Genomic DNA, 111567 nt, shown 5'->3' with positions numbered 1-111567 from the left:
ATCCGCTCTGGCACGGTGAGGTACATACGCTGAAGCGCTTCTACGAGCTTGGCGACAAGCCGCCGACCAAGGATCTGATCTTCCTTTCGACGCACGAACCCTGCACCATGTGCATGTCGGCGATCACCTGGGCCGGCTTCGACAATTTCTACTATTTCTTCAGCCATGAGGATTCCCGCGACGCCTTCGCCATTCCGCACGATTTGAAGATCCTGAAGGAGGTCTTCGGGCTTGAACCCGGCGGCTATCGCAGGCAAAACGCCTTCTGGAACAGCTTTGCCATCGCCGATCTCGTTGAGACTGAAGAGGCTGTGCTGCAAAAAGCACTGAAGGCGCAGACCGCCCGCATCAAGGCGCGCTACGACGCGCTGTCGACCAGCTACCAGTCGTCAAAGAGCGCCAACGACATTCCTCTGAACTGAGGGCCCCTGAACCGAGGGCCCCTGAACTGAGGGACTCTGAACTGAAGCCTGCTGAACCGAGGCAACATGGAACCTTCCAAAGACATTTCGCGGCTGATCGAGATCATGGCGGCGCTGCGCCATCCCGAAACCGGCTGCCCCTGGGACATCGTGCAGAGTTTCGAGACGATCAAGCCCTATACGATCGAGGAGGCCTATGAGGTCTCCGACGCGATCGAGCGCGGCGATATGGACGATCTCTGCGACGAGTTGGGCGACCTGCTGCTGCAGGTGGTCTTCCACGCCCGCATAGCCGAGGAGGCCGGCGAATTTTCCTTCGGCGACGTGGTCAACGCCATCACTGCCAAAATGATCCGCCGCCACCCGCACGTCTTTGCCCGCTCGGCGGCAGATACGCCGGACGCGGTGAAGAGACAATGGGACGAGATCAAGCAGGCGGAAAAACGCGAGCGCACTGAGCGGCGGTCACGGCGCGGCATTACCGAGGACTTCAACAGCGGCTTTCTCGGCTCCGTGCAGCGCAGCTTCCCAGCCTTGACGGAAGCGCTGAAGCTGCAGGAACGCGCCGCAAAGGTCGGCTTCGATTGGTCATCGCCGGAGCCGATCCTCGACAAGATCGAGGAGGAGGTCGGCGAATTGCGGGCAGCCCTTCGCGAAGGCGATCAGGCAAAGGTCAGCGACGAACTCGGCGACCTGATCTTCGCGGTTGTCAATATCGGCCGGCATGTCAAGGCCGATCCGGAGCAGGCCGTGCGCGGAACGAATACGAAATTCCGGCGTCGTTTCAGCCATATAGAACATGTTCTTGAAGCAGAAGGTGAGACGCTGGAAGCGGCGACGCTGGAGCGGATGGAGGAAATCTGGCAGGCGGCGAAGGCGATTGAAAGAGCGATCGTGGCGGAGTGAGTTATCGCCGGCGATTTCTATTGATCGCCGAAGCCAGCCCCTCATCCGGCTGCCGCCACCTTCTCCCCGTAAACGGGGCGAAGGGACCATGTCGCAACCTCTCCGTTCCCCGCAACCTGTCGTATGGCACGTCCCCTCGCCCCGTTTACGGGGAGAGGGCTAGGGTCATATGCGCTAGGTTAAGCGGGCGCGGAGATGATCGCATTGTTTTCGGCGTCGTCGCGGCGGCTCGCAGAGGTGGCGACGACTTCGCGAGACGAGATTACAGACGGCCTGCCACAGAAGTGGTCCGCGGATGGCGGCGCAAATGCTGGTCAGGGCTAACTTCATGAGACGCCAGCGCGAAGGACTTGCCAATGGGGGGCTAGCCAGCGGGGTTGCCGCATCCAGAGGGGGGAGAGTCCGGGACTTGCCCGGCAATCTGTTCGGCGATGATGGCGACGATCAGCCTGGCGTAGAGCCATGCCCGGGCCAGTTCCGGCTTCTTGGCCGGCAAGCTGTCGAGGCCGGCCAGGCTCTTGAACCGTTTGAACGCCAGCTCGATTTGCCAGCGGAAGCGATAGAGGGTGAGGATATCGGCCGGCGGGAAGGTGGCGGCCGGCAGCGAAGTTAGCAGCAGAATATACTTCGCCGCCTCGAGACTGCGCGGATCGGGTTGTTTGCCGCGCTTGCGGGCATCCTTGAGCAGACGCTCCTGCTCGGCTTGGGCCTGTTGCGGATCCTTGCGCCGGACAATGAGGCGCAGGACCAGCGGCGGCGTTGGCGGCGTCCCCGTCATGCCTTCGTGGACACGAACCTGCAGTTCGCCTTCCTGCTCTTGCTGAGCGGCGAGCGCGGCAAACAGATCAAAGGGCTCGCCATTCGTCTGCAACAGGCGCAACGAGTTCCAGCCGGTCCGCACGATGAAGTCTGCACCGGCATCGATCACCGGCCGCAGGTCGCGCGGTCTTGCATAGTAGCGATCGGCCAGCACGATATCACGGGGTGCATAAGTAAGGCGCTGAAGGTTCTCGGCACCATGGATGTCGGTCAACTCAAGCTGATCGACCTGAGCCGTTGCCAAGTCGTAGCCGACATGCAACCGCCATGTCGTGCGGTCAGCGCCCGGATGGCAGATCGACGTTCCATCGAGCACACGCAAGCGATAGCCCGCAAAGCGCCCCGCCGGTACTTTGGCCTGTTCGGCAATCAGCGCGGCCACGATGTCGCCAAGCCAAGGCGCCACTTTGCACAGCCGCTCGAGCAGCGATGGGTCTGACAAACGGGCGATCCCGCCCGCTTCGGCCCATGCACAGGTCTCGCGCAACGACATGCCAAGGCCGCCATAGGCAAGTGCCAGCCGCAACAGCGTCTCAGCGTTCTTGATTTCGCGCACCCGCGTGAAGGCACCGCGCAACCGCGCCGTTGCTTCCAGGTCAAAACCCGCCGGAAGCCGCGCGCGCACTTCCGGCCAATGATCCAAAATCTGAGGACGAATCTTCATCCAAAGCTTGAATCACAACCAGATTCCTTATGTCCAGCGCTAAACCTAGCGCATATGAGGGTTAGGGTGAGGGGCAGCCATTAGCGCGAACCCGACAGCAGTGGCACTGCGCCAGGCGCGCGCCTTACCGCTCCCAATCTTTCTTTGAAGACTTCGGGCCGTTGCCGATGCGGCGTTCGAGTTCGGTGGCTTCGGTTTCGGACAGGCGCAGATCGAGCGTGATCGAGCCGTCTTCATTATCCTCGCGGCCGTCAACGATCGCATGGTCGTAAAGCCAGGGCAGCAGTGTCAGCTTGTCGACCGGAAGGCGGATCGTCGCTACGGTCATCACGCCGGACAGTCTGCGGCTGATCTCTTCCATCAGCGTGTCGACGCCCTCGCCGCTGACGGCCGAAACCGCGACCACGTTGCTGGCGCTGGCCGATTTCTGCACCATGGTGTCGTGCACCTCGGGTTCCAGCCGGTCGATCTTGTTCCAGACTTCGATCAGACGCTTTTCGGCTTCGGCCTCGTCGATGCCGAGGTCGTTCAGGATGCGCATCACGTCGGAGCTCTGCGCCTGGTTGTCGGCATCGGACATGTCGCGGACATGCAGGATGAGATCGGCTTCCAGCACCTCTTCCAGCGTCGCCCGGAAGGCGGCGACCAGATGGGTCGGCAGGTCGGAGATGAAGCCGACGGTGTCGGACAGGATGACGGTGCGGCCGTGCGGCAGCTTCATGCGCCGAAGGGTCGGGTCGAGCGTGGCAAAGAGCATGTCTTCGGCCAGCACGCCGGCGCCGGTGATACGGTTGAACAACGTCGATTTGCCGGCATTGGTATAGCCGACCAGCGCCACGATCGGGTGCGGCACCTTGCGGCGCTTGGCGCGGTGGAGCTGGCGGGTGCGCACGACCTGCTCCAGCTCGCGCTCGAGCTTGATGATGCGGTCCTGCAGCATCCGCCGGTCGGCTTCGATCTGGGTTTCGCCCGGGCCGCCCATGAAGCCGCCGCCGCCGCGCTGGCGTTCAAGGTGAGTCCAGCTTCGGACGAGGCGGCCCTTCTGATAATTCAGATGGGCGAGGTCGACCTGCAGCGTCCCTTCCTTGGTGGAGGCGCGGCGGCCGAAGATTTCGAGGATAAGGCCCGTCCGGTCGATGACCTTGGCGTTCCATTCCTTTTCGAGGTTGCGCTGCTGCACCGGCGTCAACGGATGATCGACGATGACGAGACCGGAATCGCGCTCGTCGAGCAGCGCTTTGATCTCCTCGATCTTGCCGGTGCCGAGCAGTGTGGCCGGTCTCGGATCGTTGACCGGGACGATCGAGGCGTTGACGACATCGAGGTCGATCGCCTGGGCAAGGCCCGTCGCCTCTTCGAGCCGGCTTTCCGGCGTGCGGGTCGATGCCGATTCGCTCTGGCCGCCGCGACTGCGCGATTTCAGAACCGGCACGACGACAGTCGCGCGCATATCGTCCCTGTGCTTGGCGGCCTCAGGGATGATCGAATCGTTCTTGGTATCGCGTGTCGAAATGACGGCTGATCCTGTTAGGACGCGGCTTCTTCGCTCTCGAACATCTGCATGGGCTGGCCCGGCATGATCGTCGATATCGCATGCTTATACACGAGCTGCGAGTGGCCGTCACGGCGAAGAAGAACACAGAAATTGTCAAAAGACGTAACAACGCCCGTGAGTTTCACGCCGTTGATCAGAAAGATTGTCAGGGAAATCTTTTGCTTGCGAACAGTATTGAGAAATAAGTCCTGAAGATTCTGAGAACGTTCCGCCATCGCGCCGCTTCTTTCTTTATTGCCGACCTGATCTGGCCGGTAGAATATCAATCAACCTCACCATGCGAAGACCGGCGGCATCCTCATTCCACCTGTCCAGCAAATCTTGGTATCAAATCGCAATCTTTTCCGCAACGTCGAAAAAGGCTTCGCGGACTTTCTGCGAAACGCTGCCCGGATGACCGTTGGCAATGGCCTGGCCATCGACGGAAACGACCGGAAAACAAATGCTTGTGGCTGCAGTGAGGAAGACCTCGCGGGCTGAGAGCATCTCCGAAACGGAGAAGTTCCGCTCGGCGATCGTCAACCCCAGCTTGGCTGCGACATCCATCAGAGTGGTGCGGGTAATGCCGCGCAGAATGCCGTGTTCGGCCGGTCGCGTGACCAGCGTTCCGCCCTGATCGACGATCCAGACATTGGTCGCCGCCCCTTCCTTCACCATACCGTCGCCATCGACATAGATCGCTTCCTGGGCGCCGGCCTCCTTGGCCTGCTGGCGGGCCATGGCATTCGGCAGCAAGCCGACGGACTTGATGTCGACGCGCTCCCAGCGGTTGTCGAGAAGGGTGATCGCCTTGATGCCGTTGGCGTTCTTGGCGGCGATGATCCTGGCATCGGTGCTCTTGGCGGTGATGACAAGCGATGGCGGCGTTCCCTCGACCGGGAAGACATGATCGCGGCGGGCGACGCCGCGCGTCACCTGCATGTAGAAAAGCCCGTTGCGGACATGGTTGCGGCGCAGCGTCTCGCGGATGACCTGCGTCAGCGCCGCCCGGCCCATCGGCCAGGCGATGCGCAACTCACCGAGTGAACGGTCGAGACGGTTCAGATGGCGTGTGAGATCGACGATATAGCCATGGCGCACTTCGCAGACCTCGTAGACGCCATCGGCGAACTGGTAGCCGCGATCCTCGATATGCACGCTGGCATCGGAATGCTTGACGTAACGGCCATTCACATAGGCAATTCTCGGCATGGGAAACCTGGTCTTCCGGAAAGCAATATGGGCGCGGCGCAGCGTCGGCCGCGCCGGAAACGATCAGACGCCGAGCGACTTCAGCTTGCGGTGCAGCGCCGAACGCTCCATGCCGACGAATTCCGCGGTGCGCGAGATATTGCCGCCGAAGCGGTTGATCTGGGCGATCAGGTAATCCTTCTCGAACATCTCGCGAGCTTCGCGCAGCGGCAGCGTCATAATGTGATAGTCGTTCTTAGCGGAAACCTTCGGCAGCATGTCGCCGAGATCGGTCGGCAGCATGTCGGCGGTGATCGGCGCATCCGGGCCGTCGGTGCGGGCAAGGATCATCAGCCGCTCGATGTTGTTGCGCAGCTGGCGGATGTTGCCGGGCCAATCATGCGCCTGCAGCACCGCCATAGCGTCGTCCCCGATGCGGCGTGGACGGATGCCGGCCTGCTCGGATATCTGGCGCATCAGCTGGTCGACGAGGAAGGGAATGTCCTCGCGTCGCTCGGCAAGGGCCGGCACACGCACCGGCACGACGGCGAGGCGATGATAGAGATCCTCGCGGAACCATCCTTCAGCGATGCGGCTCTCAAGATTATAGGCGGTCGAGGAGATGATGCGGACATCGACCTTGACGCGCTTGGAACCACCAACCCGCTCGAACTGCTGATCGACCAGCACGCGCAGGATCTTGTTCTGCGTCTCGCGCGGCATTTCGCCGACTTCGTCGAGATAGAGGATGCCGCGATGGGCTTCCTCGAGCGCGCCGATCTTGCGTGCCTGGCCGGGTGTGCCCTCGGTGCCGAAGAGCGCCACCTCCATGCGGTCGGGCGTGATGTTGGCGGCGTTGATCGCAACGAAGGGGCCGTTGGCGCGTGCCGACTTCTTGTGGATCATCCGTGCCACCAGTTCCTTGCCGGAGCCCGAGGCGCCGAGGATCATGATGCGGCTGTTGGTCGGCGAAACCTTCTCGATCGTCTGGCGCAGCTGCGAAACGGCGACCGAGGTACCGATCAGCTCCAGCGCATCACCGGTGCGGCGCTTCAGGTCGGAAACCTCGCGCTTCAATTTGGAATTCTCCAGCGCCCGTTCGGCGATCAGGATCAGCCGGTCGGCCTTGAAGGGCTTCTCGATGAAATCGAAGGCGCCGCGCTTGATCGCCGAGACAGCGGTCTCGATGTTGCCATGGCCTGATATCATCACGACGGGCAGTTCCGGATGGCGGGTCTTGATCTCGTCGAGCAGCGACAGGCCATCGAGCTTGCTGCCCTGCATCCAGATATCGAGGAAGATCAGCCGCGGCACCCGATCGGAAATCGCCGCCAGCGCGCTGTCGCTGTCATGGGCCGTGCGCGTCTCGTGTCCCTCGTCGGAGAGAATCCCGGAAACGATCTCGCGAATATCGTGCTCATCGTCGACGACGAGAATGTCAGAGGCCATAAACGCTTTCCTTGTCATTGGCTGCGGGAGCAGCAGGCGTCGGATCCAGGCGTGGCAGATGCACGCGGATCATGGCCCCTCTTCCCCGGTCAAAATCGGCGGGCGCATCATGCAGCTCCAGCTGCCCGCCATGTTCCTCGATGATCTTCTTGACGATGGCGAGGCCGAGGCCAGTGCCCTTCTCACGCATCGTCATATAGGGTTCCAGAATGCTGTGGCGGTTCTCCACCGGTAGGCCGCGGCCATTGTCGATCACGTCGACGGTGAAGCGGTCACGGCCGGTATCAAGGGCGGCGCGGACGAGAACCTTGCGTTCGTCCCGCTCGTCGCTCGGAACGGCCTCGATCGATTCGACGGCATTCTTGATGAGATTTCCGAAAGCCTGGCCGAGCATGCGGCTGTCGAACAGGCCCTCCAGCGGCTGGTCGCCGAAATCCTGCTCGAAGGTGACGTGATGGTTGCCCATCTCACGCAGGAAGATCGCGTCGCGCAGGATATCGCGCAGGTCGCTCGGCTCCTTGGTCGGCTTCGGCATACGGGCAAAGGCGGAGAATTCGTCGACCATGCGGCCGATATCGCCGACTTGGCGGATGATCGTATCCGTGCACTGGTCGAAGACGGTTCGGTCGTCCTGGTCGATCTGCTTGCCGTAGCGGCGCTGGATGCGCTCGGCGGACAGCTGGATCGGCGTCAACGGGTTTTTGATCTCATGGGCGATGCGCCTGGCCACGTCGCCCCAGGCGGTCGAGCGCTGGGCGATGACGAGATCGGTGATGTCGTCGAGCGTGATCACGTAGGATTCGCTCATGTCGCGCACTTCCTCGCGGGTGACCTGCACGCTCAGCGTCCTGACAGTGCCGCCGCGGACCAGCGCGATCTGCTTGCGGAAATCGCCGCGATGACGCACCGCCGCCTCGGTCAGCACGTGATCGACCTCCGGCGCGATGTCGACCAACTGCTTTCCGAGCATCTCGTCGGCCGATAGCGACATCAGCGTCTCGGCCGAACTGTTGACGATGGCGATGCGGCGGTCCTGCTCGACGCCGATGACGGCGGCAGTGACACCCGAAAGCACCGCCTCGATGAAGCGGCGGCGGTCGTCGACCTCGTCCTTGGCCTCGAGGATCTCGTCGCGCTGGGTGCGGATTTCCGAGATCATCTTGTTGAAGGTGCGCGAGAGATTGGCGACGTCGCCGTCGACGGCATGCACCGGCACGACGATGTCCATATTGCCCGATGCCACGCTGTCGGCCGCCGTGATCAGCAGGCGGATCGGCCGGACGATGCGGTCGGCGACGGCGATTGCGGTCCAGATCGCCGCCAGCAGTACGATCAGCGCGAAGCCGATATAGAGCACGGCAAAGGCGATCTGCAGCGAGAAGCGGTTGGCCTCCATCGAGCGGTATTCGGTGGCGTTCTCCTCCATCATGCGCATGGCGCCCATGACCTTGGGATCGACGGCGCGCACCGTATAGAGAAAGGTGCCCTGGATGGCATCGAGCTTGATGATGGCGCCGACGAGATTGGTGACGCCGGGCGGGATCAGTGTCGGCTGGCCGGCAGCCGCCTTCTCCAGCGCATCCTGTGGAATGGCCGGCAGCGGCTTTTCAGTGGCGATATCGGCCTGGACGATCACTGAGCCGTCGCGCTCGACGAGGAAGGCGCCGAGCAGGCCGCGGCCCCTCGCCTGGCGGGTCATCAGGTCGGCAAAACCCGTCCTGTCGAGGCTGTAGAGCGCGCGGTTGCGCTCCAGGTCGTTGGCCATGGAGACCGTCTGCCCCTGCAGATAGCTGGCATTCTCCATCATGTAGGCCTGGCCGATATTGCGCGACGAACTGACGATCGACTGGGTGCGCAGGGCAAACCAGCGGTCAAGGCCGGCATTCAGCGTGATGCTGGCGAAGATGGCGACGAGGATCGCCGGCGTGATCGCCACGATCGAAAAAAGCACGACGATGCGGATATGCAGGCGGGCTGCCGCACGGCCGCGGGTGCGCGCCTTGAGCAGCCTTGCCACCTCGCGAGCGATCAAGGCGAGCAGCGTCAGGACAAAGAAGGAATTGACGATCACCGAGGTGATGACGACATGCGACGTCGGGGCGATCGGCGTCAGGCCGAGCAGCACGAAAAGCGTGGCCGTGGCGCAGAGAAGCGCGCCGCCGGCGAGCACGAGGCCGGGCACGGCAAAAAGGGCGCGGCGGTCGGTCACTGTCGTCACCGTCTCGCCCGCCGCCGCCAGCGATACCCCATCCTGCGTCATTCGGCCTCTCTTCAGACGGCACCTGCCGCCCTCGCCATCCGATCGAAACCAAGGAAACGCCGGCTTAAAGAAGCCAGCGTTGCAAGGACTCGATCGGGAGCGAATGTCTAAACCCTTGCGTGACCTTTAAGCAACGCATTGTGGCGAAAATGCAACGCATCTCGGACATTGTCAAGCTGCGCTGACCTCGTCCGCCACAATGAGCGCCTTCAGTTCGAAGGCCGGTTCGGCAAGCCCTTGGTCCGGCGATGAAGCTGGCAGGATCGGCTGTTCATCGCACTCCCGGAACGCCCGCAACGCAGACTATTTTGGGCTGCCTTCCGGGCGAGTGGTGCAACATCTAGCCGTCGCCTCCAAGCAGACGTCAATACCGCGCGTCGATTTCGTCGCGCTCCGATCGTAAGTCGCGGTCGTGGGCGCTTTGGGGGTGATCTTCGGGCGAATTTGGCGCTAGAAAGGATAACGCCCTGCCCTTAAGCTTTGAGTCCGATGCCCATCCTCTATCGCAATTCCAAGCTTCTTCGGCGTTCCCGCGGCGGGTATTTCATTTGGCAGACGCCGGCTTGTTCCTGATCGGGGGGCGAGCTTGGCAGTGCAAAGCTCAACGCTGCAATCGACTGCTGGATACGGTCCGATGAGGTTCTCGAATTCTCTGGGATATCCGCCTCTCGGCTTGCCTGGACGCATACATAAGACATGCGAATATAAGGAGAGCAGGTATCTTACTGCAACCTATGGGCAAAACCGCCCATAGCGTGAAAGGCGACATCCGTGCTGACGCGATATCATCTCCGCGACTTCTATTTCGCTCGATAGAATTCGGCGGGGTCGCGTATTTTACTGTAACCTACTTCAAGAACGCGGCTCTGAGGGATAGTCATCTTGATGGAAGATCGGGAACATGCACTGTTGGATAAACAGCGATAAGCTGCGAGGGTGATGAAAATGATGCCTGGCCGGCGCGCGGTGGACGACGCGGGATTTCAGGGTCTGGTCCGGGTAGCCGGCCGTACCTTCACCATGGGATCGAACGAGCATTATGTGGAGGAGGCCCCTGCCCATCCGGTGACGGTCGACGGCTTCTGGATCGACGCCACCCCTGTCACCAACCGACAGTTCGCCTCATTCGTCAACGCCACCGGATATATAACCGTCGCCGAAAGGGCTCCCCGTGCCGAGGACTATCCCGGAGCGCTTCCCAAAATGCTGCGAGCCGGATCTCTGGTGTTCACGCCGCCGAAAGCCGTCGTCGGCCCCGACATTACCCAGTGGTGGTCGTTCAAGTTCGGCGCGGACTGGCGACACCCTTACGGCGGTCGCACCGACATCCGCGGTAAGCTCGATCATCCCGTCGTTCATATCGCCCATAGCGACGCCAAGGCCTATGCTGCTTGGGCGGGAAAAGATCTGCCGACCGAGGCAGAGTGGGAGCTGGCTGCGCGCGGCGGCCTTGATGAAGCGGAATTTGCCTGGGGCGACGCGTTGCACCCGGAAGGAAAGCTCATGGCCAATATCTGGCAGGGTACCTTCCCTACGCTGAGCACAAAGCCAGCCAGTGCGGACAGAACGTCGCCGGTCGGATCCTTTCCATCAAACGGCTACGGCATCTTTGACATGATCGGCAATGTCTGGGAATGGACCTCCGACTTCTGGTCGACACGCCATCCCGAGCCTGCCAGCCATTCATGCTGCATCCCCAGCAATCCCCGCGGAGGCGACGCCGACGCCAGCTACGATCCGCGGCTGCCTGACATCAGGATCCCGCGGCGCGTCCTCAAGGGCGGGTCCCACCTTTGCGCGCCGAACTACTGCAGGCGCTATCGTCCGGCCGCCAGACATGCCGAGCCTGAGGACACGTCCACAAGTCATGTCGGCTTCAGATGTGTCAAGCGCGCGTGAGGCGGCGTCATGGCCACATGTCGCGTCGGCGGAATAAGCCACCGGTGGTGACAAGACCTTTCATGACGTGTCCTTCGTGATCCGCAGGTTATGGGCGTACTCCCGTGGATTGCGGTTTCCGATTTCGTTCCCGTTCCTTACTGTAAACTACGTTGCTTCCACCCTATTCCGGATCATAATGCACAACTTATAATCCGATGCGGCAGCCGCACCTGCAGAGGCCGCCTGGAGGTAGGATGGATGGATTACGACACACGGTTCGCCAAGCGCGTCTTTCCAGCCAGCGCCAAAACCATCGATTCACTCGCCGCCCGTGACGATAACTTCCGCGAACTCTGTGCCGACAATAGTCCACGCGTGAGCCTGTGCTTCGTCCAAGCCCTGGTCGAGCTGGCCGATGCTGAACTTCCTTCATAAGCAAATTCGCGCTCGGCTTCGGTGTGACCAGCGCCCGTCCGCAACAATATTCGCTCGAAGAGAGGTTTGCCCGTATCATACGGTAGTATCTGTCAATCCGGCGCAGCTGCAGCGGGACGATCACTCCTTCGGCCGTTGCCCGGAAATAAGGTCCGCAACGTGTTCTCGAGTGTGACTGTCGGAGCGAACGCGGATCAACAGTGCATACTGTATGTTACTGGCGCGCTCGCGGTACTCGCCATACCCTCCCCGAATAAAACGGTCCACATCACGCGGGATCGATTGCCGGGGGGAATCGAGATGAAAAGCAGTATCCTGACTTTGGCTGCCCTATTAGGCGGCACTGCGCTTACATTTTTTTCCATTGGCGGGACGAGTGCGTCAGCTCAAGTCATCAATGGAACACCCGGCACGCCGAGTGCGACGATCACAATCGACGGCCGACAGATCCCGCCGCCGCCAGGGCAGTTTGGCGGCACGACAAATCTCGACGCGCTTCAGTCGACGCCATACTGGCAGCCGCAAGTTGTGCCGCCCAAGGGTGCGCCAAACGTCTTGCTGATCTTGACCGATGACGTCGGATTTGCGGCCCCGAGCACGTTCGGCGGGGTCATTCCGACGCCAACGCTCGACCGGATTGCCAACATAGGCCTGCGCTACACGAACTTCCAAACGACATCGCTGTGTTCCCCGACACGCGCCGCTCTGATCACGGGCCGCAATCATCATTCAGTCGGCTTCGGTGTGATCAGCGAGGCGTCGACCGGTTATCCGGGCTACGACAGCGTCATTACCGCGGACAAGGATACGATCGGCACGATCCTCAAGGCGAATGGTTATGCAACATCGTGGTTCGGCAAGAATCACAACACGCCATCTTTCCAAACCAGTCAGGCCGGCCCCTTCGATCAATGGCCCATCGGAATGGGATTTGAATATTTCTATGGCTTTGTCAGCGGCGAGACCAACCAGTGGCAACCGGACCTCTACCGCAATACCACGCGTGTCTATCCCTATCTGAACAATCCTACCTACAACCTGACGACGGACATGGCGGACGACGCCATCAACTATCTCAACCAACTCAATCAGCTCGATCCCAAGAAGCCATTCTTCCTCTACTATGCACCGGGCGGGACTCATGCGCCTCATCACCCGACCCCCGAATGGATCAAGAAGATCAGCGACTTGCATCTGTTCGACAAGGGATGGAATGCGCTGCGCGAGCAAATCTTCGCCAACCAGAAGAGGCTGGGGGTTATCCCTCAGGATGCGCAACTGACAGCCTGGCCAGATAAGCTCATCAAGCCGTGGGACGTCCTTTCGGCTGATGAGAAGAAGCTCTTCATCCACCAGGCCGATGTCTACGGAGCCTACCTCGCCTATACCGACAATGAAATCGGCCGGGTCGTCAAAGCGGTCGAGGACATGGGCAAGCTCGACGACACGCTGATTATCTTTATCAGCGGCGACAATGGCGCGAGCGCGGAAGGCTCCCCGGCTGGAACGCCAAACGAGATGACTTTCTTCAACGGCGTCGACGTGCCCGTCCAGGACCAGCTCAAATTCTACGACGCCTGGGGGTCGGCGTTGACCTATCCGCACTATTCGGTCGGCTGGGCTTGGGCTTTCGATACGCCCTTCAAGTGGACCAAGCAGGTCGCTTCCTATTTTGGGGGCATTCGTAACGGTATGGCCATTGCGTGGCCAGGCCACATCAAAGATCCGGGTGGGGTGCGTAACCAGTTCCACCATGTCATCGACATCGTCCCGACGATCTTGGAAGTGACGGGCATCCGTGCTCCTGATGCAGTTAACGGGATCACCCAGACGCCGATCGAAGGCGTGAGCCTGGCCTACACATTCGACAAGGCAAACGCCGATGCGCCATCGAAACATTCGACCCAATATTTCGAGATGTTCGGCAATCGCGCGATCTATCACGATGGGTGGATCGCCTCCACGTTGCCCTATCGGGAACCTTGGAACGGAACGGCTCCGATCCCGAAAGACATCGTCAACGGCGTGACCTGGCAGCTGTTCGACCTGTCCAAGGACTGGACGCAAAACAACGATCTGGCGGCCGCCAATCCCGGCAAGCTGAAGGAGTTGCAGGATTTGTTCTGGATCGAGGCTGCGAAGTACCAGGTTCTGCCGTTGGACGCCTCGGCCTTGACGCGCTTCATTCTCCCGCGACCGAGCATCGTCGCCGGACGTAATGATTTCATCTACACGAAACCCATCGTCGGCGTGCCCCTTGGGACGGCACCGAGCATCCTCAACAAGTCCTTCACGATCACGGCCGATATCGATGTGCCCGCGGGCGGCGGCAACGGCATGCTTGTGACTGCAGGCGGGCGCTTCGGGGGATGGGGCTTCTACCTGCTCAAAGGGAAGCCAATCTTTGTCTATGACCTATTGGATCTCGCCCGGCCGAGGGTGGAGGGCGCAGCGGCATTGACGCCTGGAAAGCACAATCTCGGCTTCTCCTTCAAGTCCGATGGGCCCGGCCTCGGCAAAGGTGGCAAGGGGACAATCACGATCGACGGCGCCGAGGCGGCAAGCGGGACCTTCCCAAACACCATTCCATTTGCTCTCGAGGCGAGTGAAACCTTTGATATCGGCTCCGACACGGGAACCGGTGTCGACGATAACGACTACCAGGCACCGTTCGCCTTCGACGGCAAGCTGAGCAGCTTGAAGATAGAACTTCAGCCGCAACCTTGATGCAAGAGGTTCTGCGCAGAGCGGCCCGTCGCCAAGGCGGCCCGTGCCGAAAGGGACGTTGACCTGGGCACGGGGGGTCCTGCGCCATGAACACAGCTCACCGACACACGCTTCTGACCCTGTTCGCAATCGCCGAAGGTGCAACGGGACTGGGGCTTGTCGTGGCGCCATCGATCCTCTTCGTTCTGCTGTTTGAGGCAAGGCCGGTCGCTTCGGAGGCACCACTGATTGCGCGGATCTGCGGTGCGGCGCTGCTCGCTCTTGCCGCAGCAAGCTGGGGCGGGCGTGACGCCGAAGACAGGCGAGGCACGCTGGGACTCCTCGTCGGCGTGGCGCTCTATAATTTCCTGACCACGGCGGTCCTGACCTATTCCGCTCTCGTTCCGGAGATGATCGGCATCCTGTTGTGGCCCGCGATCCTCTATCACGCGGCGACTTCCCTGTGGTGCTTGCTCGCTATCTGGCGGGCGCGTTAGACCGAGTCGTCGTGGCCCCTTGCGTGGTCACTAACGGCTTTGGCCGCTTCGGGTCGCGGGCTGCTAAGAGGCGGCGAAGAGGCGATGTCCGCTTCCGCGGTTCACGCGCCTGGAGTCTCCTTCCCTCGATCTGCGTAGTCGTCGAACAGGCTCGATGCGCCGCCTTTGATGGACGAGGATCGGTTTCTGCGGTAGGTTACAAAAGGGATAGTTAATAAAATCTCCGGTAGTCACGTCCCTCAAGAGCGGGTGAGGAGCAAGTCGTGCAGGATTCATTGCCATCAAGGCGCGATATCGCGCCGGATTCGACGCGACCACTACCGACCCATGATGATGTTCGGGCTCAGCTTAAGCGAATCATCACCAGCCCGCAATTTCCGCATGTCGGCCGGAGTGGGGCATTTCTCATCTATGCCGTGGAGGAGACGCTTGCAGGCCGCGCAGACCGGATCAAGGGTTACTCCATCGCCGTCGAGGTCTTCAAGCGCTCAAACGGCTTCACGCAGGATGATCCGGTTGTGCGGATCGAGGCCGGAAGGCTCAGGCGGGTGCTCGAGCGCTATTATTTTACAGCAGGCCAACACGATCCGATCCGAATAGACATTCCGAAAGGCGGTTACGTGCCGACCTTTGCCTGGACTAGCCCGAGCGATGACAATCGCGATGCTGAAGACCAAGGTCTGCCGCCGGAGCGCGCCTATTCCCTTTTTCCCGGCTTAAGAGGATATAGATGGGTAGTGGTCCTTGGATTGATCGTGATCGCGGGCGGCGCTGCAGCCCTGGCTGGCTTGACCTCCATTCGATTTGGCTCGATCTGGCCGTTTGCGACCCCCCACATGACGGGATCTGACGGACCGACATTGGTGATCGCGCCATTTGCCAATCTCGGTGATGGTCCTCAGGCGGAACTCTACACGACGGGCCTGACCGAGGAACTCCTCACTGCCCTTCCCCGCTTCAAGGAGATCAAGGTCTTCGGGCGCGAGACGTCCAGATCGTTGCCGCCAGAGGTGGAGACATCGCGGATTCGCGGGGAGCTTGGCGCACGCTTCCTGCTGGCAGGCGGTGTTCGCGTCTCCGGAAGCCGAGTGCGTGTGACGGCGCGTCTGCTCGACACGCAGACCGATGAGATCCTCTGGTCGCAGACCTACGACGACGACATCGGCGTCGGCGACCTGTTCACCATCCAGTCCGACGTCGCAAACAAGGTTGCGACCGCCGTGGCGCAGCCCTATGGCATCATGGCCCAGGCCGATGTTTCCAATCCGCCGCCTGATGATCTCGGCATCTACGGCTGCACGCTTAGCTTTTATGCTTACCGTGCCGAGTTAAGCAGGGAGCGGCACGGAGAGGTTCGAAACTGCCTCGAAAGTGCTGTCGCTCGCTATCCATCCTTTGCGACCGCCTGGGCGATGTTGTCCATAATCTATCTTGACGAGGATCGTTTCAGGTTCAACCGGAAGCCCATTTCGTCCACGCCGATAGATCGCAGCTTTCAAGCCGCCCGCCGTGCCGTTCAACTGGATCCCGGCAACACCCGCGCCCTTCAGGCGCTGATGACAGCGTTGTTTTTCAGCCAGCGGGTTTCGGAGGCACTTCAGATCGGCGAACGGGCATTGGCGACCAATCCGAACGACACCGAATTGCTGGCAGAATTTGGAACCCGGCTGGCGATGAGCGGGGAATGGCAGCACGGGGCAGCGCTGCTGGATCGTGCCATTGCTCTCAACCCTGCCGGCGGCGGCTACTATCGCGGAACGCGCGCACTCGCAGCCTACATGTTGCACGACGACAAGACCGCAGTCATAGAGATCAGGCAGGCGGACCTGCAGAAGTTCCCGCTATTCCATGCGGTGGCTGCCGTCATTTACGTCGACGCCGCAATGATCGAGGACGCCCGCAGCGAGGCCGCGCGGTTCAACGAAATGAGACCCGACTTCATTCCGAACATCGTGGCCGAACTCAAGGTGCGCAATTTCCAGCCACAGGACCGGTCGCGGATGATTGCCGATCTGCAAACGGCCGGGCTGCTTGTGAGGGACGAGGTGCAGGCGACCATGTCGCTGCCGATCGACGGCTCCAAGGCCCTTCAGCCGCGGTAGAGCTACCGTCAGGACAACTGGCACAGAAACCCGGCGAATGCATTCGACAAGCGTCGGTGCCGGCGGCGCGGATCTCGACTGGGATGTGGTCGCGGTCGGCTACAAGTTCACCGATACGATCTCGGCCGTTGCGGGATACCGCGCACTCGGCGTCGACTACGACAATGACGGCTTTGTCTTCGACGTCGTCCAGCAGGGGTCCGATCCTCGGCGTCGTTATCCACTTCTGAGTACGACGTCTGGAGCAGCAGACTGGGTTTGAACGATGAAGTCGTCCATGAAGCCCACGATTTCTCGCCAGCCCGTCGCGGCGCCAATTCTGGCATCAGGCCGCATGCCGGCCCGATGCGAGCGCGAACACACTCAGGCGGTGCGGGAACTCCTGTAGACGGAGACGCCAAGTTCCCTGATCTTCTTGCGCAAGGTGTTGCGGTTGAGACCGAGAAGATCGGCGGCCTTGATCTGGTTGCCGCGTGTCGCCGTCAGGGCTGCGAGGATCAGCGGATACTCCATTTCCGTCAGCACGCGGTCATAGAGGCCGGGCGGCGGCAGATTGTCCCCGAAGCCTGCGAAGTAGCTGCGCATGTTCTCCTCGACCGCCTGTGCGATCGTCATCGAGCCGCTGCGGATCGGCCCCTTGTCGATCGGGCTGTCAGGCACGTCGGAACGAAGTTCGGCGTCGATGATCTCGCGGGTGATGACATCCTGCGGATAGAGCGCCATCAGACGGCGGATGAGGTTTTCCAGTTCGCGGACGTTGCCCGGCCAGGCATAGGCCTTCATCAGTTCGAGCGCTTCCTGATCGAAGCGCTTGGAGCCGAGGCCTTCCTTTTCGGCCTGCTGGATGAAATGGCGCACCAGATCGGGAATGTCCTCGGCGCGATCGCGCAGCGGCGGCAGGCGCAGCGGCACGACATTGAGGCGGTAATAGAGGTCCTCGCGGAAGAGACCCTGGTTGATCGCCTGCTTCAGGTCCTTGTTGGTGGCGGCAACGATGCGCACGTCGGTGCGGATCGGCGTGCGGCCGCCGACGGTGGTGTATTCGCCCTGCTGCAGGACGCGTAAGAGCCGTGTCTGGGCGTCCATCGGCATGTCGCCGATCTCGTCGAGGAAGAGCGTGCCGCCTTCGGCCTGTTCGAAACGGCCGGTCGAGCGGGTCTGCGCGCCGGTAAAGGCGCCCTTCTCATGGCCGAAAAGTTCGGATTCGATCAGGTCGCGCGGGATCGCCGCCATGTTGATTGCAACAAACGGGCCGTTGCGGCGCTTGCCGTAGTCGTGCAGCGCGCGGGCGACGAGTTCCTTGCCGGTGCCGGATTCGCCGGTGATCATCAGCGTCAGGTCCGTCTGCATCAGCCGGGCGAGCACGCGGTAGATTTCCTGCATTGCCGCCGACCGGCCGACGAGCGGCATGCCGTCCTGCATGTCGTCTTCGAGCTTGGCGGGCTTGCGCTTCGGTTCCGCCAGCGCCCGGCCGATGATGCCGATCAGCTCGGTGAGGTCGAAGGGCTTCGGCAGATAGTCGTAGGCGCCTTTTTCCGATGCCTTGATGGCGGTCATGAAGGTGTTCTGGGCGCTCATGACCAGGACGGGCAGGTCGGGCCGCGCCTTCTTGATGCGCGGCAGCAGATCGAAGGCGTTTTCGTCGGGCATCACCACATCGGTGACGACCAGATCGCCCTCGCCCGCGGAAATCCAGCGCCAGAGGGTAGCGGCGTTGGAGGTGATGCGAACGTCATAGCCGGCGCGGCTCAAAGCCTGGTTGAGCACGGTCCGGATGGCCGCATCATCATCTGCAACGAGGATCGTGGCTGTCATCGAGAAGGTCCTGTCGAGCTTGCTATAGAAGCGTCTTCAAGCGAGGCGTCCTTCGACGCCGGCATGAGAACGCGGAATGTCGTGCGGCTGTTCTGGCTGTCGCATTCGATGATGCCGCCGTGATCGCCGATGATCTTGGCGACCAGCGCCAGGCCGAGGCCGCTGCCGTTCGGCTTGGTGGTGATGAAGGGATCGAAGAGATGCGGCAACAGATCGAGGGGGACGCCGGGGCCGTTGTCGTGGACGCAGAATTCCAGCGGCAGCGAGATCTTCTCGCGCGTGCCGGCGACCGAAAGACGGATGCCCGGGCGATAGGCGGTCGTCAGCATGATCTCGCCGTCCGGCCGATCGCCGACCGCTTCGGCGGCGTTCTTCACCAGATTGAGGAAGACCTGGACGAGCTGGTCGCGATTGGCATAGACGGCCGGCAGCGACGGGTCGTAACTCTCGGTGACGCGGATGTTGCGGGCAAAACCTGCCTTGGCGACCGCCTTCACATGATCGAGCACGGAATGGATATTGACCGGCATGCGGTCGACAGGACGTTCGTCGGAAAAGACTTCCATACGGTCGACCAGCGAGACAATGCGATCGGTCTCGTCGCAGATCAGCCGGGTCAGCGCCCGATCCTCGTCGACCGCAGACTGTTCGAGCAGCTGGGCAGCGCCGCGTATACCAGAGAGCGGGTTCTTGATCTCATGCGCCAGCATCGAGGCAAGGCCGGTCACCGAGCGGGCGGCGGCGCGATGCGTCAGCTGCCGGTCGATCTTGTCGGCCATCGAGCGTTCCTGAAAGACGATGACGACGGCGCCGGGCTCGCTGAGCACCGGGGCGACGTAGAGATCGACGAGCTTGTCCTGTCCGAGGCGGGGCGAACTCAGGTCGACGCGATATTCGTTGACCGGCGCCTTGCGCTCGCGCACCTGGTCGATGAGGGCAAGCAGCGGGCTGCCGAAAGGGATGAAGGTCGAGATGCGGTAACGCGCCAGATGCGAGGCGCTGGCACCGAAGAAGGCCTCCGCCTCCCAATTGGCGAAAACGACGAAACCGGATTCGTCGACCATGATGACCGGGTTCTGGATGGCGTTCAGTACGGCCATCGCGACGGTCCCGCCGGCGTGATCGGACGGAGATATCATATCCTTCGTCATGCCGCCTCCCGGCTGTCGACAATATTCACAGCCAGCGCATCATAAAGGCGCGCGGTGACCTCGCGCGGATCGCGCGAGGTCATGATCTCCGCCTTTTCAGCGCCTGACAGAGCCGGGGCGAAACGCTGGAGATACCAGCCAAGGTGCTTGCGGGCGTGGCGGATCGCCACCGCTTCGCCGTAGAAATCCAGCATCATCCGGTAATGTTCGACGGCGATATCGGCGATCTCCTGGCGTCGCGGCTCGGGCGCACCGGCAAGGACGCCGGCATGCCACGGTCTGCCCTGACAGCCCCTGCCAATCATCACGGCATCGGCGCCGGAGCGACGCAATATTTCCTGCGCGTCGCCAGCGGTTTCGACATCGCCATTGGCGATCAGCGGAATGGAGATCACCTCGCGTACGGCGCGGATAGCATCCCAATCGGCGCGGCCTTCATAGAATTGCATGCGGGTGCGCCCATGAATGGTCACAAGCTGGATGCCGGCGGCTTCGGCGCGACGGGCGATATCAGGCGCGTTGATGGAATTCTCATCCCAGCCGAGGCGCATCTTCAGCGTTACCGGAATGTCGACAGCCTTGACCGTCGCCTCGATGAGGCCGAGCGCCTGATCGGGCGCGCGCATCAGCGCCGAGCCGGAATAACCGCCGATCACCTTCTTTGCCGGGCAACCCATGTTGATGTCGATGATATCGGCGCCGTGATCGGCGGCGATCTTGGCCGCCTCCGCCATCCAGTGCGCCTCGCGGCCGGCAAGCTGCACCATATGCGGCCGGAAGCCGGCAGCGCTGAGCCGCGACCAGGATTCGGCGGTGTCGTTGACCAGTTCACGGCTCGCCACCATTTCTGTGACGACGAGGCCGGCGCCGAAGCGCCAGGCAAGCTCTCGATAGGGCATGTCGGTGACGCCGGACATCGGCGCCAGCACAACGCGGTTCCGCACAGACACGGGTCCGATTCGGAAAGGCGCTGCGAGGTCCTGGGAAATCAAATGATTATCTTTCGGGCATACAATAGAACTGCATTATTTTTAGCCACTATTCCCTGGCTTGCCAAGGGGGCTGGCACCGGAATTGATATTTTTCGGGCAGATGCTGGAAAAGGCCCAAGCAAGACGTTAGAGCACTCCGGTCAATTCCGCATAATTTAGGGGATTTATGCTGCAAATGCCTTCTAAGCAACCGATATCGGCTGGAATTGTCATCGTTGCCGCCGGCCGCGGCGAGCGCGCAGGATCCTCCAAGGAAGGCCCCAAGCAGTATCGCATGATCGGCGGCAAACCGGTTATCGTGCATACGCTTGAAAACTTCATGACATGGGAAGCGGCAACTGAGATCGTCGTGGTCATTCATCCCGATGACGAGGCGCTGTTTGCGAGAGCCTTCCGCCACATCATCTCGGCAACGCCCATCGAAACGGTGCATGGGGGTGCAACGAGGCAACAATCCGTCCTGGCAGGCCTCAGATACCTCAAGGACAAGCACATCAGTCACGTGCTGATCCATGATGCCGTGCGACCTTTCTTCGACCATGTGCTGCTCGATCGCATTGCCGCGAGCCTTCGCGCCGGAGCCCAGGCGGTCCTGCCGGCGATCCCGGTCACCGACACGCTGAAACGCGCCGATAATGCCGGCACCGTGCTGACCACGGTGTTCCGCGAGCATCTCTACGCGGCGCAGACGCCGCAATCCTTCGCCTTCGAAACGATCCTCGAGGCGCATGAGAAGGCAGCCGCGAGCGGTCGAGGCGATTTCACCGACGACGCCTCGATCGCCGAATGGCTGGGCATTCCGGTGACAATCGTCGAGGGCACGGCCGACAACGTCAAGCTGACGGTCAAGAACGATATTGCCATGGCCGACGACAAGCTGTCGACGTCGCTGCTTCCGGACGTGCGCACCGGCAACGGCTACGACGTGCACCAGCTCGTCGCCGGCGATGGCGTGACGCTCTGCGGCGTGTTCATTCCGCATGACCAGAAGCTGAAAGGACACTCCGATGCCGACGTTGCGCTGCATGCGCTGACGGACGCGCTGCTCGCCACCTGCGGCGCCGGCGATATCGGCGATCATTTTCCGCCGTCCGACCCGCAATGGAAGGGGGCAGCCTCGCGGATATTCATCGAATATGCCGCCCGGATCGTGCGCGAGCGCGGCGGCACGATCATGAATGCCGACGTCTCGCTGATCGCCGAGGCGCCGAAAGTCGGCCCGCATCGAGACGCCATGCGGGCGAAACTGTCGGACTATCTCGGAATCGATATCGAGCGCTGCTCGGTCAAGGCGACGACCAACGAGACGATCGGCTTCGTCGGCCGACGCGAAGGCATCGCGGCGATCGCGACTGCCACCGTCGTCTATCGCGGGAGGAAAGGATGAGCCTTTTTCCTCAAGATATAATTTCCACGGCGGAGGCGATCATCCGTGACTTCACGGCTGCAGGGCTGATGGTCTCGACCGCCGAATCCTGCACCGGCGGCCTGATCGCCGGGGCGCTGACGGAGATTTCGGGTTCGTCCGCCGTCGTCGACCGCGGCTTCGTCACCTATACGAATAGCGCAAAGATCGAGATGCTCGGCGTGCAGGCGGAAACGCTCTCGCGCTTCGGCGCGGTCTCGGAGGAAACGGCGCGGCAGATGGTGCATGGCGCCCTCTTCCGCTCACGCGCCGAGATCGCCGTCGCCGTCACAGGCATTGCCGGCCCCGGCGGCGGATCCGCCGAAAAGCCGGTCGGCCTCGTGCACCTCGCCGCCAAATCGCGCGCCGGCGCGCTCATCCATCGGAAAATGCACTATGGCGATATCGGCCGCAGCGAGGTTCGGCTAGCGACGATCAGGACGGCGCTGGAGATGGTGCGCTCGCTTCTTGCTGCCTGAGGCCGGTTCGCTCATCAAGCCGGTGTGTAGATCCTGTTTGCCCTGGTCTCGAAGGCTTCGGTGAACATGCGGAAGGCGCGGTCGAACATCGAGCCCATCAACGCGCCGAGAATACGGCTCTTGAACTCGTAATCGATGAAGAAATCGACGGTGCAGCCGCCGGACGGCGTCTCGGCGAAATGCCAGCGATTGTCGAGATATTTGAACGGGCCATCGATATATTTGACCTCAATGACGTGCTCGGCCCGGTTCAGCAGCACCTGGGTCGTGAAGGTCTCGCGGATCGCCTTATAGCCGACCGTCATGTCGGCGACGAGCAGGATCTTGCCGTCGCGCTCCTTGCGGCTCCTGATGGCGAGCGCTTCGCAAAGCGGCAGGAATTCCGGATAGCGCTCGACGTCGGCGACGAGGTCGAACATCTGCTCGGGCGAATGCGGGACGGGACGGTGTGTTTCGAATTGCGGCATAGTCGGCAATTAAGCGGGCCGGCCGAGAAGATCAAGAAGCTCGCGCATCTGGCGGCGGGATTTTAGCTGAAGAACCGGCACGTCGGGGCCGTGCTCGGCGATGCCGGCGACATGATCCAGAAGCGCTGCTTCGATCAAGGGGGCGGCATCCCGCTCGAAATTCCAGATATAGGCGAGCGCCTCCAGCGAGAGGCGTTCGGGACACCCGACAGGCAGTTCGGGGCGGTTGCGCCCGAAATAACGGAACGCTCTCGATATGGCGCCGTAAAGGCATGCATATCTCGGTAGCCGAAGCCAAATGACGGCGTCGGCGCGTGGCAGGCGAAGATCGAAGGAGTTCAGCCCGGTTCCATCCATGATCCAGCGCTCTTCCGCCACGGCCTTGGCGATCAGGCGGTCGATCTCGTCGCGCGGCCTCTTTCTCCAGCCCGGCAGCCAGTAAAAGTCGCGGTCCATGGAGATATAGCCAAGGCCGAGCGCTCGCGAAAGCCGCTTTGCGAGCGTGCTCTTGCCGCTACCGGGGCAGCCAATCACCAGGATGCGGTCGGCTTCGATCAGCGTCGACTTCAAACCGAATTTGACCTTCATCATCGCCCTCAAGATACGACACCTCGGCCGAGGAGAACGGCGAGGCCGGCCCCTCATCCGCCTGCCGGCACCTTCTCCCCGCTTGCGGGGCGAAGGGATTATGCCGCGACCTCTCCGTCCCTCGCCCACTTCTCGCAGGGCACGTCCCCTCGCCCCGTTTACGGGGAGAGGGTTAGGGTGAGGGGCAGCCATTGGCGCGAACAGGGCAACCGCGGCACCAGCTCGAGCAGCCGAAGCATGGTTGGTCGACTTTATCAGCAGTCTGATAAAGCAAGCGCCAAATCTCACTCAGCGGCGATCAGCAGCTTCTTTTCGCGCGCCGCCCGCAGCCGGGCGAAGTCGTCGCCGGCATGGTGGGAAGAGCGGGTCAGCGGGCTGGAGGCGACCATCAGGAAGCCCTTGCTGTAGGCGACCGTCTCGTACGACTTGAACTCGTCGGGAGTGACGAAGCTTTCGACTTTGTGGTGCTTGCGGGTCGGCTGCAGGTACTGGCCGATCGTCAGAAAGTCGACATCGGCGGTGCGTAGATCGTCCATCAGCTGCAGGACTTCGTTTCGCTCTTCGCCGAGACCAACCATGATGCCCGATTTGGTGAACATGGTGGGATCGAGTTCCTTCACCCGCTGCAGCAGGCGGACGGAATGGAAGTAGCGGGCGCCAGGACGAACCGTCAGATAGTTGCCGGGCACCGTTTCCATATTGTGGTTGAAGACGTCGGGTTTGGCAGCGACGACGCGTTCCAGCGCACCCGGCTTTTTCAGGAAATCGGGCGTCAGGATCTCGATCGTCGTCATCGGCGAGGCGGCACGGATTGCCCAGATCACCTTTTCGAAGTGTTCGGCGCCGCCGTCCTCCAGGTCGTCACGGTCGACCGAGGTGATGACGACGTGGCTGAGGCCCATCTGCTTGACCGCCTTGGCGACATTCTCGGGCTCGGCCATATCGAGCGCATTCGGCTTGCCGGTGGCGACGTTGCAGAAGGCACAGGCGCGGGTACAGATCTCGCCCATGATCATGAACGTCGCGTGCTTCTTGTCCCAGCACTCGCCGATATTCGGGCAGCCGGCCTCCTCGCAGACGGTGACAAGCTTATGCTCCTTCACGATCGCGCGCGTCTCGGCATAACCCTTGGAGGTCGGCGCCTTGACGCGAATCCAGTCCGGCTTGCGCATGACTTCCGTGTCCGGCCGATGCGCCTTCTCCGGATGCCGGACGCGCTTGGCGTCGGGATTGATCGTATCGAGGATGGTCACCATTGCAGTTTCAGCTTTCTACCGCCCTATGCGGCAAATCCAGATCTAGCGCCGCACCAGCCGCGCAAGGAATATCAACAAGCAGGCGCCGAGGAAACCCGTCACGAAATAGCCGAGCCGTCCGCCGACCACCTCAACGTGGAACTGTGCAAGGACGGCGCTTGCGACGACCGAGCCGAGAATGCCGAGCACGATATTCAGGAAAATCCCGTATCGCGCTTCCATCAGCTTGCCGGCGAGCCAGCCCGCAAGTCCGCCGATGATGATTGCCGAAATCCAGCCGACGCTTTCCATTCTTACTCTGCCCCTCAGTTGCGCTTCAAGCGACCGCCCTCGCGATCAGAACCACGATGATGGCGCCGACCGTGGCGTGGATGATCTGCACCACCAGCGCGTTTTCAATGCCCAGCGAAATGCCGAGCGCGCTGAACAGATAGCCGCCGACGAAGGCGCCAATGATGCCGCTCAGCAGGCATCTTATCAGCCCGCCGCCACCGACGACCAGGCTTGCGAGGAAGCCTGCAACCAGGCCGATCAGCAAAAACACCAGCAACGCCTGCGTCTCCATAGACATGATGATTTCCTTTCGTTTTTTCCATCCTCAGCGTGGCTTTCCACTCCGGACATAGAGGGCGGGATGGGAAATTATCAAGCGTTCAGGACGCGACCGTAAGCATCGAGCACCGCTTCCTTCATCGATTCCGACACGGTCGGATGAGGGAAGATCGTGTGCATCAGTTCTTCCTCGGTCGTCTCGAGATTCATCGCGACGACGAAGCCTTGGATGAGCTCGGTGACTTCGGCGCCGACCATGTGGGCGCCGAGCAGCTCGCCGGTCTTCTTGTCGAAGATCACCTTGCAGAGGCCCTGATCCTCGCCGAGCGCGATCGCCTTGCCGTTTGCAGAGAAGGGGAAGCGGCCGACGCGGATGTCGCGGCCCAGTTCCTTGGCTTTTGCTTCGGTGACACCGACGGAGGCGACCTGCGGCTGGCAATAGGTGCAGCCCGGCACCTTGCCCTTGTCTGTGGGATGAACGTTCGGGAGGCCGGCGATCTTTTCGACGCAGACGACGCCCTCATGCTCTGCCTTGTGGGCCAGCATCGGTGGGCCGGCGACATCGCCGATCGCATAGATGCCGGCGACATTGGTCTTGCCATAGCCATCGATGACGACGCAGCCGCGGTCGGTCTTGACGCCGAGCGCCTCGAGACCGAGGTTTTCGATATTGCCCTGAACGCCGACGGCCGAAATCAACCGGTCCGCGGTGATCTGCTGCACCTTGCCATCAGCCGTCTCGACGTGAGCGGTGACGCTGTCGGCGGCCTTCTCGACCTTGGTGACCTTGGCGCTGGTGAAGATCTTGAGCCCGCGCTTTTCAAGCTGCTTGCGGGCGATCGCGGTGATCTCGGCATCCTCGACCGGCATGATGGTCGGCATGACTTCGACGACCGTGACGTCGACGCCCATCGAGCGATAGAAGCTGGCGAATTCGATGCCGATCGCGCCAGAGCCCATGACGATCAGCGACTTCGGCAGAACATCCGGCTTCAGAGCCTCGAAATAGGTCCAGATCAACTCGCCATCCGGCTCGATGCCGGGCAACGCGCGGGGACGGGCGCCGGTGGCGATGATGATGTGCTTTGCGCTATAGGTTCCCTCGCCGCCCTTGACGTTCTTCGGCAACGGATGCTGCGGCTCGACAACCGGCTTCGACGACTTGCCGACGACCACCTCGCCCGCCTGGGTCCCGGTCGAAGCCTTGGTGATTTTCGCCTCGCCCCAGATGATGTCGATCTTGTTCTTCTTCATCAGGAAGCCGACGCCGGCATTCAGACGGGCGGAGACTGCGCGCGAGCGGCCGACGACGGCCTTGGCATCCGCCTTGACCGTGCCTTCGAGAACGAGGCCGTAATCCTTGAAATGATTGGCATGGTCGAGCACCTCGGCCGAGCGCAGCAGCGCCTTTGTGGGTATGCAGCCCCAGTTCAGGCAGATGCCGCCCATATGCTCGCGCTCGACGATCGCGGTCTTGAGGCCGAGCTGGCTGGAACGGATGGCGGCGACATAGCCGCCGGGACCCGAGCCGATGATGATGACGTCGTAGGATTCAGCCATGTATTTCCTGCCTTTGTTACGCTGCGCTGCGGGTCATGAGCACCCACGCGTGTCTCTTGCTGTTTTCGAAGAGCGGCACGGCATCGGCGCGCGCAGCCTCCAGGAATCCGTTTCTTTCATAAAGCGACAAAGCCGCTTCGTTGTCGCTGGCGGTGATCAGGCTGACGGGCCGCCGATCGGCCCTTTCGATCTGGTCGTCCAGCAGCCTGCGTCCGATGCCGATGCCACGCAGATGGCGATAGACGCCGAGACTGCCGATGAACCAGCTTCCCACAACCGTTTTCTGCAAGGCGAGCATCGGTGCGGTCGCCGGAATCGTCGCCTCGATATCACCTATCCCCTCACTCAGCGCATGGCCGATCGCCACACCAGCGACCTCGCCATAGGCCTCGGCAATGACGGCATCCCGCCAGCCGCCGACAGCTTCCTCCTCGCCCATCTTCAGCCGGCCCCGCTCCAGCGGCGTGTCGCTCACGCCGTTTTCCACACCGGCAAACCAAAGCCAGGATGCAAAACCGCGCGACGCGATATCCGCCAGAATCGCCAGCTCCGAGGCATCCCGCCGTGAGGCCTGCCGGAGGGCGATGAAGGAGGTCATGCTCAGATCCCCAGCATCATCCGCACGATCGATTCCAGCCCACGGCCGAGCGCACGCGTATTCTCCGCATCGAGATGGATGCCATCGATCGGTGTGGTCTTGGCGACGGAATTGCCGTCGAAGAAACCACAACCGAGTTCGTCGGCAAGATCACGATAAAGCGTTGCAAGTTTTGCCGATTCCTCGATGCCGCCGGGGAACGACGCGGCGAAAGGCACATTGCCCGTCGCGCGGATCGCCGGCGGCGCCACGATCAGAATCTCCGGCCCATCGAATTCGAAGGGCCAGGCGTGATTGCGGATCAGCCGCACGAGCCGGCTGATGCCCTGGCATGCGGCAAAGGCCGAACCCGCCACAACCGGCTTCATGTCGTTGGTGCCGAGCAGAAGGACAACGAGGTCGAGCGGCGCATGCGACTGCAGGATCGTCGGCAGGATGCGCGCCCCGTTGCGGTCGCAATCGGCGAGATGGTCGTCGAAAGCGGTGGTGCGACCGTTCAGGCCTTCGGCGATGACGCGGGCCTCACCGCCGAGCGCTGCCTGAAGCACGCTCGGCCAGCGATTCTTGTAGTCATGACGGCCGATCGTCTCGGCGTCATAACCCCAGGTCAGCGAGTCACCATAGCAAAGAACGGTCTTGGTCATTTCCGTCTCCGCGTCGCTATCAGACAAGCATGCCCATCGGGTTCTCGATGTAGCCCTTGAAGGCTTGGAGTAGCTCGGCGCCGAGCGCGCCGTCGACACAGCGATGGTCGGTCGAGAGCGTGACTGACATCACGGTGGCGATCGCCATTTCGCTCTTCTTGACGACAACCCGCTGTTCGCCGGCACCGACCGCGAGGATCGTCGCATGCGGCGGGTTGACGACGGCTGCGAAGTTCTTCACGCCCATCATGCCCATGTTGGAGACGGAGCTGGTGCCGCCCTGATATTCCTCAGGCTTCAGCTTGCGGTCCTTGGCCCGCTTGCCGAGATCGCGCATCTCGTTGGAGATCGTCGACAGGGTCTTTTCCTCGGCCTTGCGGATGATCGGCGTGATCAGGCCGCCGGGGATCGAGACAGCAACGCCGACATCGGCGTGCTTGTGCTTGACCATGTTGCTGTCGGTCCAGGAGACGTTGGCATCCGGAACGTCGCGCAGCGCCAGCGCCATGGCCTTGATGACCATGTCGTTGACCGAGAGCTTGTAGGCCGGAGCGTTGTCCTTGCGCGGAGCCGCATCGTTCAGCTGGGCGCGTAGCGCCAGCAACGCATCGAGCTCGCAATCGAGGCTGACGTAGAAATGCGGGATCGTCTGCTTGGACTCGACCAGGCGCCTGGCGATCGTCTTGCGCATGCCGTCATGCGGCACGAGCTCGTAGGAGCCTGGTTCGAAGAGCTTGAGCACGGCTTCTTCGGACGCGCCTTTCGGTGCAGCGGCGGCCGGAGCCGGCGCGGCGGGCGCGGATACGGGCGCAGCAGCCTTGGCGCCACCGCCGGCGACGGCGGCTTCGATGTCGCTCTTGACGACGCGGCCATGCGGGCCGGAGCCCGCGACTGCCGAAAGGTCGATACCGGCTTCCTTGGCCAGCCTGCGAGCGAGCGGCGAAGAGAAGGTGCGGTTGCCATCGGACGAAACCGAGGCGGGTGCGGCGGTGGCTACAGGTGCCGCAGCCGGAGCAGACTGGGCCGGAGCCGGTGCAGCCTCGGCTTTCGGTGCGGCTGCACCGTCAGTTTTCGGTGCCGGAGCGGCGGAACCCGCACTGCTTGCGGCAGCGGAGACATCCTCGCCATCGGCGGCGAGAACCGCGATCAGCGCATTGACCTTGACGCCTTCGGTGCCGGCGGCAACGACGAGCTTGGCGACCGTGCCTTCATCGACGGCTTCGACTTCCATCGTCGCCTTGTCGGTCTCGATCTCGGCGATCACATCGCCAGACTTGACCTTGTCGCCTTCCTTGACCAGCCATTTGGAAAGATTGCCTTCCTCCATGGTCGGAGAGAGGGCGGGCATCGTGATATTGATCGGCATCGAAACACCCTCCCCTTATTTGTAGCAAACAGCCTTCACCGCATCGACCACTTCGCCGACGTTCGGAAGGGCGAGTTTTTCGAGATTGGCGGCGTAAGGCATCGGAACGTCCTTGCCTGCGATCGTCAGGATCGGCGCATCGAGATAGTCGAAGGCCTGCTGCATGACGCGGGTGGCGATTTCGGTGCCGACGGAGGACTGGGGATAACCCTCCTCGACGGTGACCAGACGGCCGGTCTTCTTCACCGATTCGATGACAGTCGGCAGGTCCATCGGGCGGATGGTGCGAAGGTCGATCAGCTCGACGTCGATGCCGATCTTCTCGAGTTCGGCGACAGCCTTGGTGGCATAGCTCATGCCGATGCCGAAGGAGACGACCGTGACGTCCTTGCCCGGACGATGGACGCGGGCCTTGCCGATCGGCAGCACGAAATTGTCGAGCTTCGGCACGTCGAAGTGCTGACCGTAGAGAATTTCGTTTTCGAGGAAGATGACCGGGTTCGGATCGCGGATCGCAGCCTTCAGCAGGCCCTTGGCGTCGGATGCCGTATAGGGCATGACGACCTTCAGGCCGGGGATGGCGCTATACCAGGCAGCATAATCCTGGCTGTGCTGGGCGCCGACGCGAGCGGCTGCACCATTCGGACCGCGGAAGACGATCGGAGCGCCCATCTGGCCGCCGGACATATAAAGCGTCTTGGCGGCGGAGTTGATGATCTGGTCGATCGCCTGCATGGCGAAGTTGAAGGTCATGAACTCGACGATCGGCCGAAGGCCGGCCATGGCTGCACCGACGCCGACGCCGGCAAAGCCATGCTCGGTGATCGGCGTATCGACGACGCGGCGGGGTCCAAATTCCTGCAGCAGCCCCTGCGTGACCTTGTAAGCGCCCTGGTATTCGGCGACTTCCTCGCCCATGACGAAGACGTTTTCGTCGGCGCGCATTTCCTCGGCCATGGCGTCGCGTAGCGCTTCGCGCACGGTCGTCGACACCATTTCGGTGCCGGCCGGGATTTCCGGATCGTTCTGCACCTGGGCTTTCGGCTCGGCCGGAACGGGTGCGGATGCCGGAGTTGCGGCAGCCGGCTTTTCCTCTTGCGCGGCCTGCGGTGCAGCAGCAGGAGCCGGCGCTGCTGCCGGAGCGGACGCAGACATGTCGGATGCGGATTCACCGTCCTGCAGGAGAACGGCGATCTTGGCGTTCACCTTGACGCCTTCGGTTCCGGCAGGAACCAGAAGCTTGCCGATGACGCCTTCGTCGACGGCTTCGACTTCCATCGTCGCCTTGTCGGTTTCGATTTCGGCGATCACGTCGCCTGAGGTGACCTTGTCACCTTCCTGCTTCAGCCATTTGGACAGTGTGCCTTCTTCCATGGTCGGAGAGAGGGCGGGCATGAGGATATCGATAGGCATGGGTTCCCTCCCCGATTAGAGCAGAATGTCGGTATAGAGCTCGGATACATCCGGCTCCGGATCGGCCTGGGCGAAGTCGGCGCTGTCGGCGACGATGTCGCGGACATCCTTGTCGATCGCCTTCAGATCGTCTTCGGAAGCCCAGCCCTTGTCGACGAGGCGTGCCTTCACCTGTTCGATCGGGTCATGCTCGGAGCGCATCTTCTGCACCTCGTCCTTGGAGCGATACTTCGCCGGGTCGGACATGGAGTGACCGCGATAACGATAGGTCAGCATTTCGAGAATGATCGGGCCCTTGCCGGAACGGCAATGTTCGAGCGCTTCGTCGGCGGCCGCCTTGACGGCGCGGACGTCCATGCCGTCGACCTGAATGCCGGGGATGCCGAAGCCGGATCCGCGAAGCGAATAGTTCGACTGCGCGGTGGCGCGGGCGGTCGAGGTGCCCATGGCGTAACGGTTGTTCTCGACGATATAGACGATCGGCAGCTTCCAGAGAGCCGCCATGTTGAAGCTCTCGTAGACCTGGCCCTGGTTGGCAGCGCCGTCGCCGAAATAGGCAATGGAAACATTGTCGTTGCCGCGGTAGCGGTTTGCGAAGGCAAGACCCGTTCCGAGCGAGACCTGGGCGCCGACGATGCCGTGACCGCCGTAGAAATGCTTCTCTTTCGAGAACATGTGCATCGAGCCGCCCTTGCCGTGGGAATAGCCGCTGCGACGCCCGGTCAGTTCCGCCATGACGCCGCGCGCTTCCATGCCGGTTGCCAGCATATGGCCGTGGTCGCGATAGGCGGTGATGACCTGGTCGCCTTCCTTCTGCGCCATCTGCATGCCGACGACGACAGCTTCCTGACCGATGTAGAGGTGACAAAAGCCGCCGATGAAGCCCATGCCGTAAAGCTGACCGGCCTTCTCCTCGAAGCGGCGGATCAGCAGCATCTCGCGATAGGCCTTCAGCTCTTCATTGCGATCGAAGTCGGCTACCGGGCCGCCATTCGATGCTTTGGCTGCCGGTTTTGCTGCAGTTTTGCGGCTGGAAACGGTCGCGGTCTTTCGCGGCGCCATTCAACCCTCCCTATGGGTTTGTCGTTTCTTGGTGGCGCGTACCATAGGGAAGAAACATGACCACAGCAATGCCATAATTGCATGGCTCGTATTCAGTGCTAAGCTACTGGAAATAAGTATGAAAATTCCAATGAACCTGTTTTCGGTTAATTGGAATAATGGTTGAAGACGACGATCTCGTCCGCACGCGACATGTTGAGCTGATAACGCGCTTTTTCGTCCAGCATATCCTTGTCGAGCGAACCGTCACTCAGCAGCGCGACCTGATTTTCCAGATGTTCGCGCTTCGCCTTCAAGACTGCAAGCTCTTTTTCACGCGCAACACGCTGATGCTCGAACGTCTCCGTCGCGCGCAGGCCGTAATCGCCATGGATGCAATGATAACCGAAATAGGAAAGGAAGGCGACCGTCATGGCCGGAATGACGAAGCGACCGATCTTTCTCTTCTTATGATGCTTTGTCCACATACACGCATGCTCTTGAACGCATTACCAATTCGTTCAATCTAGCGCGCAGAGATTAACCGTTCGTTGACTCAAAAAATCGGGCAATAAAAAACCCGCGCCGGTGAACTGACCCCCGAAAGTTGGACATCCAACCTTCGGGGGTCAGTTCACGGGAAGGCGCGGGTCAAGCCATTGGAAATCAGATCCGATCAGCCGCGAATGATCGAGCGGCCGGCATACTGGGCCTGCGGGCCGAGGCCCTCTTCGATGCGGATCAGCTGGTTGTACTTGGCAAGACGGTCGGAGCGCGACAGCGAGCCGGTCTTGATCTGACCGCAGTTGGTGGCGACCGCGAGATCGGCGATGGTCGAATCTTCGGTTTCGCCGGAGCGGTGCGACATGACGGCGGTATAGGCCGCCTTGTGCGCCGTGTTGACGGCATCGAGCGTCTCCGTCAGCGTGCCGATCTGGTTGACCTTGACGAGGATCGAGTTGGCAACACCCATGCGGATGCCGTCGCGAAGACGGGCGGAGTTGGTGACGAAGAGATCGTCGCCGACGAGCTGGGTCTTTTTGCCAGCCAGGTCGGTCAGCGTCTTCCAGCCGTCCCAATCGTCTTCGGCCATGCCGTCCTCGATCGAGATGATCGGATACTTGCCGGCGAGCTCGGCCAGATATTCGGCCATGGCGCCCGATTCCAGCGTGCGGCCTTCACCTTCGAGAACGTATTTGCCATCCTTGAAGAATTCGGTCGAGGCGCAGTCTAGGCCGAGGCACATGTCGTCGCCCGGCTTGTAGCCGGCTTTCTCGATCGACTTCATGATGAAGTCGAGGGCTTCCGGCGCGCTCTTCAGACCCGGTGCGAAACCGCCTTCGTCGCCGACATTGGTGTTGTGGCCCTGGCTAGCAAGTTCCTTGCGCAGCGTATGGAAGACTTCCGAACCCATGCGCACGGCTTCGGCGATCGAATCGGCGCCGACCGGCAGGATCATGAACTCCTGGAAATCGATCGGGTTGTCCGCGTGGGCGCCGCCGTTGATGATGTTCATCATCGGCACCGGCAGCAGGCTGGCGGAAGCACCGCCGACGTAGCGGTAGAGCGGCAGGCCGGACGCCTGGGCGGCAGCCTTGGCGACGGCGAGCGACACGCCGAGGATGGCGTTGGCGCCGAGGCGCGACTTGTTCGGCGTGCCGTCCAGCTCGATCATGATGTTGTCGATCTGGATCTGGTTTTCGGCGTCGATGCCGCCGATCGCGTCGAAGATCTCGGTGTTGGCGGCTTCGACCGCCTTTTCGACGCCCTTGCCCAAGTAGCGCTTGCCGCCGTCGCGCAGTTCGACCGCCTCATGCGCGCCCGTCGAGGCACCCGAGGGAACGGCCGCGCGGCCCATGCTGCCATCTTCGAGATAGACATCGACTTCGACGGTGGGGTTGCCACGGCTATCGAGAATCTCGCGGGCGATGATATCGGTGATTGCAGTCATGGGTTCTTCCTGCTCGGTGGGTGATAAGTCGGTTCGAAACCTGTCTTAGTCGAAGGCGTGCAAATTACAATGCTGCAATTTCCAGCCCTTCGGACCGTGTTCGGATCTCGCCTATAGCACGATCATGTCAGGCTGTTGAACGTCAAGCCTTGGCGACCGCATCGAAGGCGAGTAGCTTTTCAAGCAGCCGCGGCATGTCCTTGAGATAGACCATGTTGGGGCCGTCGGAAGGTGCATTGTCGGGGTCCTGGTGGGTTTCGACGAACACGCCGGCGATACCGGTAGCCACCGCTGCGCGCGCCAGCGTTTCCACGAATTCCCGCTGACCGCCGGAGGATTCGCCCTGCCCGCCCGGCTGCGCCACGGAATGGGTCGCATCGAAGATAACGGGGGCGCCCATCGCCGCCATGATCGGCAGCGAACGCATGTCGGAAACCAGCGTGTTGTAACCGAAAGAGGCGCCGCGCTCGCACAGCAGCACGTTCGGATTGCCACTGGCATTGAGCTTCTTCAGAACGTTCTTCATATCCCAGGGAGCGAGGAACTGGCCCTTCTTGACGTTGACGACGCGGCCGGTCTTGGCCGCGGCAATAAGAAGGTCGGTCTGGCGGCAAAGGAAGGCCGGGATCTGCAGGACGTCGACGATCTTTGCCACCTCGGCGCATTGTTCGGCGGTATGAACGTCGGTCAGGACGGGAAAGCCGAATTCCTTCTTGAGGTCGGCAAAGACCTCCATGCCCTTTTCGATCCCGATACCGCGTTCGGCCGAGAGCGAGGTCCGGTTCGCCTTGTCGAAGGAACTCTTGTAGACGAGGCCGATGCCGAGCCTTCCGCAAAGCTCCTTCAGCGTGCCGGCGACCATGAAGGCGTGGTCGCGGCTCTCCATCTGGCAGGGACCGGCAATTAGCGACAGGCGGCCGGTATTGGAAAAGGTGACCTGGCCTTGGCCTTCGCCGACCCTGACGTCGGAATTCGTATCAGTGCTCATCGTGTTTCCTCGAAGGCGAAGAGCGTGCCCTGCCCGGGCGCGGGCTTCACCAGAATGCGATTGTTCTTGCGCGTGTATGTCACCCCGTTAGCAGCCAAATGCGCTTCTGTCACGGCAAGATCGGCAACAGCAAAGAGGATTGCCCGGCCGCGCAGGCCGCGATCTGCGGATGAGCCGGCGATGTCGAAATAGGCCTCCAGCCCTTCCGGCGTCATCAGACCGATTTTCGCATTTGACGCCGCGACATTGACGCCGAAACCGGTTTTCTCGACTGCCGATTGCGCCGCTGCAAGGCCGACGAAGGCAGCGAATGCGGCCGGTTCCGGCGCGCAAAGCGCGATCTCCGTTATGCCGGTCACGCCATTGGCATGCGTCTCCAGCGCGGCGCGGTCGGCCGGCAGCGGATTGATACGCTCGACGGTGAAGAGCAAGAGATCAGGCGCGCGCAGGTCGCCGGCAAAAGCCAGCTTGAAGCCGGCAATCGTCTCGGAGCCGTCCGGCATCGTCATCGGCCGGTTGAACTGCAGCATCTCCCCGGCGCTCGACCCGTTGCCGACGAAATCCTGATGATCGATGCCGGCATCCTTGCTGCCGAAGGCCACCGCCGAAAGCCCCTCCGCGCCGCAACGGAAGCGGAAAGCCCGGTTGCGAGCGGTGAAGACATTGCCTCGTCGCGCCGATGCCTCGCTCTCCTCGACGCTCGCGATCCCGAGCGGCTCCAGATAGGTCTTGTCGGCAAAGAAGACGCAGGCATTCTCCGTTCCGAAGGGATGGCGCGCATCGGCGGCAACGGTGAAGCCGAGCTTGCCGAGCCTTTCGCGCGCCAGATCGATGTCGACGACCGGCAGCACGACATGATCCAGCGGGTACGGTTTGGTGGAATGCGTGTTCATCATATCCCTCCTCAAATCGGCAAGAGATGTGCGACAGCGCCACCCTCAATGCAAGACATGTGTCCAATCCGGCGAATGAAAATAAGAATCTCGACGAGTTGGTTCCAAGTTTTACGGAAATTTAGCTACTTGCGGAACACATATGGAACATATAGTGTCTGTTCTGGATTTGTTTCAATCACGAGGTCACAACGTCGATGCTCACGCGCAAACAACAGGAGCTTCTCCTTTTCATTCATGAGCGCATGAAGGAATCCGGCGTTCCGCCATCTTTCGACGAAATGAAGGATGCCCTGGACCTCGCTTCGAAGTCCGGGATTCATCGCTTGATTACAGCGCTCGAGGAACGTGGCTTCATTCGCCGCCTACCGAACCGGGCCCGCGCGATCGAGGTCATCAAGCTTCCGGAGGCCTACAGCCCCAGCATCCAGCCGCGGCGTGGCTTTTCGCCGAGCGTCATCGAGGGCAGCCTCGGCAAGCCACAGCCGGTCGCCGCTCCTGCCCCTGCAAAACCCGTCGCCGACAACGGCAACTCGGTCTCCGTGCCGGTCATGGGCCGCATCGCCGCCGGTGTTCCGATCTCGGCGATCCAGAACAACACCCACGACATCGTCGTTCCGGCCGACATGCTCGGTTCCGGTGAACATTATGCGCTGGAGGTCAAGGGCGATTCGATGATCGACGCCGGCATCTTTGACGGCGACACCGTGATCATCCGCAACGGCAGCACCGCAAGTCCTGGCGACATCGTCGTTGCTCTCGTCGACGACGAGGAAGCGACACTCAAACGCTTCCGCCGCAAGGGCGCCTCGATTGCGCTCGAAGCCGCCAACCCGGCTTACGAGACCCGGATTTTCGGGCCGGACCGTGTCAAGGTTCAGGGCAAGCTCGTCGGTCTTATTCGCCGCTATCACTGACCTTGGCTAGACCGGGCTCGGTAAAACTATTGCTGCGCCAGTCATAGGCGCGATGGCGCATCCATGGCCGCGACAATGCATCGAATGCGGTTGCCACCTCCAGGCCGGCGTTCGTGAAGCGCAACTCGACGGAACCGGTCCTGCGCAGCGTTTCACCGGTGAAGAGCGTCGCACCTGAGCGGCAGCTGTTGAAGCGCAGGCGGACCGACGTCACGACGATATCGGCGGCGTCGCATGCGGGGCCGAGATAGGCGGCATTGTCGATGACGGCCACGACCTGGCCATTGCCAAGCCTTGATGTGCACCAGGCCTTTTTGACGCAGGAAAAGCGGTTTGCTTCACCGGCCGCTGCGGCTGCACGCATCGCGGTCCTCGCTTCGGTCTGCTGATCGCGGGAAAGCCTGACGCGGCGGTCTTCTCCCTCCGGCGGGATAGCAGGACCATCCAGCATCTTCGGCGGATCATGCGTCGGCAGGACCAGCGCTCTCTGCCATTGGTCGAAGATGAAATCCGGCGGTCGTTCACGGTTGGACGCCATTGCTGCCGCCTCGACGACCGCGACGAGATTGCCATCCTCCGAAATCACCAGATCCGGCGGCCGGGGAACCGGTAGAAGGAACAGGATGAGCGTCGAGACTGCGATGATCGATGTGCCGGAATGGCGCAGTCGCGTCCGGAGCAGCGTCAGCAGAAGAAAGCCTGCCACGGCGACCGCGAAATACCAGCCGGGCAAACGGCCAACGTCGATATTGCCGCCCCAGCCGGATACCGTCTTTGCGACCGCGATCACCAGATCGAGGCCGAATCCGACGACCTTCCAGGCCCAAACATCCAGACCGAAAGGCATGAGCAGCATCGCCAGCAGCCCGGCCGGCATGACGATAAAGGAGATGATCGGCATCGTCGCGAGGTTTGCCGGCAGGCCATAGGCGGTCAGGCGATGAAAATGCTCGATCGAAAACAGCGCGGTTGAAAAGCCGCCGATCAGCGACGTCAGGAAGACGCCGCCGAAGAAACCCGCAACCGTAACGACCGGCCTGATGATCGGCAGCTTGAGGAAGGCGTTTTCGCGGACGCGCCGGTCCTTCCACAGCTGATAGCCCGAGACCAGCGCCAATGTCGCGGCAAAGGACATCTGGAAGCTCGGACCCAAGACCTCGGACGGCGAAATGGCGATGATGACGAGCGCGGAGAGCGCGACATTGCGCAGGCTGATCGACGGCCGGTCGAAGAAGACGGCAATCAACATGATGGCCATCATGATGAAGGCGCGTTCGGCAGAGACCCCAAAGCCCGAGATCAGGAAATAGGCGGTCACGGCGATGAGCGCGCCGGCGGCAGCGATCTTCTTCGTCGGATAGGCCTCAGCGACGCCGGGAAAGAGGCTGAGCAACATCCGGAACCCAACGAAGAAGATACCGGCCGACAGCGCCATGTTGAGGCCGGAGATGGCGACGATATGAGCCAGGCCGGACTGGCGCAGCGCTTCCGTCGTCTCATTCGAGATGGCGCGCCGCTCGTCCGTCACCAGAGCAGCGGCGAAAGCGCCGGTGTCGCCAGGCAAGATCGACCTTATGCGGTCGCCAATGCCGCTGCGCAGCCGGTAGAGCCCTTCGAGCAGAGCTTCCCACGTCGATCTTGCCGCCTGCGGACCTGCCTGCCAGTCGACCTTCGACGGCGCGCCGTAGAAGAAGCCGTTCGCGCCGATTCCATCGAAATAGGCACCGAAGGAGAAGTCGTTGAGCTCAGGAAGTGCTGGACCTGCCGGCGGCGTCAGCCGCGCCCTGCCGGTTATGATATCACCGATCTCGATGGGCGCGTCTGCGCCGCGGGTGATCGCAGTTATGCGTTCGGGCGACCGCTTCACTTCCGGCGCCTCCGTACCGGTGACGGCAAGAATGTAGCGCCACCGGCCGCGACCGTCGCCTTCGCGCCGTTCCACACGGCCGGTCACCGTCGTCGTGACGGCGGAATCGAGGATCACGGTCGAAGCCCGCCAGCTCTCGAGCTGCGCGGAGGCCATGCCGCAGGCCACAAGTGCAAGCGCCAGCAGCGTTGCCCGCAATGCCGCCCGGCTGCGGCTGGCGATGAGAACGGCGACGATCAGCAGCAACAGGCAGAGCAGCGATGCAACGAGCGGAAAGTCCGATGCCGCGAGAAACCAGAAGGCTGACCCGGCACCGAGGAAGACAGGCGAGACAAGCAGCAGACGGCCGTGGTCCGCCTCTTCGCTCAGCATCCGCATGCCGATACGCAGCGATTGCGAGGCTGCTGCCGGCAGCCGGTGCCGCAAGGGGCTCGTCGACTGCGTTCTTGTCGGGCGCGTCACCATGACAGGTGGAGAAAAACCGGCGGAGTCGGCGAGGCCTTCGCCTGCTTCCGGCCGCAATTCGACTGTGGTCAACTCCTGCATGTGCCGCCCAAGCCCAGCTGCGAAGGCGGCCAGAATGCAACCTCCGATCAAATCCGGCAAGCATAATCGATTGAAATACGAGGGAAAATCGCAAGCGCCAAAAGACGAGTTGAATCATCGGCTTCCGATATGCGTGCGGCTCATCGCTGCAGTGCCTAAAAGGTGATACCGCAATGCACAAAATGCCGTCACGGTAACTTGGCATTAGCTTCGCGATCATATAGCTATCGGTGAGGACGCTTAACCCCTATGGCGCTTTTATGGCGCCACCGCCATTTCGGAGGATCAGCATGACGGATCAAAGCGCTACAATAAAAATCGGTGACAAGTCTGTCGACCTTGCTGTCAAAAGCGGCACGATCGGCCCGAGCGTCATCGATATCGGTGCCCTCTACAAGAATACGGCTTCCTTCACCTACGATCCGGGTTTCACCTCGACGGCATCCTGTGAATCGAAAATCACTTACATCGACGGCGACGAAGGTGTCCTGTTGCACCGCGGCTATCCGATCGAGCAGCTCGCCGAGCATGGCGACTTCCTCGAGGTCTGCTACCTGCTGCTTTACGGCGAACTGCCGACCACCGTGCAGAAGAAGGATTTCGATTATCGCGTCACGCACCACACCATGGTGCACGAGCAGATGAGCCGCTTCTTCACCGGCTTCCGCCGCGATGCGCATCCGATGGCCGTCATGTGCGGCTGCGTCGGCGCGCTGTCGGCCTTCTATCACGACTCCACCGACATCACCGATCCGCACCAGCGCATGGTCGCCAGCCTGCGCATGATCGCCAAGATGCCGACGCTTGCCGCCATGGCCTACAAGTACCATATCGGCCAGCCCTTCGTTTATCCGAAGAACGACCTCGACTATGCCTCGAACTTCCTGCGCATGTGCTTTGCCGTGCCTTGCGAGGAATATGTGGTCAATCCGGTGCTTGCCCGCGCCATGGACCGCATCTTCATCCTGCATGCCGATCACGAGCAAAACGCCTCGACCTCGACCGTCCGTCTCGCCGGTTCGTCGGGCGCCAACCCGTTCGCCTGCATCGCCGCCGGCATCGCCTGCCTCTGGGGCCCCGCCCACGGCGGCGCCAACGAAGCAGCCCTCAACATGCTGACGGAAATCGGCACGGTCGACCACATTCCGGAATATGTCGCTCGCGCCAAGGACAAGAACGATCCGTTCCGCCTGATGGGCTTCGGTCACCGTGTCTACAAGAACTATGATCCGCGCGCCAAGATCATGCAGAAAACGACGCATGAAGTGCTCGGCGAACTCGGCATCAAGGACGATCCATTGCTCGAAGTGGCCATGGAGTTGGAGCGCATCGCGCTCACCGACGAATATTTCATCGAGAAGAAGCTCTATCCGAACATCGACTTCTATTCCGGAATCACGCTGAAGGCGCTGGGCTTCCCCACGACCATGTTCACCGTGCTCTTCGCGCTCGCCCGCACCGTCGGCTGGATTGCGCAGTGGAACGAGATGATCGAGGATCCGGAACAGCGCATCGGCCGTCCGCGCCAGCTCTATGTCGGCGAACCGAAGCGCGATTACATCCCGGTTTCAAAGCGCTGATCGCTTCAAAGGAACCCAAAAGAAAACCCGGTCAGTTCAGAAACGACCGGGTTTTTTCTTTTTCAAGACGTCGAGAAGGATCTCGGCAGCGTGCTCGCCGGGCGGCTTTTCGGTCTGCATGCGTTGCCAGACGAGATCATAACCCTCGTTCATCGCCTTCAGTTGGAACGTGTCGGCCGACAGCCGCTCCATCCAGCGCGCCAGGCTGGCGCCGCGGACGATCTCGTTCAGATATTCCGGCACGACGGCATAATCGGCGATGATATTGGGCAATGCGCCCGTCCACACCTTGATGCGCGGAGCGAGCAGGCGGATGATCCAATCCGTCTTGTAGACGGACACCGTCGGCACGCCGGCAAGGGCGAGTTCGAGGATCACCGTGCCGGAGGCTGCCATCGCCGCATCCGCTTCGGCAAAGGCCTTCCATTTCTGCGCCGGCCCGACCGCCACCTCCGGCGGTGTAGCCCAACCGGCAACCAGACCCTTCACCAGCGCTTCGTTGTGCGGCACGGTCGGCAGCAGGAATCGCATCGGGCCGTTGCGGGCGACGAGTTCATTGGCCGCATCCTCGAAGAACGGCAGGAGTTTGGCGATTTCGGAGGATCTTGACCCCGGAAGCATCAGGATGGTCTTGCCCGCTTCCCCGACGGATGCCCTCCCGGCGCGCAGCCGCCGCGCTTCGAGCAGCGCCGGATCAGCGATCAGGCGATGGCCGACATAGGTGGTCTCAGGCCCGCCGAGCGCACGCATCGTCGCCGGCTCGAAGGGCAGGACGGCGAGCACATGATCGACATAGGGCAGCATGCGCGTGGCGCGATATTCCTTCCAGGCCCAGACGCTCGGACAGACATAATTGACGACAGGCAGATCAGGCAGTGCGGTCCGGACACGCTTAGCGACTCGGTGGGTGAAGTCTGGGCTATCGATAATGAGAAGTATGTCCGGCCTTGCGGCGACGACGGCAGCCGTTGTCTTCCGGATCAGCGTATAGAGCCTTGGCAGCCGGCTCAGCACCTGGGTGATGCCCATGATCGACAGCTCGGAAAAATCGAACAGCGATTTCAAACCTTGGGCCTGAAGCCCCTCGCCGCCAACGCCGACGAGTTCGATCGGTCCGGCATGGATCCGCTTCAGAGCCGCAACCAGATCGGCGCCGAGCAGGTCGCCCGACACCTCGCCGGCAATGACGGCGATCTTCAGTGGCGCCCCGTTCATTCGAGCCCCCATGCCGGCAGGCCGCGATCGATGCCGCAGACGAAAAGCCCGGCCTCATCGGCGGCCTTGATGACGGCGGCGCGATCGAGCACCAGCGCGCGGCCGGCCTCGACGGCCACGCCGGCAAGGCCGGCTTGCTTCGCGTTCAAGACCGTGGAAACGCCGATCGCCGGCAGGTCGGCACGGATGTCCTGTTGCGGCTTGCAGAGCTTGACAAGCGCGCCGCGGCGGCGCGGCGAGATGCGCCCGGCGGCTCTGAGACCGGCGACGCGCTCCAACATCTCGTCCGTGCCCTCAAGACCCTCCAGCGCGACGATACGCCCGCCGATGGCGACGGCGCCTTGGCCGACATCGAGCCGGCCGAGCATTTCGGCGGCTTCCGCTGCACGGTTGATATCGCGCCGGTCTTCTTCGCCCGGTATCGCCGTGCCGAGCGGGCCGACGGCGGCAAGAAGGTCGGGGGCGATCTCATGGGCACCGACGACACGCCTGCCGTTTCCCTCGATCAGCCGGATCACCATCTGCAGCACCTTATCGTCGCCGCCTGACAACAAGGTGCGGATCACGGCCGGCATCTTCATCAGAGTGCGCAGCGTCGGGCGCACCTCGCGCCATTCCGGCCGGCGCCGCACGCTGCCGGACATGACCACACGGCCGATGCCGTAGCGGTTCAAGAGGCCCTCGAGAGCTGCAAAATCGCCGATGCCGATGACGGCATGGTCATACGCTTCCCAACGCCGGTCGCTTTCATCCTTCAGCGCGACGATGACGGGATTTTCGCCCGCCGCGCGCGCGGCTTCGGCGACATAGGAAGGCAGAAGGCCGCCGCCGGCGATGATCGCCAGCCGGCCCGCAGCGGTGTCGCCTGATAAAGCCACGGACTAACCCTTCTGCCCCCGGGTCGGCGAGGACAAGGCACGGTCGCTGTCGGCGGCAATGAAGTCGAGGATGTGGACCACCGGCTCGCAATCGGCATATTCTTCGCGGATGGCGGCGGCGTTTTCACGAACGGAGCCCGTTCCTTCGAAGATCGACTTGTAGGCGCGACGTACCCTGTGAATGACGGCGCGGTCGACGCCGGCGCGCGTCATGCCGACGACGTTGAGGCCGCTCAGCAGCCCGGGATTGCCGTTCAGCATGCCATAGGGAATGACGTCGTAACTCACTGCCGAGAGCCCGCCGACGAAGGCCTGACGGCCTACGCGGGTGAACTGGTGAACGGCCGAACCGCCGCCCAGGATGACGCGATCCTCGATGACGACATGGCCGGCGAGCATGACGTTGTTCGACATGATCACATGATTGCCGACCCGGCAGTCGTGCGCGACATGCGAATTGGCAAGGAAGAGGTTATTGTCGCCGACGATTGTCTGGCCACCAAAATCGGCCGTGCCGGTGTTCATCGTCACGCCTTCGCGGATCGTGCAGTTGGCGCCCACCGTCAGCGTCGTCTCCTCGCCGCCATGATGCACGCTCTGCGGATCGCCGCCGACGACCGCCATCGGGAAGATGCGCGTGCCCTTGCCGATCACGGTGCGGCCGGTCACGACCGCATGCGACAAAAGCTCGACGTTCGCATGCAGGATGACGTGCGAGCCGACATGGCAGAAGGGACCGATCTTGACGCCCTCACCGATGGTCGCGCCGTCTTCAACGACAGCCATCGGATGAATGCGGGCGCTTTCGGCGATAGTGCTCATGCCTGATCCTTACGAACGATCATCGCGCCGATATCGGCCTCGGCAACAAGCGCGCCGTCGACCTTGGCATCACAATGGAATTTCCAGATATTACCACGCTGCTTCTGCTTCCTGACATGGAATTCAACACGATCGCCGGGCACGACGGGCTTGCGGAAGCGCGCATTCTCGATGGTCATGAAATAGACGAGGTTGCCCGGCTGGCCATCCTTCTTGGCACAGATCGCACCCGCGGTCTGAGCCATGCCCTCGATCAAGAGCACGCCGGGCATGATTGGAGATTCCGGAAAATGGCCGGTGAAATGCGGTTCATTCACTGTGACGTTCTTGATGCCGATCGCCGTGTTATCGCCGTCGATCTCGATGATCTTGTCGACCATGAGAAACGGGTAACGATGCGGCAGCAGCTTCATGATCTCGATGATGTCAGCCGAAGAAAGCGTTGTCGTGGCTTCCTCAGTCATTTTTCTCGCCTCCAGGTTTCTTTCCGCGCACCCTGGTCTTGGACATCAGTTGTGCAACATCTCTCAGATAGTCATTCAGCGGACGCGCAGGTGTACCACCATATTGTCCGCCGGCGGCAAGATCGGTCATGATACCGCTTTGGGCGGCGATCTGCACGCCGTCGCCGATCGTCACATGCCCCTTGATGCCGACCTGGCCGCCGATCTGCACGCCATTGCCGATCTTCGCGCTGCCGGCAATGCCGACCTGCGCGACGATGGCGCAATGGCGGCCGATCTGAACGTTGTGGCCGATCTGTACCTGGTTGTCGATCTTGGTGCCTTCACCGATCACCGTATCGTCCATGGCGCCACGGTCGATCGTGGTGTTGGCGCCGATCTCGACATTATCCTGGATGATCACCCGGCCGATCTGGACGATCTTGATCATGCCGCGCGGACCCGGCGCATAACCGAAACCATCCTGGCCGATGCGGACGCCGTTGTGGATAATGACGCCGTTGCCGAGCAGAGCGCAGAGAATGCTCGCGCCGGCCGCAATCGAACAATCCCGGCCAATCTTGACATTCGGGCCGATCACACTGTGCGCGCCGATACGCGTCCCTTCGCCGATCTCGGCATGCGCCCCGATGACGGCCATCGGCTCGACGATCACGCCCTTTTCAAGCTTGGCGCTCGGATTGATCACCGCGCTTGGCGCGATCTCGCTTTCACCGGAAAAGGCGACCGGGCGCAATGCCGTGGGATAGAACAGGCCGCCTGCCATCGCGAAGGCCGCATGCGGATTGGACGACAGCATGACAGGGAGATGTTGGGGGACGAGATCGGCGAGCGCCTTGTCGCAGATCACCGCCGAGGCTTCGCATGTCGCCAGTTCATCGCGGCTGCGGCGCGACAGGATATAACAGATATCGCCTGCCCGTGCCCGGCTGATGGGGGCAACGGACCTGACGATAACATCGGCATGGTCGGAATTGACAAGCTCCGCCCCAAGAAACTCTGCCAGCTCAGCGAGCCTCAGACCTTCATGGGGCAGAAAAAAAACGTTTTGCTCCATCGGCAATGCTCCAGAACGGAATTGAGTCTTACAGTTCCGGACTGCCGATATCAGAATTGGTTGTTGATGCCAAACTTGAAGTTCTGCGTCTTGTCGAAGTCTTCCTTGAGGACCGGGATCGCGTAATCCAGACGCAATGCACCGAAGGGAGACTGCCAGACGACACCGACACCGACGGAAGCACGCAGCGAAGCGCTGGTGCCCTCGGCCTGGTCGGCCCCGAGAAGCTCGACATCATTGCCAAACAGCGTGCCGGCATCGGCAAAGACTGCGCCGCGCAGATTGAAGTCACGCGGGAAGCCCGGCATTGGGAAGGTCGCTTCAGCAGACGCCGTGAAATAGGTCGTGCCACCGAGCGGGTCATCGTGGTCCCCGGTGATGCGCGGGCCGATACCCTTGTTCTCGAAGCCGCGAATATCGCCGTTGGTCAGCGTGAACTGGTCGAAGACGTTCAGATGGTCGCCGAAGGGGACGACATAACCAGCCGAACCCGAGACCGAGCCGATGATATCGGCATCGTCGGCAAGCAGATGGTAGTAGCGGGCCTTGCCGTAGATCTTGTAGAACTGCGAGTCGCCGCCGAGGCCGGCAATTTCCTGCGTCGCCGTCGCATAGATGCCTTCACGCGGCAGGACGGTGTCGTCAAGCGTGTTGTAGGTCAGCGTCTGCGAGACGGAAGAGCGTGTCCACGGGCTCTCATCGACCAGATTGGCGTAGGTCGCCGACAGGTCCGAGGTATCGCCATCGTACTTCATCTGCTTGTAGTTATAGCGGAAGGTCGTCGCCAGATCTTCGGTAATCGGCGCAGTGACGCGCAGGACAACGCTGGTTTCCTCGTAATCGTAATTGCTGTTGCTCGACGTTTCGCTGCGATTGACGTCGAAGCCTGCCGCCAGACGGTAGCCGAGGAAATAGGGTTCGGTGAAGCTGACGCCGTAAGCGCGCGAGCCTTCCTGGCCGCCACCGGCCGAGATGCGGATGTACTGGCCGCGGCCGAGGAAGTTCTTTTCCTCGATCGATGCTTCGAGCAGCAAGCCGTCGCCGCCGGCGGCATAACCCGCGCCGACACCGAACGAACCGGTCGACTGATCCTGCACGTCGACGACCACCACGACACGGTCCGGGGAACTGCCCGGTTGGGTGGAGATGTTGACCGAGGAGAAATAACCGAGCGCTTCGAGACGACGCTTGGCCTTGGTGATCATCTGCTGGTTGAAGGCGTCGCCTTCGCTCATGTCGAATTCGCGGCGGATGACGTAGTCGCGCGTACGGCTGTTGCCGCGAATCTCGATGCGCTCGACATAGGCGCGCTCGCCCTGGTCGACCAGATATTCAACACCGATCGTGTTGTTGTTAAGGTCGCGGTTACCGCGCGGCGTGACACGTGCAAAGGGATAACCGGCAGACGCCACCTGATCGGAGATCGCCTCGATCGACTTCTGCACTTCCTTGGCGCTGTAGACCTGGCCTTCGCGAGTGCGCACGAGCGGCTGCAGCTGGTCGGAGCCGACGCCTTCGACGGTCGACTGAACGGTCACTGGTCCGAAGTCGTAACGCTGGCCTTCCTCGATGTTGAAGGTGAGCGTGTATTTGTTGGTCGCATCGTCGAACGTTGCATCGGAAGAGACGATGCGCATGTCGGCGTAGCCGCGATTGTAATAGAACTGGCGCAGCGCTTCTTCGTCAGCGTGGAGCTTGTCTTCGTTATAGACGTCCTTGCGGGTCAGGAACGACAGGAAGTTCGAACGCTTGGTGGCGATGACGGCAGCCAGGCGGCCGGCGCTGTAGGCATTGTTGCCGACGAAGTTGATCGAATCGATCTTGGTGCGGTCCCCCTCGTTGATGACGAAGGCAAGGTTGACGCGGCCTTCGCCGAGCGGCACCACCTGCGTCGTAACTTCGACCTCGCTGCGGCCGGTGGCGGCGTAGGCGTCCTTGATCGACTGGATGTCAGCTTGAATCTGGGCGTCGCTATAAGGGCCGGCTGCATGGGTCTGGACGACAGTCGCGAGCTTGTCGTCCTTGATCTTGCGGTTGCCGTTGAAGACAACCTGATTGACGAGCTGGGCTTCCTGGACGTTGACGACGAGCGTGCTTCCGGAGACCGAGATCTTGACGTCGGAGAAGTAGCCCGTCCCGTAGAGCTGCTTGACCGAGGCATCGATATCGCTGTTGGAAAAACTCTTGCCGGGAGCGATGGTAAGGTTCGACCGGACGGCTTCCGCGCCGACACGGCTTGCGCCGCGCACATCGATGCGCTGGATAACCGCGGCCTCAGCGGCCGTAGCGGAAACGAACGTCAAAGCACCTGCGCCCGAAGCAACAACACTAGCAGACAGCGCAACCGCCGATACTGCGTTCAAAAACTTTGAACCAGCCTTCATTTCACCTATTACCTTTGTTTCCCTCGTCCCCGGTTCCGGGAGAACCCGATTCCGGTCACGTGTGTCGTTTTACCCGCTTTTGACATACAAGCAAGGCAGGTCGTTAATTTCTGTTTACTTCATTTGCAAGCGTGACCCATTCGCCACTACAGCCTTGAAACATCGTAAATAAATAGTAATTGGCCCCGCTTGCGCGTTTACCCTCTCAACGAGCCAATGTCGTTCCAGGTCGTGAAAACCATCAATGTCAGGATCATCGCCAAGCCGATGCGAAATGCAATTTCCTGGGCCGAAGAGCCGAGCGGCTTTCCCCTCACCGCTTCCACCGCATAGAACATCAAGTGGCCGCCATCAAGTACCGGAACCGGCATCAGGTTAAGCAATCCTATCGAAACAGAAAGCACCGCCGCAAGCTGCAACACTGCGCCTATCCCAAGCGACGCCATCTGGCCCGAGGCTTGCGCGACGCGGATCGGCCCGCCCAATTGGTCGGCGCGCATCGTTCCGCTGAAGATGTTACCGATATATTTGAAGGTGCCGGTGACGATATCCCGGGTCTGGAGCACAGACTCACGCAGCGCCTGGAGCGGCGTATAGGTCTGCAGGCGGAAATTGCCGGCCTGCTGGTTCGTGACGATGCCGATCTGGCCGACCTCAGCCTTGTTACCGAACTGGTCAGTCGTGTCGGTGCGTTGCGGCACCATCGGCACGTCGAGCTTCTGGCCGGCGCGCTCGATCGTCACGACGATCTGCTGGCTCGGCCGGATGCTGACATAGCGGCGCACGTCGTCGAAGGTCTCGACCTTACCGCCATCGATGGCGACCAATAGATCGCCTGGAAGGATGCCGGCGGCGGCGGCAGCGCCATCAGGCTTGACTTCGGCAACGACAGGATCGGCGATCATGCGGCCATAGACTGAGAAAAGAATGGTGAAGATGGCGATCGCCAGCAGAAAATTGGCAATCGGGCCAGCCGCGACGGTTACAGCTCGTTTCCATAGCTTGGCGCCGGCAAAGGAGCGCGCCCTGTCCTCTTCGGACATGGCGGCGATCTTGTCGGTGTCGGGCTTGCTCGAGGCATCCTCGTCGCCGAAGAACCGGACGTAGCCGCCAAGTGGGATCACAGAGATCTTCCAGCGCGTTCCATGGCGGTCGGTGAAGCCGAATATCTCCGGACCGAAACCGACGGAAAAGGCAAGGATGCGAATGCCGCTCCAACGCCCGACAAGGTAATGGCCCATCTCATGCACGAAGACGAGCAGTGACAGCACGAGGATGAAGGTGACGATATTCCCCATCAAAAATGCGTATATTCCGCTCAGGGTTTCCATGGGTGCCTTCCGTCAGACGCGTTGTCAGAGTCCGAACAATGCCGCGCCGAGCGACGTCATTCCGGTCCCCTTTATCAGGGAAAAAAGCCCTGCAAGCAAGAACGCCGAAAAACAGGCAAAAATCAGCCCGTCGACACGGTCCATGACGCCGCCATGGCCCGGAATGAGACGGCTGGAATCCTTGACGCCGAATTTCCGCTTGATGAACGATTCGAAAAGATCGCCGGACTGGCTGCAAACCGATAGAACGAGCGCCACGAAGGCGGCGATGATTTCAGCGCCCGGAAGGAGAAAATGGACGAGAACGACGCCGGCGGCGACTGCCGAGACGGCGCCGCCGATTGCGCCAGACCAAGTCTTTCCAGGCGAGATCGAAGGGGCAAGCTTCGGTCCGCCGAGCGCCCTGCCGACGAAATAGGCAAGGATATCGGTTGCCCAGACGACGGCAAAGACGAAGAGCATGGCGTAAAGGCCGGGCCGGTCATCGCTTCTGATCGCGGCAAGAGCCAGGCCGGTAGCGCCGGAATAAAACAGGCCAGTCGGAAACCAGCGGCTCGTGCCCTGCAAGATGATCAGGGCGATGCCGACGGCGGTGACGCCGGCCAGCATGCCGGCGGCGAATTCGAAATTGCCGACAAGCACGAGGAAGGCTATCGCCGCCTCGCCGATCCAGCCGACGGCATTGGCAACCCAATCACGGGCGATACCCGTGATCTTCGACCATTCATAATAGATCAGCAGGCCAATGACGACCGCCAGGATGCGGAAGGCAAGGCCGCCATACCAGGTGGCGGCGAGAACGATGGCCGCAAGAATCAGCCCTGAAACAATGCGGAGCTTCAATTCCCTCTGCATCAGGTGCCGACCGCGGCTGCCGGCGACGAGAGGCCGCCGAAGCGCCGGTCGCGAGAGGCGAATGTCTCGAGCGCCGAACGGAAGATCTCGGCGGTGAAATCCGGCCAGTATTCCGGAAGGAAGATGAATTCCGAATAGGCCGCCTGCCAGAGGAGGAAGTTGGAAAGCCGCTCCTCGCCGCTGGTGCGGATGATGAGATCCGGATCGGGGATACCTGCCGTGTCAAGACGGGCGTTGATCAGCGCCGGGGTGATGTCCTGCGCCCTCAAGCGGCCAGCCTCGACATCCCTGGCAAGGCTCACTGCGGCGCGGGCGATCTCGTCGCGAGAACCATAATTGAAGGCGATGACCAGCGTCAGCGCCGTGTTGTCCTTGGTCGTTTCCTCGGCTTCGAGCAGCAGGCCGAGAATATCGCTGCGCAGGCTGTGGCGGTCGCCGATCACCTTGATCCGCACGTTCTGGCGATGGAGCTCGGCGAGGTCGCGGCGGATGAAAGCCTTGAGGAGACCGAGCAGATCGGAGACCTCGGCTTCGGGCCGACGCCAGTTCTCCGAGGAGAAGGCAAAGAGGGTCAGATATTTTATCCCGACGGCGCCGGCGGCGCGTACTGTCTCGCGTACCGCCTCCACACCCTTGCGATGGCCCATCGTGCGCGGCAGACCACGCTGCTTGGCCCAACGGCCATTGCCGTCCATGATGATGGCAACATGCTCTGGCACAGTTACAAATACAGATTCCGACATTTCCCGTCCGGTCTTTCCAGGCAAAGGCACAGATCCACTAGACCTGCATGATTTCCTTTTCCTTCTCGCCAAGCAAGCGGTCGACTTCGGAAATCGTCTCGTCCGTCATCTTCTGTACACGTTCCGACTGCGCCCGGCTCTCGTCCTGGCCGATGACGCCGTCCTTTTCGGCCTTCTTCAGGCCGTCCATGCCATCGCGGCGGACATGGCGAATCGCCACCTTGCTCTTTTCGGCATAGTCGTGCGCCACCTTGACGAGCGACTTGCGGCGCTCCTCGTTCAGTTCCGGCAGCGGAATGCGCAGGTTCTGGCCGTCGATGATCGGGTTGAGGCCGAGATTGGATTCGCGGATGCCGCGCTCGACGGCGCTGACCATCGACTTGTCCCAGACGGAGACCGACAGCATGCGCGGCTCAGGCACGGTGATGTTGGCGACCTGGTTCAGCGGCATGCGCGAACCATAGGCCTCGACCGTGACCGGGTCGAGGATGTTGGCCGAAGCACGGCCGGTGCGCAGCGATGCGATGTCGCCCTTGAATGCGGAAATCGCGCCATCCATGCGGCGCTTCAGTTCCTTGATATCTATACCTTCACTCATGTCGATGCTCCCGTCCAGAGCATGATGCCGAAAAGTGTCAGCGGTTTTCGGGCGACATCATGCTCTAACTATCTAATGTAGAACATGATTCAGATTTAGGCCCGTCGGGCCTAAAATCATCATGTTCTAGCGAGGGCTGCGCCGAAACCGCGGCGCAGCTTATATCAGTTGTCGGAGACGATGGTCTTGAGGCCACCGCCCGTCAAGATTTCAGCAAAACCGCCTTTTTCGTGGATCGAAAAGACGATGATCGGAATGGAATTTTCTCTGGCGAGCGCCACGGCGGCAACGTCCATCACCGCCAGCCCTCTGTCCAGCACTTCCTGGTGCGTCAGCCGGTCGAGGCGGGTCGCATCGGGATATTTTTTGGGGTCGGCGGTGTAGATGCCGTCGACCTGCGTGCCCTTGAAGATCGCTTCCGCACCCATTTCGGCGGCGCGCAGTGCCGCAGCGGAATCGGTGGTGAAGAAGGGATTGCCGGTGCCGCCGGCAAAGATCACCACGCGTCCCATCGACAGATGGTAGAGGGTCGCGCGCTGCGAGAAACTTTCACAAATCTCCGGCATGGAGATGGCCGAGAGCACCACCGTATCGATGTTCAGCTTGCGCAACGACGTCGCCAGCGCCAGCGCGTTGATGATGGTGCCGAGCATGCCCATATGGTCGCCGGTGACCCGGTCGCCGCCCTTGGACGCTACCGCGACTCCGCGGAAGATATTGCCGCCACCGACGACAACGCCGACTTCCACGCCCATATGCCTTGCCTCGGCGATGTCGGATGCAATGCGGTCCGCCACCGTCACATCGATCCCGAAACCCTGGCCACCCATCAGCGCTTCGCCGGAAGCCTTGAGTAGAACACGTTTATAGACAGGCTCTAAAGACATCTTGGCTCCTCGTAAATTGCCGTGAATGCCCGATACACGAAGGGCACCGCGTTGTCACGCGATGCCCTTCGTGTTTTCCCAATTATGGCTGGAAGATCAACCCTTGACGGCAGCAGCGACTTCGGCTGCGAAGTCGGTTTCTTCCTTCTCGACGCCTTCGCCGAGGAGCAGACGGGCCATGCCGGCAACCTCGATCGGCGCGCCGACGGCCTTTTCAGCTTCCTTGATGGCAGCGGCGACGGTCAGATCCGGATTGATAACGAAAGCCTGCGAGAGAAGGGCGACTTCCTCGAAGAACTTGCGCATGCGGCCTTCGACCATCTTTTCGATGATGTTGTCAGGCTTGCCGGAAGCACGCGACTGCTCGATGAAGACATTGCGCTCGCGCTCGGCGACGGCGGCATCGACTTCTTCCGGGCGGATCGCCAGCGGCGCGGTCGCGGCGATGTGCATGGCGACCTGACGGCCGATGGCGTTCAGGGCTTCCTTGTCGCCGGTCGACTTCAGCGCGACCAGAACGCCGAGCTTGCCGAGGCCGTCGGAAACAGCATTGTGGATATAGGTGGCGACGACGCCGTCCTCGACGGAGAGAGCGGTTGAACGACGCAGGTTCATGTTCTCGCCGATCGTTGCGATCGCGTCCTTGATCGTGTCGGAAACCGACTTGCCGGATGCCGGGTAGGCCGCAGCGGCAACAGCCTCGACAGTGCCGTCGGTCGAGACAGCGACCTTGGCGATGCCGCGGACGAGTTCCTGGAAGGCATCGTTACGGGCAACGAAGTCGGTTTCGGAATTGACTTCGACGACGACGGCCTTGGTGCCCTGGCTCGCAACGCCGATGAGGCCTTCGGCAGCGGTGCGGCCGGACTTCTTGTCGGCCTTGGCGATGCCCTTGGCGCGCAGCCAGTCGATCGCCGCTTCCATGTCGCCACCGGTTTCAGCAAGAGCCTTCTTGCAGTCCATCATGCCTGCGCCGGTCTTTTCGCGCAGTTCCTTCACCATTGCAGCCGTAATCTCGCTCATTAGCTTCCTCTTGTCGGTTCATACGGTGGACCGCAAAGCGCGGCTCGGCACCGGATTGAGGCACGAAATGTACCTGTGTGTATGACAGCGTGATGAAGACGCGTCATAACGAAACTTATCGGGCGGAGAGCCTGATGCCCTCCCCTCGAAACAGGCAAGGCCGCCGAACTTCGATGAGTCGCGAGCGGCCTTTCCCAGTCTCTGCAAGCCCAGTCTCTGCAAGCATCGGCGGACCTTTTCGATCCCGCCTGCTTTCATCAGCCTTCGGCTGATTCCTCGAGAGCCGGCTCGACCGGAACTTCGAAGGATGCGCCGAGATCGCGGCCGGAAGAGCCCTGCTGACGCGCGATGCCGTCGATGGCGGCGCGGGAGATCAGCTCGCAGTAAAGGGCGATAGCGCGCGATGCGTCGTCGTTACCCGGGATCGGATAGTCGATCAGGTCCGGATCGCAGTTCGAATCGATGATGGCGACAACCGGAATGCCGAGGCGCTTGGCTTCGTCGATCGCGATCTTTTCCTTGTTGGTGTCGATGATGAACATCAGGTCGGGCGTGCCGCCCATATCGCGGATACCGCCGAGAGCCTTGTCGAGCTTTTCACGCTCGCGCTCGAGGTTCAGGCGTTCCTTCTTTGTGAAGCCCTGGGCTTCGCCGTTCAGGATCTCGTCGAGCTTGCGCAGGCGCTGGATCGAGTTGGAGATCGTCTTCCAGTTCGTCATCATGCCGCCGAGCCAGCGCGAGTTGACGTAGTACTGGGCCGAGCGCTTGGCGCTGTCGGCGATGATCTCAGACGCCTGGCGCTTGGTGCCGACGAAGAGAACACGGCCGCCGCGGGCAACGGTGTCGCTGACGACCTGAAGGGCGCGCGACAGCATCGGAACGGTCTGAGCCAGGTCGATGATGTGGATGTTATTGCGATCGCCGAAGATGTACGGCTTCATCTTCGGGTTCCAGCGATGCGTCTGGTGGCCGAAGTGGACGCCTGCCTCAAGAAGCTGGCGCATAGAAAAATCAGGCAATGCCATGCCTTGTTACTCCTTTTCCGGTTGAACCTCCGCAAGGCGAACAGCATCCTCTTCGAGAATGCCACCGGGCGGAACAGCCCGGATTTCTCCCGGACGATCCCATGCCTTACGTGTGGAATGCCGGTGCCCATACATTCGATTTGGCGCAAAAGCAAGGCTTATGCGGAAAAAACCTGGCCGCTTAGCTTAGCAGTGTCGGCAGCAGCGACAGCATGACGCCCGCATCCGGCATCGGCAGGATGGCATCGACCTCGGCCGGCAGCAGAGAGCCGATCGCGCTGTCGGCATTACCGGTGGCAGTTCCCAGCGGACCACGGAAGCCGTGTCTCGTCCAGGCAAGTTCCTGGAGCTTCGCGCTCACCAGCGCTTCGATCAGCCGGTTGGCGCTCTCGTCGACGACGATCAGCGGATGTGCCGAATAAACGGTCGGGCGCGGATAGAGCACCACGGGCTTTGCGCCGGCGCTCGCCTTGATGCGTTGCCATCGCGCGGGATCGGCGAGGATCCATTCGACCAGCTGGTTCTCATAGCCGACGATCATCGGCTCGCCGCCGAGGCCGCCTGCCAGATACTGGTCGAAAAGCTTGCCTGAGGATGGTGACTTGAAGCCCATGTTGCGGAAGATCGCCTGCACTTTGCCGCCAAAGGTGCCAAGGTCACCTGATGTCGCGACATTGCCGCTGAAAAGGCTGAGCGCGAGGCCGGCGAACATGAAGCCGGAATTCGAGCGGTTCGGATCGGTCGAGACGATGCGGGCGCGGCCGTAGAGCGAATTGACGCCGAGCTTCGACCAGTCGGATCCGGCAAGAATCGCATCAAGCAACGCCTTGAGGTCGAGCTGATGATGACCTTCGTTCGTCACCGTCACCAATCCCGCTTTCATCAGTCCGTCGACGACGGGCTGCCAGGAATAGACGACGATCGGTGTGTTCAGCACGACGCGGTCGTCGCGGATATTGATGCCGTTTTGCCTGGCGATATCGACCATGATCGAGGAGGACGGCCAGAGGAATTGCGGACGCTGCGACAGCAGCGCCTGTTCGCGGACCATCTCCACGGAGCCCGCGACGCGGCTGTCCACCGTCAACCCGTATCCGCCGAGCGCCCTGATGACGTCAGGATCGGCCAGGAAGGCCTCCTTCTCGCCGCCGATGAAGCCGAACAACGTCGTGCGGCTGCCGAGCAGGCCCTGCAATTCCGGCCGATCCCGGACGGCGAAATAACCGCCGGTGCCCGCGACGCCGGCTCCCAGCAGTCCCACTCCAAAGGCGCGACGAGAAAGGGCCATCAGCGTCCGATATCCTCTTTGAGCGATGCCTGGATGAGGCGCAGATCGGTATCGAGCGTGCCGAGTTCCTCATCAACCAGACTGTCGGCATAATGGACGAAGGCCTCTTCGAGCTTCACCAGCACGCCGCGCACTTCCTCCAGTTGCTTGAGGTCGGGAACGCGCTTGGCCTCGATGACGGCAAACCCTTCCGCCAGCTCGGCAGAACGCGGCAGATAATAGGAGAGGAACCGCCGCACGGCATTGGCACTTTCGGGCTTCGCTTCGACCTTGCGAAAGACATCGGCGGCGATTTCAGCGAGATGCCGGACTGCGGCCGCCATCTGTTTGTCGCCGATCACATCCGCGGCAGTCTCCAGGCGTTCGGCAAAGGGAACGGCGGCCTCCAGCAGGTCACGGGCAAAGGCGATGCGTCCGCTGCCGATGCGCTTGATATCGAGGCCTTCGAACAGCCGGCGCGGTGCAAGCAGAATGACGAGGCCGGCAAAGACCAGGAGGGCGATGATGGCGGCGATCCAGAAGGGCATGCCGGCGGCAAAGCTCAAGAGCGGCACGGTGATTGCCGCCGCCAGTCCCGCTACGATCCAGTTGCCGTCATTGCCGAGCCAGTTGCGCATGCCTGTCCTAATTATAGCCCCGCGCCGTACGAAAGGCGGTGGCGAGATCCGAGCCGCCGTCGAACACGCGCGCTGAGCTCAGCTTGGCGAGGCTGTCGAGCTGCGTCTTGTCGGCATCGCCGAATGTGATGCCGAAGATCGGCACATGTGGCTCCATCGCGTTCCATGAACGCATGAAAGCCTGGCTTTGATCATCGGACTTGCCGTCGGTCATGATGACGATGGCAGGCAGATAAGTCGAGAGCCTGTCGGTTCGGGCAATCTGCTGCAGAGCTCGTTCGGCGCAGGCATACATGTTCGTGCCGCCATCGGCCTTCTGGCGGGAAATCTCGTTCAGCAGCCCTTCCTGCTCCAGCGGGTTTCCACTTGCCACGAACGTGCTGCGCACGTTGCCGTCGAAGGGAATGACGATAATCTGATCGGCGGGCGACCATTGTACCAGCACCTTGCTCGCTTCGTCGGGCGTCAACAGGAAACGCATCGCCTTCTGCAACTGGTCCTCGCCGTCACCTTGCATCGAGCCGGAAAAATCGAGGCAGAGCGCGGTCAACGACGGTTTGCGCAGCGCCGCCTGATAAAGGTTGAGCGCCTGGCGGATGACGCTCGCCTCCGGCATGCGGATCGCCGTCACCAGCCGGGCGGGATCGAAATTCCAGCTCGGCTCCGGTTTTGCGGCAACGCCGGTCAGCGGAATGCGCCGGCCGGTATCGGCGATGCGCTGCTGCACGGGGGCAGAGCTCAGATAGGCGAGCAGATCGTTGAAGAAGGTCTGGACTTCTGGCCCGCGGCCATGATCGACGAAACCGATCGGCGAATCCGCCATGGCCACACCATCAGCCGGATAGATGGCGTAAAGCGGTTCCTGCGACAGGGCAGCGAGCTTGTCGTTGGTTTCCTTCAGCACCGCTTCGTAATTCCACATCGCGTCATAGACTGTGCCCTTGCCGGCGGATTCGACATAGAGATCGGCGAGCCAGCCCGAAGAACCGGAAGAGCGCACGACACCTGACAGCAGCGACCGGACGCTTTCCTGGACGTGTCTGTCGTCGAGATCGCCGGGTTCGATTACCGGTTTGTTGCCGAGTGCGCTCGACAGCATGGCAAGATAGGCGCTGGCGCCCGAATTGGATTGCGTCGCCGAGGTCATCAGGAACTTCAGTGATCCGCTCTCGACAGCAGCGAGAATGTCTTTCATGAATACATCCTTGCCGATCCAGCCAAGCTGCTGCGCCTTCGATCTGCGCACACCCAAGACCACCGGCGTCTGAGCGATCGAGGTCAAGCTCTTGACGCGGCGCTTGGTGTCGAACATGTCGACCCAGACGCTGGAAGCCGGCCAGACCGCATCCTGCGCGACGCCCTCGTCGCTCTGCAACGCCAGGCCGATATCGAGCGTGCCTTCATATTTGAAGGTGCAGGTGGCGTTCTTCTGCTTGCAGAATTCCTCGACGATCGGCTGCAGAATGGTATTCTCCGATCCCGATACGATCGAGAAATCCGGCCCCTGGCCGAAGGGATTGCAGCCGGCAAGGGGCAGAGCTGCAAGAAGTGCCAAGCCTGAAAGCAGTGCTCGCATCGCCATCTTGCCGATCACGCCTGGGTCATCGCCTTCTTGAGTTCGATCGTCATCTGCTCCATCTGCTGCTCGGCGAGCGCCCGCTTTCGCCGACCCTCCTCCTGAACCTGCAGCACGCCGGATATCGTATCGATCAGATCCCTGTTCGCCTTGGCAAGCGTGTCGATATCGACGATGCCGCGCTGCGACTGCTGCTCGATTGATATCGCCTGATCCTTCATCATCTCGGATGCCTGGCGGATCATGTCGTTGGTGGCGTCGGTCACCGCCTTTTGCAGGTCGAGCGCCGATTTCTGCCGCGTCAGGCCGAGCAGGATCACCATCTTCTGCTTCCAGGCCGGCACCGTCAGCGCCGAAGTCGCCTGCAGGTTCTCGATCAGCGTTTCGTCGCCCGCCTGAACGATGCGGATCTGCGGTAATTGCTGGATACCGAGCTGGCGGGCCTGCTGCAGGTAGAAGACCCGCTTTTCCAGCCGGTCGAGCGCCTGCAGGCTGTCCTGGTAGGTCTGCGCCTCCAGCATGCCGCCGCCGGGGCCTGTCGCTGCCGCCTCGGCTTGCGCCTTCAGCCTCGGCAGCTCGACGCTGCGAAAACGCTCGGCGAAAGTCTTGCCGGCCTGGACATAGGCCTCGAGCCGCATGATCGATTGCCGGGTTTCTTCATGCAGGTCGTCGAGCAGCGCAATGTCGCGCCTCAGCGTATCCTTATGACGGTCGAGCTCCAGGCCGATCCGGTCGATCTGGCCGGCTACGTCCTCGAATTCCGCCTTGAAGCGTTCGAGTCGGGCCTTGGCTGAGAAAAACATGCGACTAAGGAAACCCTTGTCCTTCAATGACGCCGGATCGAGGCTCTTCGATTTGAGGATGATGTCGGTCAGCAGGTGGCCGACATCGCCGAGGTCCTTGTTGCGAACTTCGCGCAGGATCCTGTCGGCATAATCGCTGACCGCCTGCTGGGCGCAGTCACCATAGACCGAGATGCCGGCGCGGTCGGTGATGTCGATGCTATCGGAAATGCGGGCAATTTCCGCCGGATCGCCGACGACAACCGGCAGGGCAGCATTTTGAACAGTCGCGAGATCGGTATCGGCCATGGTTCGGGCTTTCAAGCTTGCGATGCGTAACGGTCTACGCGGTCTGACAGATAGACGTCATCGCAATGGCTTGGCCGCTCGGATCGCACCGACCCGAAAAGCAGGACGACAGACGGCGACTCAGTCATCGCTGATCGCCGAACCATAGTGAATTTTATGATACCGTTTTATGACAGGCGAGATCTCGTCGCCTATTTGCAAACCTCGGCCTTGCGGTCGAGCAGCTCCAGCTTGGCGAGCTTGCCGGTCAGGACGAAATCGCCGTAGTCCATCGTCAGGTCGCGGGTGATGCCGTTCTCATAAAGCTTGAACGACATGCGGTAGACCGGCAAAGCATCGGATTTCGCACTCTCGTTGAAATAGGCGATCGTTACCGGCCAGAAGGCCGTCTTGGAGAAAGCGCCGGCGTTACCGGCATCGGTTTCCTCGGCGATCGGCGTCTCCTGCTTGCCGACGATCGTCGTCGTCACCAGCGACTTGTCGCCGTCGTCCGAACCGTCGAAGACGCGCGCCTCGAAGAAGCGCTTGCCGTCCTTGGCGTGCTGGATCACGTCGAGCATATGTTCTGTGGGAAAACGGCTTTCTAAAAGCTGCAGCTCGCGGCTCGCCGGCTGCGTCAGATCGACCTTGACACCATCCGGCTGATCCTGAGCCGCACCGTTGACCTCCTTGTCGAGCTGGTCGTCAGTGAAGGACTTGGTGTCGAAGGTGAACTTGCCGTCCTTCAGGTTCTCGAAGGTCTTCGTCTGCTGGTCGCTGACGCGAACGTTGTCGCCGGTGTCGATCTGCGTCACGAAGCGGAAATTGGTGGTGAAGCCCTGGCAATAGCTGCCATCGAACTCATAGACCATGCGACCATACATGGCGGCGATGCCAGAGCGGTCCGAGGCGTCCTTCAATTCCAGATCGTAGACCGCACGATGTGCGACGAGGCCGGTCGCGATCGCAGCGCTTACCGCGGGCGCAGCCGCCCATGCATTGGCGGAAACGCTGGCAAGAAGCAGAGCGACAAGACTCGATCGGAACATTCACTAACTCCTGTTGGACTCGCTCGCGATGTTATAAGAACGCTTTCGGCCAAATCGAGGCTCGAAACTGTCATATTAAAGATTCTAGTCTTGATGCATAATTTTAGAAGAATTGACAATAAAAGCGGAGACGAAAATGTCCGATGAAATAGCAGCGCGCCTGATTGAGATGGGGATAACCCTGCCCGAAGCCGCAGCACCTGCTGCAAATTACGTTCCCTATGTCATCAGCGGCAATCTCCTCTACATCTCCGGCCAGCTACCGCTCGAAGGCGGCAAGGTGGCCGTATCGGGCCATCTCGGCAAGACCGTCGACGTTGCAACGGGCCAGCGCGGCGCCGAACTCTGCGCCATCAACATCCTTGCCCAGGCGAAGGCGGCACTTGGCGGTGATCTCAGCCGTATCCGGCGCGTCGTCAAGCTGAACGGCTTCGTCGCCTCGGCGCCCGACTTCATTGAGCAGCATCTCGTTATCAATGGCGCTTCGAACCTGATTGCCGGCGTGCTCGGCGAAGCCGGCAAACATGCGCGTGCTGCTGTCGGCATGGCCGCCCTGCCGTTGAACGCCGCCGTCGAGATAGACGCTATCATGGAAATCGCCGAATGACCAATGCTGCCTGGATCAGGGACCTGCCGGTCGCCCATCGCGGCTATCACGATCTCAACACCCATATCTGGGAAAATACGCTTTCGGCATTCTCGCGTGCCGTCGAAGCGGGCTTTGCGATCGAATGCGACCTGCATTACGCCTCCGACGGCGTGCCGGTCATCTTTCACGACGAGGACTTGCAGCGCCTGTGCAATCTCAGCGGCGACATCCGCGAGCGCACCTCCAGGGAACTCGGACTGATCGCCGTCGGCGGCACCAGCGACAAGGTGCCGACGCTGCGCCAGCTCCTCGACCTCGTCAAGGGCAAGGTGCCGCTGGTGCTGGAGCTCAAGGGCCGCGAGGCCGATGACGAAGGTTTCGCCGAAGACGTGCTCGAGGTGCTTGAAAACTATCAGGGCAAAGTGGCGCTGATGAGCTTCGATCACTGGCTGCTGCGCGATCTGAAGGCGCTTGGCTCGCCCTACCCGCTCGGGCTGACCGCCAACGGCAACACGCCGGAAGCGTTCAACACGCATGCGAAGGCGATGGCGATCGGTCTCGATTTCATCTCCTATTATTATGACGACCTGCCGAATGCCTTCATCACGGGCGAACGCGAAAAGGGCATTCCCGTCATCACCTGGACGGTGCGTGACGACGAGGGGCGCCGACGCACATTCGCCAATGCAGACCAGATGACCTTCGAGGGCTTCGATCCGCGCGTGGCTGCTTGACGCTCGCTTTTTGGCCAAGATCATGCGCAGACTGCTGCATAATTCCTTAAATCGGATCGAATTGGGGATAAAATTATGCAGCAACTCAAAGTGTTACAGCGTCCTTTGCGCGTGTGAAAGACGTGCGGCGCCGTGAGGCAGAGCTGAGACTATCCTCCCACAGGCTTCCATTTGCCCCATGAATGAAGAACTATCCATTCGCGTAGAACGCTCCTTCACCGCGATTTCCCCGGAGAGCTGGTCCAGGCTTTCCGGGGCATCGAAGTCCTGCAGTACGCTTGCTTACAACCCCTTCGTTTCGCACGCCTTTTTATCATCGCTGGAGGAATCCGGTTCGGCCGACGCCGAGACCGGCTGGCTCGGCCACCACCTGCTGCTCGAGACCGATCGCGGCGAACTGGTCGGCGCCCTGCCCGGCTATCTCAAGAACCACAGCCAGGGCGAATATGTCTTCGACCATGGCTGGGCCGACGCCTTCGAGCGGGCCGGCGGGCGTTATTATCCCAAACTTCAGTGCTCGATCCCGTTCACCCCGGCGACAGGCCCGCGTCTTCTTGTCGCCGAGGGGCTGCAGCGGCTTCCGATCCAGAGCGCTATCGCCGAAAGCCTGAAGGAGGTCGTGCGCCGGCTCGGCATCTCCTCGGCCCATATCACCTTCGTGCCAGATGATGAGATCGGCGTCTTCGAGATGGACGGCTATCTGCACCGCACCGACCAGCAGTTCCATTTCATCAATGACGGCTATGCCAATCACGAGGAATTCCTCGAAACGCTTGCCTCGCGCAAACGCAAGGCGTTGCGCAAGGAGCGTCGCGCCGCACTCGAAAACGGTATCAGCATCGACTGGCTGACCGGCAGCGACCTGACAGAACGCATCTGGGATCAATTCTTCAAGTTCTACATGGATACCGGCGGGCGCAAGTGGGGTCGGCCCTACCTCACCCGTAAGTTCTATTCGCTGATCGGCGAACGCATGGCCGACGACGTCCTGCTCGTCATGGCCAAGCGCGACGGGCGCTATGTCGCCGGCGCGATCAACTTCATCGGCGGCGATACGCTCTACGGCCGTCACTGGGGCTGCGTCGAGGATCACCCCTTCCTCCATTTCGAGGTCTGCTATCACCAGGCGATCGACTTCGCCCTTTCGAAAGGGTTGAAACGGGTCGAGGCCGGCGCGCAGGGCGAACACAAGCTCGCCCGCGGTTACCTGCCGGTGACAACGCATTCCGCCCATTATGTCGCCCATGCCGGCCTTCGCCGGGCGATCGGCGACTATCTCGCCCGCGAGCGCACCGACGTCGAACAGATGAGCGAGTTGCTGAGCGAGCACAGTCCGTTCCGCAAGGGCGAGCGTCAGCAGGAGGATTGACGCCGCCGCAACGGTCGCGCTACCCGAATAATCTGGAAACGAGGAGATTTTCGTGATGACCAGCCCAGCCGCCTATGACGACAGCAACATCTTCGCCAAGATCCTGCGCGGCGAAATCCCTTCGCACCGGGTTTATGAAGACGAGCATACCGTCGCGATCATGGATGTGATGCCGCAGGCGCCGGGCCACGTGCTCGTCGTTCCGAAGGCGGCGTCGCGCAATATCTTCGATGCCGATCCCGCCACCCTCACCCGTGCGATTACGGTCGTCCAGAAGGTCGCCAATGCGGTCAAGGATGTTTTCGACGCCGACGGCGTTTTCGTCGCCCAGTTCAACGAACCGGCCGCCGGGCAAACGGTGTTCCATCTGCATTTCCACGTCATCCCGCGGCTTGAGGGCACCGCCCTCAAGCCGCATTCCGGCAAGATGGAGGACGGTGCCGTGCTGGCCGCCAATGCCGAAAAGATCAGGGCAGCGCTGGCGTAAGGTCGATATCAGCCAAAGCGATGGAACGAGCCGAAAACCAAAAAAGGCCGCGGTGACGCGGCCTTTTTCCAATTCGGTGACACTATCTTACTTCTTGCGTGGAACCTTCGGAACCGCGCTTCCCTTCTTCGGAGCGTCGCGAACCTCAGGCTCGGCCCGCGGGGCTGTCTTGGCGCGCGCCTTGCGGGCCGCCTTCGTCTTCAGCTCACCGTCATCCTCGCCGTCGACTTCGGGGTGGGCGACCTCGGCTTCGGGCTTCGGCTTGATCGGCGCCGTTTCCGAAATGGCTTCGAGCACGATGCCGGGCTTGCCGTCTTCCTTGGGGCCGACGGTGACATTGACGACGCCGCCCTTCTTCAGCTTGCCGAAGAGGATTTCGTTGGCGAGCGGCTTCTTGATCGTATCCTGGATGACGCGCGCAAGCGGGCGGGCGCCCATCTTCTCGTCGTAACCCTTTTCCGCCAGCCAGGCGATCGCATCCTCGTGCAGGTCGAAGGTGACGTTCCTTTCGGAAAGCTGGGCCTCCAGCTGCATGATGAACTTCTGCACGACCTTGTGGATGACCGCCGTCGGCAACGCCGCGAAGGGAATGATCGCGTCGAGACGGTTGCGGAATTCCGGCGTGAAGAGACGGGTCAGCGCCTCCTCGTCTTCGCCGGTGCGCTTGGACGAACCGAAACCGATTGCAGCCTTGGCCATTTCGGATGCGCCCGCATTGGTCGTCATGATCAGGATGACGTTGCGGAAGTCGATCTTCTTGCCGTTATGGTCGGTCAGCGTGCCGTGGTCCATGACCTGCAACAGGATATTGTAGATGTCGGGATGCGCCTTCTCGATTTCGTCGAGCAGGACCACGCAATGCGGGTGCTGGTCGACGCCATCTGTGAGGAGGCCGCCCTGGTCGAAGCCGACATAGCCGGGAGGTGCACCGAGAAGACGCGAAACCGTGTGCCGCTCCATATATTCCGACATGTCGAAGCGCAGGAGTTCGACGCCGAGCGACGATGCCAGCTGTTTTGCCACCTCGGTCTTGCCGACGCCGGTCGGACCGGAGAAGACATAGGCGCCGATCGGTTTGTTCGGCTCGCGAAGACCGGCACGCGCCAGCTTGATCGAGGTCGAAAGAGCTTCGATCGCGATATCCTGGCCGTAGACCACCGAACGCAGTTCCTGCTCGAGATTGGCGAGCACGGCTTCATCGTCCTTGGAGACGGTCTTCGGCGGAATGCGCGCCATCGTGGCGACCGTCGCCTCGATCTCCTTTTCGGTGATCAGCTTGCGGCGCTTCGACGGCGGCAGCAGCATCTGGGCCGCACCGGTTTCGTCGATCACGTCGATCGCCTTGTCGGGCAGCTTGCGGTCGGAGATGTAGCGGGCCGACAATTCGACGGCCGACTTGATGGCGTCGTTCGAATAACGCAGGTGGTGATACTCTTCGAAATAGGGCTTCAGGCCCTTCATGATCTCGATCGCATCATCGATCGACGGCTCGCTGACGTCGATCTTCTGGAAACGACGGACCAGCGCCCTGTCCTTCTCGAAGAACTGGCGGTATTCCTTGTACGTTGTCGAACCGATGCAGCGAATCGCGCCCGATGACAGGGCCGGCTTCAGGAGGTTCGATGCATCCATCGCGCCGCCCGAGGTGGCGCCGGCGCCGATCACCGTGTGGATCTCGTCGATGAAGAGCACGGCGCCCGGATATTCTTCCAGTTCCTTGACGACCTGCTTCAGGCGCTCCTCGAAATCGCCGCGGTAGCGCGTGCCGGCCAAGAGCGTGCCCATGTCGAGCGAGAAGATCGTCGCATCGGCGAGCGCTTCCGGCACCTTGCCTTCGACGATGCGCTTGGCAAGGCCTTCGGCGATCGCCGTCTTGCCGACGCCGGGATCACCGACGTAGAGCGGATTGTTCTTCGAACGGCGGCACAGGATCTGGATCGTGCGGCTCACCTCAGCGTGACGGCCGATCAGCGGATCGATCTTGCCGCCCTTGGCCTTCTCGTTGAGATTGACGCAGTAGGCCTTGAGCGCGTCCTGCTGTTTCTTGGGGCCGCCCTCTTCCTCGCCGCCGCGCGCCGTCGGCTTGCTGCTTTCGGCTTCGTCTTCGGCGCCGCGCGGGGGGCGCGCTTCCGAAACGCCGGGGCGCTTGCCGATGCCGTGCGAGATGTAGTTGACGGCATCGTAGCGGGTCATCTCCTGCTCCTGCAGGAAATAGGCGGCATGGCTTTCGCGCTCGGCGAAGATCGCGACGAGCACATTGGCGCCGGTCACCTCTTCGCGGCCGGACGACTGCACGTGGATGACCGCACGCTGAATGACGCGCTGGAATCCGGAGGTCGGCTTCGAATCCTCGTCATAACCGGTGATCAGGTTAGAAAGTTCGTTATCGACATATTCGACGAGCGTCTTGCGCAGCGCGTCGAGATCGACATTGCAGGCACCCATGACCGCGGCCGCATCGGCATCGTCGATCAGGGCAAGCAGCAAATGCTCGAGCGTCGCGTATTCGTGGTGCCGCTCGTTGGCAAAGGTCAGTGCCTGATGGAGCGCCTTCTCTAAACTAGGCGAAAATGTTGGCACGTTCAGATCCTCACTTCTTTTCCATGACGCATTGCAGCGGATGCTGGTGCTGCCGGGCGAAGTCCATCACCTGGCTGACCTTCGTTTCCGCTACCTCGTATGTGAATATTCCGCATTCGCCGACGCCGTGGTTATGGACATGGAGCATGATGCGGGTGGCACTTTCACGATCCTTCTGAAAAAAACGCTCCAGAATATGGATGACGAATTCCATGGGAGTGTAGTCGTCATTCAAAAGCAGCACACGATAAAGATTGGGCTTCTTGGTCTTCGGCTTGGTGCGCGTGATGACCGAGGTTCGATTTGCGTTGTCCCCGTTCCTTTCGCTGTCGTTCTGCATCCGGATCGGCTTTGCGATCATTGTCATTCATTCCTCAAGCAATCCAGCGGAGCATGGGAGGGTGCTTTTCCCGCCGAATATCTGAAACACTAACTTAGTTCATAATAGGCTGATTTTAAGCCCCCTGTCAGACACTGCAATCAAGAAATGGCCGCATGCACGGGAAAGACCAAAAAAGTCCCCGGTCGATCCCATGCGGGCGCTGCAGCGAAAGTGGAAACAAAAAGACCGGCTACAGATGCGTAGCCGGTCCTCATTTTTCAATATGTAGCGCAGGTTGCGCGTCAAAATCAGTTCATGCAGCAGCAGGCGTCGCCGCCGACGGCGCCGACTTGGCGCTCTTGACCACGGCAGCGGCGATCGGTGCTTCATAGGGCTTGTAGGCTGATTTGGCGAGATCGGCATACATCTCACTGAGCTTCGTCGTCTCGGAGACAAAGCCTTCGAAATACGCCTTGACGTAGCTCGTCTGCAACTCGAAGGCCGCCTCGAAGCTCTTGACGCCGGCCAGCGTTTCGAAATGCGTCACTGCGTCCTGGAAGGATTTCTTAGAATATTCAGTGGCTTCGGCGGCGATCGCCTGAAAGCCCTTGGTCGTGTCGGAATAGGTTTTCAAGGCCGTGTCGACGGCTTCCTTGCTCTTCTTGTTAGCATCGTCAAAGTTGAACATAAGCCATCCTCCGTTGGGCTGTTGATGGCCGCAGGGTAGCTGCAATGCACAAATAGTCAAGTAGTCTTGTGCGATGCAACACCTCTTTGGGTTGCATGACAATAATAAAACAAAGCCGATGTCCCGGGGCACGTACGTCTTTAACGGATTTCGCTAATATATAGGCCGATGCTGCAACTATAAGCTTTAAAAAAAATTTTACTCGTGAGCACAAAAGACAAAAAAAACCGGGCGGATCGTGCCGCCCGGCTCAGCTAAATTGGTCGAACGCGATCAGAGATCGACGTCGAGGATCGCCATCGAAAAGTTGTAGGAGCGGTCACCGTCCTCGTCATCGATATAGACGACGCCCAGAAATTCTTCGCCGAGATAGACTTCCGCAGAATCATCCTTGCGCGGACGCGCCTTGACGATCATCTGCGGATTGAACATGCGCTTGAAATAGGCGTCGAGCTTCTTGATTTCTTCTGGCTTCACTCTGTCATCTCCGTAAGCGGTCTTGATTGGCCGCTTCTTGCACAGGAAATGCAGCGGTGTAAAGGCAAGGTTGCCGTCTGCTCATGGCCCTCCTCGCTCGGATCCCGCCGATTTCTCCTATCCCTGTTTCCAACGGGCGCTCAGATATCGGCGCCGATCACCTGGTCCATGTTGCGCGACGGCTCGGAACAACCGGCCTCGCCGACGACCTTAGCCGGAACGCCCGCCACCGTCTTCTTGGGAGGCACCGCCTTCAAGACAACGGAGCCGGCTGCGACACGTGAGCAGTAGCCGATCTCGATATTGCCAAGGATCTTGGCGCCGGCGCCGATCATGACGCCGGAGCCGATCTTCGGATGACGGTCGGCGCCCTCCTTGCCGGTGCCGCCGAGTGTGACGCCGTGCAGGATCGAGACGTTGTCGCCGATGACAGCCGTCTCGCCGACGACGAGGCCGGTGGCGTGATCGAGGAAGATGCCCTTGCCGATCCGGGCGGCCGGATTGATGTCGGTCTGGAAGACGCTGGAAGAGCGGCTCTGCAGATAGAGGGCGAAATCACGCCGGCCGCGGTTCAGCAGCCAATGGGCGAGACGGTGTGTCTGCAGCGCATGGAAGCCCTTGAAATAAAGCACCGCCTCCATGAAGCGCAGGCATGCGGGATCGCGGTCATAGATCGCCTGGATATCGACGCGCAGGATGGAACTCCAGTCAGGCCAGTCGAGAAGCATTTCCTCGAAGGTCTGGCGCAGGAGGTTCGCCTGCATGTCGGGATGATCGAGACGTTCGCAGATGCGGTGGATGACGCATTCCTCGAGCGAATGGTAGTTGATCACCGTAGAATAGAGGAAGGCGGCGAGAACCGGATCCCGTTCGGCGGCGAGCCGGGCTTCCTCGCGCAGGCTGTCCCAGATGGGGTCCATCACCTTCAGCGGATGGCCTGTCTCAAAAGCACGGATGTCAGTCTTTGCGACCATCGCCGCTCTCCTCGTTGCCGGAAGGAATGCCGTTTTCGGAATGCCAATATATAAAGGAAAACGCCAATAACATAAATGGGTGCCGTCGCCATGGTTTTTTAGCATGGTTTTTCGGCATCACGATGTTGTCAGCGATGGGCGACCCTTGCATAGAAGGCCAGCACCGCCTGCTTGAAAACCCTGTCGCCGACGGCGAGCATATGATCGCGGCCCGGAATATCCAGCGCCTCGGCATTTTGCATCAGCGCCGCCAATTCCTGCGGCGAGCCGGCAATATCATCCTTGGTGCCGACGCCGATCAGCGTCGGCATGTCGAGCTTGGCCATATCGGAGCGGGCAACGAGATCGCGCGAGCCGCGGATACAGTCGGCAAGGGCGACGCGGTCACTCTTCGTCTGCTCGGCGAAGGCGCGGAACACGCGTCCGCGGGCATGCGTCACCGCGTCGAGCGAGGGCGCCAGCAGCGCATCGGCGATCGGGTCCCAATCGCCGACGCCGTCGGTCATGCCGATGCCGAGGCCGCCGAGCACCAGCGAACGGACCCGATGGGGATTGGCAAGTGCGGCAAAGACGGAAATACGCGCGCCCATCGAATAGCCCATGACATTGGCTTTGGGGATGCCAAGATGGTCGAGCAGCGCGACCGCATCGCCGGCCATGATCCATGGACGATAGGCTTCGGCATCGTGCGGCTTGTCGCTTGCGCCATGGCCGCGATTGTCCATGGCGATCACCCGGTAGCCGGCATCGCCCAGCGTCTTCAGCCAGCCCGGATGCACCCAGTTGACGTTAGCGGTCGAGGCAAAGCCGTGGATCAACAACACGGGCACACCGGCCGGATCGCCCTCATCGAAGAAGGCGAGCTGCAATCCATCATGGGTAAAGCTTGAAAATGCGGGTGTATTTAAATTCATCGGGCCTTCCTTTTGGCGCGACCATAGTCGAGCGGCCTTTCATCGTGAAGCCAAAAACTGTGGCTAAAAACTGTGCCTGGCGCGGCGGTTTGGCTCTACACATTTGCGGCGAAGGCTTATAAGGTTCGCGCACATTTCAAAGCATTCGGAGAGCGACATGGCCGGCCACAACATTCCCCACTTCCAGAACGACGGCGGTCACAGCGTTATCGAAGTTGGCGTCAAGGAATTCATGTGCACCGGCGCTTCGGCTCCCTTCGATCATCCGCATATCTTCATCGACATGGGCGACGACAACGAGAAGGTCTGTTCCTATTGCTCGACGCTCTATCGTTTCAATTCCGCGCTCAAGCCCAGCCAGACCAATCCGGCCGGTTGCGTTTTCCACGTGAAGGCGGCGTAGTCAGTCCAGATCCGGATCGGACGGACAATGCCGATCGAACATGCCGCCATCATCGGCGCCGGCATATCAGGGCTGACCGCTGCCCTTGCGCTTTCGCGCCGGGGTATCAGTTCGGAGATCTTCGAGCAGGCGGGCGAACTCACCGACATCGGCGCCGGATTGCAGGTTTCGCCGAACGCCTCTCGCATCCTTGCCGAATTCGGTATCCTTGAGGGACTGTCAAAGGTCTGGCTCGAGCCGGATGCGATCCGGCTGATATCAGGCAGTTCGCTTCGCCAACTCGCGACGGTGCCGGCCGGCAAATTCGCGCGGGAACGCTGGGGCGCTCCCTATGGCGTCCTGCACCGCACCACATTGCAAAAAGCCCTTCTGGATGCGGTTACGGCCGATCCGCTCTGCCGGCTTCACCTCGGCGTGCGGATGGTCTCGATCCTACCGCCTTTCGAGCGGGCGCCCGATGTTATCATCGGCGCCGACGGCGTCTGGTCGAAGCTTCGGCAATCCGTTCCGGGCAGCCCCTCGCCGCGCTTTTCCGGCAATATCGCCTACCGCTTTACCATTCCCGAAAATGAGGCGCCTGGTTTCCTCGACCGGGCAAGCGTTTCGGCTTTTCTCGGCGGCTCGGCACATCTCGTCTGCTATCCGCTCAGGGAGACCGGCAGCTTCAACATGGTGGCGATCACCGCCGGCAATATCGCGCCGCAGGCCTGGCAAAGCGAGCCGACGGCCGAGCAGCGGGTGCAGCTGCGGGCGCGCCTTTCCGGCTGGAACGCCTCGATCGTCTCACTACTCAGCCGAAATAGGAAGCTGACGTTCTGGCCACTGTTCGAAACCACATCAGGCGCATGGCAGGACGGCCGAAAGACGGTTCTGATCGGCGACGCCGCACATGCGATGATGCCGTTTGCCGCCCAGGGAGCGGCGATGGCGATCGAAGACGGCTATGAACTGGCCGCATTTCTTTCGAACCGTCCCGTGGCGGAAGCACTGGCGCTCTTCGAACGACATCGCGCGCCGCGCATCGCGAAGCTTCGCCAGCGCGGCGCCTTCAACCGGTTTGCCTATCATGCGAAAGGGCCGATCCGGATCGGCCGCGATCTCGTGCTCGGCCTCAAGCCGCCGCTAAGCCTGGCGGCAGATCTCGACTGGATCTACGGCTATCGGGCTGCAGATCTGCCGTGAGCCGCTGCCAGCGACGACAAAGCGTGTCCGATCAGATGGCGCTTGCGGCGGCAAAACCCCGCTCGATATCGGCCTTGAGATCGGCCACGTCCTCGATGCCGATCTGCAGGCGGATGACCGGACCGTCCGTCGGAGCCTTGGCGACCGTGCGATCGTTGAGATAGGCGTGCAAGGCGAGGCTTTCATAGCCGCCCCAGGAATAACCGAGACCAAAAATCCTGAGCGCGTCGAGGAAGGCATGCGCCTTTGCTCTGGACTTCTCGGGACCATCGGCGGCAAGCACGAAGGAAAAGATGCCGCTGGCACCTTTGAAATCGCGCTTCCAGAGATGGTGGGAGGGGAAACTCGGCAGGGCCGGATGCAGCACGCGGGCGACATCCTCCCTGCCCTCCAGCCATTCCGCGATATCGAGCGCGCTTTCATAATGCCGCTCGAGGCGCAGGCCCATGGTGCGCAATCCGCGTAGGATCTGGTAGGCATCATCGGGTGCGCCGCAGATGCCGAGCACACCGTTTGCCTCCTTCAGCCGCTCCCAATGCTCGGCATTGGCCGAAACCGTTCCGAGCAGAATATCGGAATGGCCGGACGGATATTTCGTCGATGCGTGGATCGAGATGTCGACGCCGTGATGGAGCGGCCTGAAATAGAGCGGCGTTGCCCAGGTATTGTCCATCATGACGACGGCGCCATGGCGGTGCGCAACCGCCGAGATTGCCGGAATATCCTGCATTTCGAACGTATTCGAGCCGGGGGCCTCGGTATGGACGAGCTTCGTGTTCGACCGGAACAACGTCTCGATGCCGGCGCCGATCTCCGGATCGTAATATTCCACCTCGACGCCGAGGCGCTTCAGCATCGTGTCGCAGAAATGGCGCGTCGGACCATAGACCGAATCGACCACCAGCGCATGATCGCCGGCAGCGACGAAACCCAGGAACGGAATTGTGACGGCCGCAAGGCCCGAGGGGACGAGGATCGTGCCGGCCGAGCCTTCGAGCGCGTCGATCGCCTCGCAGAGCGCATCCGTCGTCGGTGTGCCGCGCGTTCCGTAGGTGTATTTCTGCGTGCGCGTCTCCATCGCCCGTGCATTCGGAAACAACACAGTCGAGGCATGCACGACCGGCGGATTGATGAAGCCGTGATAGTCGAACGGGTCGTTGCCGATATGGGTCAGGCGGGTGTTGATGCCGGCATTCTGCAGCAAGCTGTCTTTGTCTTTCATGTCGGGAATAGCCTTTGGCGAAGGGTCGCGAAACCAGACTTTTGGACGCCCCGCCGTTTCGGGTCAACCCCTTGAAGATCGGTTGCAGGCGACGATCCGAAATGATGGAAATTTCGATTTTCGCGTTATTTTTCCGCAACCGGACGCCTATTTCATAGCCAGCCGCCCACGAATGCAGCGCAATCTACCAAAATTCTGAATTTTGCGGCAATTATTGGGCGCGACACTTGACCATAGTGACATTTGCGACTGTGATAGGGTCACTCGCGCCGGGAGGGTGTCGAGACAATGGGGAGGCGGCACGGATTGTTCGCACGCACTCTCCACAAGAAAAGATAAGACAACGGAAAAGGTTGGGAAAATGAAAAATAAGCTCCTGTCGGCCGCCATCGGCGCAGCAGTTTTGGCAGCTGGCGCCTCGGCCGCCTCCGCCACCACACTCTCAGACGTCAAGGCAAAGGGTTTCGTTCAGTGCGGCGTCAATACCGGCCTTACCGGCTTTGCCGCACCTGACGCTTCCGGCAATTGGGCCGGCTTCGACGTCGACTTCTGCAAGGCCGTCGCTTCGGCCGTGTTCGGCGACCCCACCAAGGTCAAATACACGCCGACAAATGCGAAGGAACGCTTCACCGCTCTGCAGTCCGGCGAAATCGACGTTCTCTCGCGCAATACGACCTGGACGATCAATCGCGACACCGCTCTCGGCTTCAACTTCCGTCCTGTCACCTATTACGACGGCCAGGGCTTCATGGTGCGCAAGGGTCTGAACGTGAAGTCGGCTCTCGAACTCTCCGGCGCCGCAGTGTGCGTACAGTCAGGCACGACTACCGAACTGAACCTCGCCGATTACTTCAAGACGAACAATCTGCAGTACAATCCGGTCGTCTTCGAAAATCTTCCTGAGGTCAACGCCGCCTATGACGCCGGTCGTTGCGACGTTTACACGACCGACCAATCCGGTCTCTATTCGTTGCGTCTGACGCTGAAGAATCCCGACGAACACGTCATCCTTCCTGAGATCATCTCCAAGGAGCCGCTTGGCCCGGCCGTCCGTCAGGGTGACGACCAGTGGTTCGACATCGTTTCCTGGACGGCTTATGCGCTGATCAATGCCGAAGAGTTCGGCATTACCCAGGCAAATGTCGACGAGATGAAGAACTCGCCGAACCCGGATATCAAGCGCTTCCTCGGCAGCGAGGCCGATACCAAGATCGGCACCGACCTCGGCCTGACCAATGATTGGGCCGCCAATGTCATCAAGGGCGTCGGCAATTATGGCGAAATCTTCGAACGCAACATCGGTCAGGGTAGCCCCCTCAAGATCGCACGCGGCTTGAATGCCCTGTGGAACAAGGGCGGCATCCAGTACGCACCGCCGGTTCGTTAATCGAGCCCTGGCATGAAATACCGGGAAGGCGGCCAAGCCGCCTTCCCGCTTCCAAAAAGCTAAAAAGAAAGCCCGAAAACGGGCACAAGGGGATTGGCGCGGCATGACGCATGAGGCTGTGGATTCGACACCTTTGCATGGCACCGGCTGGAGTTTCCGGTCGGCAATGTACGACCCGAAATACCGGAGCATATTTTACCAGGTTCTAACAATCGTTGTCCTCGTGGGCTTTGTGTGGTGGGTGGCCCACAACACGGCCGCGAACCTTGCCCGCAGCAATACGGCATCGGGTTTCGGCTTTCTTCGCGGTCGCGCCGGTTTCGAAATCGGCCAGTCGCTGATCAGCTTTTCGAGTGACTCGACTTATGCGCGCGCACTTCTCGTCGGCATTCTGAATACCTTGCTGGTGGCGGTGACCGGGATCTTCACGGCGACCATCATCGGTTTCCTGATCGGGATCGGCCGGCTGTCGCGCAATTGGTTGGTTGCCAAGCTCTGCACGGTCTATGTCGAGGTTTTCCGCAACATTCCGCCGCTGCTCGTCATCTTTTTCTGGTATCTCGGCGTTCTCTCCGTCTTGCCGCAGCCGCGCGAGTCGGTGGGTCTGCCGTTCAGCATGTTCCTCAACAACAGAGGACTAGCCTTCCCGAAGCCGATCTTTGAGACAGGCATGATAGCGGTCGCCATCGCCCTGCTGATTGCGATTGTCGCCACCATCATCATCGTGCGCTGGGCCCACAAGCGCCAAGCCGCAACCGGCCAGCCGTTCCACACCGTATGGACGTCGATCGCGCTGATCGTCGGCATGCCATTGCTGGTCTTCGTTGTCTCCGGCTTTCCGCTCACCTTCGACGTTCCGATTGCCGGAAAATTCAACCTCACGGGCGGCTCCGTCGTCGGCCCCGAATTCATGTCGCTGTTTCTCGCTCTGTCCTTCTATACCGCCTCGTTCATCGCCGAGATCGTTCGCGGCGGCATTCGCGGCGTTGCAAAGGGACAATCCGAAGCAGCCGGCGCGCTGGGACTGCATCCATCGAGCGTGACGAGACTTGTCGTGGTGCCGCAGGCGCTACGTATCATCATCCCGCCGCTGACGAGCCAGTACCTGAACCTGACCAAGAACTCCTCACTCGCCATCGCGATCGGTTTCTCGGATCTCGTTGCCGTCGGTGGCACGATCCTCAATCAGAGCGGTCAAGCGATCGAGATCGTCTGCATCTGGGGTATCGTCTATCTCAGCTTGAGCATTCTCACGTCGCTGTTCATGAATTGGTTCAATGCCAAGATGGCACTGGTGGAGAGATAAGATGTCGGTCGCCGATAAACCCTTTGTCAGAACGTCCATCCTTGCCGCCGAACCGCCGCCCCCCGGCGAGACGGGGGCCGTCGCCTGGATACGCCGCAATCTCCTGGCAACTCCGAAGGACGTGATCCTGACGATCCTGGCTCTTGCGCTCATCGCATGGGCCGTGCCGCATCTCGTCAACTGGCTGTTCATCCAGGCCGTATGGTCAGGCCCGGACCGCACATTCTGCGCGACGACGATCCAGGGCGGCATCCAGCCTGACGGCTGGAGCGGTGCATGCTGGGCCTTCATCAGCGCCAAGTACGATCAGTTTATTTTCGGCCGCTATCCGCTCGGTGAGCGTTGGAGGCCGGCGATCGTCGGGATCCTGTTCATTCTGCTGCTGGTCCCGATGTTGATCCCGTCGGCGCCGCGCAAGGGCATGAACGCCATTCTTCTGTTCGCCGTCCTGCCGGTCCTCGCCTTCTGGCTTCTTCACGGCGGCTTCGGCCTCGAAGTGGTGGATACTCCGCTCTGGGGCGGGTTGATGGTGACGCTCGTTCTATCCTTTGTCGGTATTGCCGTCTCTTTACCCTGCGGCATTCTGCTCGCGCTGGGACGCCGCTCGAAGATGCCCGTCATCCGGATGCTTTGCGTTACCTTCATCGAGGTCATTCGAGGCGTTCCGCTGATCACCGTTCTGTTCATGGCAAGTGTCATGCTGCCGCTCTTCCTTCCCACAGGCTGGAACGTGGACAAACTGCTTCGGGCGCTGATCGGTGTGTCGATCTTCACGTCGGCCTATATGGCGGAAGTGATCCGCGGCGGCCTTCAGGCGATCCCGAAGGGCCAGTTCGAAGGCGCCGATTCACTTGGCCTCGGCTATTGGCAAAAAACCCGGCTGATCATCATGCCGCAGGCCATCAAGCTGGTGATCCCGAGCATCGTGAACACCTTCATCGGAACGTTCAAGGACACGTCGCTGGTCACCATTATCGGCATGTTCGATCTGCTTGGCATCGTCAAGCTGAACTTCTCAGATGCCAACTGGGCAAGCGCTGTCACGCCGATCACGGGTCTGATCTTCGCGGGCTTCATCTTCTGGCTGTTCTGCTTCGGCATGTCGCGCTATTCAGGTTTCATGGAACGCCATCTCGATACCGGCCACAAACGATAAGAACGCTAAAACGATAAAAATGAGGGAAAATAGTCATGGCTGAAGCTCCAGCGAAAAAGCTCACCGTTTCCGCGACGGAAGTGGCGGTCGAGATCGTCAACATGAACAAGTGGTACGGCGATTTCCACGTGCTACGCGACATCAACCTGAAGGTCATGCGTGGCGAGCGTATCGTCATCGCCGGTCCGTCGGGCTCGGGCAAGTCGACGATGATCCGCTGCATCAATCGCCTGGAAGAGCATCAGAAGGGCAAAATCATCGTCGATGGCACCGAGCTCACCAACGACCTGAAGAAGATCGACGAAGTGCGGCGCGAAGTCGGCATGGTGTTCCAGCACTTCAACCTCTTCCCGCACCTGACGATCCTCGAAAACTGCACGCTGGCGCCGATCTGGGTCCGCAAGATGCCGAAGAAGCAAGCCGAAGAAGTGGCCATGCACTTCCTCAAGCGGGTCAAGATTCCGGAGCAGGCCAACAAATATCCGGGCCAGCTCTCCGGCGGCCAGCAGCAGCGCGTGGCGATCGCCCGGTCGCTGTGTATGAACCCGAAGATCATGCTGTTCGACGAGCCGACCTCGGCGCTCGATCCCGAAATGATCAAGGAAGTGCTCGACACCATGGTGGGTCTTGCCGAGGAAGGCATGACCATGCTCTGCGTCACGCATGAAATGGGCTTTGCCCGCCAGGTCGCCAACCGCGTCATCTTCATGGACCAGGGCCAGATCGTCGAGCAGAATTCACCGGCCGAGTTCTTCGACAATCCGCAGCACGAACGCACCAAGCTGTTCCTCAGCCAGATCCTGCACTAAAGCGGGTCACGATCTTTCGGTTTCTCTCCCCGCGCTTTAGGCCCTTGTTTTTACGCATGTTGTCGCAAACCGCTGCTCACTTTTGCATGCTTTAGATCGAAGCATCCTTTGAAAAGACCTGCCGAGCCGCTGGCTCGGCGGGTTTTGCATGTTCAGCGGGAGGCGGCGAATAATCCGATCGGAGCTCTTCCTCGAGATCGATCACACGCCGCATTGGCTTTTCTACCAAAGATTGAACGTGTTAAAAAATAACTCCCTTCCCGCCTGGATATATCAGGCGGGAAGTCCATGTTTCAGCATGTTCTCATCTGATGGAACTGGAGGTTTAGAATGGGCATTTTCGACAAAATCAAACATGCAATCTTCGGAGAGGCGAAAGCAGCCGAACCCGTTGCTGCCGGCGCGCCGAAGATGGAGCCGGCGCAAGCGCCTGCCTCACCGTCGGCAGCGCCCAGTCCAAGGCCTGCTGCCCCTGCCCCGCAGAGCAAGCCTGCCACCGCGACAGCCACAGTCGATATCGTCCCGATCCTTGACGCGGCTGTGAAGAAGAGCGGCCAGAAACTCGATTGGCGCCACTCGATCGTGGACTTGATGAAAGCCGTTGGGATGGATGCAAGCCTAACCGAGCGCAAGGAACTTGCCGCTGAACTCGGCTATACCGGCGACGCCAACGATTCCGCAAAAATGAATGTGTGGCTGCACAAGGCGCTGATGAAGCGGCTTTCGGAAAATGGCGGCAAGGTTCCCGCCGATCTCTTGGATTGATCGGTACAGAATTGCTGCCGCCATCCGTGGCGGCAGCTCTCAAGCCGCCGGTGCGCTTCGCGAGATGATCTCGCTCATTTCTCACGGTCGGCCATCCGGAAGATCACGCCGCCGATGTAGATGCCGGAACAAGCGGGCCTTGCCCGCAGGCACTGGAACTAATAACGTTCTGCTCGATACTTCGATAATCGATCAGGGGGAATAAATCCAATGAGATTGATGGCAGTCGTTGGTCTTGCACTTAGCCTGGGCTGTATATCGGCCGCAGAATCTCCTTCAAACTATCAGTCCTACAGCGGCATTCGGGTCGATACCGACCCGGCGCTCCTGGCTCGATACGATAAAGTGCTTCAGCAGTGCGTGCCGGAGGCTGGCTCATGGCGACGCGGCTCAACGGACCCGCACAGCCTCTATTACAACGCGGCTCTCAGAAGTTGCCTCTATAGGTACAGTTTCGTCGACAGGGGCGTCTACGCCTACCCCATCCCCCAGGTCTACTTCGATCATTTCCTGGATCGCTGAGAAGAGCCGAGCAGATCCAATCCGCCGTAGGCCTTCAGAGGCGCATCAAACAAAACCCCGCCATTATGGCGGGGTTGTCTTCAATCGCGATGCAGCCATTCAAAATGCTACAGCGTCCTTGGCGCGGCTTAAAAGACGCACGGCGCACTCGTCAGCGTTTGCCGCCACTTGGCGGCCTGCCCTTGCCTGCCGGTCGATTGCCGCTTCCGGACGAGGTCTTGGCGTCATTGCCCTGACCGAAGTTGGTGCCGCCGAGATGGCCACCGCCACTGGTATTGGCGACCTGGCGCTGCATTTTACGCAACAGTGCTTCTGCATTGGTCTTGCTCATGAAATTCTCCTCAATGGCTGGAAAACCCAGCCCGAATGGCGCCGCTGACATCCGCGGGCAAAGACCGTAGGCATATCAGGCAGCGACGATGGGTGTTTGGTGGAGGCTTGCGTCGATCAAAGAATTGCCTGCGTTCATGACGATCCCCCTCAACCGGCATGACAATCACCCTCCGGCGGCTGCCAGACGGCGCAGAAATCGATTTTGAAAGGAAAGATCAGCTGGGACGCCAAGGGCGCAAACCAAGCTCGACAAGCAATTTCGATAGAAGAATCAATAGGACGGCAATGTGTTTAAAACAAGTTCCCGGCCACTTGGTTGTGTAGGCATTGCCTCGAATTTCTGCCCAATCGGACAAGGGCAATAGCCCTAAGCATCCAGATAATCCGATCGAAAGCTGCGCCTGACAAAACAACAACTTACGATTTCAACGGTGAAACGACATGTCACGGTTTTTGATGGGATCGGTGGCCTTCATCGCGGAGTGATGAACCTCGTGTTCTCGGTGTACTCCGGTGCGGTCATGGTAACGGCAGCCCTCATTGAAGCCTGTCATCCGTCCGAGAAGCATCCCAAGACCAGTTCGGATCTGCTCGGCCGCGCTTTGACCCAGATCGGTTTGATCGGTTTGACCGCTCTGCGACTGCATCGATCTCCCCGTACCGTTGCCGGCCGTTGTTGCGGAACCATCCGCGGATGACCATGCAGCAGCTCCCGTTGGAACGCTTTTTGCAGGGTTACTAATATGTTGATGATGCAAGGACCAAATGTCATGAATCGGTACACATCGCATCAGTTTCCCGCCCTGAGGATGCTCATGAGCGGCCAAGATAAATACAGCGTCATCAGGACCCTCGGCGACGCAGCCACCATGCTCATTTCCGAATGGCCTGGGGATGATGGCGAGGAGTATATCGTGGCGGTGAAGACATGCCTCGACGCGATCCGCGGCACCGCGCCCGCAAACGCCGCGCGGGAAGCGCTGATGAGAGCGGCTGATGAAGCCGGCATCCGCTACCTCTCGGTCGTTCACTGAGATCACCGCCTGGATCGGGCAGAATCGGCGCGCAGCCACGCTGATCGCCGAGGCCGAATTCTGGGGCTAGGATGGATGGCGGAGAGCTGCAGCCTGCCTGCTATGCTGAGGAAATGCGGGATAGCACTGGTCCTGTGAGCCCTCCCAGATCAAGCTGCGGGCGTGAGTGTATCATATCGGGCGAAACGACATCCCACCTGTAGTGACTAGCTGCAATACGCTACCTGTTGGACCTCGTCAAAGGCATGAAATACGTGAAAGCCGGACATACCATGCCCTGACTGACCTCCGCAATTTCCGCCGCATGGTCTTTCGCGTCACGCGAATCGAAATAGAAATCAGACGCCGATCATTGATAGCAACAACACCGTTGTGGCCGCGACAAACCGACAAACGGCGTCCGACAGACCTTCAATTCTGCGCAGCGGGCAGTTCCGGCACCGCTGGCGCGGGGCTCTACACTGACAGCGCCGTGGATCGGAGCTGGCGTGCATGCGACGCAGCCGGCAATCTGCCGATAGTGAGCAGCGGCGTCACTGATCCTGCGCTGATCGTGCGCTTGCCCCTGATCCCGGACCAATACTTACCAGTTGATTCACTCTTGTTTAAATGCAAGAGGAGTAAGGATTTCGCGAGTATCACAACAATGATCGCGCCGTCCGAAACTCGATAAGTTAATAGGGCCTTCGCATGGATATTGACGGTATGCTTAAGGAGATTGCCGACAAGGGCGGGGCGATGGAAGTCGTAGAAGACCACTATTATCCCTTGGACGTGGAAGCCGAGTTGCTGGGCCTCATTTCCAAAGAGTATCATGGCGGGGACCTAGGCTTTACAGAAACGCTGGCGTTGACGAATAAGGGACGCCAGCATCTGGGAATAGATGTAGTCACTCCACACACATGGACTTCCGCTGCCAGCACATTCGCTCGTATTATTGCCAAGTTTACACGACCAATTCTCTACCGGTGACTTAGTATTACTTAGGTTTATAAAATTTCCATAGTCGCGTGGCTATTTTTGGCCTCGCTCCATTGTTTGCGGCGCGGCTGGCGGTTTGGAAGCGGAGGCACAAAGACCGCGTGCTTGCTGGGTGTGGATCGCATTTGACCCAATTTTTCGGCGGCTGCCGAAGCGGGTGGGTGTCCAACTTATCGACCACGGATGTTATCTGGCTCTTATTGATTGCGCCGGGCGGCAGTGGCAGTCTCGATGCTGCATATTCAGTCGGATAGTCCTCATAGATTACGTCGCGCGCGCATTCCATGAGATCTCCACCAAAATAGTTCAGTGCACTACGAGGATGTTGGTAGGCATAGCGCAGCCTAACGAATGCGTTGGCTGACAAATGCAATGTTTCGTCAAAAATCCGGATGAGGTTTATTCGTCCCGGCGGCAATGGCATCGCGTATCATTAAAACGCCTGCAATAGGGTTTTCCTATTTCGACTTGAAGAGCTTTTCCGGGTCGTACCGCATGCCCAATGATCTCGGCGGGGAATCGGCGCTTGAAATGCTGCTCAATGGGTTTGGCCGAATCTGCTGCGGTCATGCCCTCCCATTACCCTCTCGATTTGTCCCAATCGGTAAAGCAGCGCTGCCTAAAATCGCTAAATACAGAAAAAATGTCGATTCCGCCCTTTGCGGGAGGAATCCGCTCACGCCCGTCAGGTTTTTCTAATGTTTTCAAGGGGCGTATATCGCGGCAGTTGCAGAAAGAATAATTCGCGGAAAGCGAGACCTTTATACTGCCTCAATTTGGGCGACTCAAATTTCACTAAATATTTCAAAACGTAACTTCGGATCGATTTTGATAATGTGGCAGCAATATGGCTATGTTTGTCAAGCACTTACTATCGCTCTACTGTTGCGCCCTCCAGGATGTCACCCTATAACCCCTCGCCGTAACGCCTGATTAACCAAAAATAGTACCGGCAAAGACAACGCTAAGGTTGAGGAACAAGAACATGACGACATACTATGTAGCGACGACCGGCAGCGGCGGTGGTAACGGAAGTGCCTCCACTCCCTTTCGCACGATTGGCGAGGCAATGTCGGCGAACCTTAAGCCCGGCGACGAGGTGGTGGTGAAGCCAGGAACCTACAACGAGAGCATCAACATCGACAAGGACGGCTCGGCGGCAGGCGACATCACGCTACGCTCGGAAGTGCCTGGCGCAGCGCTGATCCGGCCGCCCGCGGGCTCGTACACCGGGATCAGTGTCAACGCCAACTACGTGACAATCGACGGCTTCGACATCAAGGGCGGCAACGGTGACGGCATCGAAGCGAACAACGTCCATCACGTCTCAATTCTCAACAACAAGGTCCACGACAGCGGCGAGTCGGGCATTCAGTTCAACTATTCTGACTTCGTCAAGATCGTCGGGAACGAGACCTACCATAACGCGTCCACGGGCTGGTTCTCGGGCATCTCGATCTACGAGAACCGGAACATCACCGGCGATACCTCGACGACCGGCTACCGGAATATCGTACAAAACAACATCTCGCACGACAACGTCACGAAGACGGGTGCGCACACCGATGGCAACGGCATCATCATCGACGATTTTCAGAGCACACAGGCGGATGGTCATCCGAACTATACGTTTAAGACCCTCGTCGACAACAACCTGGTCTACGAGAACGGCGGCAAAGGCGTCCAGGTTGCCTGGAGCGACTCCGTCACGGTGCAGAACAACACAGCATATCACAACAACCAGGACCCGCTGAACGACGGCACCTGGCGCGGCGAACTCAGCAACGCGCAGTCGAGCAACAACACCTGGGTCAACAACGTCGCCGTAGCCGACCCATCGGTGAACAAGAACAACACCGCTGTCGATAACACGTCGTACGGTGGCTACACCAACGCCAACACCGTCTGGGCCAACAACATCACTTACAACGGCACGGCCGGCCAGGACTCGGTCAGGACCGACGGCGGCAACGCGATGCCGAGTGCGACGAACGGCAACAAGCTCGGTGTCGACCCGCATTTCGCGGGGGCAGCGACCGACAACTTCCACCTCGGCTCCGGCTCGTCGGCGATCGACAGTGGAACCACCAAGTACGGCGTCGGCTCGACCGATCTGGACGGCCACGCTCGCGTCGTTGGAACTGTCGATATGGGTGCCTACGAATCGGGCTCCAGCGCGGCACCGGGAACGCCAACCACGCCGACGCAACCGACAACGCCGACCACGCCGACAGAGCCAACCACGCCGACGCAGCCGAGCTCCGGCTCGGGAACGCCGACCACGCCGACGCAACCGACAGAGCCGACAACGCCGACCACATCGACGAAGGTATATACCGGCACCGAGGGTAACGACTACCTGCCACACACCGGTCAGTCCAACGGCGGCAACGAAACCTACAAGGGTCTCGGCGGCAATGACGTGTTGAAGGGCGGCGCCGGCTCGGACGTCATAATTGGTGGTGCTGGAAAGGACATCATGAGCGGTGGTATCGGCTCGGATACGTTTACCTTCAAGACAGCGACGGAGACCGGGTCCGGCTGGAACCGCGACGTCATCACCGACTTCCAGCATGGGGTCGACAAGATCAACCTCTCGGCGATCGATGCGAATGGCTCTGCGCAGGGCGATGCAGCCTTCCATTTCCAGGCGCAAGAGAATGCCTTGTTCGATAAGAAGGCTGGCGCGCTCGCTTGGCACTATCAAGACAATGCTGGATCCGATCACGATATTACCGTTGTCCAGGCCGACCTGAACGGCGACGGCGTTCATGACTTCGAGATTCAGCTGCAGGGCCTCGTCCACCTGGGGGCAGGCGATTTGATCCTGTAACTATACCTGTTGCGGCGGTCGTCCGATCGCCGCAACAATCGTGCTAACAAAATGTGTCGACGGCGGAGTAAAACCCGCCACGCGGCGCGCAAAATTCGACTACTTCAGCGCGTGGATGAGCAAGCTGGGAGAGCGTAGCCCGAACGGCGATCCCATCCGCGCGCTGCGATTTTTTGACGGCTGTCAGCCGGCCTTTCGAGTGCGGACTTGCGCGAGGCGATAACTGTCGCCGTTCATCTCGCGGATGTCGACGTGGCGGGTGACGCGGTCCAACAGAGCGCCGGTCAGGCACTCGGATCCCAGGATCCCTCGAACGCAAGGTTGCTGGTGATCAGATGGCACTCGTCGACGTCTTGCGAGATCAGTTCAAACAATAATTCCGCACCGGTTTGGGACGCCCGTCCGGCCGCCGTACGCGGGATTCGCTGGACGGCGGTCCAAATGTGAGCGCCCCGTGACCAGGCTCCTTCGCGCTGGTCAGGGGACGGCTTCAAGTCATTGAATTTGTGGCGACCCCTGCAGGAATCGAACCTGCGACAACCTGCTTAGAAGGCAGGTGCTCTATCCAGCTGAGCTAAGGGGCCGTCCGGCGGCCGCGTCTCACGAGCGCGACCGGATGCGGCATATCTGGACCAGAAATCTCAATGCGTCCAGGGCTGCGTGCGGGTATAGCGGAAATTGTCCGGATAGGCGACAACCTGGCGTGTCGGGTCCTTCGGCGCGATGACGCGGTAGTCGATACCGTTGCGCTGGGCATAGGCTTCGGCGAGTTCCTGCGTTTCGAAGGTGAGCTTCACCTGCTGGCGCATGTCACCCGAAGAGGTGTAGCCCATGATCGGATCGATCTTAAGCGGCGACTCCTGATCGAACTCAAGCACCCAGAGATTGGTCTTGGCCTTGCCGGACTGCATGGCGGTCTTGGCTGGACGATAGATCTTGGCAGACATGACTGCAGCGTCTCCGACTATGCGGGACAATGCCCGCCGTTCATGGTCTAAATCCTGTTGCCGGCCCGTTCCGGGCCTTTTGCATCATCGCTGAGGATAACGCAAAGAGATGAATTTTGCTTAGCTGCGAATCCCCGCTTTTTCAAGGAAAAAGGCGGTGCACGACGACGCTGCCGACTCCGTTCCCATGACGGCCGATGCGTTAGGGAAACAAAGAATATCGGCGGACAAGCGGCTGTGCGCATTCTTCCCCTCGGGTGGAGCCAGCCATCTCTTGAAGGCCAAGCGACTCTGGGGCGGATTGCACAATGTTACCGATTGTCGCATGTTGTGATTGCAACCTGATTGCCGCAGCCAGCCCTCGGCACTATTTCTACGGCTCGGTTGGTTTCAGTGGATTCGCACTCATGATGAGACGTTCGGCGGAGTTCAATGCCATTGTGATAGGGGCTGGTATCACGGCGTTCTTCTACCTTGCGATCAGCTACGCTCAATATATCGGCCTGATCGCTCACGGCTAAGGTAGAATTGCCCTGACGCCAATTGTGCCAGGCAAACGGATTAGTGCGCTGGTAAGCAGACTGACCGCCCATCAAGATTTTTCTATCTTGCATCCACAGGTCCGGCGAGGAATCTTCGGCCAGAGCTGGATTTATGGGTTGCGACGGCGAAGTGAACCGTGTATCTCCCCTGCCATTCACGGCACGGAGTGTAGCGCAGCCTGGTAGCGCATCTGGTTTGGGACCAGAGGGTCGGGAGTTCGAATCTCTCCACTCCGACCATTCAAATATCCCGATATTGTTGAATTCCTTGACAGGCGCAGCGCAGCTTGCGGTTATACGCGCCGTCACTTCATCCTTTTCGTCGTCGTGGCGCTGACGATCCTGTCGCCCGGCTTGATTCCGAGTTTGGCAACAATGCCGGCGTTGAGTTCGACGACGTATTTCACCGCAACCATCGAATCGATGATGTCGCGCGAATAGGGCACTGCCTTTTCCTTGATGTGGCGAATCGTACCGGCGTCGTCGGCAAAGAGCATGTCGAGCGGCAGGATGGTGTTTTCCATCCACATGGTGACGCGCCTTGGCTCGTCGAAATCGAAGATCATGCCGGCATCATCGGCCATCACCTTGCGAAACATCAGTCCGCGGGCGCGCTGATCCGGGGTCGAGGCAATCTCGACAGTGAAATGCAGCACCTTGCCCGCCGCAGTCTGGATGAGCAGCGGCTCCTTGTCGAACCGCATCTGCTCCTCGGCCAAAGCCGGCAGCGCAACCATGAAAAAAAGCGCCAGGATGGCGCTTCTGATAGCATCAAATAGGATTAGACCGCGCATGTTCAGTGCGACCGGCTTGCCGGGCTCGGAACGTCAGGATGGATCTCTGCGGCCATCAGGCCCTTTTCTCCGTCGCCGAAGCGGACGAGAACCACCTGGCCAGGGCGGAGCTCCGTCAGGCCGAAGCGGCGGAGCGTTTCCATGTGCACGAAGATGTCTTCCGTGCCCTCGCCGCGCGTCAGGAAGCCGAATCCCTTGGTGCGGTTGAACCACTTGACCAGCGCGCGCTCGAGTCCGCTCGTTGCGGTGACCTGCACATGGGTGCGCACCGGCGGCAGCTGCGAGGGATGAACCGCGGTCGACTGGTCCATCGAGAGGATTTTGAAAGCCTGATAGCCGCGCTCGCGGCGCTGGATGAGGGCGACGATGCGCGTTCCCTCGAGGATCGTTTGGTAACCGTCGCGGCGCAGGCAGGTCACGTGCAGGAGTACATCCTGCATGCCGTTGTCTGGCACGATGAAGCCGAAACCCTTGGCGACGTCGAACCACTTGACGACGCCGGTGATTTCAACAAGATCGACCGCCTCTCCCGATAGCTCGTCGAGGTCGGAGTATTCGTTCGATGAAATCCTGTCAGCCATTGTCGCCAGCCCCTCGAATACGCGTCACACTGTTACGGTTAACTGATTCTTGAAATCAAGATTAACATCTTGGTAACGGATAAGCGCAAGTCCTAGTTTTCGGTTATTCCCAGGTGCACATTTTATAAAGATGACTTGCCCGAAGCTGACCTCGGCTCGCCGAAAAAAGCTAGCCCCAATAAAGGAGTAAATAGAATGCGTTATCTTCATACAATGGTGCGCGTCAAAGACCTGGACGCCTCGCTTGCCTTTTACACCACGCTTTTCGGGCTGGAGGAGATTCGCCGCCACGAAAACGAGAAGGGCCGCTTCACCCTGGTTTTCCTGGCTGCTCGCGACGATCTCGACCGTGCGCGCAGCGAAAAGGCCCCCTGCCTCGAGCTTACCTACAATTGGGACACGGAAGATTATAGCGGAGGTCGCAATTTCGGCCACCTCGCTTATGAGGTCGACGATATTTACGCGACCTGCCAGAATCTGATGGACAACGGCGTCACCATCAACCGGCCGCCGCGCGACGGGAACATGGCGTTCGTGCGCTCACCCGACGGCATCTCGATCGAAATCCTGCAAAAGGGCAGCCCGCTTCCGGCCACTGAGCCCTGGCTCTCGATGGGCAATACCGGCGCCTGGTAAGGCTTTTCGGCGCAAGGCTTTTGCGAGGCTTGCGGCTTTTCCGATTTCGGGTCCGGCCGGCGCCTCGGCGCTTGCCGCGATCCGGCCCCGCAGGCAATCTCCAAACGACTCGAAGCGGAAGAGAAGCGGTTTTCGCTTATTTTCCGGATCAACTGGAGACTGTTGCTTTGCGTAAGATGCAGATGCGGATGCCCCTGACCGACGCTTTGCTGATCGCCACCTCGGTGCTGGCGCTGTCCGGCTGCGCGTCGGACAAGAAGGCGCTCGATTCCGCCGCAGTTGTTCCAGCACAAGCCGCAGCACCGCAGCTTGCCACCGCAGGGCCTGGAAGCCCTGCCCCACATTCGGTCTATACGGACCCTCGGCTCGTCAACGTCTCCGGCGCTCAAGCCGCGCCTCAGGTCGTGGCACAAGATCCAAATGCCGCCGCTCCGCCCGCCGGCTCGGCAACGGCGGCGCCTGCCAATATCGGCGGGTTGGTCCTGCAGTCGACCCGGATCAACGCGCAGTCGATGAGCATCTTTTCCGATCGCCAGCCGGCGCCGCAAGACAACAGCACCTCCACCGTCGTTCAGCCGCAGGCCTATGCGCCGGTGGAAGGTGCAGCATCGGCGCGAAGCAGCGTCTATAGCCAGCCGCCCACGCTCCAACAGCCGGCAGAGCCGGTGCTGCCGCAGCAATCCTCGCAGAATAACAGTACGCAGCTTGCGCCTGTGCAGACTGCGTCGCTGGCGACGGGCAGCATTCCGACCTCGACGATGAATGCGCTCTACAGCGCGCCGAAGCAGAACCTGCTCGGCAGCCTCTCCGGCCTGCTGCACAAAGCCGCCCTGCCCGGCATGACGCGCATCGCGCCGAACGGGCTGCATCTCCAGAACGACAAGGTCGAGGTCGGTTGCTTCAAGCCCGACCTGTTGAAAGTGATCAAGACGGTCGAAAACCATTTCGGGCGACCGGTCATCGTCACCTCCGGCTATCGAGACGAAGAGCACAACCGCTTGGTCGGCGGCGCCGACGAATCGATGCACAAGAGCTGCGAGGCGGCCGACATCCAGATCGACGGTGTTACAAAATGGGATATCGCCGCCTATATCCGCTCGTTGCCGGACCGCGGCGGCGTCGGCACCTATTGCCATACGGATTCGGTCCACCTCGATACCGGCAAAAGTCGTGACTGGAACTGGGGCTGCGGCGGCAAACGCGCGCCGATGACGACCGCACGAGCGATCTGACGGCCGCGCGATTTTCGCATTGCGTTACGGCAGCATCAGCTAGTCTCAATAAAGAAACAACCGGCAGCCTGTTGATTCGGCTTCAATAATCGGCTTCTCGAACGCGCTCGGATTTGCTGTCATTTTTTTGAAAGAAACCGCAATTGCCGCTTGCGGGATTCAATACGCCTGACTATAAGGGCGCCACCACGAAGGACGCGCCCTTCGTCTATCGGTTAGGACACCAGATTTTCATTCTGGGAAGAGGGGTTCGACTCCCCTAGGGCGTACCACTTTCTCCCTATATAGAAGCCATCACTTCCGCTTGCAGAAGCCGGCGCACGCTCCTATTTTAACGAGGCTGCCTGCGCCCTTCGTCTATCGGTTAGGACGACAGATTCTCATTCTGTAAAGAGGGGTTCGACTCCCCTAGGGCGTACCAATTCCTGATGATGGCCATCGTCATCCGTTTCGATCGACATTCGCCGACCCTATGAGTCTCCTTGAGGAGAACCCTTCGGGTCCGCGCGACGCTGCCCATCCTAACCCGCCGGCTTGATTTTTCTCCGCTGCGCCGTGCCTTGCACATCGTTTCTCCACAGCCACAAATAAATCGGCGAAAACGATGATTTTTTCGCGCCTTGGCGCTTGCGGCCTTCGAAGGCGCTGACTATAAGGGCGCCACCACGAAGGAAGCGCCCTTCGTCTATCGGTTAGGACACCAGATTTTCATTCTGGGAAGAGGGGTTCGACTCCCCTAGGGCGTACCACTTTCTCTCCCTTGACTTCACATCGTCAGCGCTCTTGCGCGACCGTTCTATTTCGCCGGCGCAGCGTCGCAGACGCGCAGCTGGATGCGGCGTGCGCCCTGGTAGTGGTCGGCACCGAGCGAACCCGCGACATGCAGGCTGGCACCGCGTGAATTGATAAGAAGATTGCCAAGCGGCGTGTCGGCGGCGCGGAAGGCGATGCCGTCGAGCCGCGATCCGTCCATGGCCTCCAGCGTCACCTTCACATGTTTCTCGCCGACCAGGCGGGCGTCGCGCAGACGATGCGCCGGTATGGCAAAGAGCGGCTGTGCGTGACCAGAGCCATAGGGGCCGGCGGCCTCCAGGCGGTCGATGAGTTCGAGAGTGGCGCCGCTTGCACCGATCGCACCGTCGATCTTCAGCGTTTCGTTGGCGACGAGGCTAGCCACCGTCCTCTCGGCCTTCTCCGTGAAGAAGGTCCTCAGCCTGCCGAGATAAGCGCGCTCGACCGTCAGTCCCGCGGCCATTGCGTGGCCGCCGCCCTTGACGAGCAGACCCTCGTCAACCGCGGCCCGGACCATCCTGCCCATGTCGAAGCCGTTGATGGATCGGCCAGAGCCGGTGCCGCGGCCGGCGGGATCGAAGGCGATCGCAAAGGCCGGCCGTTTGAATTTCTCCTTCAGCCGCGCCGCGATCAGCCCGACGATACCGGGATGCCATTTCTCATGGGCGGTGACGATGACGGAGGCGCCCTCGCCGTCGCCATATTCGGCAAGCGCCTCGGCTTCAGCCTCCTGCAGCATGATGGCCTCCATCGCTTGGCGTTCGCGATTGAGCTCGTCGAGGCGCTGCGCGATCACATCCGCCTCTCCGGCGTCATCGAGCGTGAGCAGCCGGCTTCCGAGTGCGGCGTCGCCGATCCGCCCGCCGGCATTGATGCGCGGGCCGATCAGGAAGCCGAAATGGTAGGGCGTCACCGGGCCGGCGAGCCCCGCCTTGCGGAAGAGTGCCGCCAGTCCGGCATTGCTCTGGTGGCGGGCAGCAACCAGCCCCTTTACCACATAGGCGCGGTTGAGACCCTTCAGCGGCACGACATCGCAGACCGTCGCAAGTGCCACGATATCCAGCCATTGCAGCAGGTCGAGCGCCAGGATGCGCTTGTTGCCGGCCGCGCGCAGCAGCCTGAGTGTCGCGACCAGCACCATGAAGACGACGCCGGCGGCGCAAAGATGCCCCTGCCCCGAGAGATCGTCCTCGCGGTTCGGGTTGACCAGCGCATGGCAGGGCGGCAGCTCATGTGTCACCTGGTGGTGATCGATGACGACGACATCGATGTTGCGCGCCGCGGCAGCGGCCAGTGCCTCGTGGCTGGTGGAGCCGCAATCGACGGTGATGATCAGCTCAGCGCCGTTGTCGATCAACTGGTTGATGGCCGCCGGATTGGGGCCGTAGCCTTCGAAGACGCGGTCGGGAATATAGATGGTCGCCCTGACGCCGAAATGGCGGAGAAAACGAAACATCAGCGCCGAGGAGGCTGCGCCGTCGACGTCGTAGTCGCCGAAGATGGCGACGCTCTCGCCTCGCTCGATCGCGCGCAGGAGGCGGGTCGCGGCCTTTTCGCAATCAGTCAGTCTATGGGGATCGGGCATCAGGCTTCGGATCGTCGGATCGAGGAATTCGATCGCCTCGTCTACCGTCACGCCGCGCCCAGCGAGCACCCGGGCGATCAGATCCGGCAATCCATGGATCTGCGACATGGCCAGCGCGCGGTTCTGCCCGGCCTGGTCGAGCCGCGCCACCCAGCGATTGTCGAGCGCGGATTTCTCCACGCCGAGAAACGCGCGCTGTACGGGGTCGACGAGATCTGCCATGCCACACTCCGCTGACTTCATCTGCTCTTTCTACAGGAGCAGCGGAGATAACATAGCGATGGATTTGCAGACACGGTTTTTTACCAAAGCATGTCGCGCAAAAGCGTGCAGCGATTTTGCGACAACGACATGCGTAAAAATAAAGACCTAAAGCGCGAGAGCGAATCTGAAAGATCGCGACACGCTTTAGAATACCGCCCAGACGATCAGGGCGATGCCGGCCAGTTGCACCAGGATGACGGAGAAGAGAGTGAGAAGAATGGCCCAGTTGCGGCCTTCCGGGCTTTCGTCGTCATAGGCCCCATCGGAGGGGTGGTAACGAACCTCATCACGGTTCGTCTCGGGAACTTCCTCAAACAGACCAGGATGATCGGGAGGTTCCTCTTCCGGGCGACCATACCCCTTCCCGGCATGGCTGTCCTTGTTCACGGTGTTCTCCAAAGCCGGCGACTCCCTCTCCCGGCTTATTTATATCAATGTTTCGGTACCTGTTAATATAAGTTTTCGTGAGAGCGGTTAAACAGGCAATAAAAAAACCCGCCCTGCGTGCACAGAGCGGGTCAGCCATCCCGGATTGTGGCAAAAAAGAGTTCAGCCTTCTTCTTTTGGCCGCTCGATGCGAATCACCTGCGGTTCGCCGAAGAGGTAACCTTCCGACTTGATCGAGGCGACCGCCTTGCGCACCGACTCTTCCATCGTCGCATGGGTGACGAGAATGATCGTCTGGTGGTGCGATGGCGCCAGGTGCTGCTTGGAGCGCTGGACGATCGATTCCAGCGAGATGTTGTTTTCCGCCATGCGGGTTGCGACGCTGGCAAAGACGCCGGTGCGGTCGAGCACGGTCAGGCGGATGAAATAGCCGCCCTCGTGGCTCTGCATCTGCGCCTTGCGGTAGGGTTCCAGCGTCGCTGCGGGATGGCCGAGCACCGGCACGCGCTGGGCGCCTGGCTGGCTCTTGGCAATATCGGCGATATCGCCGAGCACGGACGAGGCCGTCGCGTTGCCGCCGGCGCCCGGGCCGACCATCAGCAGTTCGCCGAGCACGTCGGATTCGATCGCCACCGCATTGGTGACGCCGTCGACCTGGGCGATGACCGAATCGACCGGCACCATTGTGGGATGGACGCGCTGCTCGATGCCGGTATCGGTGCGCTGGGCAACGCCCAAGAGTTTGATGCGATAGCCGAGCTCGGCGGCAGCGTGGATATCCTCGATCGAGATGTTGGTGATGCCTTCGAGATAGATGTCGTCGGCCGCGATCTGATTGCCGAAGGCGAGCGTCGTCAGGATGGAAAGCTTATGGGCCGTGTCGTTGCCCTCGACATCGAAGGCTGGATCGGCCTCGGCATAACCCAGCCGCTGCGCTTCCTTGAGGCATTCGGCGAAGGAAAGCCCCTCCTTCTCCATCTTGGTCAGGATGTAATTGCAGGTGCCGTTCATGATGCCATAGATGCGCGAGACGGAATTGCCCGTCAGCGATTCACGCAGCGCCTTGATGACCGGAATGCCGCCGGCGACTGCCGCCTCGAAGTTCAGCAGCGAACCCTTCTCCTCGGCGATCTTCGCAAGCTCGACGCCGTGATAGGCAAGCAGCGCCTTGTTGGCTGTCACCACATGGAGACCACGTTGGAGTGCCGTACGCACCGAGACGTTGGCCGCCCCTTCGGCGCCACCCATCAGCTCGACGAAGACGTCGATATCGCCTTTTTCGGCAAGCTCTTCCGGCCGGTCGAACCAGGTAACGGTGGAAAGATCGATGCCGCGATCCCTCGCCTTGTCACGCGCGGAGACCGCCGTGATGGTGATCGGACGCCCGCAGGTGACGGCAAGCTCGTTGCTTTTCTGCTGAATGATACGGACAAGCGAGGCGCCAACGGTGCCCAAGCCCGCAATGCCGATTTTGAGGGCATCTGCCATGGATCGATCCTGAAGTGTCTGTGTGGCGGCAGCCGCCGAACGCAGCTGCCCAACGGTTGGATTAGCGGTGGGCGTTCAGCGAGATGACGTTGTGCATCGTCTCGTCTGCCGTCGACATGAACTTCTTGATGTTGCGCGCAGCCTGACGGATGCGGTGTTCGTTCTCGACAAGCGCCAGACGGACGTAGTCGTCGCCCATTTCGCCGAAGCCGATGCCCGGGGCAACGGCGACGTCGGCCTTCTCGACCAGCAGCTTGGAGAACTCCAGCGAACCGAGATGACGGAACTTTTCCGGGATCTTCGCCCAGGCGAACATCGTCGCGGCCGGCGGCGGCACCTCGAACCCGGCCTTGCCGAAACTTTCGACCATGACGTCGCGGCGGCGTTTATAGACGTTGCGGACTTCCGCAATGTCGGAACCATCGCCGTTCAACGCATGCGTCGCCGCCACCTGGATCGGCGTGAAGGCGCCGTAGTCGAGATAGGACTTGACGCGGGTGAGCGCCGCGATCAGCCGCTCGTTGCCGACGGCAAAGCCCATGCGCCAGCCGGGCATGGAGAAGGTCTTCGACATCGAGGTGAACTCGACCGTCACGTCCATTGCGCCCGGCACTTCGAGAACCGACGGCGGCGGGGAGCCGTCGAAGTAGATTTCCGAATAGGCAAGGTCGGAAAGCACGATGATGTCGTGCTTTTTCGCGAAGGCGATGACGTCCTTGTAGAAATCGAGCGTCGCGACAAAGGCCGTCGGATTCGAGGGGTAGTTGAGGATCAGCGCCAAGGGCTTCGGGATCGAATGCCGGACGGCACGTTCCAGCGGTTCGAAGAAGCTCGCATCCGGCTCCACCGACATGGAACGGATCACGCCGCCCGCCATCAGGAAGCCGAAGGCGTGGATCGGATAGGTGGGGTTCGGGCAGAGGATCACGTCGCCCGGCGCCGTAATCGCCTGCGCCATATTGGCGAACCCTTCCTTGGAGCCCAAGGTGGCGACCACCTGGGTATCCGGGTTGAGCTTGACGCCAAAACGACGGGCATAATAGGCGGCCTGGGCGCGGCGCAGGCCCGGAATGCCCTTGGAAGAGGAATAGCGGTGCGTGCGCGGATCCTGCACGACCTCGCACAGCTTGTCGACGATCGACTGAGGAGTGGGGAGGTCTGGGTTTCCCATGCCGAGATCGATGATATCGGCGCCGCCCGCTCGCGCGCTTGCTTTCAAACGGTTGACCTGTTCGAAAACGTAAGGCGGCAAACGCCGGACTTTGTGAAACTCTTCCATCTCATTCCCCATGGAAAGGCGGCATTTCGGGCCGCAGTCGAAGTTCGTTCCGTCTTCCGGCGGCTGCGACACGAACTTCAGAATCGCAACGCCGTGTTCATCAGACCCAAGTGACGCGGCGAATCTTTGACGGAAAGGCCGCGTAACGCGCTTTATCGGAAAAATTGTATCTTCCGATGCATTCGGAATGGCTTTGCGTCCAAATTGCCTGAAAGGCAAGGTCTATTTGGAGATTTCGGAGAGTGTATCGGTGCCGTGCTCGGCGGCGAGACGCCGCATTTCGGCGACCTTGGCCTGATATTCGGCTTCCGAGATCGTGCCGGCCTTACGCCGAGCGGCAAGTGCCGTCAGCTGATGCTGCAGTTCAGCCGCCTGCTCGTCACTCATCTGGACATTGGCGGCGGTCAGCGGCGCACCGAAACTCGGATAGCCGTCCGGGTATTTTGCCAGGCCGCCCTCAGCCGCCTCGCCCTTGGTGGCCGGCATGACGACGGCGGTCGGCGCCGCCCGCTTAGCGGCAGCTGCGGCCTTTTGTTCCGCCGTCAGATTGCATCCGGCAAGCGCCATCGCCGCCGCGGCGCAGATCAGTGCGGTGCGGTTGAGGATTGCGATGCGCCGAATGCCGTTCTTTGTCATGCCTCAAAAATCCAGTTCTGACTGCGTCGACTGTTAAATTTGTCGCAGCCACAAAGCAATAGCATGAGCCGATGCGGGTGGAACTTGTTTTCTCGTTCGATCACGATGTACAACGAATGGATAAAAAGAGTGGTGCTGCCGCCGGAGGAAATGGTGACCGACAGCAAGCAGGAGAATGGCGGCCAAAAAAATGGCGAAAAGGCCGGCTTCGACGCGACCGATCTCGATCCCTATCTGTTGAAGGATCCCGAGGCCATGGCGATGAATTTCGCCCGAGCGCTCGAAAATCTCGGACAAGCAGCGTCTGCCTGGCTCGCGCCGCGCGAACGCGGTGAGATCACCGAAACCGCCGTCGATCCGATGACCGACATGGTCAAGACGCTTTCCAAGGTGACCGAATACTGGATTTCCGATCCGCGCCGCACCTTCGAGGCGCAGACGCAGCTGATGTCCTCGTTCTTCGGCATCTGGATGCGCTCAATGCAGCGCATGCAAGGCACGCGCGGCATGCAAGGCGAACCCACGGAGCCGGAACCGGACACCCGCAAGGACAAGCGCTTCTCGGACGAGGACTGGCAGAAGAATCCGTTCTTCGATTTTCTCCGCCAAGTCTATTTCGTCACCACCGACTGGGTGGAAAAGCTGGTGTCGGAGACCGATGGCCTCGACGAGCATACCAAGCACAAGGCCGGCTTCTACGTGAAGCAGATCACGGCAGCGCTTTCGCCGACCAACTTCATCGCCACCAATCCGCAGCTCTACCGCGAGACGATCGCAACCAGCGGCGCCAATCTGGTGCGCGGGATGAAGATGCTGGCCGAGGATATCGCTGCCGGACATGGTGATCTTCGCCTTCGCCAGACCGACATGACGAAATTCGCCGTCGGCCGCGACATGGCGCTGACGCCAGGCAAAGTGATCGCCCAGAACGACATCTGCCAGATCATCCAGTACGAGGCTTCGACCGAAACGGTGCTGAAGCGGCCGCTTTTGATCTGCCCGCCCTGGATCAACAAATTCTATATTCTCGACCTCAACCCGCAAAAATCCTTCATCAAATGGTGCGTCGACCAGGGTCAGACGGTCTTCGTCATTTCCTGGGTCAACCCGGATGCGCGCCACGCCGACAAGGACTGGGCGGCCTATGCCCGAGAGGGAATCGATTTCGCGCTTGTTACAATCGAGAAGGCGACCGGCGAAAAGGACGTCAACGCCGTCGGCTACTGCGTCGGCGGCACGCTGCTGGCCGCAACGCTGGCGCTGCATGCCAAGGAGAAGAACAAGCGCATCAAGACAGCGACGCTGTTCACCACCCAGGTCGATTTCACCCATGCCGGCGACCTCAAGGTCTTCGTCGACGAGGAGCAGCTTGAAGCGCTCGAAGAGCATATGCAGGCGACCGGCTATCTCGACGGCACGAAGATGTCGATGGCCTTCAACATGCTGCGCGCCTCCGAGCTGATCTGGCCTTATTTCGTCAACAACTACCTCAAGGGCCAGGATCCCCTGCCCTTCGACCTGTTGTTCTGGAACGCCGACTCGACCCGCATGGCGGCGGCAAACCATGCCTTCTACCTGCGCAATTGCTATCTCAAGAATGCGCTGACGCGGAACGAGATGATCCTCGACGGCAAGTCCGTGTCGCTGAAGGATGTGAAGATCCCGATCTATAATCTCGCCACCCGCGAGGATCACATCGCACCTGCCAAGTCCGTCTTCCTCGGCAGCCGGTTCTTCGGCGGCAAGGTGGAATTCGTCGTGACCGGCTCGGGACATATCGCCGGCGTCGTCAACCCGCCCGACAGGAAGAAGTATCAATTCTGGACGGGCGGCCCGGCCAAGGGGGACTACGAGACTTGGCTCGAGCAGGCGACCGAGACCCCGGGATCATGGTGGCCACATTGGCAGGCCTGGATCGAGACGCATGACGGCAGGCGTGTGCCGGCCCGCAAACCCGGCGGCGACGCCTTGAACGCCATCGAGGAAGCGCCGGGAAGTTATGTGATGGAGCGCGCCTGAGACGCCCAACGCATCTCTTTTTGAGACGTCGTGAGAAACTGCAACGCCGCGTAAACAAATTAGAAACCATAATTCGTCATCCTTGCGAGACAGTCGGACGTCGTGGGTGGTCTAAATTCGGCCCATTTGCGCCTGTACCGGCCCCCGGCGAAGTGTAGTCAGTCAGTGCCGCCGGCCTGCGTAGCGAGTTTGAAAGACGAGTGTAGTATGGCGTGTGTGGTCGGGACGTTCGATGACGTCACCCCTCTTGGCGGATCTGCTTTCCGTTGGCGCAGATCTCGCGGTTTCCTTTACAGTGTTGTCGGCGCCGGATTTCTGACCTCGACATGGCTGATCGCGACCTTCGCGACGATGCATTCGATCGCCGCTCCCTATTCTCCGCCGGATCGCCCGGCACAGGTGGCGGCTGCGCCGAAGGTGGCGCCTACACCGCGCCATGAGAGGCTGATTCATGTCGGCAAGGCCGACCGGCTAACCGCCTTCGATGCGAAGCCGAAGGTCCTGCTGACGGCGAGCCTCATTCAATCCCATGCCGAAAAGACCGCCGCCGCAGCAACGGCGCTGGCGGCTCTTACAAAAAACAATCGGCTCACCATGGCCGCGGAGCAACCGGTCGTGGCCGCGATTTCCGACAGCGCCAAATTCCGCAAGGACGATGTCATCGCGCCGCCGCCGGTCGAGCTCGCCTCGGCAGAGACTGATGAAGACGACGGCAATCGGATCATCGTTCCGTCGAAGGAGGCGGTCGCTGCAGCCGAACTGACAGCCCTGCTTGCGCTTGCCGATGCAGGATCCGGGCAAATCGCGCCGGCTCCGGTCGAGCCGACCGCATCTCCCGTCAAAACGGCCTCAATTCCCGCCTCGGAACCTGCACCGGTGGTCGTTGCCGCCGCGGACGACGCGCCACCCTTCGATCTCGTGCTGGCGCCGGACGAAGGTTCCGTGCCGCTGCCGATGGCACGTCCTGATGGCCTCATCGGCAAACCGGCACTGGCTTCCAAGGGTTCGCAGCGCGCTGGCGAGCCTGCACTTGCCTATGCCCAGCCGAACTCGCCGATCGAGGATGACGAGGACGACGCAGTGCCGCGCTACGACAAGCCGGTGTTCTCGCCGAAGCTGCGCGCTGGCGTGGCGATCTACGACATCGAAAACAGCACCGTCTATCTGCCGAACGGCGAACGGCTCGAGGCCCATTCCGGGCTCGGCAAGATGCGCGACAATCCGCGTTATGTGAACAAGAAGATGCGCGGGCCAACACCGCCGCACACCTATGTCCTCACCATGCGCGAGAGCCTTTTCCATGGGGTCGAGGCGCTGCGGCTGACGCCGGTCCAGGGTTCGGACGCCATCTATGACCGTGTCGGCCTTCTCGCCCATACCTATATGCTCGGCAAGAACGGCGATTCCAACGGCTGCGTCTCCTTCAAGGACTACCGCCGCTTCCTCGCTGCCTATAAGCGCGGCGACATCAAGCAGCTCGTGGTGGTGCCAAGGCTGAACAACAAACCGTCTTCGACGTTCGCTTCGCTGTTTTCGTCGCGCAGCTGACGACAGGAGAGTGCATTGCCGCTTGCCCGGTCGTGAGCGCTACTTCAACCAGGCTGCGATTCGCTCCACCGCCTCGGCGATCTCTGCCTGCGAGCCCGCATAGGACAGGCGCAGCGTTCGATTTCCCTCCAGCGGATCGAAATCGAGACCGGGCGTTGCGGCGACGTCGATTTCCGCGAGCATGCGTTTGGCAAAGCCCATGCTGTCATTGCTGAAGCGGGTGACGTCGAGATAGGCGTAGAAGGCCCCGTCCATCGGCGAGGCGATCGAAAGGCCGATCTGCGGTAGACGCCGCATCAGCAGGTCGCGGTTAGCGGCATAGCTTGCCTTGTAACGATCGAGTTCGGCGCCAGCGCCAAGAGCAGCCGTGGCGGCGATCTGGGAGAGCTCGGGCGGGGAGATGTAGAGGCTCTGCGCCACCCGCTCGATCGGCCGAACCAGGCGGTCGGGAAGCACCATCCAGCCGATTCGCCAGCCGGTCATGCAATAATATTTGGAGAAGGAATTGATGACGATCGCCTCGTCAGTCAGTTCCAGCGCGCTCGCCTCCTCGCCTGCGAAGGTCAGCCCGTGGTAGATTTCATCGGAGATGAAGGCGATGGAATGGGCCGCGCAGTAATCCGAAAGCGCCTTCAGCCCCTCGCGGCCGGTCACCGTGCCGGTCGGATTGGCGGGACTGGCGAGCAGCACGCCTTTCAGCGTGATGCCGCTTTCCTTCTGCGCCGCTTCCAGGCTTTGCGGCGTCAGGGTGAAGTGGGTCTCGGCCGTTACGGGCACTTCGAGAACCTTCAGGCCGAGCGCACCGAGGATATTGCGATAGGCGGGATAACCGGGTCTTGCGATCGCCACCGCATCGCCGGCATCGAAGAGCGACAGGAAGGCGAGATTGAAGCCGGCCGAGGAACCGGTGGTGATGGCGATGCGCTTTGGATCGATCTCCAGGCCGTGGCGATCCTTGTAGTGCCAGGCGAGCGCCGATTTCAGCCGTGCCGTCCCCAGCGCATCGGTATAGCCGATCCGGCCTTCGGCAAGGGCTGCGCGCGCCGCTTCGAGGGCCGCTTGAGGTGCCGGATGCGAGGGCTGACCGACCGCCATCGAGATCACCGGATGGCCGCTCGCGCGCCGCTTCGTTGCCTCCGCCAAAACGTCCATGGCATGAAAAGGCTCGACTTCGCTGCGTTTCGATATGGAAAACAAGATCGTTTCTCGCTCAGCTTCTGCAATGACGGCCCGACAATTGCCGCATTAATCGGCTGATCACAATCCCGCGAGGGCCACGCGGGGATGAAAAATTCTGGTTTGAGCAGAACCGAACGCACCGTACCTTGACGCGAGGCATTCAAGTCCATTAACCCGGCGAGCGTCTTCTCGACAAAGAGACGACCATACCGCCGATGACGAGGATATCATGGCATTCTTCCCGAAGACCTTCACCGCTCTGGTGCTTGCCGCATCGATCGCCCTTCCGCTTCCGGCGGCAGCGCTCGACGACCAGCAGAAGAAGGAGTTTGGTGAATTCATCAAGCAATACCTGATCGAAAATCCTGAGATCATGCTCGAAGTCCAGGATGCGCTGCAGAAGAAGCAGGAAGCCCAGCGGTTGGTGAAGGCCAATATGGCGATCGAAGAGAACACTACCGACATCTTCGAATCGAAGAACGACGTTACGCTCGGCAATCCCAAGGGCGACGTGACGGTCGTCGAGTTCTTTGATTATAATTGCAGCTACTGCCGGCATGCGCTGCCCGACATGCAGGCGATGCTTAAGAAGGACAAGAACGTCCGTTTCGTCCTCAAGGAATTCCCGATCCTCGGGCCGGATTCGGTTGCCGCCCACAAGGTGGCCGACGCTTTCCGCAAGCTGGCACCGGAGAAATATGCCGATTTCCACGTCGCCCTTCTCGGCACCGAAGGCCGCGCCTCTGACGAAACAGCGATAGCGGTCGCCGCTTCGCTCGGCGTCAGCGAGGACAAGATCCGCGCGGAGATGGCAAAGAGCCCGAATGACGGTATCGTCCAGGCGACCTACCAGCTCGCCTCCAGTCTCGGCATCAGCGGCACGCCCTCCTATGTGATCGGCAACGAACTGGTGCCGGGTGCCGTCGGGCTCGACGATCTCGAAGCCAAGGTCAAGAATATGCGCAGCTGCGGCAAGACCGCCTGCTGAGCAATCAACCGCCAAACGATAGCCCATCAAATCGCCAAAATCGAAGCGTTTCAACCATGTGGACAAATGTGGCGCGATTGCCGCTGGCCAATCCGTAAGGGCTTTCATTCAGCTCTCGCGGAGTCTATAGGTTGCCGTCGTACATTTTACGGAACATTCGATGACGCAAACGATTTTTGTCCTGAACGGCCCCAACCTGAACATGCTGGGTAAACGAGAGCCCGGCATTTATGGCGGCAAGACGCTCAAGGACATCGAGGCGGACTGCAAGGCCGCAGGCCGCGAACTCGGCATCGATATCGACTTCCGTCAGAGCAACCACGAAGGAACGCTCGTCGACTGGTTCCATGAGGCCGACGAAAATGCCGTCGGCGTTGCCATCAATGCAGGCGCCTATACGCATACGTCGGTCGCGCTGCATGATGCGATCCGCGCCATTTCCATTCCCGTCGTCGAGCTCCACATATCCAACGTGCATGCACGGGAAGAATTCCGCCACAAGTCGATGATCGCGCCGGCATGCAAAGGCGTGATCTATGGCTTCGGGCCTCACAGCTACATCCTGGCGCTCCACGCGCTGAAGAACATCACGGCATAAGAAGAAGACAGGGCAACACCATGGCTGAAAAGAAATCGGGTATCGACCAGGCACTGATCCGCGATCTCGCCAATATTCTCAACGAAACGGATCTGACGGAGATCGAGGTCGAGCAGGACGATCTGCGTATCCGCGTTTCGCGCGCCGGCACGCCGCAATATGTCCAGGCGCCGATCGCAGCACCTGGTTATGCCGCGCCCGCAGCAGCCGCTGCGGCGGCAATTGCTGCGCCTGCCGCAGCTCCCAGCCGCAACCCGGCCAATGTCGTCAATGCACCGATGGTGGGCACCGTCTACATGGCGCCGGCTCCAGGCGCGCGTCCGTTCATCGAAGTCGGCGCAATCGTCAAGGAAGGCCAGACGCTCATCATCATCGAAGCGATGAAGACGATGAACCAGATCCCTTCGCCGAAGTCAGGCAAGGTGACCGAGATCCTCGTCGATGACGGACATCCCGTTGAGTACGGCCAAGCCCTCGTCGTCATCGAATAGGCCGATGCCCATGATTTCGAAAATCCTCATCGCCAATCGCGGGGAAATTGCCCTTCGCGTGCTCCGGGCCTGCAAAGAGCTCGGCATCGCCTGCGTCGTGGTTCATTCCACCGCCGATGCCGATGCCATGCATGTGCGCCTTGCCGACGAAAGTGTGTGCATCGGCCCGCCCTCGTCGCGCGAGAGCTATCTCAACATCCACCAGATCGTCGCCGCCTGCGAGATCACCGGCGCCGACGCCGTGCATCCGGGCTACGGCTTTCTGTCGGAGAATGCCAAGTTCGCCGATATCCTCGACGCCCACGGCATCACCTTTATCGGGCCGACGGCGGACCACATCCGCATCATGGGCGACAAGATCACCGCCAAGACGACGGCGCTGGAACTCGGCATTCCCGTCGTTCCGGGCTCGGACGGCGAAGTGAAGACCGAAGAGGATGCGCTGAAGACGGCCGCCGAAATCGGCTATCCCGTACTGATCAAGGCCACGGCCGGCGGCGGCGGACGCGGCATGAAGGTCGCCAAGAGCGAGGCCGACCTGATCGAGGCCTGGTCGACGGCGCGCAGCGAAGCGGCAGCTGCCTTCGGCAATGATGCCGTCTACATGGAAAAATATCTCGGCAAGCCGCGGCACATCGAAATCCAGGTGTTCGGCGACGGCGAAGGCAATGCAATCCATCTCGGCGAGCGCGACTGCTCGCTGCAGCGCCGCCATCAGAAGGTCTGGGAAGAGGCGAATTCGCCGGCTCTCAACGTCGAGCAGCGCATGAAGATCGGCCAAATCTGTGCCGATGCCATGAAGAAGCTGAAATATCGCGGCGCCGGCACGATCGAATTTCTCTACGAGAACGGCGAGTTCTATTTCATCGAAATGAACACCCGTCTGCAGGTGGAGCATCCGATCACCGAAGCGATCACCGGCATCGACCTCGTGCACGAACAGATCCGCGTCGCTTCCGGCGGCGGTCTCTCGGTGACGCAGGATGAAGTGCATTTTTCCGGTCACGCCATCGAGTGCCGTATCAATGCCGAGCACCCGCGCACCTTCGTGCCCTCACCCGGTACGATCACGCATTTCCACGCGCCGGGTGGCCTCGGCGTACGCATCGATTCCGGCGCCTATCAGGGCTACAAGATCCCGCCCTATTACGACAGCCTCATCGGCAAGCTGATCGTGCATGGCCGTACCCGCGTCGAATGCATGATGCGCCTGCGCCGGGCGCTCGACGAATTCGTCGTTGACGGCATCAATACGACGCTGCCACTATTCCAGGATCTCGTCTCCAACCAGGATATCGCCAACGGCGACTACGACATCCACTGGCTGGAAGACTACCTCGCCAACACACCGGCGGCATAGGACAGGAATGGCAGGATCGCGCAGGAAGTCACCAGGCATAACCCCTGACATTCTCCTGCGCGCCTATTCCATCGGGCTCTTCCCGATGGCCGAATCCGCCGACGATCCGGAGATTTTCTGGGTCGAACCGGAACTCCGCGGCGTGCTGCCGTTCGACCGTTTCCATGTGTCGAAAAGCCTTGCCAAGGCAGTGCGCAAGAAACGCTTCAAGATCCGTTTCGATCACGCTTTCGATCAGGTCATCGCCGCCTGTGCGGAGGAGACATCCGGGCGCCCGAGCACCTGGATCAACAAGACGATCAGATCGCTTTACGCGACGCTCTTCGACATGGGCCATGCCCATACCGTCGAAGCCTGGGAGGGCAATGAACTGGTCGGCGGCCTCTATGGCGTCTCGCTCGGCTCGGCCTTCTTCGGCGAAAGCATGTTTTCGCGCCGGACGGATGCCTCGAAGATCTGTCTCGTTCATCTGGTCGACCGGCTGCGGGAAAAGGGCTTCACACTGCTCGACACGCAGTTCACCACCGAGCACCTGAAGACGTTCGGAGCGATCGACGTTCCGAAGGCCGATTATGCCGTGATGCTTGCGGCGGCGATGGAATCGCCGCATCTGGAATTCTGAGGATCGTTTTCAGAGTAAAATTCGGCAGACAATATCGTCCTTGCCCGTCGTGGATCACCTCGTTCCACGCGTCGGGTTGTGGAGGGTGCGGAAGACCAGCGAAGACGCAGTTACTTCGCCTTGGCGCCGTCAGGCGCCGGGACATCCGAGTTTGCCTTGCAGTCTTTCAGCCAGACGTCGTAGATCGGGTGCTCGACGGCATTGAGGCCGGGGCTGGCGGCGAACATCCAGCCGGTGAAAATCCGGCGGATCTTGCGGTCGAGGGTGATCTCGTCGACCTCGACGAAACCGTCGATCTTCTGGGCTTCTGCCTGGTCGCGCGAATAACAGGCCTTCGGTGTCACTTGCAGCGCGCCGAACTGTACCGTCTCATTGACATAGACGTCGAAGGTCGTGATGCGGCCGGTGATCTTGTCGAGGCCGGAGAAGACGGCAACCGGATTTTCGATGCGTGCGGCATTTGCCGCAACTGGCGGAAGCAGGGCCGAAAGCGCCAGCAGCGATCCGGCGGCACGCAGCACCATGTTCCGCGTGAAGAGCTTCATGTGTACCCGTCTCCAGACATTTTCAGTTCACGGCCGCGGTCAAGCGCTGCCAACCTGCGGGTAAAGGTCAATTGTGGCCAAAAGCCGGGTCTTGGGATCGCCCCGGTCGGGCCGTCTCAGTTGCCTGGCGTCCAGGCGTCGTAATCGCCGGTGACGCGTGGACGCTCGCCCGGAACGGCGATGGAACCCGGCGGACGATAGGCCTGCGACGAACCGGTATGGTTGGGACGGTGCGGCTTCTGCCATTCCTTGGCGACGTAGCTCTCCTTGGACGGAGGAACATCGGTGCGATGATGCATCCAGCCATGCCAACCCGGCGGAATGGCGGAGGCTTCGGCATAACCCTTGTAGATCACCCAACGCTTCGGCAGACCGTAGGAAGACATGCCGCCTTCGTAGTAGACGTTGCCGAATTCATCCTCGCCGACGCGCTTGCCAAAACGCCAGGTCGCAAAACGCGTGCCCATCGTCTGACTGTTCCACCAGGTAAAGGTCTGAACCAGAAGATTCCACATGTCTTTTCCTTGTGCCCGCCAGATGCGAGCCAAACCAGAATTCGTTTCCTCGCTTATGCCGTCGCCAAGCCGAATTGTCCAGCGATTCCACGACGGACACGGGTCATTTCAAAGCCATCTTGAAGCCCAGATGCGAGGGCTTGAAGCCCAGCCTTTCATAGAAACGATGGGCATCCTTGCGTACTGCATTCGAGGTCAACGCTACCCGCCCGATACCGCGGCCTTTTGCCTCTGCAATGGCGAATTCGATCATTGTGGCACCGACCCCCTGCCCGCGCATATCGGCGCGCGTCTGCACCGCCTCGATAATCATCGCCGGGGAGCCGCGGCTGGTGAGCGACGTCGTCACCATCGTCTGGAACGTGCCGACGACCTCGCCGCCGCGCTCTGCGACGTAAAGCGTCTGGTCGGGCGAAGCCTCAATGGCGGCGAAGGCCCTGATATAATCGGGAAAGGCTTCGGGATCGGTCGTATCGCCGTGACCGCCGAGCGCATCGGCGGCAAACATAGCCACCAGCGCCGACAGGTCGTCCTTGCGCGCCTGACGAATGAGAATGTCGGATAACTCAACGGCCACGGCTTCAATGTCCTTCGAGCGGTTTTTCGAGGATCAATGCCGGAATGCCGGATTGCCCGGCCCCGCTATTTTCGTTGCGTCCGACCTCGATGAAGCCGTGCGAGAGATAGAAGGCGATCGCCGCAGCGTTTTGCGGTTCAACTTCGAGACGTATGATCTCGGCATCCGGAAAGCAGGTTTCGAGTTCGGCGAAGATATCGCGGCCGATACCCTGGCGCTGTAGCGCCGGCCTGACATAGAGGAGATGCAGCATGACCGTTTTCGTCAATTGCTGCGACATTGCCGCATACCCCATGCCGCCGATATTGCGGCCGTCATCGGCAACGAGGAATTCGGCATCCTTTCGCACCAGGCGCGCCTTCAGCGCCGCCGGCGAAAAGAGATGGGCGACCAGTTCATCTACCCTGGCTCGGCCATACAGGCCGTCATAGCTGGCATGAAAGCTCTCCACGAGCAGGGCGTGCACCTTCTCCAGGTCGCGCTCGCCGGCCGTGCGGACGAAATACACCGCTTATTCCTCGATGCCGAGCTTCGCCTTGACGAGGGCCTGGACAGCCTGCGGATTGGCCTTGCCGCCGGTCGCCTTCATCACCTGGCCGACGAACCATGCCGCCATGGTCGGCTTCGCCTTGACCTTTTCGACCTGATCGGGATTGGCGGCGATGATCTCGTCCACGGCCTTTTCGATGGCGCCGGTATCCGTCACCTGCTTCATGCCGCGCACTTCGACGATCTCGGCGGGATCGCCGCCTTCGGTCAGAACGATCTCGAACAGATCCTTGGCGATCTTGCCGGAGATGGTTTCGGCCTTGATGAGGTCGATGATGGCGCCGAGCTGGGCCGGCGAAACCGGCGTCTGCTCGATGTCCTTGCCGGTGCGGTTGAGCGCGCCGAGCAGATCGTTGATCACCCAATTGGCGGCCATCTTGCCGTCACGGCCGGCGGCGACTGCTTCGTAATAATCGGCGATCGCCTTTTCGGAAACGAGCACCGAGGCGTCGTAGATCGACAGGCCGAGCTCGCGCACGAAGCGCTCCTTCTTGTCGTCAGGCAGTTCCGGCAGATCGGCTTCGAGCGCCTTGATGAAGGCGTCGTCGAATTCGAGCGGCAGCAGATCCGGATCGGGGAAATAACGATAGTCGTGCGCATCCTCCTTGGAGCGCATCGAGCGCGTCTCGCCCTTGTTCGGATCGAAAAGGCGGGTCTCCTGATCGATCTTGCCGCCCTCCTCCAGAATTCCGATCTGGCGGCGGGCTTCATATTCGATCGCCTGGCCGATGAAGCGGATGGAGTTGACGTTCTTGATCTCGCAGCGCGTGCCAAAATCTTCGCCCGGCCGGCGGACGGAGACGTTGACGTCGGCGCGCATGGAGCCCTCGTCCATGTTGCCGTCGCAGGTGCCGAGATAGCGCACGATCGAGCGCAGCTTGGTCATATAGGCCTTGGCCTCGTCGGACGAGCGCATGTCGGGCTTGGAGACGATCTCCATCAGGGCAACGCCGGAACGGTTGAGATCGACATAGGACATGGTCGCGTGCTGGTCATGCATCGACTTGCCGGCATCCTGTTCCAGATGCAGGCGCTCGATGCCGATCTCGATGTCCTCGAACTGACCCTGGCGGTCCGGCCCGAGCGAAATGACGATCTTGCCTTCGCCGACGATCGGATCCTTGAACTGCGAGATCTGATAGCCCTGCGGCAGGTCGGGATAAAAATAGTTCTTGCGATCAAAGAGGGAGCGCTTGTTGATCTGCGCTTTCAGGCCGAGGCCGGTGCGAACCGCCTGCTTGACGCATTCTTCGTTGATCACGGGCAGCATGCCGGGCATGGCGGCGTCGACCATCGAGACGTTCGAATTCTGCGGCTTGCCGAATTCCGTCGAGGCGCCGGAGAAGAGCTTCGAATTGGACAGCACCTGGGCATGGACTTCCATACCGACGATGACTTCCCAGTCGCCGGTGGCGCCGGGGATGAAGCGTTTCGGATCAGGCGTGCGGACGTCGACAAGGGTCATCTGATGCTCTTTGCAGGCTGTTCTTTTCCACTGGTGAGGTAAAGGAAATGGCGTACCGGTGCAAGGCTTTCGCCATGGCGCGCATCACGGTTTGACGGCGGGCGGCGACATTTGTCGTGTGTTAACCAAGGCACGGTAGAGTTGTCGCATGACGATAATCGATATCACCAAGTGGGCCGCACCGTTTCTGGCGCTGAACCTCCTCGTCTTCTCGATCTATTTCCTCGACAAGCAGGCGGCGCGCGATGGCAGGTGGCGGATCAGCGAGCGTACGCTTCTGACGCTTGCGCTGATTGGCGGCAGCCTCGGCGCGGTGGCTGCACAGCAATTCCTGCGGCACAAAACGAGAAAGGAGCCGTTCCGGTCGATCCTGGCGGCGATCCTGATGTTGCACAGCGCATTGGCCGCGGTGCTGATCTTTGCGCCAAAATGGCGCGTTTTCCTTCTTCAGGATTTTTGAAGCATCAGAATTCCTGCCCACCTTGGCCATCCGAAACGAGCTGTTTCGTCAGCCCAACGGAGGGCACGTCGCGATCAAGCTTCGGATTGTAGGCGACCGAGAGCCAATGGATGCTGTAGCCGTGCTTCCGGAAGAAGCCGATCGCCTCGCTATTGCCGGAGTGGGTCTGCATCGCCGCCTTTTCGAGGCCCTGATCGGCGATCTCCTTTTCGATGCGGACGAGAAGGGCCGAGCCAAGGCCCTGGCGGGTGAAGACGGGATCGATCCAGAAATCCGAGATGGTTTCGTCTAATCCCTCGCGCGCCGCCCAGCCTGCGACCTGGCCGTTCTGCTCGACGACGGTGATGGTCAGCCAGTCGTTTTCCACGAAGTTCCGAAAGGCGTTGCGCGCTGCGTCGATCATCGCGTCCGATTCGCCGATCGACGCCATCGCCTTTTGCCAGGCCCTCAGCCCGATCTCGCTCAATAACTCCGCTTCACCGTCGCGGGCATTGCGAATGTGGATCAACGACACCTCCGCGTTACCCGTGAACTAGACCATTGAGTCGCGGATTTTACCAGTAGCTCCAACGGGATGATCCACCGAAACCGCGGTTTTCGACTGGTTTTGACCTGAGAACACGCCCTTGACCGAATTTTCCGGGCTGAATAATAGGTCTTATCGAGGTGTTTTATGTTGAGCCTTCCTGAGACCCGGTAAAGGCCCTGCCCGCAAGTTTGCTTGCGCGCATGGGCCCGAAAAAAACGAAGCCCTGACGTTCGAATGAGCGCCAGATCGTTTTTGTGCGCCCTGCCGGGCGCGATACCGGATCTCAACACATGGATATTTCTCGCACGGAGCAGCGCATCCTGCATCTCATGGCCCAAGGCGGCCGCATTGAAATTACCCGCGACGACGACAGGAAAATCGGGACGGTCAGTTGCTTCACCCGCGACGGCTGGCTCTATCCCGGCGTCGACCTCGATCTCTTCCGCCGGCTGAAGCGGCTGAGGGCAATCAAGTCCTCAGGTGGCCAGCCCTACCGGATCACCGAAAGAGGGCTGAGGTTGGTCAGGTCGCAGCTGAACAACAGGTAATCGTGGCACCCCTGATCGCGTCTCGAACGGGCGCGGTCAGGGGGATCGTCTCAGGCCTTTGCAGAAAGTTCCGTCCGCATCGCCGACCACTCGTCGGCCATCGTGCCCGTGCCCCGCGCCTTACCGGCGCGGCGATACCAGTAATCGGCGTTCCAGGCATCGCCCTCGATGCGATGGCAAAGGGCGTGCCCCCAGTCGAACGGCTGTTCGCCTTCGTGGCGCTGGCAGATGTCGTGGACGGCCTGCCAATCCGCGCCCTTGGTGAAACCACCGGCAGAGAGGCGATCGAATGCCTCGATCAATTGCGCAATATCATTGCTGGCCATAAAACCTTCTCCTGGTTCCGGCTATCAATCAACCATGCGGCAAAGCCGACGGCGCCGACCGCTTCGTGGTCGGCAGCCGCTATCTTATGAATCGTTAGATCCGTTACCACCACTTGGCCGGCGTAAACCGGCCGGCTGCCTGTTCGATGACGTGGGCGGTCTTGAAGAGGGTTTCCTCATCGAAGGGTTTGCCGATCAACTGCAGGCCGAGCGGCAGGCCCTTGTGGTCGAGGCCGGCCGGCACGGCGATGCCGGGCAGGCCCGCCATGTTGACGGTCACCGTGAAGATGTCGTTCAGATACATCTTCACCGGATCGGCGGCGAGGTTCTCATCGGCGACGCCAAAGGCAGACGACGGTGTCGCCGGCGTCAGGATAGCATCGACACCGGCGTCGAAGGCGAGTTCGAAATCGCGCTTGATCAGCGTACGCACCTTCTGGGCGCGGATGTAATAGGCATCGTAATAACCGGCCGACAGCACATAGGTGCCGATCATGATGCGGCGCTTGACTTCCTTGCCGAAGCCCGCGGCGCGCGTCTTCTCATACATGTCGACGATATCCTTGCCGTCGACGCGCAGGCCGTAGCGCACGCCGTCGTAACGCGCGAGGTTCGAGGATGCTTCGGCGGGAGCGACGATGTAATAGGCCGGAAGGGCGTATTTGGTGTGCGGCAGCGAGATGTCGAGGATTTCGGCGCCGGCATCCTTCAGCCAGGCGATGCCTTGGCGCCAGAGGGTTTCGATCTCATCCGGCATGCCGTCGACACGGTATTCGTTCGGAATACCGATCTTCATGCCCTTCAGCGACTGGCCGAGGGCCGCTTCGTAATCCGGCACCGGCAAATCGACCGATGTCGTGTCCTTGGCGTCGACGCTTGCCATCGACTTCAAAAGGATGGCGGCATCGCGGACGTCGCGGGCGATCGGGCCTGCCTGGTCGAGCGAGGAGGCAAAGGCGACGGTGCCCCAGCGCGAGCAGCGGCCATAGGTCGGCTTGATGCCGACGGTGCCGGTGAAAGCGGCCGGCTGGCGGATCGAGCCGCCGGTATCGGTTGCGGTCGCGCCGGCGCAAAGATGCGCGGCGACAGCGGCGGCCGAGCCGCCGGAGGAGCCGCCGGGCACGAGCTGCTGGTTGGAGCCTGCGGCGCGCCAGGGATTGATCACTGGGCCGTAATAGGATGTTTCATTCGACGAGCCCATGGCGAATTCGTCCATGTTGAGCTTGCCGAGCATGACGGCCCCGTCATCCCAGAGGTTCTGCGTGACGGTCGATTCATAACGCGGCTCGAAACCGTCGAGTATATGGCTGCAGGCCTGGGTGTGGACACCGACGGTGGCGAAGAGATCCTTGATGCCGAGCGGAATGCCTTCGAGGTCACCGGCCTTGCCGGCGGCGATGCGCGCGTCGGAGTTCTTCGCCATGACGCGGGCGAGATCCGGCGTGACCTTTATATAGGCATTCAACCGATCATTGGCCGCATCGATCGCCGAAATATAGGAATCAGTCAGTTCGATCGCGGTGATTTCCTTGCCGCGCAGCTTCTGGCGGGCTTCGGCAATGGTCAGGCTGGTGAGTTCGCTCATCGTGTTTTCGCTTCAAATCTGGAAATGGCAACAGGGTCGGAAAGAGGCTGCGAAGCCTTATTCGACGACTTTCGGCACCAGGAAAAAATTGTGGTCGGTGACGGGCGCATTGGCGACGATATCGGCTGCCTTGCTGCCGTCGGTCACCGCGTCCGTCCGCTTCTTCATCGCCATTGGGGTCACCGAGGTCATCGCCTCGACGCCGTCGACATTCACTTCGGAGAGTTGCTCGACGAAGCCGAGGATGCCGTTCAGCTCGCCGACCATGCGATTTGCTTCGTCCTCGGAGACGGCAATACGGGCAAGGCGGGCGACGCGCTTCACGGTGGCAAGATCGACGGACATGGCATTCTCCGGGTAGGATTTTTCCTACCCGCTATAAAGGCCCTGTCCGCCTGACGCAACGGGGTTTCGTCAGATCGACAGGCTCTCGGAAGGCCTGATCGCCTTCACTTCGGTCTTCGATCCTTCCATGCCGGCAACGAATTTTTCAGCCGTCTGGTCGATGATCGGGAAGGTGCCGTAGTGGCAGGGGATCGCGGTCTTGAAGTTGAAATAGCGCCGGCAGGCAAGGGCTGCCACAGCGCCGCCCATGGTAAAGCGGTCGCCGACCGGCACGAAGCCGATATCGGGCTGGTGCAATTCATTGATCAGCGCCATGTCGGAGAAGATGTCGGTATCGCCCATGGCAAGGATCGAGGCTTCGTCGTCGAAATGCAGCATCAGGCCGTTGGCGTTGCCGAGCGCGTGCGAGATACCGTCCTCGGTGATCTGGGCGGAGGAGTGCAGCGCATTGGTGAAGGTCGCCGAGAAGCTGCCGAGCGCGATCGTGCCGCCGGTATTGCCCATCTCGATCTTGTCGACGCCCTTGGAGCCGAGCCAGGCGGCAAGATCGGCATTGGCGAGAACGACGGCGCCGGTTTCCTTGGCGAGTGCCACGGTATCGCCGACATGATCGCCGTGGCCGTGCGTCAACAGGATGTGAGTGATGCCGGCAGAAACAGCCTTGATATCCTGGCCGGAAAAGGAGGCGTTATAGCTGAGGAATGGATCGAGCAGGATCTTCGCCCTTGATGTCTCGATGCGGAAGGCGGAATGGCCAAGCCAGGTGATCTTCATGAAATGTCTCCTTTATTACGTGATGCAAAGCCGGTTTAGATGCTAAGGACATATCTTATGCGGCCGCAAAGAAAAGCGGCGGCAACTTCAATTTGTTTTGACAGGATAAGACGGCGATGACGGTGCTGACGATCGAGGAAATGGCCGAAACGCTCGCTCCGCGACAGGCAATTGCCGGCCTCGATCTCGGCACCAAGACGATCGGGCTTTCGATGTCCGATCTCGGGCGGCGTTTCGCCACGCCGCGCACGGTGATCCGCCGCGTCAAGTTCACCATCGATGCCCAGGCGCTGCTGGATTTCGCCACAGCGGAAAAGGTCGCAGGCTTCGTCATCGGCCTGCCGATGAATATGGACGGATCGGCGGGTCCCCGCGTACAGGCAACGCGCGCCTTCGTGCGTAATATGGAGCAGAAGACGGCGCTGCCCTTCGTCTATTGGGATGAGCGGCTTTCGACGGTTGCGGCCGAACGGACACTGCTCGAAATGGACGTCTCG

Annotated in this window: 111 protein-coding genes, 5 tRNA genes and 1 pseudogene (2 of these 117 running past the window's edge); 44 read left to right on the top strand and 73 right to left on the bottom strand. The window is 60.7% G+C overall.

All coding sequences use genetic code 11. The features are described from left to right. Positions 1-422: the 3' portion of a deaminase gene (locus N2A41_RS09360; RefSeq protein ID WP_222383901.1), read on the top strand. Its footprint begins 166 nt before the window's first position; only the last 422 of its 588 coding nucleotides appear in the window; its start codon lies beyond the left edge, outside the window; its stop codon occupies positions 420-422. A 66-nt stretch (positions 423-488) separates the two neighbouring features. Continuing rightward, positions 489-1328 carry a nucleoside triphosphate pyrophosphohydrolase gene (mazG, locus tag N2A41_RS09355; protein WP_222383900.1) on the top strand — a complete coding sequence of 280 codons (840 nt, stop codon included), beginning with the start codon at positions 489-491 and terminating at the stop codon, positions 1326-1328. Positions 1329-1692: 364 nt separating this feature from the next. Here the strand turns inward: mazG and N2A41_RS09350 are convergent, their stop codons facing one another. The 6 genes from N2A41_RS09350 to N2A41_RS09325 all read right to left on the bottom strand — a co-directional run bounded on the left by N2A41_RS09350 (position 1693) and on the right by N2A41_RS09325 (position 9245). Continuing rightward, positions 1693-2772, bottom strand: coding sequence for an IS4 family transposase (locus N2A41_RS09350; protein WP_260110784.1), 1080 nt, complete (start codon positions 2770-2772; stop codon positions 1693-1695). 163 nt (positions 2773-2935) lie between these two features. Next, entirely contained in the window at positions 2936-4261 is a 1326-nt protein-coding gene (hflX, locus tag N2A41_RS09345) for a GTPase HflX (protein WP_260110783.1), read from the bottom strand. 77 nt (positions 4262-4338) lie between these two features. Beyond that, complete coding sequence (hfq, locus tag N2A41_RS09340; RefSeq protein ID WP_003539403.1) at positions 4339-4581, bottom strand: RNA chaperone Hfq; 243 nt, start codon at positions 4579-4581, stop codon at positions 4339-4341. A 112-nt stretch (positions 4582-4693) separates the two neighbouring features. Next, entirely contained in the window at positions 4694-5557 is an 864-nt protein-coding gene (locus tag N2A41_RS09335) for a D-amino-acid transaminase (protein ID WP_260110782.1), read from the bottom strand. A 63-nt stretch (positions 5558-5620) separates the two neighbouring features. Further along, positions 5621-6985 (bottom strand): nitrogen assimilation response regulator NtrX, encoded by a 1365-nt coding sequence (gene ntrX, locus N2A41_RS09330; protein WP_018484750.1) that lies wholly within the window; start codon positions 6983-6985, stop codon positions 5621-5623. After that, positions 6975-9245: a sensor histidine kinase NtrY-like gene (locus tag N2A41_RS09325; RefSeq protein ID WP_260110781.1), complete on the bottom strand. Its 2271-nt coding sequence runs from the start codon at positions 9243-9245 to the stop codon at positions 6975-6977. Before N2A41_RS09325 ends, ntrX begins: the two co-directional genes overlap by 11 nt. A gap of 945 nt (positions 9246-10190) precedes the next feature. On the opposite strand from N2A41_RS09325, the gene N2A41_RS09320 reads away from it, so the two are divergent. From N2A41_RS09320 to N2A41_RS09295, 6 genes are all read left to right on the top strand, one after another. After that, a complete protein-coding gene (locus N2A41_RS09320; RefSeq protein WP_260110780.1) occupies positions 10191-11144 on the top strand; it encodes a formylglycine-generating enzyme family protein in 954 nt (317 codons plus the stop codon). A gap of 240 nt (positions 11145-11384) precedes the next feature. Then, a complete protein-coding gene (locus N2A41_RS09315; RefSeq protein ID WP_222383994.1) occupies positions 11385-11561 on the top strand; it encodes a hypothetical protein in 177 nt (58 codons plus the stop codon). A 300-nt stretch (positions 11562-11861) separates the two neighbouring features. Then, positions 11862-14288: an arylsulfatase gene (locus N2A41_RS09310; protein WP_260110779.1), complete on the top strand. Its 2427-nt coding sequence runs from the start codon at positions 11862-11864 to the stop codon at positions 14286-14288. Positions 14289-14374: 86 nt separating this feature from the next. After that, positions 14375-14764 carry a hypothetical protein gene (locus tag N2A41_RS09305; protein WP_260058405.1) on the top strand — a complete coding sequence of 130 codons (390 nt, stop codon included), beginning with the start codon at positions 14375-14377 and terminating at the stop codon, positions 14762-14764. Positions 14765-15027: 263 nt separating this feature from the next. Then, entirely contained in the window at positions 15028-16866 is a 1839-nt protein-coding gene (locus N2A41_RS09300) for an adenylate cyclase (RefSeq protein ID WP_260110778.1), read from the top strand. A 37-nt stretch (positions 16867-16903) separates the two neighbouring features. Then, positions 16904-17128: a hypothetical protein gene (locus tag N2A41_RS09295; RefSeq protein WP_260111138.1), complete on the top strand. Its 225-nt coding sequence runs from the start codon at positions 16904-16906 to the stop codon at positions 17126-17128. 101 nt (positions 17129-17229) lie between these two features. On the opposite strand, the gene ntrC is transcribed toward N2A41_RS09295, so the two are convergent. The 3 genes from ntrC to dusB are packed head-to-tail and all read right to left on the bottom strand — an operon-like array spanning position 17230 to position 20848. Next, positions 17230-18681, bottom strand: a complete 1452-nt coding sequence (gene ntrC, locus N2A41_RS09290) for a nitrogen regulation protein NR(I) (protein WP_017964172.1) — start codon at positions 18679-18681, stop codon at positions 17230-17232. Further along, positions 18678-19832 (bottom strand): two-component system sensor histidine kinase NtrB, encoded by a 1155-nt coding sequence (locus N2A41_RS09285; RefSeq protein WP_017964171.1) that lies wholly within the window; start codon positions 19830-19832, stop codon positions 18678-18680. The genes ntrC and N2A41_RS09285 overlap by 4 nt, the downstream gene beginning before the upstream one ends. Then, positions 19829-20848 carry a tRNA dihydrouridine synthase DusB gene (dusB, locus tag N2A41_RS09280; protein WP_260111120.1) on the bottom strand — a complete coding sequence of 340 codons (1020 nt, stop codon included), beginning with the start codon at positions 20846-20848 and terminating at the stop codon, positions 19829-19831. Before dusB ends, N2A41_RS09285 begins: the two co-directional genes overlap by 4 nt. 142 nt (positions 20849-20990) lie before the next feature. Between dusB and N2A41_RS09275 the strand changes: the two genes are divergently transcribed. After that, positions 20991-22211 (top strand): bifunctional 2-C-methyl-D-erythritol 4-phosphate cytidylyltransferase/2-C-methyl-D-erythritol 2,4-cyclodiphosphate synthase, encoded by a 1221-nt coding sequence (locus tag N2A41_RS09275; protein ID WP_260110777.1) that lies wholly within the window; start codon positions 20991-20993, stop codon positions 22209-22211. Then, a complete protein-coding gene (locus N2A41_RS09270) occupies positions 22208-22708 on the top strand; it encodes a CinA family protein (protein ID WP_170280614.1) in 501 nt (166 codons plus the stop codon). The genes N2A41_RS09275 and N2A41_RS09270 overlap by 4 nt, the downstream gene beginning before the upstream one ends. A 14-nt stretch (positions 22709-22722) precedes the next feature. Here N2A41_RS09270 and N2A41_RS09265 read toward each other — a convergent pair whose 3' ends face one another. From N2A41_RS09265 to N2A41_RS09195, 15 genes are all read right to left on the bottom strand, one after another. Continuing rightward, positions 22723-23175 carry a type II toxin-antitoxin system RatA family toxin gene (locus N2A41_RS09265; RefSeq protein WP_017964167.1) on the bottom strand — a complete coding sequence of 151 codons (453 nt, stop codon included), beginning with the start codon at positions 23173-23175 and terminating at the stop codon, positions 22723-22725. Between the two features lie 9 nt (positions 23176-23184). Next, positions 23185-23763 carry an AAA family ATPase gene (locus tag N2A41_RS09260; protein ID WP_260111119.1) on the bottom strand — a complete coding sequence of 193 codons (579 nt, stop codon included), beginning with the start codon at positions 23761-23763 and terminating at the stop codon, positions 23185-23187. A gap of 284 nt (positions 23764-24047) precedes the next feature. Then, entirely contained in the window at positions 24048-25019 is a 972-nt protein-coding gene (lipA, locus tag N2A41_RS09255) for a lipoyl synthase (RefSeq protein ID WP_017964165.1), read from the bottom strand. A 42-nt stretch (positions 25020-25061) separates the two neighbouring features. Beyond that, positions 25062-25310, bottom strand: a complete 249-nt coding sequence (locus tag N2A41_RS09250; protein WP_260110776.1) for a GlsB/YeaQ/YmgE family stress response membrane protein — start codon at positions 25308-25310, stop codon at positions 25062-25064. Positions 25311-25335: 25 nt separating this feature from the next. Then, positions 25336-25590 (bottom strand): GlsB/YeaQ/YmgE family stress response membrane protein, encoded by a 255-nt coding sequence (locus tag N2A41_RS09245; RefSeq protein ID WP_003539329.1) that lies wholly within the window; start codon positions 25588-25590, stop codon positions 25336-25338. 74 nt (positions 25591-25664) lie between these two features. Then, entirely contained in the window at positions 25665-27131 is a 1467-nt protein-coding gene (gene lpdA, locus N2A41_RS09240) for a dihydrolipoyl dehydrogenase (protein ID WP_260110775.1), read from the bottom strand. A 16-nt stretch (positions 27132-27147) separates the two neighbouring features. Then, positions 27148-27729 carry a GNAT family N-acetyltransferase gene (locus N2A41_RS09235; protein WP_017964163.1) on the bottom strand — a complete coding sequence of 194 codons (582 nt, stop codon included), beginning with the start codon at positions 27727-27729 and terminating at the stop codon, positions 27148-27150. A gap of 2 nt (positions 27730-27731) precedes the next feature. Then, positions 27732-28373, bottom strand: a complete 642-nt coding sequence (locus N2A41_RS09230; protein WP_017964162.1) for an SGNH/GDSL hydrolase family protein — start codon at positions 28371-28373, stop codon at positions 27732-27734. Positions 28374-28392: 19 nt separating this feature from the next. Next, positions 28393-29739 carry a pyruvate dehydrogenase complex dihydrolipoamide acetyltransferase gene (locus tag N2A41_RS09225; protein WP_017964161.1) on the bottom strand — a complete coding sequence of 449 codons (1347 nt, stop codon included), beginning with the start codon at positions 29737-29739 and terminating at the stop codon, positions 28393-28395. 15 nt (positions 29740-29754) lie between these two features. Further along, positions 29755-31152, bottom strand: coding sequence for a pyruvate dehydrogenase complex E1 component subunit beta (locus tag N2A41_RS09220; protein ID WP_017964160.1), 1398 nt, complete (start codon positions 31150-31152; stop codon positions 29755-29757). Positions 31153-31167: 15 nt separating this feature from the next. Next, positions 31168-32214, bottom strand: coding sequence for a pyruvate dehydrogenase (acetyl-transferring) E1 component subunit alpha (gene pdhA / locus N2A41_RS09215; protein WP_017964159.1), 1047 nt, complete (start codon positions 32212-32214; stop codon positions 31168-31170). 146 nt (positions 32215-32360) lie between these two features. Continuing rightward, positions 32361-32681, bottom strand: a complete 321-nt coding sequence (locus N2A41_RS09210) for an FtsB family cell division protein (RefSeq protein WP_017964158.1) — start codon at positions 32679-32681, stop codon at positions 32361-32363. Between the two features lie 188 nt (positions 32682-32869). Then, positions 32870-34144 (bottom strand): phosphopyruvate hydratase, encoded by a 1275-nt coding sequence (eno, locus tag N2A41_RS09205; protein ID WP_017964157.1) that lies wholly within the window; start codon positions 34142-34144, stop codon positions 32870-32872. Positions 34145-34286: 142 nt separating this feature from the next. Continuing rightward, positions 34287-35132, bottom strand: a complete 846-nt coding sequence (kdsA, locus tag N2A41_RS09200; RefSeq protein ID WP_017964156.1) for a 3-deoxy-8-phosphooctulonate synthase — start codon at positions 35130-35132, stop codon at positions 34287-34289. After that, entirely contained in the window at positions 35129-36025 is an 897-nt protein-coding gene (locus tag N2A41_RS09195) for a VOC family protein (protein ID WP_026154134.1), read from the bottom strand. Before N2A41_RS09195 ends, kdsA begins: the two co-directional genes overlap by 4 nt. Before the next feature lie 197 nt (positions 36026-36222). Between N2A41_RS09195 and lexA the strand changes: the two genes are divergently transcribed. Beyond that, positions 36223-36942 carry a transcriptional repressor LexA gene (gene lexA / locus N2A41_RS09190; RefSeq protein WP_017964154.1) on the top strand — a complete coding sequence of 240 codons (720 nt, stop codon included), beginning with the start codon at positions 36223-36225 and terminating at the stop codon, positions 36940-36942. On the opposite strand, the gene N2A41_RS09185 is transcribed toward lexA, so the two are convergent. Further along, the gene (locus tag N2A41_RS09185; protein WP_260110774.1) at positions 36923-39355 is read right to left on the bottom strand and encodes a ComEC/Rec2 family competence protein; all 2433 of its coding nucleotides are present in this window, start codon (positions 39353-39355) and stop codon (positions 36923-36925) included. The two genes, lexA and N2A41_RS09185, sit on opposite strands and share 20 nt — an antisense overlap. A gap of 290 nt (positions 39356-39645) precedes the next feature. Here N2A41_RS09185 and gltA point away from each other — a divergent pair, with 290 nt between their 5' ends. Beyond that, complete coding sequence (gltA, locus tag N2A41_RS09180) at positions 39646-40935, top strand: citrate synthase (RefSeq protein ID WP_017964153.1); 1290 nt, start codon at positions 39646-39648, stop codon at positions 40933-40935. A 36-nt stretch (positions 40936-40971) separates the two neighbouring features. On the opposite strand, the gene lpxB is transcribed toward gltA, so the two are convergent. From lpxB to N2A41_RS09090, 18 genes are all read right to left on the bottom strand, one after another. Next, positions 40972-42150 carry a lipid-A-disaccharide synthase gene (gene lpxB / locus N2A41_RS09175; RefSeq protein ID WP_260110773.1) on the bottom strand — a complete coding sequence of 393 codons (1179 nt, stop codon included), beginning with the start codon at positions 42148-42150 and terminating at the stop codon, positions 40972-40974. Continuing rightward, positions 42147-43028 carry an LpxI family protein gene (locus N2A41_RS09170; RefSeq protein WP_170258305.1) on the bottom strand — a complete coding sequence of 294 codons (882 nt, stop codon included), beginning with the start codon at positions 43026-43028 and terminating at the stop codon, positions 42147-42149. The genes lpxB and N2A41_RS09170 overlap by 4 nt, the downstream gene beginning before the upstream one ends. Positions 43029-43031: 3 nt before the next feature. Further along, the gene (gene lpxA / locus N2A41_RS09165; protein ID WP_064250064.1) at positions 43032-43850 is read right to left on the bottom strand and encodes an acyl-ACP--UDP-N-acetylglucosamine O-acyltransferase; all 819 of its coding nucleotides are present in this window, start codon (positions 43848-43850) and stop codon (positions 43032-43034) included. Next, positions 43847-44314 (bottom strand): 3-hydroxyacyl-ACP dehydratase FabZ, encoded by a 468-nt coding sequence (gene fabZ, locus N2A41_RS09160; RefSeq protein WP_017964149.1) that lies wholly within the window; start codon positions 44312-44314, stop codon positions 43847-43849. Before fabZ ends, lpxA begins: the two co-directional genes overlap by 4 nt. Continuing rightward, a complete protein-coding gene (gene lpxD, locus N2A41_RS09155) occupies positions 44307-45371 on the bottom strand; it encodes a UDP-3-O-(3-hydroxymyristoyl)glucosamine N-acyltransferase (RefSeq protein ID WP_162118773.1) in 1065 nt (354 codons plus the stop codon). Before lpxD ends, fabZ begins: the two co-directional genes overlap by 8 nt. A 50-nt stretch (positions 45372-45421) precedes the next feature. Continuing rightward, on the bottom strand, positions 45422-47755 hold the full coding sequence (bamA, locus tag N2A41_RS09150; RefSeq protein WP_017964147.1) for an outer membrane protein assembly factor BamA: 2334 nt from the start codon (positions 47753-47755) through the stop codon (positions 45422-45424). A 197-nt stretch (positions 47756-47952) separates the two neighbouring features. Beyond that, the gene (gene rseP, locus N2A41_RS09145) at positions 47953-49086 is read right to left on the bottom strand and encodes an RIP metalloprotease RseP (protein WP_017964146.1); all 1134 of its coding nucleotides are present in this window, start codon (positions 49084-49086) and stop codon (positions 47953-47955) included. Between the two features lie 24 nt (positions 49087-49110). After that, positions 49111-49941 (bottom strand): phosphatidate cytidylyltransferase, encoded by an 831-nt coding sequence (locus tag N2A41_RS09140; protein ID WP_017964145.1) that lies wholly within the window; start codon positions 49939-49941, stop codon positions 49111-49113. Beyond that, positions 49941-50684, bottom strand: a complete 744-nt coding sequence (locus tag N2A41_RS09135) for an isoprenyl transferase (protein ID WP_017964144.1) — start codon at positions 50682-50684, stop codon at positions 49941-49943. Before N2A41_RS09135 ends, N2A41_RS09140 begins: the two co-directional genes overlap by 1 nt. A 37-nt stretch (positions 50685-50721) precedes the next feature. Next, entirely contained in the window at positions 50722-51282 is a 561-nt protein-coding gene (frr, locus tag N2A41_RS09130) for a ribosome recycling factor (RefSeq protein ID WP_017964143.1), read from the bottom strand. A 164-nt stretch (positions 51283-51446) separates the two neighbouring features. After that, positions 51447-52169 (bottom strand): UMP kinase, encoded by a 723-nt coding sequence (gene pyrH, locus N2A41_RS09125; protein WP_003539289.1) that lies wholly within the window; start codon positions 52167-52169, stop codon positions 51447-51449. Positions 52170-52265: 96 nt separating this feature from the next. Further along, on the bottom strand, positions 52266-53192 hold the full coding sequence (tsf, locus tag N2A41_RS09120; RefSeq protein ID WP_017964142.1) for a translation elongation factor Ts: 927 nt from the start codon (positions 53190-53192) through the stop codon (positions 52266-52268). A gap of 257 nt (positions 53193-53449) precedes the next feature. Then, positions 53450-54217: a 30S ribosomal protein S2 gene (gene rpsB / locus N2A41_RS09115; protein WP_017964141.1), complete on the bottom strand. Its 768-nt coding sequence runs from the start codon at positions 54215-54217 to the stop codon at positions 53450-53452. 181 nt (positions 54218-54398) lie between these two features. Then, on the bottom strand, positions 54399-55505 hold the full coding sequence (locus N2A41_RS09110; protein ID WP_260110772.1) for a substrate-binding domain-containing protein: 1107 nt from the start codon (positions 55503-55505) through the stop codon (positions 54399-54401). Next, positions 55505-56122, bottom strand: coding sequence for a 5-bromo-4-chloroindolyl phosphate hydrolysis family protein (locus N2A41_RS09105; protein ID WP_260110771.1), 618 nt, complete (start codon positions 56120-56122; stop codon positions 55505-55507). The genes N2A41_RS09110 and N2A41_RS09105 overlap by 1 nt, the downstream gene beginning before the upstream one ends. Positions 56123-56129: 7 nt before the next feature. Then, positions 56130-57698, bottom strand: coding sequence for a substrate-binding domain-containing protein (locus N2A41_RS09100; RefSeq protein WP_032985285.1), 1569 nt, complete (start codon positions 57696-57698; stop codon positions 56130-56132). A 14-nt stretch (positions 57699-57712) separates the two neighbouring features. After that, the gene (locus N2A41_RS09095; protein ID WP_260110770.1) at positions 57713-58789 is read right to left on the bottom strand and encodes a toxic anion resistance protein; all 1077 of its coding nucleotides are present in this window, start codon (positions 58787-58789) and stop codon (positions 57713-57715) included. A gap of 191 nt (positions 58790-58980) precedes the next feature. Then, entirely contained in the window at positions 58981-59817 is an 837-nt protein-coding gene (locus tag N2A41_RS09090) for a cell envelope integrity EipB family protein (RefSeq protein ID WP_017964136.1), read from the bottom strand. A 136-nt stretch (positions 59818-59953) separates the two neighbouring features. On the opposite strand from N2A41_RS09090, the gene N2A41_RS09085 reads away from it, so the two are divergent. The 4 genes from N2A41_RS09085 (at position 59954) to N2A41_RS09070 (ending at position 62996) form a co-directional block, all read left to right on the top strand. Beyond that, a complete protein-coding gene (locus N2A41_RS09085) occupies positions 59954-60424 on the top strand; it encodes a RidA family protein (protein ID WP_018496796.1) in 471 nt (156 codons plus the stop codon). Further along, positions 60421-61140, top strand: coding sequence for a glycerophosphodiester phosphodiesterase (locus N2A41_RS09080; protein WP_260110769.1), 720 nt, complete (start codon positions 60421-60423; stop codon positions 61138-61140). Before N2A41_RS09085 ends, N2A41_RS09080 begins: the two co-directional genes overlap by 4 nt. Positions 61141-61318: 178 nt before the next feature. Then, positions 61319-62509: a GNAT family N-acetyltransferase gene (locus tag N2A41_RS09075; protein WP_260110768.1), complete on the top strand. Its 1191-nt coding sequence runs from the start codon at positions 61319-61321 to the stop codon at positions 62507-62509. A gap of 55 nt (positions 62510-62564) precedes the next feature. Then, positions 62565-62996 carry an HIT family protein gene (locus N2A41_RS09070; protein WP_162118803.1) on the top strand — a complete coding sequence of 144 codons (432 nt, stop codon included), beginning with the start codon at positions 62565-62567 and terminating at the stop codon, positions 62994-62996. A gap of 87 nt (positions 62997-63083) precedes the next feature. On the opposite strand, the gene clpA is transcribed toward N2A41_RS09070, so the two are convergent. From clpA to N2A41_RS09040, 6 genes are all read right to left on the bottom strand, one after another. Next, positions 63084-65576 carry an ATP-dependent Clp protease ATP-binding subunit ClpA gene (gene clpA, locus N2A41_RS09065; protein ID WP_017964131.1) on the bottom strand — a complete coding sequence of 831 codons (2493 nt, stop codon included), beginning with the start codon at positions 65574-65576 and terminating at the stop codon, positions 63084-63086. 10 nt (positions 65577-65586) lie between these two features. Next, positions 65587-65937 carry an ATP-dependent Clp protease adapter ClpS gene (clpS, locus tag N2A41_RS09060; RefSeq protein ID WP_017988219.1) on the bottom strand — a complete coding sequence of 117 codons (351 nt, stop codon included), beginning with the start codon at positions 65935-65937 and terminating at the stop codon, positions 65587-65589. A 274-nt stretch (positions 65938-66211) separates the two neighbouring features. After that, positions 66212-66586 (bottom strand): phasin family protein, encoded by a 375-nt coding sequence (locus tag N2A41_RS09055; RefSeq protein ID WP_017964130.1) that lies wholly within the window; start codon positions 66584-66586, stop codon positions 66212-66214. Between the two features lie 273 nt (positions 66587-66859). Next, complete coding sequence (locus tag N2A41_RS09050) at positions 66860-67063, bottom strand: DUF3126 family protein (RefSeq protein ID WP_003539277.1); 204 nt, start codon at positions 67061-67063, stop codon at positions 66860-66862. A 140-nt stretch (positions 67064-67203) separates the two neighbouring features. After that, positions 67204-68037 carry a serine O-acetyltransferase gene (cysE, locus tag N2A41_RS09045; protein ID WP_011651805.1) on the bottom strand — a complete coding sequence of 278 codons (834 nt, stop codon included), beginning with the start codon at positions 68035-68037 and terminating at the stop codon, positions 67204-67206. A 128-nt stretch (positions 68038-68165) separates the two neighbouring features. Next, positions 68166-68951 carry an alpha/beta fold hydrolase gene (locus N2A41_RS09040; protein WP_260110765.1) on the bottom strand — a complete coding sequence of 262 codons (786 nt, stop codon included), beginning with the start codon at positions 68949-68951 and terminating at the stop codon, positions 68166-68168. Between the two features lie 157 nt (positions 68952-69108). Here N2A41_RS09040 and N2A41_RS09035 point away from each other — a divergent pair, with 157 nt between their 5' ends. Both N2A41_RS09035 and N2A41_RS09030 read left to right on the top strand, forming a co-directional pair. Continuing rightward, entirely contained in the window at positions 69109-69354 is a 246-nt protein-coding gene (locus N2A41_RS09035) for a zinc-finger domain-containing protein (RefSeq protein ID WP_017964128.1), read from the top strand. Positions 69355-69381: 27 nt separating this feature from the next. Continuing rightward, on the top strand, positions 69382-70536 hold the full coding sequence (locus N2A41_RS09030) for an FAD-dependent monooxygenase (protein ID WP_260110764.1): 1155 nt from the start codon (positions 69382-69384) through the stop codon (positions 70534-70536). A gap of 31 nt (positions 70537-70567) precedes the next feature. On the opposite strand, the gene N2A41_RS09025 is transcribed toward N2A41_RS09030, so the two are convergent. Then, on the bottom strand, positions 70568-71758 hold the full coding sequence (locus N2A41_RS09025) for a cystathionine beta-lyase (protein ID WP_260110763.1): 1191 nt from the start codon (positions 71756-71758) through the stop codon (positions 70568-70570). A 361-nt stretch (positions 71759-72119) separates the two neighbouring features. Here N2A41_RS09025 and N2A41_RS09020 point away from each other — a divergent pair, with 361 nt between their 5' ends. From N2A41_RS09020 to N2A41_RS08995, 6 genes are all read left to right on the top strand, one after another. After that, positions 72120-73145 carry an amino acid ABC transporter substrate-binding protein gene (locus N2A41_RS09020; protein WP_017964125.1) on the top strand — a complete coding sequence of 342 codons (1026 nt, stop codon included), beginning with the start codon at positions 72120-72122 and terminating at the stop codon, positions 73143-73145. 103 nt (positions 73146-73248) lie between these two features. Then, a complete protein-coding gene (locus N2A41_RS09015) occupies positions 73249-74451 on the top strand; it encodes an amino acid ABC transporter permease (RefSeq protein ID WP_260110762.1) in 1203 nt (400 codons plus the stop codon). Between the two features lies 1 nt (position 74452). Then, positions 74453-75607 carry an amino acid ABC transporter permease gene (locus N2A41_RS09010; protein WP_017964123.1) on the top strand — a complete coding sequence of 385 codons (1155 nt, stop codon included), beginning with the start codon at positions 74453-74455 and terminating at the stop codon, positions 75605-75607. A gap of 35 nt (positions 75608-75642) precedes the next feature. Beyond that, the gene (locus N2A41_RS09005; RefSeq protein WP_162118789.1) at positions 75643-76416 is read left to right on the top strand and encodes an amino acid ABC transporter ATP-binding protein; all 774 of its coding nucleotides are present in this window, start codon (positions 75643-75645) and stop codon (positions 76414-76416) included. A gap of 330 nt (positions 76417-76746) precedes the next feature. Continuing rightward, positions 76747-77181, top strand: coding sequence for a DUF3597 domain-containing protein (locus tag N2A41_RS09000; protein ID WP_222383870.1), 435 nt, complete (start codon positions 76747-76749; stop codon positions 77179-77181). 210 nt (positions 77182-77391) lie between these two features. Then, positions 77392-77703, top strand: a complete 312-nt coding sequence (locus N2A41_RS08995) for a hypothetical protein (protein ID WP_170262064.1) — start codon at positions 77392-77394, stop codon at positions 77701-77703. A 151-nt stretch (positions 77704-77854) separates the two neighbouring features. On the opposite strand, the gene N2A41_RS08990 is transcribed toward N2A41_RS08995, so the two are convergent. Then, positions 77855-78034: a hypothetical protein gene (locus N2A41_RS08990; protein ID WP_017964118.1), complete on the bottom strand. Its 180-nt coding sequence runs from the start codon at positions 78032-78034 to the stop codon at positions 77855-77857. A 427-nt stretch (positions 78035-78461) separates the two neighbouring features. Continuing rightward, entirely contained in the window at positions 78462-78683 is a 222-nt protein-coding gene (locus N2A41_RS08985) for a hypothetical protein (RefSeq protein ID WP_260110760.1), read from the bottom strand. Between the two features lie 96 nt (positions 78684-78779). Here N2A41_RS08985 and N2A41_RS08980 point away from each other — a divergent pair, with 96 nt between their 5' ends. From N2A41_RS08980 to N2A41_RS08970, 3 genes are all read left to right on the top strand, one after another. After that, complete coding sequence (locus N2A41_RS08980) at positions 78780-79070, top strand: DUF982 domain-containing protein (protein ID WP_170280592.1); 291 nt, start codon at positions 78780-78782, stop codon at positions 79068-79070. 690 nt (positions 79071-79760) lie between these two features. Continuing rightward, positions 79761-80042, top strand: coding sequence for a hypothetical protein (locus N2A41_RS08975; RefSeq protein ID WP_162118793.1), 282 nt, complete (start codon positions 79761-79763; stop codon positions 80040-80042). A 994-nt stretch (positions 80043-81036) separates the two neighbouring features. Next, positions 81037-82884: a choice-of-anchor Q domain-containing protein gene (locus N2A41_RS08970; protein ID WP_260110759.1), complete on the top strand. Its 1848-nt coding sequence runs from the start codon at positions 81037-81039 to the stop codon at positions 82882-82884. Between the two features lie 183 nt (positions 82885-83067). On the opposite strand, the pseudogene N2A41_RS08965 reads toward N2A41_RS08970, so the two are convergent. The 3 genes and pseudogenes from N2A41_RS08965 to N2A41_RS08955 all read right to left on the bottom strand — a co-directional run. Continuing rightward, positions 83068-83279: pseudogene (locus N2A41_RS08965) on the bottom strand (ATP-binding protein); the annotation flags it as partial. Positions 83280-83391: 112 nt separating this feature from the next. Next, positions 83392-83468 (bottom strand) — tRNA-Arg (locus N2A41_RS08960). A 57-nt stretch (positions 83469-83525) separates the two neighbouring features. Next, entirely contained in the window at positions 83526-83831 is a 306-nt protein-coding gene (locus N2A41_RS08955; protein ID WP_017964111.1) for an ETC complex I subunit, read from the bottom strand. Between the two features lie 308 nt (positions 83832-84139). On the opposite strand from N2A41_RS08955, the gene N2A41_RS08950 reads away from it, so the two are divergent. Further along, a complete protein-coding gene (locus tag N2A41_RS08950; RefSeq protein ID WP_017964110.1) occupies positions 84140-84352 on the top strand; it encodes a hypothetical protein in 213 nt (70 codons plus the stop codon). Between the two features lie 184 nt (positions 84353-84536). Beyond that, positions 84537-84613, top strand: a tRNA-Pro gene (locus N2A41_RS08945). 65 nt (positions 84614-84678) lie between these two features. On the opposite strand, the gene N2A41_RS08940 is transcribed toward N2A41_RS08945, so the two are convergent. Next, entirely contained in the window at positions 84679-85167 is a 489-nt protein-coding gene (locus N2A41_RS08940; protein WP_222383868.1) for a DUF192 domain-containing protein, read from the bottom strand. A 2-nt stretch (positions 85168-85169) separates the two neighbouring features. Next, on the bottom strand, positions 85170-85748 hold the full coding sequence (locus N2A41_RS08935) for a cold-shock protein (RefSeq protein WP_012757289.1): 579 nt from the start codon (positions 85746-85748) through the stop codon (positions 85170-85172). Between the two features lie 195 nt (positions 85749-85943). Here N2A41_RS08935 and gloA point away from each other — a divergent pair, with 195 nt between their 5' ends. From gloA to N2A41_RS08910, 5 genes are all read left to right on the top strand, one after another. After that, the gene (gene gloA / locus N2A41_RS08930; RefSeq protein ID WP_170258615.1) at positions 85944-86384 is read left to right on the top strand and encodes a lactoylglutathione lyase; all 441 of its coding nucleotides are present in this window, start codon (positions 85944-85946) and stop codon (positions 86382-86384) included. A 176-nt stretch (positions 86385-86560) separates the two neighbouring features. Then, complete coding sequence (locus tag N2A41_RS08925; protein ID WP_409995332.1) at positions 86561-87616, top strand: YcbK family protein; 1056 nt, start codon at positions 86561-86563, stop codon at positions 87614-87616. A 197-nt stretch (positions 87617-87813) separates the two neighbouring features. Further along, positions 87814-87888, top strand: a tRNA-Glu gene (locus N2A41_RS08920). Positions 87889-87962: 74 nt separating this feature from the next. Further along, positions 87963-88037 (top strand) — tRNA-Glu (locus N2A41_RS08915). Positions 88038-88290: 253 nt separating this feature from the next. After that, positions 88291-88365, top strand: a tRNA-Glu gene (locus tag N2A41_RS08910). A 47-nt stretch (positions 88366-88412) separates the two neighbouring features. On the opposite strand, the gene recJ is transcribed toward N2A41_RS08910, so the two are convergent. The 5 genes from recJ to N2A41_RS08885 all read right to left on the bottom strand — a co-directional run bounded on the left by recJ (position 88413) and on the right by N2A41_RS08885 (position 94047). Then, positions 88413-90215: a single-stranded-DNA-specific exonuclease RecJ gene (gene recJ, locus N2A41_RS08905; RefSeq protein ID WP_260110758.1), complete on the bottom strand. Its 1803-nt coding sequence runs from the start codon at positions 90213-90215 to the stop codon at positions 88413-88415. A gap of 186 nt (positions 90216-90401) precedes the next feature. After that, a complete protein-coding gene (locus N2A41_RS08900) occupies positions 90402-90644 on the bottom strand; it encodes a hypothetical protein (protein WP_170261403.1) in 243 nt (80 codons plus the stop codon). A 162-nt stretch (positions 90645-90806) separates the two neighbouring features. Next, positions 90807-92132 carry a homoserine dehydrogenase gene (locus N2A41_RS08895; RefSeq protein WP_260110757.1) on the bottom strand — a complete coding sequence of 442 codons (1326 nt, stop codon included), beginning with the start codon at positions 92130-92132 and terminating at the stop codon, positions 90807-90809. Between the two features lie 61 nt (positions 92133-92193). After that, a complete protein-coding gene (locus tag N2A41_RS08890) occupies positions 92194-93411 on the bottom strand; it encodes an LL-diaminopimelate aminotransferase (protein WP_162118691.1) in 1218 nt (405 codons plus the stop codon). 222 nt (positions 93412-93633) lie between these two features. Continuing rightward, positions 93634-94047, bottom strand: coding sequence for a hypothetical protein (locus tag N2A41_RS08885; RefSeq protein WP_162118692.1), 414 nt, complete (start codon positions 94045-94047; stop codon positions 93634-93636). Between the two features lie 150 nt (positions 94048-94197). On the opposite strand from N2A41_RS08885, the gene phaC reads away from it, so the two are divergent. Continuing rightward, positions 94198-96066: a class I poly(R)-hydroxyalkanoic acid synthase gene (gene phaC, locus N2A41_RS08880; RefSeq protein WP_260111118.1), complete on the top strand. Its 1869-nt coding sequence runs from the start codon at positions 94198-94200 to the stop codon at positions 96064-96066. Between the two features lie 207 nt (positions 96067-96273). Next, positions 96274-97614, top strand: coding sequence for a tlde1 domain-containing protein (locus N2A41_RS08875; protein WP_260110756.1), 1341 nt, complete (start codon positions 96274-96276; stop codon positions 97612-97614). A 39-nt stretch (positions 97615-97653) separates the two neighbouring features. Here the strand turns inward: N2A41_RS08875 and N2A41_RS08870 are convergent, their stop codons facing one another. Continuing rightward, on the bottom strand, positions 97654-98811 hold the full coding sequence (locus tag N2A41_RS08870) for a pyridoxal phosphate-dependent aminotransferase (protein WP_260110755.1): 1158 nt from the start codon (positions 98809-98811) through the stop codon (positions 97654-97656). 211 nt (positions 98812-99022) lie between these two features. Between N2A41_RS08870 and N2A41_RS08865 the strand changes: the two genes are divergently transcribed. The 5 genes from N2A41_RS08865 to aat all read left to right on the top strand — a co-directional run bounded on the left by N2A41_RS08865 (position 99023) and on the right by aat (position 102852). Continuing rightward, complete coding sequence (locus N2A41_RS08865) at positions 99023-99781, top strand: DsbA family protein (protein ID WP_260110754.1); 759 nt, start codon at positions 99023-99025, stop codon at positions 99779-99781. 160 nt (positions 99782-99941) lie between these two features. Then, a complete protein-coding gene (gene aroQ / locus N2A41_RS08860) occupies positions 99942-100379 on the top strand; it encodes a type II 3-dehydroquinate dehydratase (RefSeq protein ID WP_162118696.1) in 438 nt (145 codons plus the stop codon). A gap of 20 nt (positions 100380-100399) precedes the next feature. Next, complete coding sequence (gene accB / locus N2A41_RS08855) at positions 100400-100870, top strand: acetyl-CoA carboxylase biotin carboxyl carrier protein (RefSeq protein WP_260110753.1); 471 nt, start codon at positions 100400-100402, stop codon at positions 100868-100870. 4 nt (positions 100871-100874) lie between these two features. Continuing rightward, positions 100875-102230, top strand: coding sequence for an acetyl-CoA carboxylase biotin carboxylase subunit (gene accC, locus N2A41_RS08850; RefSeq protein WP_017964094.1), 1356 nt, complete (start codon positions 100875-100877; stop codon positions 102228-102230). 7 nt (positions 102231-102237) lie between these two features. Beyond that, the gene (aat, locus tag N2A41_RS08845; protein WP_170277957.1) at positions 102238-102852 is read left to right on the top strand and encodes a leucyl/phenylalanyl-tRNA--protein transferase; all 615 of its coding nucleotides are present in this window, start codon (positions 102238-102240) and stop codon (positions 102850-102852) included. Between the two features lie 110 nt (positions 102853-102962). On the opposite strand, the gene N2A41_RS08840 is transcribed toward aat, so the two are convergent. The 5 genes from N2A41_RS08840 to gatB all read right to left on the bottom strand — a co-directional run bounded on the left by N2A41_RS08840 (position 102963) and on the right by gatB (position 106503). Beyond that, the gene (locus N2A41_RS08840; protein WP_260110752.1) at positions 102963-103397 is read right to left on the bottom strand and encodes a DUF2155 domain-containing protein; all 435 of its coding nucleotides are present in this window, start codon (positions 103395-103397) and stop codon (positions 102963-102965) included. 116 nt (positions 103398-103513) lie between these two features. Beyond that, positions 103514-103912 carry an NADH:ubiquinone oxidoreductase subunit NDUFA12 gene (locus N2A41_RS08835; RefSeq protein WP_222383852.1) on the bottom strand — a complete coding sequence of 133 codons (399 nt, stop codon included), beginning with the start codon at positions 103910-103912 and terminating at the stop codon, positions 103514-103516. A gap of 103 nt (positions 103913-104015) precedes the next feature. Further along, the gene (locus N2A41_RS08830) at positions 104016-104489 is read right to left on the bottom strand and encodes a GNAT family N-acetyltransferase (protein WP_260110751.1); all 474 of its coding nucleotides are present in this window, start codon (positions 104487-104489) and stop codon (positions 104016-104018) included. 4 nt (positions 104490-104493) lie between these two features. Further along, positions 104494-104997 carry a GNAT family N-acetyltransferase gene (locus N2A41_RS08825; RefSeq protein ID WP_260110750.1) on the bottom strand — a complete coding sequence of 168 codons (504 nt, stop codon included), beginning with the start codon at positions 104995-104997 and terminating at the stop codon, positions 104494-104496. Positions 104998-105000: 3 nt separating this feature from the next. Further along, a complete protein-coding gene (gene gatB, locus N2A41_RS08820) occupies positions 105001-106503 on the bottom strand; it encodes an Asp-tRNA(Asn)/Glu-tRNA(Gln) amidotransferase subunit GatB (protein WP_260110749.1) in 1503 nt (500 codons plus the stop codon). 148 nt (positions 106504-106651) lie between these two features. Here gatB and N2A41_RS08815 point away from each other — a divergent pair, with 148 nt between their 5' ends. Beyond that, complete coding sequence (locus tag N2A41_RS08815; protein ID WP_162118703.1) at positions 106652-106963, top strand: DUF1294 domain-containing protein; 312 nt, start codon at positions 106652-106654, stop codon at positions 106961-106963. A 4-nt stretch (positions 106964-106967) separates the two neighbouring features. Here N2A41_RS08815 and N2A41_RS08810 read toward each other — a convergent pair whose 3' ends face one another. Continuing rightward, positions 106968-107471 (bottom strand): GNAT family N-acetyltransferase, encoded by a 504-nt coding sequence (locus tag N2A41_RS08810; protein ID WP_260110748.1) that lies wholly within the window; start codon positions 107469-107471, stop codon positions 106968-106970. A gap of 311 nt (positions 107472-107782) precedes the next feature. Between N2A41_RS08810 and N2A41_RS08805 the strand changes: the two genes are divergently transcribed. Then, positions 107783-108040 carry a YjhX family toxin gene (locus N2A41_RS08805; RefSeq protein WP_017964084.1) on the top strand — a complete coding sequence of 86 codons (258 nt, stop codon included), beginning with the start codon at positions 107783-107785 and terminating at the stop codon, positions 108038-108040. 50 nt (positions 108041-108090) lie between these two features. Here the strand turns inward: N2A41_RS08805 and N2A41_RS08800 are convergent, their stop codons facing one another. The 4 genes from N2A41_RS08800 to N2A41_RS08785 form a co-directional block, all read right to left on the bottom strand. Next, on the bottom strand, positions 108091-108366 hold the full coding sequence (locus tag N2A41_RS08800) for a hypothetical protein (RefSeq protein WP_260110747.1): 276 nt from the start codon (positions 108364-108366) through the stop codon (positions 108091-108093). Between the two features lie 103 nt (positions 108367-108469). Next, complete coding sequence (gene gatA / locus N2A41_RS08795) at positions 108470-109951, bottom strand: Asp-tRNA(Asn)/Glu-tRNA(Gln) amidotransferase subunit GatA (protein WP_260110746.1); 1482 nt, start codon at positions 109949-109951, stop codon at positions 108470-108472. 57 nt (positions 109952-110008) lie between these two features. Next, positions 110009-110296 carry an Asp-tRNA(Asn)/Glu-tRNA(Gln) amidotransferase subunit GatC gene (gene gatC / locus N2A41_RS08790; protein ID WP_017964081.1) on the bottom strand — a complete coding sequence of 96 codons (288 nt, stop codon included), beginning with the start codon at positions 110294-110296 and terminating at the stop codon, positions 110009-110011. A gap of 69 nt (positions 110297-110365) precedes the next feature. Beyond that, positions 110366-111070: a metal-dependent hydrolase gene (locus tag N2A41_RS08785; protein ID WP_260110745.1), complete on the bottom strand. Its 705-nt coding sequence runs from the start codon at positions 111068-111070 to the stop codon at positions 110366-110368. 116 nt (positions 111071-111186) lie between these two features. Between N2A41_RS08785 and ruvX the strand changes: the two genes are divergently transcribed. Beyond that, positions 111187-111567 carry the 5' portion of a Holliday junction resolvase RuvX gene (gene ruvX, locus N2A41_RS08780; RefSeq protein ID WP_260110744.1) on the top strand. It continues 114 nt past the right edge of the window, so 381 of the gene's 495 nt are visible here — the first part of the coding sequence; its start codon is at positions 111187-111189; its stop codon lies beyond the right edge, outside the window.

Origin of the sequence: Rhizobium sp. SRDI969 (genome assembly GCF_025152725.1) — a bacterium.
Lineage (GTDB): Bacteria > Pseudomonadota > Alphaproteobacteria > Rhizobiales > Rhizobiaceae > Rhizobium > Rhizobium leguminosarum_I.
Note: the sequence above shows the minus strand (reverse complement) of the source record. Positions and strands in the feature narration are given on the sequence as shown.

Excerpts from the sequence above, each read along its gene's own strand:
- N2A41_RS08985 (WP_260110760.1), bottom strand. The coding sequence starts at position 78,683 with ATGCAGTCGCAGAGCGGTCAAACCGATCAAACCGATCTGGGTCAAAGC.
- rseP (WP_017964146.1), bottom strand. The coding sequence starts at position 49,086 with ATGGAAACCCTGAGCGGAATATACGCATTTTTGATGGGGAATATCGTC.
- accC (WP_017964094.1), top strand. The coding sequence starts at position 100,875 with ATGCCCATGATTTCGAAAATCCTCATCGCCAATCGCGGGGAAATTGCC.
- N2A41_RS09320 (WP_260110780.1), top strand. The coding sequence starts at position 10,191 with ATGATGCCTGGCCGGCGCGCGGTGGACGACGCGGGATTTCAGGGTCTG.
- hfq (WP_003539403.1), bottom strand. The coding sequence starts at position 4,581 with ATGGCGGAACGTTCTCAGAATCTTCAGGACTTATTTCTCAATACTGTT.
- hflX (WP_260110783.1), bottom strand. The coding sequence starts at position 4,261 with ATGCGCGCGACTGTCGTCGTGCCGGTTCTGAAATCGCGCAGTCGCGGC.
- N2A41_RS09110 (WP_260110772.1), bottom strand. The coding sequence starts at position 55,505 with ATGGCCCTTTCTCGTCGCGCCTTTGGAGTGGGACTGCTGGGAGCCGGC.
- aroQ (WP_162118696.1), top strand. The coding sequence starts at position 99,942 with ATGACGCAAACGATTTTTGTCCTGAACGGCCCCAACCTGAACATGCTG.
- N2A41_RS09305 (WP_260058405.1), top strand. The coding sequence starts at position 14,375 with ATGAACACAGCTCACCGACACACGCTTCTGACCCTGTTCGCAATCGCC.
- N2A41_RS08935 (WP_012757289.1), bottom strand. The coding sequence starts at position 85,748 with ATGGCTGACAGGATTTCATCGAACGAATACTCCGACCTCGACGAGCTA.
- lpxA (WP_064250064.1), bottom strand. The coding sequence starts at position 43,850 with ATGAGCACTATCGCCGAAAGCGCCCGCATTCATCCGATGGCTGTCGTT.
- N2A41_RS08840 (WP_260110752.1), bottom strand. The coding sequence starts at position 103,397 with ATGAAGCTCTTCACGCGGAACATGGTGCTGCGTGCCGCCGGATCGCTG.
- N2A41_RS09250 (WP_260110776.1), bottom strand. The coding sequence starts at position 25,310 with ATGGAAAGCGTCGGCTGGATTTCGGCAATCATCATCGGCGGACTTGCG.
- recJ (WP_260110758.1), bottom strand. The coding sequence starts at position 90,215 with ATGGCAGATCTCGTCGACCCCGTACAGCGCGCGTTTCTCGGCGTGGAG.
- N2A41_RS08990 (WP_017964118.1), bottom strand. The coding sequence starts at position 78,034 with ATGAGCAAGACCAATGCAGAAGCACTGTTGCGTAAAATGCAGCGCCAG.
- fabZ (WP_017964149.1), bottom strand. The coding sequence starts at position 44,314 with ATGACTGAGGAAGCCACGACAACGCTTTCTTCGGCTGACATCATCGAG.
- N2A41_RS08970 (WP_260110759.1), top strand. The coding sequence starts at position 81,037 with ATGACGACATACTATGTAGCGACGACCGGCAGCGGCGGTGGTAACGGA.
- ntrX (WP_018484750.1), bottom strand. The coding sequence starts at position 6,985 with ATGGCCTCTGACATTCTCGTCGTCGACGATGAGCACGATATTCGCGAG.
- N2A41_RS09210 (WP_017964158.1), bottom strand. The coding sequence starts at position 32,681 with ATGTGGACAAAGCATCATAAGAAGAGAAAGATCGGTCGCTTCGTCATT.
- N2A41_RS09220 (WP_017964160.1), bottom strand. The coding sequence starts at position 31,152 with ATGCCTATCGATATCCTCATGCCCGCCCTCTCTCCGACCATGGAAGAA.
- N2A41_RS08925 (WP_409995332.1), top strand. The coding sequence starts at position 86,561 with ATGCAGATGCGGATGCCCCTGACCGACGCTTTGCTGATCGCCACCTCG.
- N2A41_RS09185 (WP_260110774.1), bottom strand. The coding sequence starts at position 39,355 with ATGCAGGAGTTGACCACAGTCGAATTGCGGCCGGAAGCAGGCGAAGGC.
- N2A41_RS09080 (WP_260110769.1), top strand. The coding sequence starts at position 60,421 with ATGACCAATGCTGCCTGGATCAGGGACCTGCCGGTCGCCCATCGCGGC.
- N2A41_RS08815 (WP_162118703.1), top strand. The coding sequence starts at position 106,652 with ATGACGATAATCGATATCACCAAGTGGGCCGCACCGTTTCTGGCGCTG.
- clpS (WP_017988219.1), bottom strand. The coding sequence starts at position 65,937 with ATGATCGCAAAGCCGATCCGGATGCAGAACGACAGCGAAAGGAACGGG.
- ntrC (WP_017964172.1), bottom strand. The coding sequence starts at position 18,681 with ATGACAGCCACGATCCTCGTTGCAGATGATGATGCGGCCATCCGGACC.
- N2A41_RS09235 (WP_017964163.1), bottom strand. The coding sequence starts at position 27,729 with ATGACCTCCTTCATCGCCCTCCGGCAGGCCTCACGGCGGGATGCCTCG.
- phaC (WP_260111118.1), top strand. The coding sequence starts at position 94,198 with ATGGTGACCGACAGCAAGCAGGAGAATGGCGGCCAAAAAAATGGCGAA.
- N2A41_RS08800 (WP_260110747.1), bottom strand. The coding sequence starts at position 108,366 with ATGGCCAGCAATGATATTGCGCAATTGATCGAGGCATTCGATCGCCTC.
- N2A41_RS09195 (WP_026154134.1), bottom strand. The coding sequence starts at position 36,025 with ATGAACACGCATTCCACCAAACCGTACCCGCTGGATCATGTCGTGCTG.
- N2A41_RS09010 (WP_017964123.1), top strand. The coding sequence starts at position 74,453 with ATGTCGGTCGCCGATAAACCCTTTGTCAGAACGTCCATCCTTGCCGCC.
- gatA (WP_260110746.1), bottom strand. The coding sequence starts at position 109,951 with ATGAGCGAACTCACCAGCCTGACCATTGCCGAAGCCCGCCAGAAGCTG.
- N2A41_RS08980 (WP_170280592.1), top strand. The coding sequence starts at position 78,780 with ATGTTGATGATGCAAGGACCAAATGTCATGAATCGGTACACATCGCAT.
- N2A41_RS09100 (WP_032985285.1), bottom strand. The coding sequence starts at position 57,698 with ATGCGAGCACTGCTTTCAGGCTTGGCACTTCTTGCAGCTCTGCCCCTT.
- pdhA (WP_017964159.1), bottom strand. The coding sequence starts at position 32,214 with ATGGCGCCGCGAAAGACCGCGACCGTTTCCAGCCGCAAAACTGCAGCA.
- N2A41_RS09055 (WP_017964130.1), bottom strand. The coding sequence starts at position 66,586 with ATGTTCAACTTTGACGATGCTAACAAGAAGAGCAAGGAAGCCGTCGAC.
- N2A41_RS08875 (WP_260110756.1), top strand. The coding sequence starts at position 96,274 with ATGGCGTGTGTGGTCGGGACGTTCGATGACGTCACCCCTCTTGGCGGA.
- N2A41_RS09070 (WP_162118803.1), top strand. The coding sequence starts at position 62,565 with ATGACCAGCCCAGCCGCCTATGACGACAGCAACATCTTCGCCAAGATC.
- lipA (WP_017964165.1), bottom strand. The coding sequence starts at position 25,019 with ATGGTGACCATCCTCGATACGATCAATCCCGACGCCAAGCGCGTCCGG.
- N2A41_RS09005 (WP_162118789.1), top strand. The coding sequence starts at position 75,643 with ATGGCTGAAGCTCCAGCGAAAAAGCTCACCGTTTCCGCGACGGAAGTG.
- mazG (WP_222383900.1), top strand. The coding sequence starts at position 489 with ATGGAACCTTCCAAAGACATTTCGCGGCTGATCGAGATCATGGCGGCG.
- N2A41_RS08890 (WP_162118691.1), bottom strand. The coding sequence starts at position 93,411 with ATGGAAGAGTTTCACAAAGTCCGGCGTTTGCCGCCTTACGTTTTCGAA.
- N2A41_RS09075 (WP_260110768.1), top strand. The coding sequence starts at position 61,319 with ATGAATGAAGAACTATCCATTCGCGTAGAACGCTCCTTCACCGCGATT.
- N2A41_RS09225 (WP_017964161.1), bottom strand. The coding sequence starts at position 29,739 with ATGCCGATCAATATCACGATGCCCGCCCTCTCTCCGACCATGGAGGAA.
- N2A41_RS09325 (WP_260110781.1), bottom strand. The coding sequence starts at position 9,245 with ATGACGCAGGATGGGGTATCGCTGGCGGCGGCGGGCGAGACGGTGACG.
- N2A41_RS08940 (WP_222383868.1), bottom strand. The coding sequence starts at position 85,167 with ATGCGCGGTCTAATCCTATTTGATGCTATCAGAAGCGCCATCCTGGCG.
- lpdA (WP_260110775.1), bottom strand. The coding sequence starts at position 27,131 with ATGGCTGAATCCTACGACGTCATCATCATCGGCTCGGGTCCCGGCGGC.
- N2A41_RS08955 (WP_017964111.1), bottom strand. The coding sequence starts at position 83,831 with ATGTCTGCCAAGATCTATCGTCCAGCCAAGACCGCCATGCAGTCCGGC.
- N2A41_RS09295 (WP_260111138.1), top strand. The coding sequence starts at position 16,904 with ATGCATTCGACAAGCGTCGGTGCCGGCGGCGCGGATCTCGACTGGGAT.
- N2A41_RS09315 (WP_222383994.1), top strand. The coding sequence starts at position 11,385 with ATGGATTACGACACACGGTTCGCCAAGCGCGTCTTTCCAGCCAGCGCC.
- accB (WP_260110753.1), top strand. The coding sequence starts at position 100,400 with ATGGCTGAAAAGAAATCGGGTATCGACCAGGCACTGATCCGCGATCTC.
- tsf (WP_017964142.1), bottom strand. The coding sequence starts at position 53,192 with ATGAGCGAGATTACGGCTGCAATGGTGAAGGAACTGCGCGAAAAGACC.
- N2A41_RS08950 (WP_017964110.1), top strand. The coding sequence starts at position 84,140 with ATGTTACCGATTGTCGCATGTTGTGATTGCAACCTGATTGCCGCAGCC.
- gltA (WP_017964153.1), top strand. The coding sequence starts at position 39,646 with ATGACGGATCAAAGCGCTACAATAAAAATCGGTGACAAGTCTGTCGAC.
- N2A41_RS09025 (WP_260110763.1), bottom strand. The coding sequence starts at position 71,758 with ATGAAAGACAAAGACAGCTTGCTGCAGAATGCCGGCATCAACACCCGC.
- N2A41_RS09095 (WP_260110770.1), bottom strand. The coding sequence starts at position 58,789 with ATGGCCGATACCGATCTCGCGACTGTTCAAAATGCTGCCCTGCCGGTT.
- lexA (WP_017964154.1), top strand. The coding sequence starts at position 36,223 with ATGCTCACGCGCAAACAACAGGAGCTTCTCCTTTTCATTCATGAGCGC.
- N2A41_RS09035 (WP_017964128.1), top strand. The coding sequence starts at position 69,109 with ATGGCCGGCCACAACATTCCCCACTTCCAGAACGACGGCGGTCACAGC.
- N2A41_RS09275 (WP_260110777.1), top strand. The coding sequence starts at position 20,991 with ATGCTGCAAATGCCTTCTAAGCAACCGATATCGGCTGGAATTGTCATC.
- N2A41_RS09140 (WP_017964145.1), bottom strand. The coding sequence starts at position 49,941 with ATGCAGAGGGAATTGAAGCTCCGCATTGTTTCAGGGCTGATTCTTGCG.
- N2A41_RS09090 (WP_017964136.1), bottom strand. The coding sequence starts at position 59,817 with ATGTTCCGATCGAGTCTTGTCGCTCTGCTTCTTGCCAGCGTTTCCGCC.
- rpsB (WP_017964141.1), bottom strand. The coding sequence starts at position 54,217 with ATGGCATTGCCTGATTTTTCTATGCGCCAGCTTCTTGAGGCAGGCGTC.
- N2A41_RS08785 (WP_260110745.1), bottom strand. The coding sequence starts at position 111,070 with ATGAAGATCACCTGGCTTGGCCATTCCGCCTTCCGCATCGAGACATCA.
- frr (WP_017964143.1), bottom strand. The coding sequence starts at position 51,282 with ATGAGTGAAGGTATAGATATCAAGGAACTGAAGCGCCGCATGGATGGC.
- N2A41_RS08805 (WP_017964084.1), top strand. The coding sequence starts at position 107,783 with ATGGATATTTCTCGCACGGAGCAGCGCATCCTGCATCTCATGGCCCAA.
- N2A41_RS08835 (WP_222383852.1), bottom strand. The coding sequence starts at position 103,912 with ATGTGGAATCTTCTGGTTCAGACCTTTACCTGGTGGAACAGTCAGACG.
- N2A41_RS08995 (WP_170262064.1), top strand. The coding sequence starts at position 77,392 with ATGAGATTGATGGCAGTCGTTGGTCTTGCACTTAGCCTGGGCTGTATA.
- N2A41_RS09105 (WP_260110771.1), bottom strand. The coding sequence starts at position 56,122 with ATGCGCAACTGGCTCGGCAATGACGGCAACTGGATCGTAGCGGGACTG.
- N2A41_RS08865 (WP_260110754.1), top strand. The coding sequence starts at position 99,023 with ATGGCATTCTTCCCGAAGACCTTCACCGCTCTGGTGCTTGCCGCATCG.
- lpxD (WP_162118773.1), bottom strand. The coding sequence starts at position 45,371 with ATGGAGCAAAACGTTTTTTTTCTGCCCCATGAAGGTCTGAGGCTCGCT.
- gatB (WP_260110749.1), bottom strand. The coding sequence starts at position 106,503 with ATGACCCTTGTCGACGTCCGCACGCCTGATCCGAAACGCTTCATCCCC.
- N2A41_RS09335 (WP_260110782.1), bottom strand. The coding sequence starts at position 5,557 with ATGCCGAGAATTGCCTATGTGAATGGCCGTTACGTCAAGCATTCCGAT.
- N2A41_RS09040 (WP_260110765.1), bottom strand. The coding sequence starts at position 68,951 with ATGAATTTAAATACACCCGCATTTTCAAGCTTTACCCATGATGGATTG.
- N2A41_RS09230 (WP_017964162.1), bottom strand. The coding sequence starts at position 28,373 with ATGACCAAGACCGTTCTTTGCTATGGTGACTCGCTGACCTGGGGTTAT.
- N2A41_RS09310 (WP_260110779.1), top strand. The coding sequence starts at position 11,862 with ATGAAAAGCAGTATCCTGACTTTGGCTGCCCTATTAGGCGGCACTGCG.
- eno (WP_017964157.1), bottom strand. The coding sequence starts at position 34,144 with ATGACTGCAATCACCGATATCATCGCCCGCGAGATTCTCGATAGCCGT.
- N2A41_RS09135 (WP_017964144.1), bottom strand. The coding sequence starts at position 50,684 with ATGTCGGAATCTGTATTTGTAACTGTGCCAGAGCATGTTGCCATCATC.
- N2A41_RS09265 (WP_017964167.1), bottom strand. The coding sequence starts at position 23,175 with ATGCCGCAATTCGAAACACACCGTCCCGTCCCGCATTCGCCCGAGCAG.
- N2A41_RS08895 (WP_260110757.1), bottom strand. The coding sequence starts at position 92,132 with ATGGCAGATGCCCTCAAAATCGGCATTGCGGGCTTGGGCACCGTTGGC.
- lpxB (WP_260110773.1), bottom strand. The coding sequence starts at position 42,150 with ATGAACGGGGCGCCACTGAAGATCGCCGTCATTGCCGGCGAGGTGTCG.
- gloA (WP_170258615.1), top strand. The coding sequence starts at position 85,944 with ATGCGTTATCTTCATACAATGGTGCGCGTCAAAGACCTGGACGCCTCG.
- N2A41_RS09030 (WP_260110764.1), top strand. The coding sequence starts at position 69,382 with ATGCCGATCGAACATGCCGCCATCATCGGCGCCGGCATATCAGGGCTG.
- N2A41_RS09015 (WP_260110762.1), top strand. The coding sequence starts at position 73,249 with ATGACGCATGAGGCTGTGGATTCGACACCTTTGCATGGCACCGGCTGG.
- kdsA (WP_017964156.1), bottom strand. The coding sequence starts at position 35,132 with ATGAGCACTGATACGAATTCCGACGTCAGGGTCGGCGAAGGCCAAGGC.
- aat (WP_170277957.1), top strand. The coding sequence starts at position 102,238 with ATGGCAGGATCGCGCAGGAAGTCACCAGGCATAACCCCTGACATTCTC.
- bamA (WP_017964147.1), bottom strand. The coding sequence starts at position 47,755 with ATGAAGGCTGGTTCAAAGTTTTTGAACGCAGTATCGGCGGTTGCGCTG.
- N2A41_RS09285 (WP_017964171.1), bottom strand. The coding sequence starts at position 19,832 with ATGACGAAGGATATGATATCTCCGTCCGATCACGCCGGCGGGACCGTC.
- N2A41_RS09270 (WP_170280614.1), top strand. The coding sequence starts at position 22,208 with ATGAGCCTTTTTCCTCAAGATATAATTTCCACGGCGGAGGCGATCATC.
- N2A41_RS09085 (WP_018496796.1), top strand. The coding sequence starts at position 59,954 with ATGTCCGATGAAATAGCAGCGCGCCTGATTGAGATGGGGATAACCCTG.
- N2A41_RS09000 (WP_222383870.1), top strand. The coding sequence starts at position 76,747 with ATGGGCATTTTCGACAAAATCAAACATGCAATCTTCGGAGAGGCGAAA.
- pyrH (WP_003539289.1), bottom strand. The coding sequence starts at position 52,169 with ATGTCTTTAGAGCCTGTCTATAAACGTGTTCTACTCAAGGCTTCCGGC.
- N2A41_RS09260 (WP_260111119.1), bottom strand. The coding sequence starts at position 23,763 with ATGAAGGTCAAATTCGGTTTGAAGTCGACGCTGATCGAAGCCGACCGC.
- N2A41_RS09020 (WP_017964125.1), top strand. The coding sequence starts at position 72,120 with ATGAAAAATAAGCTCCTGTCGGCCGCCATCGGCGCAGCAGTTTTGGCA.
- gatC (WP_017964081.1), bottom strand. The coding sequence starts at position 110,296 with ATGTCCGTCGATCTTGCCACCGTGAAGCGCGTCGCCCGCCTTGCCCGT.
- N2A41_RS08885 (WP_162118692.1), bottom strand. The coding sequence starts at position 94,047 with ATGACAAAGAACGGCATTCGGCGCATCGCAATCCTCAACCGCACCGCA.
- cysE (WP_011651805.1), bottom strand. The coding sequence starts at position 68,037 with ATGGTCGCAAAGACTGACATCCGTGCTTTTGAGACAGGCCATCCGCTG.
- N2A41_RS09245 (WP_003539329.1), bottom strand. The coding sequence starts at position 25,590 with ATGTCTATGGAGACGCAGGCGTTGCTGGTGTTTTTGCTGATCGGCCTG.
- N2A41_RS08975 (WP_162118793.1), top strand. The coding sequence starts at position 79,761 with ATGGATATTGACGGTATGCTTAAGGAGATTGCCGACAAGGGCGGGGCG.